The sequence below is a fragment of the Amycolatopsis taiwanensis DSM 45107 genome (genome assembly GCF_000519205.1).
Taxonomy (GTDB): domain Bacteria; phylum Actinomycetota; class Actinomycetes; order Mycobacteriales; family Pseudonocardiaceae; genus Amycolatopsis_E; species Amycolatopsis_E taiwanensis.
The window spans coordinates 1-84,185 of sequence record NZ_JAFB01000041.1; the positions used below are offsets into that span (position 1 = coordinate 1).

The window sequence follows — 84,185 nt, forward strand, 5'->3', positions numbered from 1 at the left end:
GACACGCCCGCCGAGTCCACCTCCGACTATCCCGACACGCACCCTGCAACACCCTGATCATCACCGCACACCAACGCCTCACCGCCCTGCCACAACTCGCCTAACCATCACCAACCCGCCCCGACAACCAGCAACACCACCCCGGCAGTGAACACCGGCGGCCACCCCACCGACAACGGGCACCACCAACCTGCCCCAAACCAAACAAACACCCCGAACAACAACCCCACGGACCACCCAGGACCAGCCGACCACCCCATGCAAGATCCGGGTTAATCTCCCGAGAAACCACCGAATGATCCCGACCGATCCACTCCCCAATCTCACGGGACGACATGCTCTTCTTAATCCCCAGCGCGATCATCTCACGCTCCATCTGCTGCAACGGACGACCACGCCCCACCAGCCAGCTCCTCTCACCACGGCCAAGATCATCATCTCAGGGTGGTGCACTGACCAGTTGAACCCGCCCAGATTCACCCAAACGAATATCGAACAAAAGTCTGAAAATGGATAGTATGGTGGCATGTCCGAGCAGACTCCCGCCTCGTGGTTGTGGCAGGTTCCCGATGGGGACCTGACCGCGCTGTTGGTGGCGTGTGAGGAAAAGCTGCGGACCGGCTACGCGGAGATGCTCGCGATCGTGGGCGAGAGCGAGCAGCGCGGACTGGGGAAGTCTCTGGGGTTCAAGGACACCTCCGCGTTCCTCACGGATGCGTTGCGGATTTCCGCGCGGGAAGCCAAACAACGCATCGAACACGCTGCGGCCACCATGCCCTCCTCATCCCTGACCGGCGTGCCGCAACCCCCACCACAGGCCGCCACCGGCAAAGCCCTCACCGCCGGGGACATCAACGCAGAACACGTCCACGCGATCACCACGACCATGCAGGCGTGCCCAGCGGAGATCCCCGTCGAGCAGCGCGAAGCAGACGAGCGCATCCTGGTGGAGCTGGCTCGACAGGCCGGACCGGAGGCGGTACGCAAAGCCGGCCGCAGACTGCGCGCGATCTGGGACCAGGACACCGCACCCCCCGAGGACAAGGAACGCGAGCAAGCCCACCCACTGCGCCGGCTGGACATCACGCGCCGCAAAGACGGCAGCATCCGCTTCACCGGTGAACTCGACGCCGAAACCGCCGAGGAACTCGACGGGCTACTCGGGCCACTGGCAAAACCACACAAGAACCCCGAGACCGGCGAACACGACACCCGCACCCCCGCCGAACGCGCCGGAGACGCGCTGGCCGAGATCATCGCCCTCGCCGCCCGCTGCGACGAACTCGGTACCCAGGGCGGTGAACGCGCCGTGATGATCGTGTCCATCACCCTCGCCGAACTCGAAAACCGCGCCCGGCACGCCTTCCTCGACATCCCCGGAATATCGAGCGTCGACGGGCTCCGCCGCCTGGCTTGCGAGTCCAAGGTGGTGCCCGCGATCTTCGGCAACAACGCCGCACCCCTGTATGTGGGCGANGCNTCCCGGTTCGCCACCCCCGCCCAACGCCGCTACCTCGCCGCACGAGACCGCGGATGCGCCTTTCCCGGCTGCACTCGCGGTCCTAAATGGACAACCCCGCATCACGTGGCGCCCTGGTCAACGGATAAACGCACCGACGCCGACAACCTCGTGCTCCTGTGCGGCCGGCATCACCGGGTGATCCACCACACGCAGTGGGAGGTAAGGATGAACGGGCATCTGCCCGAGTTCATCCCCCCACCTTGGATTGACAAACACCGAAGACCCATGCACAACCTCACACACACCACCCCACCCAGATACCAACAAGCCGCATAACCGCACGAAACCTCAAAACCCGGACAGACAACACCGTCGCCCGGGCGCTGACTCTGTCCTGCACCCAGCTCGGAATCTCGGGGAAACCGGCCCCGCGTCACTTGTGGTGTGTACTCCGATCTCCTTGCAGCGGGAGAAATTCTTGCGGCGCAGATACGGTGACGGCATGGAACATGAAGCGCGGCTCCGACATGCCTCGTCGTTTGGCGCAGCCGCGGTCGCCTACGCCGAGCACCGTCCGGACTACGCGCCGGCCGCGGTGCGCTGGAGCCCGCGCCCGGACCCGCGTGTGCTGGACCTCGGGGCTGGAACCGGCAAGCTCAGGCAGCGTCGCACCGCCGACTCCCTCGTCGCGACACTTGCGACGCGCGCAGGGGTACTGGTCATGTCAGAACAGGAACGAGAGGCCACGCTCGGCCGGATCCACGCTTTCCTCGCGAGCAGGCCGGAGACCGCCAGCGGCGAATTCGCGCTCCCGATGCTGACCGGCGTACTGCGCGTCCGGCAGCTGGGAAAGCCGTCGACGACCCAATCGTGAGGTCGCGAGCGACCTCGGCAATCTGCTGTTCGCGGCGTCCGCTAAAGGCTCATGAACCCTTGATGGCGCCCGGGGTTCCCTTGGCCGACGGAGCGCCCAGCGTCCGCGAGATCCCGCGGGCACAGGCCGTGATCACCGGTACGAGCGCGCGCGGCTCGCACTCGTCGACGTGCACCACGAGCCCGATCGCCGCCACCACCTCGTCGCCGCGCCCGCGGATCGGCGCGGCGATCGCGACCCCGTCCAGGGTGAGCTGCTCCTCGGCGACGGCGATCCCGGTCCGCCGCACCTCGGCGAGCGTGCGCCGCAGCACCCGTGGGTCCGTCACGGTCTTGGGAGTGAACCGCTTCAGCGGTGAGCTCAGCACCTTCTCCTGCAGGTCACGATCGGCGTGGGCGAGCAGCGCCAGCCCGGTCCCGGTGGCGTGCAGCGGCCACCGTTGCCCGAGGCGGCTCAACACCGACACCGCGCCGCGCGCCCGCAACGTCTCGACGTAGACCACCTCGTAGCCGTCGCGCACCGCGAGGTGGACGTGCGCGCGGGTGGAATGGAACAGGTCTTCCAGGAACGGCTGGGCCAGTTCGCGCAGCTCCAGCCCCCGGGGCGCGAGCGCGGCGAGTTCGAGCAGGTGCAGGCCGATCCGGTAGCGCCCGTCGGAGTCCCGCTCCAGCGCGCCCCAGGTGACCAGTTCGCCCGCCAGCCGGTGGGCGGTGGTCAGGGAAAGCCCGGCCTTCCGGCTGATCTCGCTGAGCGTGAGCACGCGTCGGCCGGGTGAGAACGCATCGAGAACCGCCAGCAGGCGTCCCGCCGCGGTCATGGGGCTCGCTGCGGCCGAAGTCGACAGGGCGCTGTCCATGACGGCTCCTCACGGGTCTGCGGTGACCGGGGTATCGGGTAGGTTACCTCGATTTCCCGCCAAATCGACCCGCCTACCAGGTACGGACTACCCGGAAGCACCGGTGGGAAAGCGCTTTCAGCGCTCGGTGACCTGCCCCTCGGCGACCTCGAATCGTCGCGTGGTGTGCACCGCCTCCAGCATCCGCCGGTCGTGGGTGACCAGCAGGAGCGTGCCCGGATAGCCGGCCAGTGCCGACTCCAGTTGCTCGATCGCGGGGAGGTCGAGGTGGTTCGTCGGCTCGTCGAGCACCAGCAGGTTGACCCCGCGCGCCTGCAGCAGCGCGAGCGCCGCCCGGGTCCGTTCCCCGGGCGAAAGCGTGGCGGCCGGCCGCAGGACGTGCGCGGCCCGGAGCCCGAACTTCGCCAGCAACGTCCGGACGTCGGCCGGAGGCAGGTCGCCAACCTCGGCGCCGAACGCGTCGACCAGCGATCGCTCGCCGTAGAACAGCCCGCGCGCCTGGTCGACCTCGCCGACCACGACCCCGGCGCCCAGCGTGGCGCTGCCCTCGTCCGGCGGAATCCGGCCGAGCAGCGCCGCCAGCAGCGTCGACTTGCCCGCACCGTTCGCGCCGGTGATCGCCACCCGGTCGGCCCAGTCGATCTGGAGGTCCACCGGGCCGAGGGTGAAATCGCCGCGGCGGAGCGTCGCGCCACGCAGCGTAGCGACCACGGCGCCCGCCCGGGGCGCCGCGGCGATCTCCATCCGCAGTTCCCACTCCTTGCGCGGCTCCTCGACGACCTCGAGCCGTTCGATCAGGCGATCGGTCTGCCGTGCCTTGGCGGCCTGCTTCTCGGTGCTCTCGGCGCGGAACTTGCGGCCGGTCTTGTCGTTGTCGGGTGCCTTGCGCCGGGCGTTCTTGACGCCCTTCTCCATCCACGCGCGCTGTGTGCGGGCCCGTTCCTCGAGCGCCGAACGGGTTTCGGCGTACTCCTCGTACCGTTCCCGTGCGTGCCGCCGCGCCACTTCACGCTCTTCCAGGTACGCCGCGTATCCACCGCCGTAGGCGCGCACCTGCTGCTGAGCCAGATCGAGCTCGACAACCCGGTTCACCGTCCGCGCCAAGAACTCGCGGTCGTGACTGACCACCACCGCGCCCGCCCGCAGCCCGCCGACGAAGTTCTCCAGCCGCTCCAGGCCGTCCAGGTCCAGGTCGTTCGTCGGCTCGTCGAGCAGGAACACGTCGTAGCGGCTCAGCAACAACGACGCCATTCCCGCCCGTGCCGCCTGCCCGCCGGACAGCGCGGTCATCGGCTCGTCGAGGCCGACCTTGAGCCCGAGCTCGGCGACCACCGCATCGGACCGCTCGTCCAGGTCGGCGCCGCCGAGCGCGAGCCAGCGATCCAGCGCCTCGGCGTAGGCGTCGTCCGCCCCGTTCTCCCCTGCGCTCAGGGCCGCCGTCGCCGCGTCGAGAGCGGCCTGCGCGTCGGCGACCCCGGTACGGCGGGCCAGGAAGGCGCGCACCGTCTCGCCGGGCCGGCGGTCCGGCTCCTGCGGCAGGTGCCCGATCGTCGCGGTCGGCGGCGTGGTCCGCACCGTGCCCCGCTCGGCGGGGATCAGACCGGCCAGGGTCCGCAACAGGGTGGACTTGCCGGCGCCGTTCGCGCCGACGAGACCGATCACATCACCGGGCGCGACGACGAGGTCGAGGCCGCTGAACAGCACGCGATCCCCGTGTCCGGCGGCGAGATCCTTGGCAACGAGTGTGGCGCTCACACTCGAATGCTGTCATCTGCCGGGCTTCGCCATCAGCGGGGCCACCCGGTTGGTGAGAAACGCGGTCAACGGCTGATACTTGGTGTTCTGGAAGGCCCGGATCCGCCAGCGTTCGCCGTCCTTGACCGCGACCATGGTCTGCACCGATCCCGCGCGATGCGACGGCCGCTCTCCCTTGCCCTTCCGCAATCCCCCAGCGGTGTGCACCAGCGCCACGTCCGGGCTCAGCACGGCGAAGCTGTCGATCCTCCCTTCGAGCCGTGAGTTCCGCATGGCCCCTTCGAACAGCGGACGGTGCGAGTCGATGATCTCCTGCCGGCCCCGGGCACGGCCGCCGAAGAAGGTCACGTAGTCGGCGTCCTCGGTGAACACCGCGCCATACGCGTCCGCGTCACCCCAGGCCGCGTTCATCTCGTCGATCAGCGCGTGTAACTCGGTTTCGACAGTGCTGGTCCCCATGGTCATCCCCGCCCTGGAATATCTCGACAACTAAGAATCTTTTTAGCACGGAAAAGTGGTGCGGTCGAGCGGCGAGGTGCCGGCTCAGCCGGTCACGGGAGGCCACTTCCAGTTGAGGCGCCGGAGGACGCTGGCGCGATCCAGCGCGACCCTCAGCCGTGCCTGGCTCTCCTCGGCCTTCCAATAGCGCGCGGACCTGGTGGTCTGGTTGTCGTGCTGGCGGTAGAGCGTGCTCGGTTCGGCGATGAACTCCCCCGGAGTGACCGCCTCCAGCGCCAGCAGCAACCCGACCGTCTCGGCTCCGGTGAGCGCGGGCCAGCCGCCGAGCGCGCGGACGAGATCGGTGTGCGCTGCGAGGTTCGCGGCCAGCACCGAAAGCCGGTTCTCCTGCTGCTCGGTGAAGAACAGGTCCTCGGGCAGCGGCCCGCCCGGCGGGTCGTAGGGGCCCGGCGTCGTCGTGCCGTCAGGGTGCAGATCCAGACCGGCCGACGTGCACCAGGCCACGCCGCGCAACGCCCTGATGTCTCGAAAAAGAGCCCCCGGCAGCAGGAGGTCATCGGCGTCGAGCGTGCGAACCAGTTCCCCGCTCGCCCGTGCCAGCGCCATGGTCCGGGCCACCCCGGCGCGCCCCGGGAGCGAGGAGTCGCAGGAGATGCGCTGGTCGTCCGGCAGCACGGAAAGCGGGATTCCGGTCGTACCGTCCTCCTGAACGCACCACTGCCAGTCCCAGCCGGGTGGCATTTCCTGCTGCCGCAAGGATTCGTAGGCGTCGAGAAGATGGTGGTGACCGCCGGAGAAGACCGGGGTCACCACCGTGATCACACGACGCACCAAGCCAGGTTAGCCTCCACCACGCTCAACGGGACAACCCGCGCCGGAATCCCGATCCAGTCACCCGCCACCACCGTCAGTGGGGCGGACGATCGCGATCAGCTCGCCGATCACCGCCCTTCCCCGCTCGGTGTCGTTGGTACGCAAGACGATCCGGTCGCCCGTGGCCACGTTCAGCCCCATCACCGACAGCACGCTCTTCGCGTCCACTGGCTCGCCGTCGCCCTTCGCCACGGTGATCGGCACGCCGGAGCGCGCCGCCGCCTGCGCGAAAGCCGCGGCCGGGCGCGCGTGGAGCCCGGCCGGCTCGGTGACGACGACCGTTCGCTCGATCACCCCGGCGCTGCCCGGCCCCGCCGCCAGCACTTCGCCGATCCGGCGGAGCACGATCTCGTCCTCGTCGGGCGCGAGCGGGCGCGGGTCGATCGCGAGTTGCCCGAGGTTCGCGTTGTGCTCGCGCAGGTAGACCGGCGGCGTCCCGGCGGCCAGTTCACGCGCAAGGTCACCAGCGCTCAGCCCGGCCTCCGGTAGCACGGTGAGCCGGGCCCGGTGGATATCGCGGCCCGCCTCGTCGGTGATGACCTTCGCGTCCAGGCCCGGCAGTTCCGCCAGCTGAGCCGCCATCGACCGGATCCGGTCCTCCTGCCGCCGTGGCGCTTCCGGATCGGTGGAGGCGTACGCGTGCACCGCGCTCACCAGGCCGACGACCACCTCCTTGCCGATCTTCATCGCCCGCCCGATGCCCGTTCGCTGTGCGTGCACCGCCTCGACGAGATCGGCCCGGCCACACACGATGCCCGACGCCGGCCCGCCGATCGCCTTGCCACCGCTGTACACCACGAGGTCGGCGCCGGTCGCCGGCCACCGCCGCAGGTCCTCCTCGGCGGCCGCGTCGAGGATCACCGGCACGCCCCGCGCGTGTGCCAGTTCGATGACCTCCGCGAGCGACAGCATGCCCTTGTGCACCGTGTGATGGGACTGCACGTACAGCACCGCGGCGGTCTGGTCGCCGATCGCGGCGGTCAGGTGCGCCGGCGACACCGAATTGACGCTGCCTACCTCGACCGGAACGCCGCCGCCGAGCCGGATCATCTGGGTGACCGGTGCTCCGAAGTCGACACAATGTCCCTTCTGCAGCACGATCTCGGCCGGCCGCCCGCCGGCGTCGGGTAGCCGCTGGACGGCGTCGAGGTCGGTTCCGGCGATCACGGCGGCGACGCTGGTCGCGACGCCGGCCGCCGCACCCGCTACCGGGCAGGCGTCTTCGGTCCCGGTGCTCTCGGCGAGCGCCTTTCCCGCCGCCCGGAACAACTCTTCGATCGGCACGTGCCGGGCTCCCGCGTCGGCCATGGCCTCGGCGACCTCGGGGGCCAGCGTGCTGCCCCCGAGCGCGGTCATCCGGCCGCTCGCGTTCACCGCGGTACGAACACCGAGTTTCTGGTAGACATTCATTTCGGCGCGAGCAACCCTTTCTTACTTGGCGGCGATCGGGAAGAAGAAACCCATGACCATCGCGCCGAGAATGGCACCGCCGGTGATCGGCTTCTTCCACCAGTAGAACAATCCGGCGCCGAGGACCGACCCGAGGCCGACCGGGATGGACGCGGTCGCCGCGGCGACCAGCACCAGCGGGCCGAGATAGCGCCCGGAGGCGTTGCCCGCGCCCATCATCACGTCGGCACCGAACGTCGAACGCACTCGATCGCTGTTGACGGTGACCTTCCGGACGGCCAGGATCAGCGAGCCGATCACCAGCCCGCACAACGCACCGACCGGCAGCGCCAGCCAGAAATGCTCCAGCGGTGCGGTTATCCCGGCCGAAAGCAGCAGCGCGGGGATCCCGATGCCGACCCCGGTCTGCAGGGAGCCGCCGATGTCCAGGATGCCGACCATCGGCCCTTCGATCACCCTGGCGAAGAGGAACCCCGCACCGAACGCGGCCGCCGCGCTGTAGCTGCCGGTGGTCATTCCCTGGCTCAGCAAGGAAACGACGGCGACGTCGTTGAACGCACCGGTGTGATAGAGGTAGAACAGGTGCGTCCCGGCGAAGACGCTGGATGCGAGACAGGCGACGAAAATGGGGAACGCCCATTCGGACAGCCAGAATCCGCCCGTGTGCGGCGCCGGTTCGCCGGCCCCTTCCGTGGCATCGACCTCGGTGGACATCAGGCTCAGCTCCCGGTGGTCTTGGTGGACTGATGGAATTCCTGCAGCCAGCCGGGCACGGGGATGTGCATGCTCTTCAGGGCCTGCAGGTCGACACCGCGCAGGATCGCGCTGCACACGAACAGCAGGATCACCGCGGTCGCGATCGTCCTGGTGATCTTGTTCCAGCCGCTGTCGTCGACCCCCTTGCCGACGACGATGCCGAGCACGATGCCCGGAACGGCGTTACCCATCACGATGTGCGCGAGCCCGCCGAGCACGGTGCCCCACATGCCGCTGCGGCGGCCGGCATCGACCGCCGCCATCCAGAACACGATGGGCATCACCGGGTTGAGCAGCCACCCCGCCGCCGGCCCGAGCACCTTGCCGGCGACGTCCTGCAGTGAGTGTGGAATGGCGGCCGCGCTCGAATTCAGCAGGGTCACCAAAAGCATGCCGACGATCGCACCGGCGATCGCCATGCGTTTGGGATTGTGCAACGTCTTGGCGAGGTCGCGCTCGCGGACCATGTTCGCGGCGGCCGCCCAGTGCGTGATGATCCGGTGGTCGACGTCGGCGGTGAGGGCACCAGTGCCCACAGTGGACGCCCAAGCGTTGAAGAAGAAGCCGAAGCCGAACGAAAAGTGCGCGATGGGGTCGTTCTGGCAGGCGTTGAGTTCACCGAGTGAGCGGAACGCGCCCATGCCCTGAACCGCGGGGGCGTGGAACATACGCGCGACGCCGGCGCCGGCACCGAACCCGGCGAGTGCGCCGATCACCAACGACTCGAACAGGATGACGAGATGCGAATTCACGGCAGTCGTCCAATCGGCTGATCAGCGCATCTCAGCGCAGCTGTAACAAATGTTGTCCCCGCCCGAGCTTTTCGGTGCGGACTCCGAACTTCACGGCGCCGAGGTCGACGGAGGCCACCCGGACCTCGACGTCGATGGTCAGCACGAATTTCGACCGCTTGCGGGGAAACAACAGTCCGAGGAAACGCTCGGTGCGCTGATGCTCGACCGCGGACACGATGCGCAAGGCGGTCGGCTCGATCCGGAAGCTCGTGCCACGCACCTTCCGCCCGACCTCCCGTTGCACCTGGCGAAGCGCATCGCCGAAGCAGCGCTCCTTCGTCGTCCCGGTGCCGGTGAGCCGCACGGTCATCACCTGCTCGTGCATGGCGTCAGCGACTTTCGCGGGCGCCGCCTTCTCAGTGCTTGTTCGTGAACCCGCCCGCCCGTCGCCCACCGCCACCCTCAACGGAAGCGCTTCGCGCTGCGGTTGTTCGTTGATCTCGTGGCCAGGGCTCTCCTGAGTGCCTTGCTCGCGTTCTTCCTGAGCGGAGCCCTGCCCCCAAGATCGGGTACCTCCGGACGGCGGGTTCGAAAGCTCACCTCGACCGGCGATCCGACGGTTCCCGAATAGGTTCTCGGCCGGTGCACTCATCACGCCTCCTTTTCCAGCAGCTGCAGGTACTCCGTCGTGATTCGATAGCCGAGGTCCTCGACGTCCATGAACCCGAATCCGAGCACGCGCTTGCCCGCACGCAGCGCGGTGATCCCCGCCTCGATCGAGCGCATCCCGAACTCGACGTCGTGTCCGTACTTGGCTTTCGCCGTGACCGCGCCGGCGCCGCCGCTGCCGCAGAAACAGATGCCCAGCGTCGCCTTCTCGGCGTTCATGACGTCCCCGACCTTCATGTCGGCGCCGGGGCCGGGAATCAGCACCGGCACCCCGCCCGCCTTTTCGACTCCGGCGGCGACCGCCTGTCCCTTCCCCAGACGATCGCCGATGACCACCTTGACCTTGTCCGCCATCTCCAACTGAACCTTCCGTCGCCGTAACGTTCCTTTTCCGAAGTGATCTGGCGCGTCATGGCGACCGTGCCAACGCGTAGTGCAGCGCGAGCAAGACCGCTTCCGGCTCATCCGCCGCGGCGTCTTCACCCGCGTACTCGCGCAGCGTCGCCCTGGCGCGTGCGAGGCTGTCGGCATCAAGCTGGTTGGTAACACTGGGATCCAGCGCCGCCAGCCGTTCGCCACTACGCACTCGGCGCACCACGGTGAGGCAGTGCGCCGCCACGGCCAGCTCCCGCTCGGGTGGCACTTGAGCGGGCCAGCGCCGGAGCACCGAGTTCATCAGCTTGTCCAACTCGGCACGTTCCTCGTCGCTCACCGCGGTGGCTCGAGCAAGTTCGTCGAGGATGTCAGTGACCGCGCGCATCGATCACCTGCCCGTCCCGCACGGCAGCGACCGGTTTCAGCACGCGGCCGGATTTCCGTTGGCAGCCATCGGAATCGGTCAGCACGACGTCGAAGTCCACCAGTCGCAGCACGCTGAGGTCCGCGTGTGCGCCGGGCGCCACCGTTCCGAGGCGCCCGGCCTCCCCCACGACCGTCGCGGGCCTGGTCGACGCGGCCGCCACGATGTCGTCGAGGCTGAATCCGAAGGCAAGCAGTTTGGTCATGGTGGGCACGAGACCGTGCACGGGACCGTCGACGTTGCTGCGGTGCAGGTCGGTGCTCACGGTGTGCGGTACCAGGCCGGCATCGAGAGCCCGCTCGAACGTGTCGAAGTTGAAACTGGCGCTGCCGTGCCCGACATCGAGCAGCACACCGCGGCCGACGGCCGCGATCGCCTCCGGGATCGGGCGTCCGGCGTCGTCGAGAATTCCCGCGCCGTCGCCGTTCCGCTTGCCGTGAAAGGAATGCGTCACGATGTCCCCGGCGCTGAGCAGGTCGAGGATCTCCCCGAGCGCGGGCGGCGCGCTGCCGACGTGGACCATTACCGGCACCCCGGCCTCGCCCGCCGCGCGTTTCGCAGCACGCAGCGGAGCCAGCCCATTGGTATCGAGCACCGACGCGCTCATCCGTACCTTGATGCCGCGGATCGCGGAATTCTCCGCGATGACGCGCACCGTGTCGTCGATCCGGATGCGCGCGGGATCGGCCAGTTCGTGCGGGCCCTCGCTCAGGCCGGCCGACGAGATGTTCAGCCAGCTCAGCACCCGCGTCCGGGCGGGGGCCACGACCTGCTCGGCGAAACGGCGATACGTATCGCAGCCGGTGCTGCCGGCGTCGACCACGGTGGTCACGGCCTGGTCGACACCGGCGGTGTCGGGCGGCAGGCCGAGGTAGGTCTGGACGAAGTCGACGTGCGTGTGGAGATCGATCAGGCCAGGCAGGACAAGGCATCCACTCGCATCGAAGACATGCACGCCGGTCAGGTCGGCATCGCCGGGCTCCGTGACCGCGACGATGGAGCCGTCACGCACCAGCACGTCGCGCCGGGCGTGCAGTCCGCGCCCGGGATCGACGACCGTGCCGGCGCGCACCAGTACCGCTCCCGGCGTATCGGATTCGGCCACCAGATCCTCCTTGATCAGGCTGGATGCGCTCGCCCGATCACCGAGGTGATGGCCAACGCGCCGTCCGTTGAGCGGTACACTGTTCCGTAATACGGACCAGCATTCCGTTGTACGAACTGTTCAGGGACGCTAATCCCGGAAAGCGCGAAGGTCAATGGTTGATCGACAGCAAGGTCCCGCCGCCTCCTCCGACGACCGCGCCAACAACTCGGTCGCCAAGGCGCTGCGTGTGCTCGAAGCGCTCGCCGACGCCTCGCCGTCTCTCCGGCTCGGCGAGATCGCAGGGCAGGCTGACGTCTCGAAGACAACCGCGCACCGCATCCTCGCCACCCTCGTCACCGAGGGCTACGCCGACGCGAGCGAAGGCAGATACACGATCGGCAACCGGCTACGCGCCCTCGCCGCGCGAGCGCAGGCGAACGAGGCGAGCGGCATCGAGGCGATTCTGCGCACCTTGCAGCAGGACACCGGGCTGACCGTGCACCTGGCGGTGCTCAGCGGCGAACACGCGACCTACACGCACACGGTGGACCCGCCCGCGGCATGGCGGATCGCGACGTTCACCGGGATGCAGGTCCCGCTGCATTGCACGGCCGCCGGCAAGGTCATGCTCGCGGCGCTGGGAAGCGGCGAACGCTCGACGTTGTTACGCAAGACCGGGCTCGCCGCACGGACACCCAACACGATCACCGACCACAAGGCGCTGGAAGAGCAACTCGAAGCGGTGCGAAACCGTGGCTGGGCAACGGATTACGAGGAACGGGAATTAGCCCTGTGTTCCCTCGCCGCCCCCGTCCTCGACTCCTCGGGTTATCCGCTCGCCGCCGTAGAGGTGTGCGCACTGACGGCCCTGACGGACCGAACCGCACTGGAAGCCCTGGCCGGTACCGTGCGACTGGCCGCACTGCAGGTTTCACGCCGGATCTGACGGCTTCTGGTGTGCCCGTACTGCCGACCTCGCGCCGAGCAGACGGGTTCTGCGTTTCGCGGCTTCTTGACCCAATCTCGAGCGGGCCGGACGATGACCGAGTGACGGTCGCGGAGAGTCACCGACAGCGCGGTGGTCTGCTCCGTGACCACGACTTCCGGCACCTGTGGGCCGCCGACGCGATCAGCCAGGTCGGCACTCGGGTCAGCGCATTGGCCGTACCACTGCTCGCTCTGCTGACCTTGGCGGCGTCGGACTTCGAGGTGGCAGCGCTGCGGACCGGGCACAGCAGGGTTCGAACCTGCGCCCTCCTCATCACCGGCGGATTCCAGCGGTCGTCGCAACACGTCACTTCGGTGGCAGATGGGCTTCCTGACCCTGCGGGTCCCAGATGACCAGGTGGTACTCGGCCGCAAGCTCCGTGATCATCTTGAGCGCCGCATCGCTTCGGGACGAGAAGCTCAGATTCATGATCACGTGATCGATGCCTACGTCCAGCGGCGTCGACATCCACGGGTGATCCTGGGGATAGGGCGGGCGATCGGGAAACCGCGAACGCAGCCGCTCATAGAACTTGACCACCCGCTCATCCAGCTCACCCTCGATGTGACTGCCGGACAAGCACCGCTCGAACATCGCACGTGCCGCCGCAGGGTCAGCGGACTCACCCATCGCAAGAACCGCAATATCAAAGCTCACGGGTTCATCTTCCGATGACGCTTCGCAGACGTCTCACAGGGCGAAGTTGCGTTGGCGGTTTCGACGAGGGTAGCGAGACGCTCGGCGGGGGTGTCCCAGCCGAGCGTCTCGCGTGCCGATAGCGTTTGCTGGTGCGGTAGTCGAAGCCGACGATCCGGTCAGCTTCCCGGTGGCTCACGCTTGGATCCGTTGCGACGATCGCTGGAATCCAAGCGCCGTGTGCTGTGTGGCTATGCGGCGCCGAGCTGGTTTCGGTTGAGGAGGCGCTCGATCCGCGCGGCGCCCTGCCCCGAAATCAGCGTGGTGGTTTCCTCTTCGCCACGCTGGTTGACGTGCCCGTTCAGGCGCACGCACGCCCAGCCATTCCTGACCCACTCCGCGCACGGAGCGTTCTTCGGGTGCGTCAGCAGCACGCCTTCGTTGCGCAGACGGGCGAACAACGTGTTGCGGCCTTAGCCCAGCGCGCGAGCGATGACACCGACCTGGAGCCACCCGTCCCGGTCGAGGAATGCCTCCCACGCCGCCACCTTGGGCGCGTCCTCGGCAACCTTGGCCTCCAACGACTTGCGGGCACGGACCTGGCCCAGCAGGTGCACGAGCGCGGTCTCGTAGTCCAGCGGAAGCACGGGCCCGCGCGGGCGCACCTCCGCTGTCCCGGTTTCGCGGAGCTGGCGCAGGATCTCCTTCACCCTGGACTTGACCGTCTTCGCCGAGGGCAGGGTGGAGCGGAAGATCAGCTCCCACATCCCGTCCTCGTAGAGCACCTTCATGCGGCGGATCTGCTTGCCCCCAGCGGTTGACCAGGTCTCCCGGTCGGCCTCACCCTGCTCGTCGGCGTCCACGACCTGAAGTGCCTGCTGGGTCGAACTGTAGTTCAGGGCACGAGCGAACGCCGGCGCCTCGACGAAGGCGCGGCCGTCCTCGGCGATGCCGAAATGCTCGCTGGTGAGTCCGTCTCCCGCTGCGGTGAAGAGGTCAAGCTCACCGTTGTGGGTGGCGGTCTCTGCCGGATCAGCGGTGTGCTTGGTAAGGTCGCGCACGACGATACCTCCATGTCAGGTGTAGTCCACGGTTCCGGCAGTGGGTGAACTGCGCGGAACCCCGAGAGAGGCCCGGGCTGGTGCTAGCAGTCCGGGCCTTCTCATTGGTTTAGATAATACCGCACAGGTGTGACATGTCCAACCACCAACCGGACCTGACGTTCGAATGCTTCGAGCGATCATTGAAAGAAGCCCGGAGTCTTGCTTTTGATGCCATCTCGGGCACCCCCGTAGAGGGTTGGCACGCAACAACGTTGCAGGTCAACTACAGCACACCGCACCCAGGAGAGGGGCGAACAGTCTTCGAATGTTCACGGTCATTGACATTTTCACTCCCCGAAGAGCCGGGCCGTCTTCGAATGTTCACGACCATCGACTTTTTACGTTCTGGAACCTTGGGCAGCCTTCGAGGTTCACGATAATTGACGGAGCGAGGTTAGCGGGGCGCGACCGTTACAGTGATTGCGTCGTCGGTCCAGTGGACGAGGTGGGCCTTCCCCGTGCCCCTTGGGCACGATGAACAGACCACGCTGTGGACGGCACGAGGAACGCGAACTGTCCCTGTGTTCACTCCGCCGCCCCTGCCCTCGACTCCTCGGGTTATCCGCTCGCCGCCGTAGAGGTGTGCGCACTGACGGCCTACGTGTGCGAATACCGCAACGCGGCAACCAACTCGTCGCTCGGTGTCCTGACGATCACTCCCACCGACCCTTCCGTGGCCCCGGCGCAGGTCGCCGCCGCGTGGCAGAAACTGCCCGACGCCAAGCCGGTCAGCGGTGTCGGAGACGCCGCGGTATACGCCAGCGTCAGCGCGGGACAGAAAAGCTCCGTGCTCGGCGCCGCCAAGCGCACCAGCGAAGCCACCATCGCCGTGATGTACACCGGTCCCGCGACGACCCGGGACAAACTTGCCCCCTGGTCCGCGCCGCCGTCGACGCCCTCTGATCCCGTCGATCGCCGCGCGCCGACAACGCCTGCGCAATGACTCAGGCGATCCGAACGCGGTCATCACCGACCGGCCTACCACGCAACGCCGAGCCAGCGTCACCGCCCAAACCGGATGGTTTTCCGCGCTGAGCGGCAATCGCACGTGCACGCTGGGTAGGTGGGCACCGTGTAAACGCAAAAAGGCCTGGCAGACGGCGAACCGAACACTGTTGGCGAATTCGCCTCGTCGCTCTCTGTGCGGCGGGGCGGGATGCCGGCAAGGCGGGCCCATGCCCGCCGGATGTGGGGGAAAATCACCGACCTGGACCGTCGACTGCGGGTCAATCCGGTAAATGCCCGGTGTGGGCGCAGCAGGGTTCGAACCTGCGACCCCCTCCTTGTAAGGGAGGTGCTCTTCCGCTGAGCTATGCGCCCTGAGGTGGCACCCGACGCGGAATGCCACCGGTGGGAGAAACTCAGGCTGCCAGCTTGGCCACGGCCTTCTTCCACGCCTCCTGGTCACGCGCCTGGCCCGGCTGGTTGACCTCGGCGAAGCGGACCACGCCGTCCTTGTCGATCAGGAACGTGCCCCGCACCGCCAGGCCGGCGTCGGCGTTGAACACACCGTAGAGCTTGGCCACCTCGCCGTGCGGCCAGAAGTCGGACAGCAGCGGGAACTGGTAGTTCTGCTGTTCGGCCCACGCCTTGAGGGAGAACGGCGTGTCCACCGACACACCGAGTACCTGCACACCCTGGCTTTCGTATTCGCCGAACTCGTCGCGGACCTGGCACAGCTCACCCGTGCAGATACCGCTGAACGCGAACGGGTAGAAAACCAGCAGGACTGCCTGCTCACCCTGGAACGATGACAGGGTGACCGGCTGCCTGTTGTAGTCGTTGAGCGTGAAGTCCGGTGCCTTCGAACCGACCTCGACGGCCATAACTGGTACCTCTCCCGGGATGGCTGGGGCTGTCTGCCTCACTACCTTAGCGTGCCGGTGGTCAGCGCTTGGTCTTCGACTTCGGGGAAACCAACTTCGTGCCGGCCCAGTTCGGGCCGACGCTGATGTTGGAGGTCTGGGCCAGCCCGACGGTCGGCACCGCCTCGGCGATCTCGCTCGGTTCGACGTGGCCGGGCTGCCCCGTCTTGGGGGTGAGGACCCAGATCACCCCGTTCTCGTCCAGCGGAGCCCGCGCGTCCATGATCGCGTCGACCAGGTCACCGTCGTCCTCCCGCCACCACAGCAGTACGACATCGACGACCTCGTCGGCTTCCTCGTCGAGGAGGTCGCCACCGATATGTCCCTCGATCGCGGCGCGCAGGTCGTCATCGACGTCGGAGTCCCAACCGATCTCCTGAACCACCATGTCCGGCTTGATCCCAAGCCTCTCGGCGACGCTGCGGTACTCAGCGTCTCCAGCGGCGACCACTGCTTTCACTCCTCCAACTACTGTCGGTGGGATGGGGTGCCCCATCACCCTTCATACACGGATGGGGCTAGCGAACACGGCCGGAGCCCAGGACGCAACCGTCCACACCGGATCTGGTGCCAACTCGTATCGCAGGGTACGGGCACACCGACACCCTCCGGGACTGGATTCACACGGCCAATCAGCACCACGCCCACCACCCTGGCCTAGGGTGGATGTTGTTCCACGCGCGTGCGCGCGCGTGAATCGCGACAAAGCGGGTGACGTTACCGCCGAGTAGCGGTGACGCGAAGCTGGAGAAAAGACGACGATAAGGGCAGGGCGAGCGTGCCCCGCCCACACAGTGACCCCCGGATAGCAGCAAGGCGAGGAGATCCCTTGGCCCCCGAGAACGACCGCAGCGCCACCCAGCGGGCCCCGGAGCGGGTACGCGTGATCCGCGACGGCCTGGCCGCTTACCTTCCCGACATCGACCCCGAGGAGACCGCCGAGTGGCTGGACTCCTTCGACGAGGCGCTCGCCAGGGGCGGTCAGCAGCGGGCCCGTTACCTAATGTTGCGGATCCTGGAACGCGCCCGTGAGCGCAACGTCGGCGTTCCCCCGCTGACGGCCACGGACTACGTCAACACCATCCCGACCGAGAACGAGCCCTGGTTCCCCGGGGACGAGGAGGTCGAACGGCGCTATCGCGCCTACATCCGGTGGAACGCGGCGATCATGGTGCACCGCGCGCAGCGGCCCGGGGTGGGCGTCGGCGGGCACATCTCGACCTACGCCTCCTCGGCGGCGCTCTACGAGGTGGGCTTCAACCACTTCTTCCGCGGCAAGGACCATTCCGGCGGCGGCGACCAGATCTTCATCCAGGGCCACGCGTCCCCGGGCCTCTACGCCCGCGCGTTCCTCGAGGGCCGCCTGAGCGAGCAGCAGCTGGACGGGTTCCGCCAGGAGCTTTCGCACGGCGGCGAGGGCGGCGGCCTGCCCTCGTACCCGCACCCGCGGCTGATGCCGGACTTCTGGGAGTACCCGACGGTCTCCATGGGGCTCGGCCCGATGAACGCCATCTACCAGGCGCGATTCAACCGTTACCTGAGCGACCGCGGCATCAAGGACACCAGCGACCAGCACGTGTGGGCGTTCCTCGGCGACGGCGAGATGGACGAGGCGGAGTCGCGCGGCCTGATCCACGTGGCGGCCGGCGAGGGCCTGGACAACCTCACCTTCGTGATCAACTGCAACCTGCAGCGGCTGGACGGCCCGGTCCGCGGCAACGGCAAGATCATCCAGGAGCTGGAGGCCTACTTCCGCGGCGCCGGCTGGAACGTGATCAAGGTCATCTGGGGCCGCGAGTGGGACAAGCTGCTGCACGCGGACCGCGACGGCGCCCTGGTCAACCTGATGAACGTCACGCCGGACGGCGACTACCAGACGTACAAGGCCAACGACGGTGCGTATGTGCGGGAGCACTTCTTCGGCCGCGACCCGCGCACCAAGGAGCTGGTGAAGGAACTCTCCGACGCCGACATCTGGAACCTCAAGCGAGGCGGGCACGACTACCGCAAGATTTACGCGGCGTACAAGGCGGCGATGGAGCACCACGGGCAGCCGACGGTGATTCTGGCCCACACGATCAAGGGCTACGGGCTGGGCCCGGCGTTCGAGGGCCGCAACGCCACGCACCAGATGAAGAAGCTCACGCTCGACGATCTCAAGCTGTTCCGGGACGCCCAGCGCATTCCGATCAGCGACGCCGAGCTGGAGCGCGACCCGAAGCTGCCGCCGTACTACCACCCGGGCCCGGACTCCCCGGAGATCGAGTACATGATCGGCCGGCGGCGGGCGCTGGGCGGGTTCCTGCCGCAGCGGAAGGGCAACCGGGCCAAGCCGCTGGTGCTGCCCGGCGACAAGGCCTACGAGGCGGTCCGTAAGGGCTCGGGCAAGCAGGAGGTCGCCACCACGATGGCGTTCGTCCGGCTGGTCCGGGAGCTGGCCAAGGACCCCGAGATCGGGGGCAGGGTGGTGCCGATCATCCCGGACGAGGCGCGCACCTTCGGCCTGGACTCGATGTTCCCGACGGCCAAGATCTACAACCCGCACGGGCAGACCTACACCTCGGTGGACGCCAACCTCATGCTGGCGTACAAGGAATCCGAGCACGGGCAGCTGCTGCACGAGGGCATCAACGAGGCGGGCTCGACCGCGTCGTTCACCGCCGTCGGCACCTCGTACGCCACGCACGGCGAGCCGATGATCCCGATCTACATCTTCTACTCGATGTTCGGGTTCCAGCGCACCGGCGACGGGCTGTACGCGGCGGCCGACCAGATGGCGCGCGGCTTCGTGCTGGGCGCCACGGCCGGCCGCACCACGCTGACCGGTGAGGGCCTGCAGCACGCCGACGGCCACTCGCTGCTGCTGGCGCACACCAACCCCGCGGTGGTCGCCTACGACCCGGCATGGTCGTTCGAGATCGCGCACATCGTGCGGGACGGGCTCCGCCGGATGTACGGCGAGACCGGCCCGGACGGCAACGGCGAGAACGTGTTCTATTACCTGACCGTCTACAACGAGCCGTACCAGCAGCCGGCCGAACCGGAGAACCTGGACGTCGACGGGCTGCTGCGCGGCCTCTACCGCTACGCGGACGCCCCGGCGGGCACCGGCCCCGAGGCACAGATCCTGGTCTCCGGCGTGACCATGCCGGACGCGCTGAAGGCGCAGCGGATGCTGGCCGATGAGTGGGGCGTGCGGGCCGCGGTGTGGTCCGCGACGTCGTGGTCGGAGCTGCGGCGCGAGGCCGTCGAGATCGACCGGGACAACCTGCTGCACCCGGCCGACTCGCCCCGTGTGCCGTACGTGACCAAGGCGCTGGAGAACGCCGCGGGCCCGGTGGTGGCGGTGTCGGACTGGATGCGCGCGGTACCGGACCTGATCCGGCCGTGGGTGCCCAACGACATGATCACGCTCGGCACCGACGGGTTCGGCTTCTCCGACACCCGCCCGGCGGCGCGGCGGCATTTCCTGGTGGACGCGGAGTCGATCGTGGTCGCCGTGCTCACCGGGCTGGCCCGGCGGGGCGAGGTGCCGCAGGCCACGGTCGTGGAGGCCACCCGGCGCTACCGCATCCACGACGTGTCGGCCGCCGGCCCGCAGCTGTCCGACTCCGGAAACGCCTGAGGTCGCAGGCCCCAGGCGAAACAGCTTGTGGTCCGGGTCACTCCGGTCGGCCTCGGCCGACCGGGGTGACCCGGCCGACTTGGCGATTAGGATGATCGGTGTGACTACACGGCGGGTACCGAGGCCCAGCGAGCTCCGCGAGATTCTGCGACCGAAGCCGTTCAAGCTGAATCCCACCGAGCGCCGGCTGGCGAACGCGCACACGATCGCCGACCTGCGCACCATTGCCCGCAAGCGCACCCCCCGCGCGGCGTTCGACTACACCGACGGGGCCGCGGAGCTGGAGGACAGCCTGCGCCGGGCGCGGCAGGCGTTCCGGCGAATCGAGTTCCATCCCAACGTGCTGCGCGGTGTCGACGATGTGGACACCGGCCGGCAGATCCTCGGCAAGCGCTCAGCGCTGCCGTTCGCCTTCGCGCCGACCGGGTTCACGCGCATGATGCAGCACGAGGGCGAGCGCGCGGTGGCGCGCGTGGCGCAGCGTGAGGACATCCCGTTCGCGCTCTCCACCATGGGCACCACGTCGATCGAGGACGTCGCGGAGGCGGCGCCGCAGGCCCGCAAGTGGTTCCAGCTCTACGTGTGGCGGGACCACGCGGCGGGGCTGGACCTGATGCAGCGGGCCGACGCGGCGGGCTACGACACGCTGCTGCTCACCGTGGACACCCCGGTCGCCGGGGCGCGGCTGCGCGACGTGCGCAACGGCCTCACGATCCCGCCCACCCTCACCCTGCGTACCGTCCTCGACGGCGCGACGCACCCGCACTGGTGGTTCAACCTGCTCACCACCGAACCGCTGCAGTTCGCGTCGCTGCAGTCGTTCGGCGGAACGGTCGCCGATCTGATCAACAAGCTGTTCGATCCCACGCTGAGCTTCGACGATCTGGCCTGGGTGCGCGAGAACTGGCCGGGCAAGCTGGTGGTCAAGGGCATCCAGAACGCCGACGACGCGCGGGATGTGGTCAAGCACGGCGCGGACGCGGTGGTGCTGTCCAACCACGGCGGGCGTCAACTCGACCGCGCACCGACCCCGCTCGAGCTGCTGCCATCCACATTGGACAGCGTGAACGGCGACGCCGAGGTCTGGCTGGACACCGGCATCCTCTCCGGCGGCGACATCGTCGCCGCGCTGGCCCGGGGTGCCGACGCCTGCCTCATCGGCCGCGCGTACCTGTACGGGCTGATGGCGGGCGGGGAACGCGGCGTCCAGCGTTGCGTGGACATCCTGCGCGCCGAGATCGTGCGCACCATGCAGCTGCTGGGTGTCCGTACCCTCGACGACCTCCGGCCCTCCCACGCCACGCTGCGCTGAGCGTGGCGCGGGAGGATCGTCAGCGGGAGGCGGCGACAACCCTGGTGTTCAGCCGGTTCGCCGTGCGGCTCCAGCTCCACCAGCCGTGGATCACCAGCCCGGCGAAAACGAGGTAGATGGCGGCCGAGAAGTACAGGCCCGACGCCAGCTGCAGCGGCACGCCGACGGCGTCCACGACCAGCCACACCAACCAGAACTCGACCAGGCCCATTCCCTGGGCGCCGAAGGCGACGAGGGTGCCGATGAAGATCGCGGCATCCGGCCACGGTGCCCAGGACGCGTCCAGCGCCTGCAGCAGCAGCGCCATGGCGACCGTGCCGGCGCCGAACAGCCCGGCCATCGCCAGCCGTTCCACCGGCCGGCCGCGCCGCACCACCACGCCGTAGAGCGGGTCGCGCCGGCGCGTCCAGGCCCACCAGCCGTAGACCGAGATCAGCAGGATGGCCACCTGGCGCGCGGCGAGCCCGCCGAGGTGCGCCGAAACGTAGACCGCGAACAGCAGCACCGTCGCGCCCACCTGCACCGGCCATGTCCACAACAGGCGCCGGTCCGCCAGGAAGACCACGGCCAGCGCGAACAGCTGCCCGAGCAACTCGGCGACGGAGATCCACTGTCCGAACACCGTAAGCCCGTGATGGAGCAGGAAGCTCATTCAAAAGTCCGTGTTCTTGCGTCGGCGAGTTGAAACGCGCCGCCGGAGGCTTCGCGAACGCGGCTGCGGGCCGCCGGGGCACGATGGCCGGGTGTGCGTTGCCAGGTCATGGTCCGTAGACGCGTTCGTCGATCGCGCGTCTTGAACAACCACAGCAAGAAGTCCATGGCGTGATCAACGGGCCGTCCCGGCCGTCAATTCCCGGCCCGGCCGGGCTCGGACCGGGATGGGACGCTGCTCACAGCCTGGAGGTGCCCGTGTCGGCACTCCAACGAGTGCCGCGAACCGGCGCGGTGTTGAACATTGTTCCACGATTGGGTGAGTCAGGTAGCGGCGGAAGATCGAGAAGGTCCATAGTGGATTCACCGGTGGGGACCGGGGAGATGAGGCCGCCCGGCGTCGCGAAAACTCGCATCGCGCCGGGCGGCCTCGCATCAGAGCCTGTTGGTGATTCGGCAGGACTGCCGGCCAAGGCAAGTCGCACCCGCGCCATCCGAAGGTAGCCGATGTCGGGGGCAGGGCTCCGAACAGCGAAACCGCAAGATCGCTCTCCAGGCGGGCCCTGGCCACGGGATCGGCTGGGCGCGTAGGCCACCAGACTCTCACTGTGCCGCGGCATACCATCGACGACATCATGACCCAGACGAACGCCCGGCCCGCGACGAAACATCACGGCCTGTCCGCCAAGACTCTGCGCCGGCTCGAACGCGCGTCGGGACGACTTGCCTCCGCCAGCGTCGTCGCGATGGAGCAGCGCCTGCCCTGGTTCAGCCGGCTGCCCGCCGATCAGCGGGCCAGCGTGCTGATGATCACTCAGACCGGCGCGGCGGGCTTCGTCGACTGGCTGCGCGACTCGCAGGAGGCGCTGAAGCTCACCACCGAGGCCTTCCGCAGCGCGCCGCAGGAGCTGTCCCGCTGGATCGGGCTGCGGCAGGCGGTCGGCCTGGTACGGCTGGCCATCGAGGTGTTCGAGGAACAACTGCCCGAGTTCGCCGCGAACGAGACCGAGCAGGCCGCGCTGATCGAAGGCATTCTCCGCTACGGCCGGGAAATCGCTTTCGCCACGGCGAACTCCTACGCCGCGGCCGCCGAGGCGCGCGGCGCGTGGGACGCCCGGCTGGAGGCGCTGGTCGTGGACGGCATCGTGCGTGGCGACGCCGAGGAGTCCCTGCTCTCGCGCGCCGCCGCACTGGGCTGGGACCCGGGCGAGAAGGCCACGGTGCTGGTCGGGCCGCCCTCGTCGGACGACCCGCCGACGGTGGTGTTCGAGGTGCGGCGGCTCGCCGCCCGGCTCGGCCGCCCGATCCTGCTCAGCGTGCAGGGCTCGCGCCTGGTGATGGTGGCCGGCGGCCCGACCGACGGCTCGTCGCGCGACGGCGAGGTCCTGGGCAAGCTGGCGATCGCGTTCGGCGAGGGAGCGGTGGTGGCCGGGCCGACCGTGGCGAGCCTGGCGGGCGCGCACCGCAGCGCCACGGAAGCGCTTTCCGGCCTGCGTGCGGTGGTCGGCTGGCCGGGCGCGCCCCGGCCGGTGCGGTCGGCCGACCTGCTGCCGGAACGCGCGCTGACCGGTGACCCGGAAGCGGAACGGCTGCTGATCGAGGAGGTCGCCGCGCCACTGGAGGCGGCGGGGCCGACGCTGCTGCACACCGTCGACGCCTACCTGGAGTCCGGCGGCGTGCTGGAGACCTGCGCGAAAACCCTGTTCGTGCACCCGAACACGGTGCGGTACCGGCTGCGGCGGGCGGCGGAGCTGACCGGCCGCAACGCCGCGAACCCCCGGGACGCGCTGGTGCTCAGGGTCGCGCTGACGGTCGGCAGGCTCGCCCGCGCCCGCGGCCTGTGGTGACCGCCGCGGGTGGCTTCCGGTGATCGAAGTCACCTCAGCGATGCCCGATTCCGACAAGGCATCCGGCTCGTGCATCGCGACTCGCTGGTCAACTTTGTAGACGCCCCACAACATCACCACGCGGACTTGGTGACCGGTGGCAATGCCGACCATGGGCACGCACCGTGTTCTCTGGACACGTGACGGCACTGCTCGCCCCTGGACAGGGTTCTCAGGCTCCTGGCATGTTCACGCCGTGGTTGGACCTCGACGGCACCCGGGAAAAGCTCGCGCGCTGGTCGGAGGTCACCGGCCTCGACCTGGTGCACCTGGGGACCGAGGCCGACGCCGAGACCATCCAGGACACCGCGGTCGCCCAGCCACTGATCGTCGCGCTGTCCCTGCTCGCGTTCGGCGAGCTGCGCGAGGTCGTCCCGGGCCACGCCCCGGTCGCCGGCCACTCGGTCGGCGAACTCGCCGCCGCGGCCGTCGCGGGCGTTCTGTCCGATGAGGACGCTGTCGCACTGGCCGCCGTGCGCGGCGCGGAGATGGCGAAGGCATGCGCCGCCGAGCCGACCAGCATGGCCGCGGTGATGCTGGGCGAGCCCGATGAGGTGGTGGCGTGGCTGGCCGAGCACGGCCTGGCCGCCGCCAACCGCAACGGGGCGGGCCAGATCGTGGCTTCGGGCGCGGCCGAGGCGATCGCCCGGATCGTGGCCGAACCCCTGGCGGGCACCAAGGTGCGGCAGCTCAAGGTCGCCGGCGCCTTCCACACCGACTACATGGCCCCCGCCGAAGCGGCGCTGCGGGAGCACGCCACGAGCATCAGCCCCGCCGACCCCACGCGCCCGCTGCTGTCCAATGCCGACGGTGCCGTGGTGAGCAGCGGCGCCGAATACCTCGACCGGCTCATCAAACAGGTGACCCGGCCGGTGCGCTGGGACCTCACCATGGACGGGCTGGTCTCCCTCGGGGTGACCGCCACGATCGAGCTTCCCCCCGCCGGCACGCTGACCGGACTGGTCAAGCGCCAGCTCAAGGGAGTGGTCACCAAGACCGTCGCGGTGAAGACTCCGGCCGAGGCCGCATCCGTGGCCGAAGCCGTCGGGCAGTGACCCTGGCCCACGGGCGTGAACCAGACAAATCAGATAAATTCTGCAGAGGGAGGGCGAGTGAGACTTCGCCTCAAGCAGGGCCCCACCGCGACCAGGGTCATGGGCATCGGCAGCACCCAGCCGGAGCGAGTGGTAACCAACGACGACCTCGCCGAGATCATGGACACCAACGACCAGTGGATCCGGGAACGGGTCGGGATCGTCGAGCGCCGGTTCGCCGAAAAGGACGAGCTGCTGGTGGACATGGCGGTCACGGCGGGCCGGAACGCGCTCGCCGACGCCGGCGTCGAACCGTCCGAAGTGGACACCGTGATCGTGCCGAACTGCACGATGCCCTCCCCCATCCCGAACGCGGCGGCACAGGTCGCCGACCGGATCGGGGTCGCCAAGGCCGGCGCGTTCGACCTCAACGCCGCGTGCGCCGGATTCTGCTATGCCCTGGGCGTCGCCTCGGACCTCATCCGGGCCGGTTCCTCGCGGAAGGTGCTGGTGATCGGCGCGGAAAAGCTGACCGACTGGGTGGAGCCGACCGACCGGGCCAACGCGATCATCTTCGCCGACGGCGCCGGCGCGGCCGTGGTCGGGCCGGCCGAGGAGCCGGGCATCGGCCCGGTCGCGTGGGGCAGTGCGGGTGAGCTGGTCGACATGATCTACATGCGCGACCACCAGTACCTGGCCCAGGAAGGCCAGTCGGTGTTCCGCTGGGCGACCACCCAGATCGCGCCGATCGCGCTGCGGGCCCTGGAGGAGGCCGGGCTGACGCCCGCCGACGTGGACGTGCTGATCCCGCACCAGGCCAACCTGCGTATCGTCGACGCGATCGCGAAGAAGCTGCGCACCAAGGGTGCCCGGGAAGACATGGTCGTCGCCGACGACATCAGGTACTCGGGCAACACCTCGTCCGCGTCCATCCCGATGGCGCTGGACCACATGCGCAAGGCGGGCACGGCCAAGACCGGCGACGTGGTGCTGATGGTGGGTTTCGGCGCCGGATTGTCCTACGCCGGTCAGGTCATGATCTGCCCGTGATACCACTTACCCCGGCGGGCGCCGCTCGCCGGGGCGCAAGCCTCAAGATAGGGAGAAAGGGAAACCAACAGTGGCGGACAAACAAGAGATCCTGGCCGGGCTCGCCGAGATCGTCGAAGAGGTCGCCGGTGTCGCCCAGGACGACGTGAGCTCCGAGAAGTCGTTCGTGGACGACCTGGACATCGACTCGCTGTCCATGGTGGAGATCGCCGTGCAGGCCGAGGACAAGTTCGGGGTCAAGATCCCCGACGACGAACTGGCCAACCTCAAGACCGTCGGCGACGCCGTCGACTACGTCGCGGCCAACGCCGCCTGAACCATCAGGCCCGGGCCTGAACCCGTGAATCTTCAGTGTTGTTCAAAACGTGTTGGGGTGGCCAGGCCGTGATTTCGGTCGTCGGCTGCCGGTTGAGACGTTGTGGGCAACCCTCGTTCCTGTGTGACCTCGGGAGAACCTTATGAGCAACATCGACGTCGTGATCACCGGGCTGGGTGCGACCACGCCGCTCGGCGGGGACGTCGCGTCCACCTGGGACGGCCTGCTCGCCGGCCGCAGCGGTATCCGCCGGCTCGAAGCCGATTGGGCCGAGAAGTTCGACCTGCCGGTGAGGATCGCCGCGAGTCTCGCCGAGGAACCAACGGAGCGGATTCCCCGGGTGCAGGCTCGCCGGCTTGACCGCTGCGAGCAGGTCGCGCTGCTCGCAGCGCGGCAGGCATGGGCGGACGCCGGTTTCGCCGAACCGACGGACGAGCACACCGACGTCGAGCCGAAGCGGCTCGGCGTGTCCATCGGCACCGGGATCGGCGGCCCCCTCACGCTGCTGTCGCAGGACGATCTGCTGGAAGAGCACGGCATCCGCAAGGTGTCGCCGCTGACCGTGCCGATGCTGATGCCCAACGGTCCGGCCGCACACGTCGGCATCGACCTGAAGGCCCGCGCCGGAGTGCACTCGCCGACCTCAGCGTGTGCCTCCGGTGCGGAGGGCATCGCCAACGGCTTCCAGATGATCCAGACCGGGCGGGCCGACGTGGTCGTCGCCGGTGGGGCGGACGCATGCATCGCGCCGATCACCGTCGCCGGGTTCGCCCAGGCCCGCACCGTCTCCACCCGCAACGACGATCCGTCTCGTGCCTCGCGGCCGTTCGACGCCGACCGGGACGGGTTCGTGCTCGGCGAGGGCGCCGGCGTGGTGATCCTGGAGCGGGCCGACCGGGCGCGGGCCCGCGGGGCGAAGATCTACGGGCGGCTGGCCGGCTATGGCATCACCTCCGACGCCTACCACATCACGGGCAACCACCCGGAGGGCGTCGGCCAGATCGCCGCGATGGCCAACGCGATCACCATGGCCGGGCTCAGCGCGGCCGACGTGGGCCACGTCAACGCCCACGCCACCTCCACGGTGGTCGGGGACGTCGGCGAGGCGAACGCGATCCGGAAGGCGATCGGTGACCATGTGGTGGTCACCGCACCCAAGGGAGCACTGGGGCACCTGGTCGGTGGCGCGGGCGCGGTGGAGGGCATCGCGACCTTGCTGTCGATCTATCACGGCCTCGTGCCGGCGACACTGAACCTGGAGAACCTCGACCCGAAGGTCGAGCTGGACGTGGTGGCCGGCGAGCCGCGGAAGGTCGAGCTCACCGCGGCGATCTCCAACTCGTTCGGCTTCGGCGGCCACAACACCGCTCTGCTGTTCACCGCCGCCTGAGTTCCGTCAGTTCCATCAACCGGGAGCGCGCCCTCGCCCACGAGGAGCGCGCTCCTGGTTTTTCAGCAGCGGGACATCTCCGGCGCGGGGGACCCGGTGACCGCCGCATCCACCCGGAGATGCCCGCCTTCCAGCGTCAGCGGAAGCACGAGTTTCCAGCGCAGGCAAGACGCACGCAGTTCCTTCGGCGCCGCGGACGGGTCCTGAATGCTCGTGAAGGCCAGCGACACACGCAGGTTCCCCTTCGGTAGCGAGTCGATGCGGTACACCAGGATGCTGCCGTCCTTGGTCGACCGGTAATCCGACTCCCACACCGAGCGTGGCTTGGCCTGGACCCTGGCCCGGGTCACGGTGTTCTTCCATGCTTCGTAGTTGATGCTGTTGATCGAGTCGAAGTATTGCTGCAACAGGGCGCGGACGTCTTCGTGCTGCGGGTGCGCGGCGGCGTCCGGGGTCAGCTGGACGACGGGCGAACCGGGCTGCTCGGTCGGCGGGAGCGTGGTGCCGCTGGGTGACGCGACCACCACGGCCGGCGGCCGCTCGGGCCGCCGGTACAGCTCGCGAGTGATCAGCCCGCCGCCCACCATCAGCGACACAACGACGATCAACGAGGCGATGAGCCACCGGTGGTGCGGCGTCGACAAGGCTGGCGCAGCGGGCATATACGAACAGTAGTGGCCCGCACCGGTCTGCGATGGCCCGCCACTCGGAAAACCCGCGACGTGCGCGGGTTCACCCCACCCGGTGCAGCCAGGTGACCGGGGCGCCGTCCCCCGCGTGCCGGAACGGTTCCAGCGCCTCGTCCCAGTTCACCGCCAGCAGCTCGTCGAGCCGGTGGGCAAACTGTTCGCCGGCCCTGGCCTGACTCACCAGGGCGCGCAACTGGTCCTCACCTACGATGATGTCGCCATTGGCGCTGGTGCGGCCGTGCCAGAGCCCAAGCCCGGGCACGTAGCAGAACCGCTCGCCGTCGACCCCGGGGCTCGGGTCTTCGGTGACTTCGAACCGCAGCATCGGCCACGCCTTGAGTCCAGCGGCAAGCTTGCCACCGGTGCCGGCGGGCGCGCTCCAGTTGCACTCGGCCCGGAGCTGGCCGGGCGCGGCGGGCTGCGCCGTCCACTGTAGATCGACTCGGGTCCCGAGGGTGCCCGAGATGGCCCACTCGACGTGCGGGCAAACCGCAGACGGCGACGAGTGGACGTACACCACGCCACGGGTGTTGCCACGGGTGCTCACTGCTGACCTCCGCTACTCGACGAGGGGCGTCTTCCCCTACGACCTCGCAAGCATCGGCGGTCTCGACCTGTGATGTGGCTACGGCACATTGTGCACTGCGCTAACCCATTTGGCCACATGAACCTCATCAGTCGCACCCGAAACGGGGAAGAAAGGAGCTCCGCCACGGATCGTCCGTCGTGAAGCGCCCCTTCCCGCGTTCCGGATGGCCTAGTGCGGGACGGGCAACGCTGCCGGTGGTTCGCGGGGTCGCATCGACGTGTCAACTGATCACGCCTCGAGTACCGGTGTCAAGGGCTTCCCACGGAGTTGTCCGCTTGCGGTCGCCGGAGGCGGCCGAACGGGCGCCCCGCAGTCCCTGGCCGCCGGCCAAAAGCTTGTGCCGCAAGAGAGTTCTTCTCCCCCAGGCCACCACGGGGACGCGCTCGCCAAGGTGGCCGCCCGATTCGCTAGCCTCTCGTCAGCAATTCACCCTATCGGGGAGGTGTGGAATGCGGCTCGTTCGTCTTGGGCAGCAGCCATCTCGGGTGGCCGAGGACATCCGGGCCGCGCTCGCGTCGCTCGGCCGCGGCGACCACGCGGTCGGCGGGATCGCACTGGTCGGGCCGCGCCCGTTGCCAACCGCCAAACCCGTCGACGCGGTCGTCCTGATGCCGCACGGTGTGATCATCGTGCTCGGCGTCGACCTGCCGGACCCCGCGATCAAGCTGGAGGCCCCGCTCGCGGGCCAGTGGAAGGCCGATGGCTGGCCGCTGGTCGGGCGGGGCAGCGCCGCCCACCCCGCGGCCAGTGCGCTGAGCCAGGCGTCCTCGATCTGCCGGCAGCTGCGCCAGACGGCGCCGAAGTCGCTGCCGATCGGCACCATCGTCGCGGTCGGGCCGTTCGTCGAAACCGTCGAGCAGCCGGCGGCCGACCTCACCGGCACCACACGCGTGCTGCATCCCACGCCGACGACCATGCTCGCCGCCACCGTCTCCCTGGCTTCCGGCGACACACCGTGCACCGTGGACGAGGTGCGCGCCCTGCTACGGGTGCTCGCCCCGGAGGTGGCCCAGCTGGGCACGGAGGTACTGACCGCCGAGGGATTCGCCGACGGGCCGGCCGAGCCCGGCCAGGACCCGCTGTCCGCCGTCACCCTCACGATGCCGGCGGTGCCGGCGAAACCGCCCGCGCCGGCCGCGCAGCCGCGCGGCCCCGTGACCACGGAGACTCCGCCAGCTCCACCGTCCACTCCATCGTCGGCTCCACCACTCACTCCACCGTCGGCTCCAGCACCGGCCACACCATCGGCCGCGCCGCCGCCGAAGCCCATCGAGGTCACCGCACCGGTGCCGAAGATCCGCACTCCCGTCGCGGCACCGCGGAACTCGCGCACGGTGCGCTGGCTTCCGATGGCCGCGATCGGGCTGCTTGCGGTGATCATGGTCACGGCCATCGTGCTCGCCACCACGCGCTCCGGGGACAGCGCGCAGCCTGCGCCGTCGACCGCACCACGCGCCCAGACCGTCCAGGGATTCCAGTTCCTGGAACGCGCGTCCGGCACCCAGCAGAGCTGCGCCGAGCACGCCTACGGAGATCTGCAGGCGAGCCTGCAACGCGCGGCTTGCACCATGATGCGGCGCGGCAGCTTCGAAACGACCGTCGACGGCAAGCCGGTCGCGGTGTCCATCGCGGTGGTGTACTTCGGCGACGAAACCGCGGCAACGGCGTTCAAGGCCGTCGCCGACACCCCCGGCGGCGGGGGCGTGACCGACGTCGCGACGGAAGCCGGGAAATGGAGCCGCACGCCGCAGTTCGCCGGTGCCGCCTATGCCAGCGCCATCACCGGCACGGCGGTGCGCCTGGTGCTCACGTCCTGGTTCGACAGCGCCTCGTCGGCGAGCGACCCGAACCTCGTCGAGGTCGCTCACCTCGCCTTGAGCGTGCAGGTTTCCTGAGCGGGCTACCTAAAGCCCGTAGGTCTCCAGCAGTCGCAGCCACACCTCGCTGATCGTCGGGAAGGACGGCACCGCGTGCCATAGCCGATCCAGCGGGACTTCCCCGACGATCGCGATGGTCGCCGAGTGCAGCAGCTCCGCGACATCCTGCCCGACGAAGGTGACGCCGACGAGGACTTCGCGTTCGGTGTCCACCACGATGCGCGCTTTGCCCGCATAACCGTCGGCGTGCAGGCTCGCACCCGCGACGTCGATGTCGATGTCCACCACACGATGGGGCGCACCGTCGACCGGACCGGCGAGTCCGACCGAGGCCACTTCGGGATCGGTGAACACGACCTGGGGCACCGCATGGTGGTCCGCCGTGCTCGTGTATCGGCTCCACGGGGTCCCCTCGACCGGGCGTCCCGCCGCGCGCGCCGCGATCACGTCGCCGACCACGCGCGCGGCGTACTTGCCCTGGTGGGTCAGCAACGCCCGCCCGGTGACGTCACCCGCCGCATACAGCCACCCTCCATCCACTTCGGACACTCGTCCGGAGTCGTCCACGGCGAGCGGCCGTCCGGCGGGCAGCCCGACGGACTCCAGGCCGAGGTCGTCGGTGGCCGGCCGGCGCCCGGTCGCGACCAGTACCCGGTCGGCGGTCAGCACCTCGCCGCCGCGCAGTTCGAGTCGCGCGCTTCCGTCCACATCGGAGACCCTCGTCAGGCCCGAGTTCAGGTGCATCTCGACGCCGTCCGCACGTAATCCCTCGGCCACCGCGTCGCCGGCGAAATCCGGATATCGGGGAAGCGGCCGGGGGCCGGTCACGATCAAATCGACCCGCGCGCCGAGCCGCACCCATGCCTGGGCCATTTCGGCCCCCACCACACCGCCACCGACAACCGCGAGCCGCTTGGGGACTTCACCGGACGCGGTGGCGTCCCGTGAAGTCCAGGTCGGTGCCTCGGCGAGACCGGGAATATCGGGTGTGCGCGGCACACTTCCGGTGCACACGACGACCGCATGCCGGGCGCGCAGCACCCGCTCGCCGTCCACTGTGATCTCTCGCTCACCGGTGATGCGGGCGTGACCCCGTATTGGTTCGATACCGGCACCACGCGCCCAGTCGACCTGTCCCGAATCGTCACCCTTGCCGGTGAAGTAGTCGCGGCGCTTGAACACGGCGGTGGGGTCGAGGGAATCCGCGGCCGACACGCCCCGCACCCGCCTCGCCGCAGCGAGCGCGTTTCCCGGACGCAACAAGGCTTTGCTTGGAATACAGGCCCAAAACGAGCATTCCCCGCCGAATCGTTCGTGTTCGACCAGCGCCGCGGTGAGCCCGCCCTGCACCGCGCGCGCCGCCGCGTTCTCGCCGACCGGACCGCTGCCGATCACGACCACGTCGAAAGTCTCTTCCGTCATACGGGCCAACGAACACCAGGCGGGCGCAGGACGCAAGCCGGGGAGGTATTCTGCCCGGAGAACGAGTACGGGAGGTTTCGGTGGCCAAGAACACCGCGGTGCAATTACTGGACGACCTGAACGGCGAACCGGCCCAGGAGACGGTCCGGTTCGGCCTGGACGGTGTCGACTACGACATCGATCTTTCCGACGACAACGCGGAAAATCTGCGCGAGGTGCTCGCGGCCTACGTCGAGCACGGGCGGCGCACCGGTGGCCGCAAACGCGCGCCCCGCCGCCTCGCGCCACCCAAGCGCGCACGACGGTCGGCGGCGAAAACGGCGGGCGCCAAGGCCCCCGCGACCAAGCCGCGGACCACCAGGGCGGCAGCGAAGGCCGCGCCGGCGGCGAAGACCGCCAAGGCCGCTCCCGCGAAATCAGCCGCGGCGAAGGCGAAGCCGGCGCCGAAGAAGACCGCCCCGGCGAAAGCCACGGCAAAAGCGACAACGAAAACGACGACCGCAAAAGCAACGGCGAAGAGGACCACGGCGCCGAAAACCACCGCCGCGAAGTCCGCCAAGACCACGAAACCGGCGGCGAAGACGACGAAGTCGGCAGCGCCCAAGACCGCGCCGAAGACAGCGGCCAAAACCGCGGCCAAGGCGGCGCCGAAGACGACCGCTAAGAAGCCGGCCGCCAGCAAGAAGACCACTCCGGCGGAAAAGGCGCCCCGTCGCGGCACCCGCAAGGCACCGCCGGTCGTCTTCTCCGCGGCGGAATAGGGTTCAGCACGGGCAGGCCCGGCACGCGGCCGGCGTCGCGAGACGGGCCTCCCCGCACCGGAGAACGATCTAAAGGGCCTTGAGCTGCTCGACGATATCGGCCACGGAAGACTTCGCATCACCGAAGAGCATGCTGGTCTTCGGGTCGTAGAACAGCTCGTTGTCGATCCCGGCGAAGCCGGAACTCATGGATCTCTTCAGCACGATGACCGACCGGCTCGCGTTCACCTTCAGAATCGGCATGCCGTAAATGGGTGACGACGGGTCGGTCTCCGCGGCCGGGTTGGTCACGTCGTTCGCACCGATCACCAGCGAAACGTCGGTGTGCGCGAACTCGGAATTGATTTCGTCCATCTCCTTCAACTGCTCGTACGGGACATCCGCCTCGGCCAGCAGCACGTTCATGTGGCCGGGCATCCGGCCGGCCACCGGGTGGATGGCGTAAGCCACCGACACGCCCCGTTTCTTCAGCAGGTCGGCCATTTCGCGCACCGTGTGCTGCGCCTGCGCCACCGCCATGCCGTATCCGGGCACCACAATGACCTGGCCCGCGTAGGCCAGTTGAATCGCCGTGTCGGCGGCGCTCGTGCTACGCACCGGTCGTGTCTCGGGCACGCGGGCAACCGCCGCGCCCCCACCGAAACCGCCGGCCACGATCGCCGGAATCGAGCGGTTCATCGCCTTGGCCATCAAATTCGTCAGGATGGAACCGGAGGCGCCGACGATCATCCCGGCCACGATCAGCGCGGTGTTCTGCAGGGCGATCCCCATCGCCGCGGCGGAAAGCCCGGTGCACGCGTTCAACAGCGAAATGACCACCGGCATGTCGGCGCCACCGATCGGCAACACCACCATCACCCCGAGCACCGCGGCCGCGAGCAACAGCACGATCATGAACACTTCCGCGCCATTGCCGGCGAGGATGAAACCGGCGGCCCCCAGCGCCACCACGAGCAGAACGATGTTCAACAACTGCTGTGCCGCCCCCAGCGTGATCGGCCGCCCGGGCAGTATTTCCTGGAGCTTGCCGAAGGCGATCAGCGAGCCCCAGAAAGAAATCGAACCGATCAACGCGGCGAACAGCGAGGCGACCGCGACATATTCCGGCTTGCCGGCATATCCGGCACTCGTCCGGAACTCCACCCACGCGATGAGCGCGACCGCGCCGCCGCCCACCCCGTTGAACAACGCGACCATCTGCGGCATCGCGGTCATCTTCACCCGGCGCGCCGCCGGCACTCCGATCAGCGCGCCCAGCACGATGCCCAGCGCGATCAGCGCCCAGTTGCTCATGCCGGGCGTGAGCAGAGTGGCCACCACGGCGATGACCATTCCGGTCGCGGCGATCCAGTTTCCGCGGACCGCAGTGCGCGGGCCGGTGAGCCCCATCAGTCCGTAGATGAAGAAGGCGAAGGCAACGATATAGAGCGCGTCGATCAGGGTCGTCATGCTTCCCCCGCAAATTCACGCGCGACCGCGACAACCGGTGTCATCGGTTTTCCTTCGACTTCCCTTTGAACATCCCGAGCATCCGGTCGGTCACCAGGAAACCGCCGACGATGTTGATCGTGCCGAAGGCGATCGCGATCACCAGGAGCACCTTGTTCAGCAAGCCGTGAGCTCCCAGGCCGAGCACGACGAGTCCACCGAGCAGCACGATCCCGTGAATCGCGTTGGTGCCGGACATCAGTGGCGTGTGGAGCGTGTTCGGCACCTTGGAAATCACCGCGAAACCCACGAATCCGGCGAGCACCAGGACCGCCAGACTGGTCACCAGCATCAGGCCCCTCCCTCCTTCTCCCCCCTGTTCTCCGCCTCTTTTTTCGCCTTTTTCGCCGCCCCGCCCACGGCCACGCAAGCACCGGAGACGATCTCGTCGGAGAAGTCGAGCGCAAGCCGGCCTTCGTCGTCCAGCAACAGTTCGATCAGCTCCGTGAGGTTGCGCGCGTAGAGCTCGCTCGCGTGGGCGGGCATGTCGGCCGGCAGGTTCAGCGGCGCGAAGATCGTCACGTCGTGCGCGACCACGTCCCGGCCTGGCTCGCTGAGCTCGCAGTTGCCGCCGGTCTCTCCCGCCAGGTCGATCACCACAGCGCCGGCCGGCATCCCGCGCACCGCCTCGGCCGTCACCAGGGTGGGCGCCCGGCGGCCGGGGACCAGCGCGGTGGTGATCACCACGTCGAACCGCGTGATCGCCTCGGTCAGCCGGCGCTGCTGCTCGGCTCGCTCGTCACCGGTGAGCTCGCGGGCGTAGCCACCCTCGCCCACCGCCTCGATGCCCAGATCCAGCCAGGTCGCGCCGACCGAGCGGACCTGTTCGGCCACCTCGGGGCGGACGTCGTAGCCGGTCGTCTGCGCGCCGAGCCGCTTGGCCGTGGCCAGGGCCTGCAGGCCGGACACGCCCACGCCGAGCACCAGCACCTTCGCCGGTGGCATCGTGCCCGCGGCCGTGGTGAGCATCGGGAAGAACCGGGGCAGGCGCTCCGCCGCGGCCAGCACCGCGCGGTAGCCGGCAACGCTGCTCTGTGACGAAAGCGCGTCCATCGCCTGCGCGCGGCTGATCCGCGGAATCGACTCCATCGCGAACCCGGTGACGCCCGCCTTCTCCAGTTCGGCGATCTTGTCCACATCGGACAACGGCCGGAGGAAGCCGATGAGCACGGCGCCGGAGGGCAGCCGCGAGATCTCGGCACTCGTCGGCGGTGCCACCTTGACCACGATGTCCGCGCTCCACGCGTCACCGATGCGCGCCCCGGCCTGTTCGAACGCGACGTCGTCCAGCATCGCGCCGCTGCCGGCGCCGGACTCGACCACGACCCGCAACCCCCGCTTGGCCAGGCGTTCGACCAGCTTGGGCACCAGTGCGACACGGCGCTCGCCCGGCTCGGACTCCCGCACGACGCCGACGCTCAACGGCTCGCTGTCCGTCACGGCACTACCTCCGCCAGAGAACCTGCGTGGTTTCCAGAAAAGGTTCTGCCGGGGACGTAGTCAAGTCGCGGCCTGCGAGTCCCACCTCCCCGTCGGGTGTGTCCCACGTTCCGGTCTACCGGAAGATGGAACCCGCGGTACGGGAACGTGGGACACGCACGACGGGTACGTGGGACACGCACGACGGGAGTGGGGGACACGCACGACGGGAGTGGGGGACACGCACGACGGGAGTGGGGGACACGCACGACGGGAGTGGGGGACTCGCACGACGGGAAGGTGGGACACGCGCGACGGGAGTGGGGGACTCGCGCCAGACTGGACGGGAGAAGGGACTGTAGCCATGTACTCCACCGAGATCGAGGTGCGCACCGGGAGCAAGCCCACGGTGCACGACCTGACCAAACAAGCCGAGTCGTTCCTCACCGAGGCCGGCGCGAACGACGGGCTGCTGCACGTGTGGGTGCCGCACGCCACCGCCGGCCTGGCGATTCTGGAGACCGGGTCGGGCAGTGACGACGACCTGCTCGCCGCGCTCGACGACCTGCTGCCGCCGGACGGCCGCTGGCGGCACCGGCACGGCAGCCCGGGTCACGGCCGCGACCACCTGCTACCCGCCCTGCTGCCGCCCTACGCGAGCGTGCCGATACTGGGCGGGATGCCGGTCCTGGGCACCTGGCAGTCGATCTGCCTCGTGGACACCAACGTGGACAACCCCGTCCGCCGAGTCCGCCTGAGCTTCCTCCCGGGCTGACCCCGTCGACACCAACGTGGACAACCCTGTCCGCCGGGTCCGGCTGAGTTTCGTCGCGGGCTGACCTCCCGGCCACGACCGCACGACAGCGGGTTGTCATGGGACCGATGTCAACGTTCGTTGAATATTGGCCCGGTACTGTCGTGACGTGACCAATCGACTGGTGCTGTGGGATATCGACCAGACACTCCTCGACCTGCGCGGCAGTGGGCGGGCGTGGTACGCGCAGGCCTTCACCGAGGTTCTCGGCGTCACCATGTCGGAAATGCCGAGGTTCTTCGGGCGCACCGAGCGGGCGATCACCTCGGAAATGCTTGTTTCGCACGGAATCGAGCCCGACGAGGAGACGATCCGCAAGTTCTGGGCAGCGCTGGTGAGCTGTTCCGAGCAGGCGTTGCCGACCTTGACCGAAATGGGCATCGCCCTGCCCGGCGCGGCCGACGCCCTCTCTGCCGTGGCCGCCTGCGACGGCGTCGTCCAGTCGCTGGTCACCGGCAACCTCCGGGAGATCGCCTGGCACAAGCTGTCCGCGTTCGACCTGCACGAGCACGTCGACTTCGACCTTGGCGGCTACGGCGACCTGTCGGCTCACCGTCCCGATCTGGTCAGCTGCGCGGTGGAACTGGCCGAGGCCCGGCACGGCAGTCCGGAAGCGGTGATCGTCATCGGCGATACGCCGCACGACGTGACGGCGGCCCTGGCGCACGACGCGGTGGCGGTCGGCGTAGCTACGGGCAGTTTCAACGCCGAGGCGCTACGCGAAGCGGGCGCACATCTTGTGCTGCCCGACCTGTCCGACACGGCCACAGTGGTCACGGCCGTGCTCGGCTGAGTTCTCGCTCCGTTCCCAAGCGGCGTCAGCCGCTTGGGGTGCGGTAAGCAGCTTGCATCGCTACCCGCACCGCCAAGCAAGCGGCGAAAACAGTCCTCAGGAGCGGACGAGCTTCACCAGATGCGCGACGGCTTCGTCGACGGCGATCTCCGTGCGCTCGCCCGACTCGCGGTCCTTGACCTCCACGACCCCCTTGGCCAGGCCGCGACCCACCACCAGGATAGTCGGCACGCCGATCAGCTCGGCGTCGGCGAACTTCACGCCCGGAGTGGACTTGCGGTCGTCCAGCAGCACCTGGACACCGGCGGCGTCCAGGTCCGCCGCGAGCTTCTCCGCCCCGGCCGCCACCGCGTCGTCCTTGCCCGCGATCACCACGTGCACGTCGAACGGCGCCACGGCGCGCGGCCACACCAGGCCGAGCTCGTCGTTGTGCTGCTCGGCGATCGCCGCGACGAGCCGGGAGACGCCGATGCCGTAGGAACCCATGGTGATCCGGACCGGCTTCGAGTCGGCGCCGAGCGCGTCGAGGGAGAACGCGTCGGCGTACTTGCGGCCGAGCTGGAAGATGTGCCCGATCTCGATGCCGCGCGCCGCGACGAGCGTGCCGTGCCCGTCCGGCGAGGCGTCGCCCTCCCGCACCTCGGCGGCCTCGATCGTGCCGTCGGGGGTGAAGTCGCGGCCGGCGACGAGGTCCACCACGTGGTGGTCGGGCTTGTCCGCGCCGGTCACCCACGCCGTACCGGTCACCACCCGCGGGTCCACCAGGTAGCGGACCCCGTTGTCCCGCAACGACTTCGGGCCGATGTAGCCCTTCACCAGGAAGGGGTTCGCGGCGAAGTCGGCCTCGTCGAGCAAGGCGACCTCGGCGGGCTCGAGGGAGGCTTCCAGCCGCTTCTGGTCGACCTCCCGGTCACCGGGGACCCCGATGCCGAGAATCTGCCAGTCCTGCTCGCCCGGCTGGCGGATCTTCACCATCACGTTCTTGAGCGTGTCGGCGGCGGTGAACGTGCGGCCCAGTTCGGTCTTGAAGTTGAGGAACTCGACCAGGCTGTCGATGGTCGGCGTGTTCGGCGTGTAGTGCGGCTGGGCCTCGGGCAGCCCCTCGACGGGCCGCTCGGGCGGCGGCGGGGTCACCACGGCCTCGACGTTGGCCGCGAAGGCCGACTCGGTGCTGCGGACGTAGGTGTCCTCACCCGTCTCGGCGACCGCGAGGAACTCCTCCGACGCCGACCCGCCCATCGCGCCGGAGGTCGCCGCGACGATCACGTAATCGAGCCCGAGCCGGTCGAAGATCTTGATGTAGGCCTCGCGGTGCAGCTCGTAGGAGTGCTTGAGGCCGTCGTCGTCGAGGTCGAAGGAGTAGGAGTCCTTCATGACGAACTCGCGACCCCGCAGGATCCCGGCCCGCGGGCGCGCCTCATCGCGGTACTTGGTCTGGATTTGGTACAGGACGACCGGGTAGTCCTTGTACGAGCTGTACTCGCCCTTCACGGTGAGGGTGAACAGCTCCTCGTGGGTGGGGCCGAGCAGGTAGTCGGCGCCCTTGCGGTCCTTGAGCCGGAACAGGCTGTCGCCGTACTCGGTCCAGCGGCCGGTGGCCTCGTAGGGCTCGCGGGGCAGCAGCGCCGGGAACTGGATCTCCTGCCCGCCGATCGCATTCATCTCCTCGCGCACCACGTTCTCGATGTTGCGCAGCACGCGCATGCCGAGCGGGAGCCAGGAGTAGCCGCCTGGGGCGACACGGCGGACATAGCCGGCGCGCACCAGCAGCTTGTGACTGGGCACTTCGGCGTCCGCCGGATCCTCACGCAGGGTGCGAAGGAACAGCGACGACATCCTGGTGATCACTTGGGACGCTCCTCGAGGGCCGTTACACGTTGTGCCAAGGGTAGTCAACCCCGCGCGGCTTGCTGCAACCGGTTATCGCACGTGACGCCCATCTGAGTAACGAGACGTCATATGACGGGACAGGCCGGCAAAGCAAGCCGACCACCGAGCGCGCGCTATCGGGGCGACACGGCGCCGTTCAGTGGAGGGTGCCACAACATCGCCAGGAGCGCCCTGGCGACCCGATCGGGGTTGCGCGCAAACTCGCGGAGAAGATGACTGTCATGACGACTCGAGTCCTGCTGCCCTGGTCCGATCTGTCCGTGCCGGACGCGATCAGCGCGTCGTACTACGACGGCTCCGGAACGCCACCGGAAGTGGACGACGTCGAGTTCTACGTCCTCCCTTACGACAGTGGCCCCGAACCGCCGAAGCTCATCTCGGCGATGCCGTCGCTGCGGGTCGTGCAAACGCTGTCGGCGGGGTACGACAACCTCCTGCCCCTGATCCGCCCGGGGGTGCAGCTCGCCAACGGGCGCGGCCTGCACGATCTCAGCGTCGCCGAGCACACGCTGGCCCTGGTTCTCGCCGCGCAGCGGGACTTGCCCCGCTGGTTCGAGCAGCAGCGGACGGGCCGGTGGAGCCGCGCTCACACCCGGTCACTGGCCGACGCGCGGGTGCTGCTGGTCGGCCACGGGTCCATCGGCCAGGCGATCGAGCGTTACCTGCGGGCCGGTGAAGCGGAGGTGGTGCCCGTCGCCCGGACCGCGCGGCCGGGTGTGCACGGCATCGAAGACCTTCCGGAGCTGCTCCCGTCCGCGGAGATCGTGATCCTCGTGGTCCCGGACACCCCGCAGACCCGGGGACTGCTGGGCGCGGCGGAGCTCGCCCTGCTGCCCGACGACGCCCTGGTGGTCAACGTGGGCCGGGGCACCGCCGTCGACACCGCGGCCCTGACCAGCGAGGTCACCCGGGGCCGCCTGCGGACCGCCCTCGACGTGCTCGACCCCGAACCGCTACCCGCCGGCCATCCACTGTGGACCGCGCCCGGCGCGATCATCACGCCCCATGTGGCCGGCGGATCGGCGTCCTTCTACCCGCGGGCGCGACGGTTGGTGGAAGACCAGTTGGCCCGGTTCGCGGAGGGACGCCCACTGCTGAACGTCGTGGTGTAGCCACGGTGTGTCCCCGCTTCCGGCACGCGAGTTCCCGATTCAGACCGCCGAGTTCCCGGCTCAGACCGCCGAGTTCCCGATTCAGACCGTCGAGTTCTTGGTTCGGCGAAGCGAATTCCACGTTCGCGACGCCACACCCCGACATCCTTGTCCAGAGCGAACCGCCAAGCGCTGCGCCACCGGCGGCCGGGGTCGACGCGAAGGCCACCTCATGCAAGCCGCTCGCCGATCTCGTTCGAGGTCTCAGGAGTGCGTGGTGAACTGATTTCGCGTCATTTCTCGCGCGGGCCCCGCGAGCGCGGGTCGTGGTTCTGGGACCTGAACGGTGCGGGCGATGGGCTCGGACCGGCCCCGGTGGCATGGGCAAGACCCGGCCGGCGATGCTGAACCTCATCCGGTAGGGCGCGTCCTTTTAGGACGGCTCGGCGAGCGTAGACGCCGGCTTATGCGCATGAGCATTTCAGCTATGGTCCGGCCCGACCGCCCAGGCTTGACTGGGTGCATGTCCGACAACGAACAGAAGCAGATCCTGGTCCTCGGCGCCACGGGCAAGACCGGTCGCCGGGTCGTCGACCGGCTTGCCGCCCGCGACATCCCGGTGCGCGCCGGATCCCGCGCCGGTGCACCCCCGTTCGACTGGACCGACCGGGACACCTGGTCGCCGGTGTTGCGCGGCATCGAGTCGGTTTACCTGACCTACCAACCGGATCTGGCGATCCCGGAAGCCGCCGAAGCGGTCGGTTCCTTCGCGGAACTGGCGGTGCGCACCGGGATCCGGCGGCTGGTGCTGCTATCCGGGCGCGGCGAGCCCGGTGCGCGGAAGGCGGAAAAGGCCGTGCAGGACTCCGGCGCAGAGTGGACGGTCGTGCGCGCGAGTTGGTTCGCCCAGAACTTCAGCGAGGACTACCTGGTGGATCCCGTGCGCGATGGCGAGGTGATGCTCCCGGCCGGCGAGGTGCCGGAACCGTTCGTCGACGCCGAAGACATCGCCGATGTCGTGGCCGCGGCCCTGACCGGTGACGGCCACGGCGGCGAAGTCTACGAGCTGACCGGCCCACGACTACTCACCTTCGCCGACGCGGTCAATGAGATCGCCGCTGCGGCGGGCCGGAACATCGGCTATGTGCCGGTTCCCGCCGAGCATTACGCGGCCGCGCTGGCCGAGCACGGCCTGCCACTCGAGGTCGTGTCTCTGCTAACCCACCTCTTCACCGAAGTGCTGGACGGCCGCAACGCCCACCTGAGCGATGGAGTCCAGCGGGCGCTCCAGCGCGAACCCCGCGACTTCGCGGACTACGCACGGCGAACCGCGGCGACCGGCGTCTGGGCGAAGGTCCACTGAGGAGGATCGACGAAGCGGGCCACCTCCTGCGAGGAGGGAGGTGGCCCTCAGCGGTCCGGCTTGGTGCGGTCACTGCGGGCCCGCGTTCACCGTCGTCCTCGGAAAGCTCCTGACCAGGCGTTGAGGAGTCGGTTCGCCGAGCCGCCGACCGGTCCGACGGCGTCGGCCAGCGTTTCCGCATCGGGTAGTTCGGCCTGGTCCACCGCGGACACCGCCTGCGCGGCGTCGTCGATGGTGCTGGAGCAGACCGAAAGCAGGTAGTCCGGCACGGTCAAGGCCGCGTCGGTGCAGCCCACCACCGGCGTGCCGGCCGCGGCGATCAGCGGGAACACCGTGCCCGGGATGCCGATCGCGGCTTCCGCCCTGGCCGCTGCCTGCACCGACGGAACATCGCTGATCTCGTACTGGCTCCACAGCGCCCGGTCTTCCCGGGGATGCAAGCCGACCAGAATGCGCTTTCCGGCGGCCTGGAGCCGCTGCGCCGCGGCCAGCAGGAGTTCGGTTCCCGGAGCGGCACCACCGGTGTCATCGGCATACGTGACGCTGGTGAGCACCAGCACCAAGCCCGGTTCCGGGGCGTGCTGCGGCAGCGCGTCGGTCTGTGGCGACCCGACGACCTCGATCTCGCGACGAGTTCCGAGGTACTCGCCGAACGCCCGCGCTTCCGCCGGCGACGACGAGGTGATCGTGTGCAGCCGGGGGCGCACCTGCTTGGCCCGGGCGGCTTCCTCCGGTTGCAGGTAGGCCAGCGAGCTGGCCGCCAGCGGAAACCGGCGGAACCGCGCGGCGCATTCCGCGGGCCAATCGTCGGCGCCGGTGATCACCAGCAGGTCGGCGCGCGGAGCCGAGTCCGGTAGTGCGGTCCGCACCGGATCGTCCGGGTCGATCTTGGAGAAATCCGGCACCAGTTGAATCAGCTGCCAGCCACGACGTTCGGCTTCGGCCAGCAGCGGCCGGACGTGGTAGGTGCCCCACGGTTCGTTCGTCGCGATCAGCACCCGCACCGGTGTGCCGGCGCCCGCGGTGCCCCCCAGCGCGACAAGGCCCGCCCCGGCCAACGCGCCGCCCAGCACCGCCCGGCGGGACAGCGCTACGTGCTCAGCAATTCTCATGATCGCAAGCTACGTGGCCGAGTGAACCAGGACGTGAACCTCCGGCGAACATGCGGCCCACCGCCGTGGCGGTCATACCGGCGAGTCAGCGGTAGCTGAGTTGATGCGGACAACAGCGACACGGCCCCGGTATCGGATCAGCCGACCACATCGACCACCGAGTTGGTCACCGACGTCGAGGTGATCAGGGTGCCGGCCGGCAGCCCGCCTGGCTCATCGTCGACCTGGATCATGCGCTGACCGACGAACTGTCCGGTCTCGGGATCGATGATGATGTCCCGGCGCCGGCCTCCCGACGTGACGCCGAGCGCGATTCCCTGACGACCGTCCAAATTGGCCAGCTGCTCGGTCACGCGCAGCTCGGGCAGCAGGGCGAGCGCCTGGTAGATCGCGGCGCGCAGGTCAGCGGGCACGAGGCCGCTGCTGAGCAGCATCGCGCTGCGTTGGAGCGCGATTTCGCCCTGGTCATCGGACACGCCGTCATCGAGCGCCGTCAGCAGCGCGTTCGGGTCGCGCGGCAGCGTGGCCAACCAGGCGGAGGTGGGCTCCTTCCAGTGACCCGCCTGCGCGCAGGAGGGTTCGCGATTCGACAACACACCGTCGAAGTCGCCGCAGGGGGCACTGATCCGGCCGTCCGGGGGACCGAACTGGTTGGTATCCGTGCCGGTGGAGGCGGCCTGCTCGGCCGAGCCGACGACCCACTTTCGCTTGCCGGTCTTCTCGTTGTCCCGTACCCAGTCCTGAGTCTCGTCACGGGGAATCCAGGTCCGGGTGACGGACTCGTCGAGCCACGCGAGGTGCCGGCCGTCCTCGGCCTCCACCTGGGCCACCCCCCAGGTGCGTTCGGCGACGTAACGGTACTGCCCGGGCCCCCAGGGGGCGTCCCGTTCGGTGATGGTCGCGCCGGCCGCCTGCCGAAGCGTTTGGGCGGCGGCCGCCGCGGGCGGGGTCCCGCCGGTCAGCGGGTTGCCGATCACGATGGCGGCGGCGGCCACGGCGATGACGGCAGCGGCGGCGACCAGGCTCCGCCGGAACCCGCGCTGCTTGCGCGTGACGACTGTTTCCCTGGCGAGAGCCTCCCCCAGCCGCGCACGGGCAGTTCTCAGCGCCGGGTCAAGTGGCTGCCCGCTGCTGGGCGGCCCGGGCAGTTCGGCGAGCGCGGCGTCGAGTTCGCCTTCGGTCCAGACGACCCGCACCGGGTCCATCCCGCCGTCCCGGCCGCCGGCCATGCTGTTGTCGTGTTCAGTCATCGTGATCTTTCCTAGGGTTGGCGCTGCCCGTGATCGCCGCATGGCCGCGCAACCACCGGCGGACCCGGTGCAGCCGGGACCGCACCGTGCCCGCCGGGATGTCGAGCGCCTCGGCCACTTCGCTCGTGCTCAGTTCGGCCCAGCTCACCAGCAACAGCACGTCGCGGTCGCCGGGTGCCAGCTCGGCAAGCGCGCCGGCCAGCTGCCTGGCCCGGGATGCGGCGTCGACCCGGTCGGTCACCCGGCCCGCGTGCTCCTCGTGGACCTCGCTCTGCCCCGCCGCCCGTGCGGTGGCCCGCAGCGCGCGGACTTCCGTTCGCAAGTAGTGGCGCAGCAGATTGGTGGCGATCCCGTACAGCCAGGACCGCACACCCGCCCTGGCCGGGTCGTAGCTCTTCCGTTGCTGTAAGGCGATCACGAAGGTGTCGCCGACCAGGTCCTCCGCGGTGGTCGCCCCCACCCGCCGGGCCAGGTAGCGGTGCAGGACACCGGCGTGCTCGTCGAACAGCCGGCCGAACACCCTGGCCAGGTCCGGTTGTGACAACCCGGCGAGGTCCGGTCGTTCGGTACCGGCCGACGGCTCCTCGGTTCGAGGCGGCACCGGCGTCATTATGGAGTCCACATCCCCTGTTGCCCGCAGCCCGGCCCAGCGTTCACCGGCTCGCCTTACCGGCTACTCGAAGGCGGCAAGCCCGTTGGGGGTGCCGACACCCGTCGGACCGTCGTAGCCGGTCACGGCGGTGCACTGATAGTCGCCGCCACAGTCCATGACGGGCGTGGAGTTGCTGCCATCCGTCACGTCGTTGAGGCCGGAGGCGTGTGAGTACAGGTATGACGCGTCGGAGAACCGCGCTGGATCGCCGGCCAGGGCGATGATGCCCGCGATCAGCGGGGCCGAGGCACTGGTCCCCCCGGCCACCACCCAGCCGGGTGCGTCGTAGGTGTGGTACACGGCGACCCCGGTCCGCGGATCGGCGACCGCCGCCACATCCGCGACCATCCTCCCCGGGCAGTTGGCGTCCTGTTGCCACGCCGGCTTGTCCACCCACGCCGAGCATCCGCTGCCGGCATAAGCCCAGGCCGCTTCGGCCCAGCCCCGCTCGGTGTTCGCGGCCGTCAGCGTGGTGCCGCCCACCGCGATGACGTTGTCGTAGGCCGCCGGGACGTTCGGGATGCCATAGCCGCTGTCGCCGGAGGACGCCACGACGGCGATGCCGGGATGCCGGTAGCTGGTGGCGTACGCCTGCATGCCGTTGCTCTCGGAGGCGCCGTAACTGTTGGAGATCACGGTCGCGCCGAGCGCGGCCGCGGTGTCCACCGCGGCCGCCATGTCGGCGACGCTCGGCGAATCGGCCTCGACCAGCAGGATGTGACAGGCCGAGCAGACCGCCGACACCATGTCCAGGTCGAGTGCGATCTCCGAGCCCCATCCCAGGTCCGTGGGCAGTGGCGATGCCTCGCCGGCCTGGTTGACCTTCCGGAAGCAACCGTTGCCCGTGGTGCACGGCGGCAGGCCATAGGCGGCCCGGTACACCGCCAGGTCCGCCTCGGCGTTCGGGTTGTCGCCGGCGTCCACGATCGCGACGGTCTGACCGTCGCCCCCGGCGTCCGGCAGCCGGTAGGCCGATCGGAGATCCGCCGGGCCGTAGCCCTGAGGGAGCGCGGTCCTGGCGCGCGGTCCGGCACCGCCGTGCACATCGGTGCGCAACTGCGCGAAACACCGGACGGTGCCGGGCGCGGCCGGGCCGCACACGTCGTGCACGTCCGCCGGGATCGGCTTTCCAGCGGCGTTGGCCGGTCCGGCGATCGCTGCGGCGAAGGCGACCACGAGCGCCGAAAGAAGAGCAAAACGCATCGGAACTCCTTGGGTCAGCCGGCGATGGTGTACGCGTCGGTGATGGTCTGGGTGATCGAGCCGCCGATCGCGTCGGTCGCGGTCACCCGGAGTGCCGGTGAGGTGCCCCGCGCCGAGGCCGGGTTGGACCAGCGCGCGGTGTAATCTCCGGTCGATCCGTACACAGTGGACGGTTGCCAGGTCGCGCCGCCGTCGAAGGACACCGACACCGTCAGCGACGTGATCGGCGCCTTGGACCCGGCGCCGTCGTAGCTGAGGTGGCCGGCCTTGACTCCCATGGTCTGCACCGCGAGGCCACTGGTGTTGGTGTCGTCCGAGGCCATCTGGTAGTTCAGCGTGAGCACCGGCAAGATCCGGCACGGGGTGCTCGCGGTCTGGCCGGGACAGGTGCCCGATGCGGGGAGGGTGCTGCCCGGTGCCGGATTCGGCGAGTAGGAAAAGGTCAGGTCGGTCGTCGTCTTCGTGGCCTGGCGGTAGCTCCCCTGCCCGGTCAGGTCCACGTCGAAGACCGCGCGGTAAGTGCTTTTCCTGGCCGGATTGTCCGTGATCACGACGCCGTAGGTGTCCTCGTCGACGAGTCGGGTTCCATCCCGGTACAGCGCGAGATGGCCGGGCATCGGCGCCTGGTCGGCGCTGGTGTGGCCGGCACTGTCGTGAAAGGACGGAATGGCCAGCCCGACGGTGCTGCCCGCGACACAGGCGAGGCAGGTGTTCGTGCCGGTGTACTGGCCGAAGCCGGCGGCGATGGGACCGTGTCCCCACCTCTCTGCGTACTCCTTGCCAGCCGCGTAGGTGCGCACGTCTCCGATCAGCGGCATGAAGGGCGCGTTGTACATGTTCGCCCATTGCCCACCGTCCGCCGTGCCCAGATACTGGGTCAGCTCGCCGGGAACCGTGGCGCCCGAGTCGGCGGCGCCGACGCCGCCGCCCCACCTCGACGAGATCGCCGGGTCGGTGGGAACCGTGAGCAGCGATATCGACTTGCCGGCGTAGCCGGGATCGGCGGACAACCGCTGCCGCACCGTGGCCAGTTGATCGGTCCGCACGGTGTACGCCTGGTCAGCCGAAACCCCGTTGTCCGAAGGGAAAACGACGTTGTAGCGATAGCGTTCGCCCGGGTCGGCCGCCGTCCCGCCCCAGGTCAACAGGTAGTGCAGCCGGCCGGTGCGCGCGGCGGGCTGAGCGTTGACGTACACCGGCACCTGGCCCGTCGCGCCGACCCAGATGTTCATGCCGTCGCGACCCGTGGCATCAAAGCGGTAGTAGCCGGCGATCACGATGTCCTGAGTCGCCGGGCGTGGTGTCCGTACCGAAATGGCAGAGTTCGCGGCGCGCATGTCGATGGTGATCGAGCTGGGCGCCGACGTGTCGTCGACGGCGAAGTCATTGAGGTCGACGAACCGCATGGCGGTGTTGTTGCCCTGTTCGTCGTACGAGCCGACGCCGGCCGACGCGGTGTAGTTACCCGTGGGCACCGCGATCCTGGCGATGCCGTCGACCAACGGCACCTGAATCGCCATCTTGCTCATCGAGTCGGTGTTCATGACGAAGACGGTGAAGTTGCCCGGGGCCCCGGCCTCGTCCACGCCGTTGATCTGCAGGGTGCGCATCGGGTAACGCGGCTGGACGATGGGCCCCGGCGCGCCGGTGGCCAGGTTCATCGCGGCCAGGCCGTCGAACAGCCCGCTCGTGCCGGGCTTGCGGCCCGCCGCGACGTCCGCGCCGATCCGGGACCGCAGCAGGTCCGCGAAATCGCGGCCGGGCGTCAGGTAGCCGCGCGCCGATGTACCGTCGACCGAGGTCAGCGTCACACCCGCGGGTGTGGCCGGGGTGGCGCCTGCGGCGAAGGTGAGCGTGACCGGTATCCGCGTCGCCGCGTCGTCCCGGGCCAGGGCGGAAACGTCGAACAGCGACGGATCGAGTTGCTTGCCCAGGTAGGGCTGTGCGATCGCCGGAATGACATACCGGTCGCCGTTCGCCCCCTGGTACGACACGACACCGCCGGGCGATGACCCCAGATAGGAAGGCTGACCCGAGGCGGGCACCACGACCCGGTCGCCGGTCGGCAGGGTCACGGTGGCCGATACCGCAGTTGCCGGCGCTCCCACCGGCTCCGCTTCGGCCGGTGCCGGGACAGCGGTCACGCCCGCTGCCACGACGCCGGCCAACAGTGATCGGGTCGTCCATTGTGGACCGCTTCGGGATATCTCGGCCAGCTTCTTGCGCCTGTGCACGTACGAGTCCTTGTCTGCCGTCGGAACGTGTCAACGGTTACTTGCCCGGACACCGCCGAACTGTTCACGGGCAATGAGCGTTCGCAAGGCCGTGCGCCTCCTCCGGGTGGCCAGGCTCACCGCACCAGCCTGGGAGAATGAGCGTCATGCAGTTCGGCATCCTGGGCCCGACGGAGGTGTGGGCCCCAGCTGGAACCCCGATCTCCGTCGGCGGTTCCCGGCCGCGCACCCTGCTCGCCCTCCTGCTCCTCGACGCCGGCCAGGTGGTCGGCACCACCCGCCTGATCGACGACGTCTACGGGGAGAACCCGCCCAAGGAAGCCGTCAACGCCCTGCAGTCCCTGGTTTCCCGCCTGCGCCGCAAGCTCGGGCCCGGCCTCATCGAGTTCCATCCGGGCGGTTACCGCCTCCGGGTCGATCCCGAGCAGGTCGACGCGCACCGCTTCACGCGCCTCGCCCGGGCGGGCCGCCAAGCGCTGGCCGCGGACCGGCCGGGCCCGGCGGCCGAACTGCTCACCGAGGCGCTCGGCCTGTGGCGCGGGCGGCCCGAACTGCCCGGACCACGGGTCGCGAAACTGGACGAGTTGTACACCAGTGCCCGGGAAGACCGGGCCGAAGCCGAACTCGCCCGCGGCGGCGAAACCCGCGAACTGCTCACCGAACTCCACGAGCTCGTCGCCGCCCATCCGCTCCGCGAGCGCCCGCGTGCCCTGCTCATGCGCGCGCTCCAGGCCTCCGGCAGGCACGCCGAGGCGCTCACCGTCTTCGACGACACACGCCGCACTCTCGCCGACGAGTTGGGTGCCGACCCGTCACCGGAACTCGCCGAGACACACCTGGCCATCCTCGCCGCCGAACCCCTCCGGACCACCGGCATCCCCGCACAGCTCACCAACTTCATCGGGCGCGCCGAAGAACTCCGCCGCGTTCACGAACTGCTCGCCACGGCTCGCCTGGTGACGGTGACCGGACCCGGCGGCATGGGCAAGACCCGGCTGGCGATTCAAGCAGGCGCGGCAGGCGGCGCACCCGAAGCCTGTTTCGTCGACCTCGCCCCGCTCACCGACGGAACCGAACTCCCGCAAGCGATCTTCACGGCCCTCGGCCTCCGCGAGACCGGGCTCTTCCACGCACCGCACGACCGGCCGGACCCGGTCGAGAAGATGATCACGGCCCTGGCCAACCGGCCGCTCCTGCTGATCGTCGACAACTGCGAGCACATCGTCGCCGAAGCCGCGGTCCTGATCCACCGGCTGCTCACGGCCTGCCCGAGCCTGCGGGTGCTGGCCACCAGCCGCGAGCCGCTCGGCATCACCGGCGAAGCCCTGTGCCCGCTGCCGCCGCTGCCGGAAGACCTCGCGGTGGACCTGTTCGCCGACCGGGCACGAGCCGTCTTGCCCGGCTTCACCCCGGACGACGCCGTACGCAGGATCTGCCGCGCCCTCGACGGGCTGCCGTTGGCCATCGAACTCGCCGCCGCCCGGCTGCGCTCGCTGAGCCCGGCGCAGCTCGAAACGCGCCTCACAGACCGGTTCCGCCTACTCTCCCGGGGCGCTCGCACGGCCGCGCCCCGGCACCAGACCCTGCACGCGGTCGTCAACTGGAGCTGGGACCTCCTCGACGGCCAAGAACAGCGGTTGCTCCGCCGGCTGTCCGTGTTCGCGGGCGGGGCGACCGCCGAAGCCGCCGCACAGGTCCTGTCCGAAGTGGACGCCGAGGAGCTGCTCGAAGCCCTCGCCGACAAGTCCCTCGTCGAGGTGTCCTGTGGCCGTTACCGCATGCTGGACACGATTCGCGAGTTCAGCGCCCAGCGGCTCGCCGAGGCCGGCGAGCACGACCGCTTCGCCCGGGCCCATGCCGAATACTTCCTCGACCTGGCCCAGACCGCCGACCCGCACCTGCGCCGCGCCGAGCAGGTGACCTGGCTCGCTCGCCTGAGCGCCGAGCACGCCAACCTGCACGCCGCCCTGCGCTGGGCGGCCCACGCCGATCAGCCGACGGCGTTCCGGCTGATCGGCGCGCTGACCACCTACTGGCGGCTGCGCGGCGTGCACAGCGAGGTCGCCCCGCTCGCCGCGAAGCTGACCGACCGCCTCGAACCGCTGCCGGGCCTGGAGGAGGAGTTCGTCCTGGCCGTGCTCACCGCGCTACCCGACCAACCAGAGGGCGCCTTGGAGCAGGCCGGCACGATCATGCGGACGAAGAGCTGGCGGGTGCGCCAGCCCTACCTGCTGATCGGCTGGTCGCTGTTCACCGGGCCGCCCGATCCGGACACCCCGGCCGCCCCGGTCTACGCACACCTCGCCGACACGAACGATCCGTGGTTCCAGGCCCTGATCCTGTTCTCCGGCAGCTATCTGCGAGTCTTTTCCGGCGACCGGAACGGCGCCGAAACCGAACTCTCCAGAGCACTGGCGGCTTTCCGGTCCGTCGGTGACCGATGGGGCATCGCCCAGGCTCTCGACGGTCTCGCCACCCTCGCCGACGACGCGGGTGACCGTCGGCGCGCCCTCACCCTCACCGAGGACGCCATGCGAGAGCTGGCGCCCCTGGGCGCCGCCGACGAGATCGCCGAATTCTGCTGCCGCCGCGCGAGCCTGCTCCTGCGCGAGGGCGACCTCGATGCGGCCGAAAGCGGTTACCGGCAGGCTGAGCGACTTCTTCACCGAAGCTGGATACCGACCACCCTGGCCATGGTGCACCACGGCTACGGCCAGATCGCCGAGCGGCACGGCGACCACGCCGAGGCTCGGCGCCGGTTCCAACTGGCGCTGGCCGCCTGCGGACCGGACTGGCAGAGCCTCAGCCTGCGCGCTCAGGTGCTGGTTTCTCTTGCGCTGCTCGACCAGGACGGTGCACGCGCGGCCCGCTTGCTCGGGGTCGCGGAATCGGTCGGTAACGTCGTCCGCGATCGCGACCTCGTCGCCCGGATTCAGTCGCTCGTCGGCGAAGCGGCCTACGACACGGCCTTCCGCTGGGGTGCGGCGATGTCGCGGGAGGAAGCGGTCGAGTTCGTCCGCAGCGCATAATCCTTGACCGCCACCACATTCGCCGCCTTCACCTCCATCTTGTCCAGCCGGCCCCCGAGCAGTTTCGACGTCAGCGCCCGGTGCATGCCGTTGCGCACCCAAAGGCCCTTGCGCGTTTTCGGGGCGAGGAACGGGCCGGCGTTCTTCGCCTGCTTGAGGCCCGCCTCCGCGCCGGGCCGCACCTGTTCCTCGTACCGGGCGAAGGCCACACGATGGTCGCCGTGCGCGGCGGCGAGTTCCCCGGCCAGCACGTATCCGGCGATCATGGCCAGGCCGGTGCCCAGGCCACCCGGCCCGGCGCCCCACCCCGCGTCGCCGGCCAGCGCGACCCGCCCGCGCGTGTAGCGGTCCAGGTGAATCTGACACAGCGGGGAGAAGAACAGGTCCGTGGCCTCGCGCAGCCCGTCGATCAGCTTCGGCACCTCCCAGCCGAGGCCACCGAACCGCTCGGCCAGAATCTGCTTGAGCCTCTCGGTGTCGTGCCGGTCCTCATCGAGTGGCTCCATAGGCAGCACCAACCCCACCGATGCCTCGTCGCGGTTGCGGTGGCTCGACACCGAAACGCCCCGGCCCGGCACGTTGTACATCAGGCCCTCGTGCTCCAGGTTCAGGTGGTTGGGCATGGTGAAGCCGGCGTAGGCGTAGCCCATGTCCGTGCGAAACCGCGATTCCGGCCCGAAGGCCAGCGCGCGTACCCCCGAATGCATGCCGTCCGCACCCACCACCAGGTCGTACTTGCGCGGCGCACCGTGCGCGAAGGTGACCTGCACACCGTCGCCGACCTCGGTCATCGACGTGATCCGGTCGCCGAAGACGTACTCGGTCTCGTCCTTCGTGGCCTGGTAGAGAATCCGGCTGAGATCGCCGCGGAGGATCTCCACCTCGCCCGCGAACAAACTGGCCGGCAGGCGGAACAGGTCACGTCCGCGAGCGTCGAGAACCCGGTGTCCGCGCATCGCGGTCTCGTGGCGGCGCACCTCGTCGAGCAGGCCCGTCCGCCGCAACACCTCGACCTGTGCGCCGCGGAAGTCGACGGCCTGGCCGCCTTCACGCAGGCGCGGCGCCTGCTCGACGACGGTCGTGCTGAATCCGTAGTGGTTGAGCCAGAAGGCGGTCGCCGGCCCGGCAATGCTCGCACCGGAAATGAGGATGTTCTTGTTTCGCATGGTCAGCTCCCTCTCTCGGTCCTGGGAGCGAGGTTCGTCCGGTGCGCTGGCCATCCACTGACCGATCGCTGACCATCGCGTCCACGGACGGTCAGCAGCGCGTCACTGCTTGCCGAGCACGACAGAAATTGAACATCAGTGAAGTCATGATCGCCCCATGACCGAGCGTTCCGACCTTGCCCCGCAGGGGGCACCGAGCGAAATCGACCGCGCAAACCGCCGCGTGCGACAAGATGGTTGGTGGCCCGTCGCCGCATCCGTGCTCATGGCCGTGTTCAGCGCGGCGTTCTACATCGGACTGAAGGCATTGCCGGAGACCGCTCACAACCTCCTGCTACCCGACGTGGTGCTGGCGGTGATCATTGTGGGCGTGGCGGCCATCCGCCGGAGCGTCGTCAACCGCGGTGCCGGCCACCGGGCAGAACTGGCCGTCTTGACCAGCGTCGGACTGGCCCTGGTGACCATCTACCTCAACCGTTTCGTCATGCCTGACGACCTCACGCCCTTGGCCGTGCACATCGGCCTGTTGCCCTCGATCCCGTTCGCGGTATACGCCTGGTGGGTCGCGCGCAGCGCCAAATAACGGAAAACCTGAAAATCCTTTGCTCATAAGAGATCCGATCCTTGGTCGCGGCACTCCAGCGTTGCCGCCCCTATCAGGTCAGCCGGACCAGTGGGAGTCCATTTTGGCCGATACTCGCTACTGACTCACTTCGTGAGCCGGCAAACCGCACGCCTGGGCATGGTCGGCGCCGGGCAGGTCTCGGAGCCGGGAAATGGGGCTGAACAGGAGGATCAGCGGGCTCAGCGTGAGCGAAATTGCGATTACGAGCATGGTCGGACGCAAGCCGATCGCCGTGCCGAGGACACCGCCCAGGAGCGCACCGACAGGCAATGTTCCGAAATTGACCACCCGGGTTGCCGCGGAAACCCGGCCCATCATCCTTGGCGGGCAGTAGGTTTGCAGGAACGTCGCACTGATCACGTTTGAGGCCACGATGCCCGCGCTCACCATCGTGCCGCCTCCGATCAGCAGCGCGAGCCCGAAACCGCGCTGCGCCAACGGCATCAGCAGGGCGAACGGCATGCACGCCTCACTGGCAACGATCGCCCTGGCCGATCCCAGCGATCGCGTCAAAGGCGCTGCCAGAAAAGCTCCCACGATGCCGCCCGCGCCCAGTGCCCCGAGAACGAGGCCGATGACAGTGGCGTCCAAGTGGACGGTGCGCAGGAGGAACACCACGAGCACCGCCTGTAACGCGCCCGCCACCAGGTTCGAGGCCGCCGCGTAGAGAGTCAACGTTCGCAGGTAGACGTTGGTCCGGACGAACCGGATCCCCTCGCCGATGTCCCGCCACAGCCGGCCCGTCCGGTCCGCCCCGCCCTCGCGCAGGGCGCGCACGTGCGGCTCCTCCCGTCGCAGAAAACACAGGCACAGGGCGGACACCAGAAAGGTCACGGCGTTGACCAGCAGGACTCCCGCCGGGGCCACCACTCGCATGATCAGCCCGGCCAGCCCGGGTCCCGCGACCTGGGCCGCCTTCTCGGTTCCCATCAGTTTGCCGTTGGCCGAGGCCAGGTCCATCGCGGGAAACAGCACGGGTAGGTATGCGCTGTACGCCGTCGAGTAGAAAACCGACGCCCCACCGAGGACGACGGCCACGACCATCAACTGCCAGATGGTCAACAGGCCGAAGGCGGCGGCCAACGGTACTGAGCCCAGAGCGACGACCGATACGAGGTCGGCGGCGATCATCACCCGCCAACGCGACACCCGGTCCACCCATGCGCCCACGAGTAAACCGATGACCAGCCACGGTAGCCACGTCACGGCCTCGATCACGCCGACCAGCAGCGGCCCGGCGGCCAGCGTCTGCGTGGCCACGAGCGGCACGGCCACCACCGTCATGGCGCTGGAGAACTTGCTCGTTCCCTCGCCCACCCAGAAGATCCGGAAGTCACGGCTGCCGGTGATACTGGCCGTCTCGGTCACCGTTGGCCGCCCCGTTTCCGTGGGAAGACCTGGAGCTGGAAGAGCACCTGTTCCTCGTGGTCGCCCGGAACTCGCGCGGTGCCCCGCTGCTCGTACCGCTCGATGACCTCGGTTACCTCCTTGCCCAACTCGAGTAGCTCGTCGGGCGAGAGCAGCAGCATCCAGTGCCCGATCGCGGAGACCGCGCGCCACTCGTCCGGCCAGTCCTGCCGCACGAACGCATTCGCCCGGTCGAACTGCCTGGCCAGTGTCTCGGTCGTCAGCGCATCCCGGGCCTGGCGCAGGTCGCTCTCGCCCAGGTAGTCGGCCTCGGTGATGGTCGTGTACTGGTCAACGGCGCGCCACCAGCGCTCCCGCCGGTCACCGTGTTCGTCGTCGGGTGCGATGAAGCCGTGTTCGGCCAGCTTGCGCAGGTGCCAGCTCAGGTTGGCCGCGGATTCGCCGAGCCGTGCGGCGAGCCGGGCTGCGGTCGCCGGCCCGTCCATGCGCAACGACTCCAGCAGCCGCAGCCGCAGGGGATGCGCCAGCGCACGGAGGTCGCGTGCGCTGAAGGTCCTGTTCTCGCGGTGCTGCTGGTCGTCGCCTCCAGCGTTGCCATCCATGACGCCAAGCTAAAGCGAAAGACTCCTTTTGCAAAGACTCCTTTCGGATTAGCGTAGAGCGAGACCGACACCACGCTGCGCGAGAGCGACTCAGGACCCGGCCGCAGGCAAGAATCACGCACGTGACCACGGAACTCGAAGAAGCGAGAACACTCAGACGGTGGCCGGGGCTTGCCGCAGCCGGGTGGGGGCTCGCGTTCGCCGTGCCCAGCTTCTACTGGGCGTTGGGCGGCCTCGCCGGGGCGTCGTCCACCATCGCGCCATCCCTGGTCGAACTGGCCCGCGAGCGCGACCCCGGCTTCGTCGCCATCTTGTGGATCACCGGCGCACTCAAGTTCTTCGGCGGCCTCCTCGGCCTCGCGCTGGTGAGCCGTCAGCCATGGGGCCGCGGCATCAACCGCCTCCTTCAGTTCCTGGCCTGGGGCGGGGCCGTTCTCCTCACCTGGCACGGCGGCCTCTTCGTCGTACAGGGCCTCCTCGTCGAGACCCACCTCCGGGATCTCGACCCCGAACTGCGCTCCGTCAGCCGCTGGTACACCTACCTCTGGGGCCCCTGGTTCATCGCCGGCGGCCTCGCCTTCCTCCTCGCCGCCCGCGCGCGTCTTCTTGCGGGCATCTCTCCCTCCGACCGGCGCGGCCTCCGCGGCGCGGCGCTGCTGGGCGGCTTCGGGGCGCTGGTGCTGTCCGTGGGGGCAACGGTGGCTGGGGTGGGTTAGCTTCCCCGTGTTGCCGCCTCTTCGGTGTGCCGCGGGTTCAGTTGTCCACTCTGACGTCCATCCGCACGGTACCGCCGGGGTGGGACTGGAAGTGCTGCTGAAGCGGCCCACTACTTGCCGTGCAGCCGGCGCTGGTCACACTGTCCTCGGCCGTGGTCGGCAGAACCGTGGAACACAAGGCCAAGTATTGGTTCTCGTCCGGCAGCAGAACATAGAATGTCGCGGACCCGTTACCCACTCCACCGTTATTACGAAATACCGCACTCATCGAGCACCAGGAATAACCGCATGGTCCGTCCCATTGTGTGGAGCGCACGGAGAAGTCGGGGGGCGCCGGCCGGGTTGTCGTGGTTGGCCTCGACCGCTCCTCTCTCACCACCGTCCAGGTCGATGTCGGCGCGCTGGCCGATGTCGACGTGCCCGCCGATGTCGAAGAGGACGAGGACGAAAACAATTCCTTCAACGGATTGAACCCCGTCAGGCTGTAAAGGCCCACCAGCACGCTGACCGCGCCGCCGATCATACTGATGACGGCGCCGACTTTCTTATAGTCTGGCTCTTTGTCAGAGTTCCCCGACTCATCCGCCATCAGTTCAGCTTACTGGCTCAGCCGGTTCTCCGGTGACGGTTTGCGAACTATGTGCCCGCCCCCGCGAAGCGGTTCAGCCGACGAGCGCGAGGTCGGCGGCGCAGGGGCAGCCGCCGTCGAGGTCGGCGCAGACCAGGCTCAGCCGGTGTCGCGCGGGGTCGAGGCTGGTGCAGGTCTCGGTGCAGCCCACGTCGCCGTTTTCGTGCACGACGAGCGTGCCGTGGCAGTGATCGAGCCCGCTCAGGCAACTACGGCAATCCATGCCGCATTTACTATCACCCGGCCCCGACAATCCCGTGCACGCCCGCCCGGCGTGTCGGTCACGTCACGCCGGGAACACCGGCTCAACTCGCGCGCGGGCGGCGGGAGGAGGAGGAGGAGGAACGCTTCGCCGGCGTCTTGCGCGCGGCGGGCTTGCGGGTCTTCTTCGCCTCCGACACGCTCGCCTCCAGCGCCGCCATCAGGTCCACCACGTCCGACTTCGCGGCCCGCGTGGGCGGTTTCACGGTGCCCTTGCCGCCGCGGATCTTCTCCTCGATCACCGCCTCCAGGGCCTCCCGGTACTGATCGGTGTACTTGCCCGGATCGAACAGCGGCTCGGACATCGAATCGATCAACGAGCCGGCCATGCTCAGTTCCTGCGACCGTACCTGCGGCGTTTCCTCGCGCAGGAACGCGAAGTCCGGCTTGCGCACCTCGTCGGGCCACAGCATGGTGGTCATCACCAGCACGTCGGCGTGCACCCGGACCAGGGCGAGGGTCTCCCGCTGCCGCAGCGCGACCTTGGCGATCGCCACCTGACCGGACTTGTGCAGCGCGTCGCGCAGCAGCACATACGGCTTGACCGCCGCCTTTTGCGGCTCCAGGTAGTAGTGACGGTCGTAGTGCAGCGGATCGATGGACTCCAGCGGCACGAACTCCAGCACGTCGATCGTGTTGGAACTGGACAGCGGCAGACCTTGCAGGTCCGCGTCGGTGAGCACGACCATCTCGCCGTCGTCGGTCTCGTACCCCTTGACGATCTCGCTGTAGGGCACCTCGACGCCCTCCACCGAGCAGAACCGCTTGTACTGGATTCGCCCGCCATCGCTCTCGTGCACCTGCCGGAGCGAGACGTTCTTGTTCTCGGTGGCCGCGTACAGCTGGATCGGTATGGTCACCAACCCGAACGAAACGGAGCCCTTCCACATCGACCGCATCGCAGGCACCCTCCACTCCTGGAGTCATAAGCCCAGGTAGAGACGGTACGCGAGAACCGCATCACTGACCAGAAGACCACCTGAACGCGAAACACACCGTGACGCTCGCATGCCGGTCGGTCAGCGCCATCCGGCCGGCCAACCGAACAGAACCGGCGAACTCGCCGGTCCGACTAAGATCGACTCCGCATCGGCGCGGAGGATCGACATGTCGGAAAAACGAGATTCCGAAGCTTTTCCCCTGGAGAGGATCGACCGCGACCATCCCAACGTCGCCCGGGTCTACGACTACTACCTGGGCGGTACGGCCAACTATGCGGTCGATCGCGTGTTCGCCGAGAAGGCGCTCGCCCAGTTCCCGTTCGTGCGCCCGGCGTCCAAGTCGAACCGCCTGTTCCTGCACCGGGCGGTGCGGCATCTGATCAAGCGCGGCATCCGGCAGTTCGTCGACGTCGGTTCCGGGGTGCCCACCATGGGCAGCACCCACCAGGTGGCCGAAGAACTCACGCCGGACGCACGGGTCGTCTACATCGACAACGAAGCGGTGGCGGTCGCACACTCGCAGGTGCTGCTGGAGCAGGACGGCGACCTGCACCGGCATGCGGTGGTGCAGGCGGACCTGCGCGACCCCGCCTTGTTATGGCGAAAGGTCGCGGACACCGGCGTCATCGACCTCAACCAGCCGCTGGCGCTGATGATGATCGCCGTGCTACACGTCACGCAGCCCGGCCCGGACGGGTCGGACATCGGGCCGCAGGTGGTCGCGGAGTACCGCGAGATGCTTCCTTCCGGGTCGTACCTCGTGCTCTCACACGGCACGGCGGACGGCGTCCCGGCGGAACGCGCCCGGGAAATGGCCGAGTTCCGCAAGATGTACGACAACACCCCGACGCCGGTGATCTGGCGCCCGCGAGCGGAGATCGAGGCGCTCTTCGGCGAACTCGAACTGATCGAGCCCGGCGCGACCTGGACACCGCTGTGGCACCCGGAGGAACAGGGCCCGTCCGCGCCCCTGATCTACTTCGCGGACCCCAACGAATCCGTGGTGTGGGCCGGGGTCGCATACAAACCCTGAGCTCACGTTCCCGGCCGCCTGGGCGTCTACTGGATATGAAACCCACCGTCTCCAGACACTCGCCCGGGCCGGGCCAAGATCGTGAGCGGCGATGAACACTGAGCACGTATCCGCCGGGGCCCGGGGCGACCGGGCGGGGCTTCGGCGACCGTTCGAGGCCCTCGTGCGGACATACGGCCCGATGGTGCTGCGGGTATGCCGGGCGGTGCTCGGGCCGGCCGACGCCGAAGACGCGTGGTCGGAGACGTTCCTCTCCGCCTTGAAGGCATACCCCGAGCTCCCCGTGGACGCCAACGTCGAGGCGTGGCTGGTGACGATCGCGCACCGCAAGGCGATCGACGTCGTCCGTGCGCGGGAACGGCGGCCGGTCACGGTGCCCGAGGTGCCCGAACGGCCGAGCCTGTCGGGGCGGCCCGAGGAGTGGGACGGTGATCTCTGGGCCGCGCTGGGCGCGCTGCCGGACAAGCAACGGGCCGCCGTCGCCTACCACTACCTGGCGGGCCTGCCCTACCGGGAGATCGCCGAGATCACCGGGGGCAGCACGGATGCCGCGCGCAGGGCCGCCGCCGACGGGATGAAAACGCTGCGGGCCACCTATGGAGGAAGATCATGACAACGGAATTCGAGCGCTGGCTGGGACCCACTCAAACCGACGACGAAACCGTCGCCCGTCTCCACGAGCGGCTGGTGGCCATGGCGGAGCAGAAGCAGTTGCTGGACATCGCCTACCGGACGATCGACACGCCGGTCGGGGTGCTGTTGGTGGCCGCGACCGACCAAGGGCTGCTGCGGGTGGCCTACGAACGCGAGGATCACGACGCGGTGCTGGCGAAGCTGGCCGAGCGGGTGAGTTCGCGGATCCTGCACGCACCGGGCCGGCTGGACCCCCTCGTCCGCCAGTTCGACGAGTATTTCGCCGGGGAGCGCACGAAGTTCGACGTGTCCCTGGACTTCCGGCTCTCCAAGGGATTCCGGCGTACGGTGCTGGCGCATCTGCCGGAGATCGCCTACGGGCACACGGAAAGCTACGCCCAGGTGGCCGCCGCCGCGGGCAGCCCGAGGGCGGTGCGGGCGGTGGGGACCGCGTGCGCGACCAACCCGCTGCCGGTCGTGGTGCCCTGCCACCGGGTCGTGCGCTCGGACGGCTCGTTCGGCGGCTACGTGGGCGGCGAAGAGGCAAAGCGGACCCTGTTGACCCTGGAAGCCGCCTGATCCCCGTAAGGTGACCTGGCACTTTCTGCGCCCGGACCGGAGGACTCGTGCTGATCGCGAAAAACGTGTACCTGCATTTCGCCGACCAAGCGCTGGACGGAATGTCGGCGATCCTGCGCACGCTGGGGGACGAACTGGCCAACAAGCGCCCGGATCTTCCGGGCGCGAATTCTCCCTACGCCATTGTCACCCACTGCCTGGGCGTGCTGAACTTCTGGGCGGGCGGACTGGTCGCGGGACGCGAGGTGGTGCGCGACCGCGAGGCCGAGTTCACCGCCTCCGGCCCGGTCGAGGAGTTGGTGTCCCGAGTGGAAGCCGCCAAGTTGCAGTTCCATGAGGACGTCACCACGGCTGATCCGAGCGCCCCGCTGCGCAAGGAGCCTCACCCCGCGTACCAGGACACCCCGGCCGGCCTCACCCAGGGTGGCGCGCTGCAACACGTCTACGAGGAACTGGCCCAGCACCACGGCCAACTCGAGGTCACCCGAGATCTGTTGACGGCAAACGGATAGCGAAAAAACAGATCCGTTCTGAAATTCCAAGAATAACGGCATCGCCCGTAACGTATCGCGGCCCCGGCTCGATTTCGAGCTGTCACGTGAATACGCAATGGAGGGCGCTATGCCACGAAACCCTGACCGCAGCAACACCCGAAGACGGGCGCTCTCCCGTGCCGCTTCCGTCCTGGGCGGGCTGGTGCTCGGCGCGGGCGCACTTGCCGGTTGTCAGACCGGAAACCCGGCCCCCGGGACCTCTTCGACCCTGTCGCTTTCAGCGATACCAAGCAGTTCGACCCCGAGCGTCGCACAAACCACGACCGAGGCGGCAGTTCCGTCCGCACCGGCCAGCACACCGCAGGCCTCGGCCACCACACCGCAGGCCCCGCCCGCCCCGCCGAAACAGTCCCCCGCTGTCGCCGCGGCACCGAAACCTTCCAGTTCGGCGCACAGTGCCTCGTGCCCAGCGGGCACTTACCAGAACGTGGACGGCGTGTGTGTGAAACGCCCGGTTCAGGCCCCGGCCCCGCCGGCCGGAGCAACCGCGAAATGCAAGGACGGCACCTACAGTTTCAGCCAGCACCGCAGCGGCACCTGCTCCGGGCATGGCGGCGTCGCTCAATGGCTGTAGCCGGTTAATCCGCACGCCCTCGAGGAACCCGGCTGGCCTGCCGGGAAGCACTGAGGGACCCCGGGACGGCCCCCGGGGTCCCTCAGCCTTGCGTGATCGGCTAACGGGGGAAGGTGATCTTTGCATGCGGGCCACGTTAATAATTACGCTGTGTGCGCACAGGATGCCATATACCGAAATCCGTCCAATGGTGGACGAACCCGGCCTGTCCGGGCGTATTCGGAATGACGGAAGCCCCGGAGTTCGCGGAGGAGACCACCACCACCGTGACCGCGGCTTGCGCCGGTGAAGCACAAAGCAACCGGCTGGCGTGTCCGACAGAAACTTTGGCATACAAACGTTTCCGCCACGTCAAAACAGACCAAGGGCAAGCAACTAACCCCTCGCCATCGCGTCCGAGACGGGCGGATTCGGCGACTGGCAAGGGTTTCCGAGCTTCGCCGGTCGACATCCGGAGAACTACAAAAGTGCGACCTCAGCGCGCCGCGACAAGCTTCCACTCACTGATCAGTTCGACGACTCGATTTGCAGCTCCTGCCGACACACCCTGGTTTCCCAGATTGCCCTACACACCGGCAGAGCAGCGACGCGGCCGGCGTGCTGCCGTCCAGCACAAGAGAGAAAGGCTAACGCGCTTTACGAGATCGGGCCGAGGTCGCCCGGCTGGTCCCCGCCGTCCCGGGGCGGCGGCCAGGCTGCGGGCACTCGCCAGTCTCAGCACCGCAGGGAGGTGATGCGACGGTCCCCTCCGCGCAGGGGTCAACAGAGACGGCTATGGCGCATCCCACAGGGGCGCGAGTTGAAGTTCGTAGGACGAACTAATATTGTTCGTGATACGAACTCAAGATCGTCGTCCATGGGAACGAGGAAAGAACCATGTCTGAACAGCGAGTCGTCTTCGGCTTCGGTGCGCACAGCACCGTCGACGACGGACCGGAACTGTTGCGCATGACGGAGCAAGCCGACCGGGACGGGCTCGACATCTTCTCACTGTCGGACCATCCCTACCTCGGCGGGCGCCTGGACGCCAACGCCACGATCGGATTCATCCTCGGTCGCACGCAACACATCGCGGGCTTCGCCAACGTCACCAACCTGCCGACCCGGCCCGCACCGATGCTGGCCCGAACGGTGACGTCGCTGTCGGCGCTGTCCGGAGGCCGCATCGTGCTCGGCGCGGGCGCGGGTGGGTTGTGGGACCGGATCGCCGCCATGGGCGTGCCCCGGTTGTCGCCCGGCGAGGCCGTTGAAGCCTTCGAGGAATCGATCGTCCTGATCAAAAAGCTCTCCGGAGGTGGCCCGCCGGTCACCTACCGCGGCCGCCACTACCAGGTGGACCAACTCGAGCCCGCGCCGGTGGCCGCGCCGGAAGTTTGGACCGGATCGGTCGGCCCGAAGTCCCTGGCCGCCACCGGCCGGGTGGCCGACGGCTGGATCCCCGGCCACGCAGCGGATTGGCGCAGCGAGCGATACCGCGCGTCGCGGCCGATCATCGACGAAGCCGCGGCGGCCGTGGGCCGCGACCCCCGGGAGATCCGCACGGTCTTCAACTTCCCTGGACGCATCACCGATCGGCCGCTGACCAACACTCGTAACGCCGACGGTCGCTGGGTCGGCGGCTCAGCCGGCCAGTGGATCGAAGAGCTGACCGAAGCCGTGCTGGAACACCGCGCCTCAGGCTTCATCCTCTTCTCGCCCGCCGGCGGCACACAGGACAGCATCTCCCTCGGCCGCTGGGCCAACGAGATCGTCCCGGCCGTGCGCGAAGCGATCACGAAGGAGACCGTGTCCGCTCGGCGGCCGTGATCCAACCGAACGCATCCGCGTACCGTCGCAGAGTTCAAAAACCAGTAAAATCACGATCCGCGCCGCGCTCGTTCGCCGAGATGAACATCACGTTTTTGACATACCTCTGCGTGAAACGCCGGTAATCACTACCGTCCTGCCGATGAGCTACCCACCGCAGCCTGGGCAACCGCAGCCTGATCCGTACGGCCGGCAGGGACTGTACGGGCAGCAACCGAACGCCGGCGGATTCCCACCGCAGCAACAGTACGGCCACCAGCCGTATCCCGGCGGCTATCCGCAGGGCCAGTTCGGCGGTTACGGCGGTCCCCAGCCCCCGAAGAAGAAGACCGGGCTCTGGGTCGGCCTCGGCATCCTCGCGGTTGCCGTCGCCGCCTTCCTGATCACCGGTCTCGCCGCACCCGGCTTCCTGCTGAGCAAGGACAACAACGGCAACAATCAGGCGGCGCCCGGGGATCTCGGTGGCACGAGCGGCCAGCCCGGTTCCAGCCCGCAGGCCACGGTGCAAGCGATGCTCACCGCGCTGAACGCGAAGGACACGGCCACGCTCATCAGCATGAAGTGTGCGGACGCAAGCTCGAGCGTACAGGCGGGCATCGACGACATCGACGCAGTGGAACGTTTCGAGATGGGTCCCCCGGGCACCGAGACGCCGACCTCGTACGAGCAAACCCTGATGGTCACAGCCGGAGGCCGCACCGCTCCGTATACCGGCACGCTGGCCAAGGAAGGCGGGAAGTGGTGCTGGCAGGGACTCAAGTCCGGCTCCAGCTCCTCGAGTTCGCGAACCCGCAGCAGCTCCTAAGCACCGACCAACTGACAACCGGCCGCTGACCAGCGCGGCCCGGCCAGCCGAACAGCGTGGGCGCAGTCCGTTCCCACGCCTCACACAGCCGGGCCGCGCTGATCTTTGTCACGCCCTGCCCAAACCGTTCGGCATCCGGGCTTCGGCGCCGGCTCCCCGGGCTTGCGCCCGGCTCGACGCCCATGTCCGAACCCGGTCAGCACCGGCAACTGATCCGGCAGTCCACACAGGACTCCAGGTGTTCGAGGACCCGCCCACCCGATCGGCGGGTGCGAGGACTTGACCAGGCTGGGTTGAGCAACATGTGCGCCCATGGCGACGAGCTTCGCGGAAAAACCCGTGGCAACTTCAGCCGATCCTTGGCTAGCCTCGTCCTCATGTACGGCATCTGTTTCATGCGTCTGCGCAGCAGCCGGGCTCTGGCTCGCTAGCTTCGCAGGACGCGAGCCCAGGGCCCACCGAGATCCCGTTCATCTCGAGGACCCGAAAGGGCTTTTGCTGTGGCGCAGGACTTCGCGCACGGAAACTATTCGCATACCCAGAGGAAGGTCAAATATCCAGGCCGCGCTCGCACGCCCAAAGATCGGGCGCGACGCGAGCTATCCCAGAATTTCCTGGTCGACCGGCATGCCGTGGAGCTGCTGCTCAAGGCAGCACAGCCGAGCGGTCTTGTGCTCGAGCCCGGCGCGGGTGAGGGAATACTCACCATGGCGCTGGCCGACGCGGGCGCCGAGGTCGTGGGCTACGAGATCGACCCGCTGCTGGCGGCCAAGCTCCGGGCCAGGACCAAGCTGAAGATCGTCCGGGGTGACTTCACCGCCATGCGGCCGCCGGGCAGGCCGTTCGCGGTCGTGGGGAGCATCCCGTACTCGATTACCTCCAAGATCGTCGACTGGTGCCTGCGGGCGCCGAAGCTGACCTCTGCCACCTTGGTGACCCAGCTCGAGTACGCCCGCAAGCGCAGCGGCGACTTCGGCCGGTGGAGCCTGGTGACAGTGGAACGCTGGCCGTGGTTCTCGTGGAAGTTGCACGGGAGGGTCGACCGGGAAAGTTTCCGGCCCGTCCCTTCCGTCGACTCGGCGATCCTGCGGATCGAGCGGCGACCGGAGCCTCTCGTCGACGAGAGCGGCGCCTGGCAGGAGCTGGTGAGGCTGGGGTTTTCGGGCGTCGGCGGCTCGCTCTACGCCTCCCTACACCGGCATTACGGCGGGGTGGACGCGGCCTTCGAACGAGCGGGCATCGCCCGTGACGAGGTGGTGGCCTTCGTGCGTCCCAACCAGTGGGTCACGCTCTTCAACTCACTGCAACGCTGACCCCACCGGCTTGGCCGTCGCCTTGATGGCGGCGGCCAAGCCGGGTGACGTCGAAACCGCGACCGGCGAACAGGCCTGCGATCAGCTCACCCACCCGTACCCGGCGACGGAGGAGGCCCTCCGGTGCCACCCGGCGTTTCAATGTCAGGGCAGCGGGTCCCGGACGCCGGGAGCTTCAGGTTGATCAGGTAGTCCTCGACGATGCTGTTGATGCAGGCGCTCGGGCCCGCGTGGGCCGTGCTCGGGTAGATGGTGTGGCCGTAGCCCTCGTAGGTGACGAGCGTGGCGCCGGTTTGCTTGGCAGCGCCTTGGGACCAGGTGTAGACCGTGGCGAAGTCGTGGACGTTGCCGAGCAGCATCATCGCGGGCGCATTCCCGGTGTGCGCCGGCTGCTGCGGGTAGGTGGTCTTGCCGGTGTAGCCGACGCAGTCCAGGGCGCTGTTGGCGTATGGGCTCCACTGCACGGTGGGATACGAACGCGCCAGCCGCTCCGACAGTGCCGACCACTCGGCATAGTCCCGCACCTGCATGCGCCAGTCCTGGCAGAACCACACTTCGTGCGGCAGCTGTACCCGCCCTGCCGGCGGACCGTCGCCGCCCGGCGGGGGCGGCACCTGTCCCGTCGGCGTCCCGTCGTACCGGGACTTGATCATGGAGGCCGCTTCCCGCCACCGGTCGGGGAGGTTCGCGAGGTTGACAGTCCTCAACAGCGCGGCGAAGCTGACTGGCTTGCCGGTGTCCGGGTCGGTCAGGGTGCCGCGGCGGGCACGCTCGCGGACCTCGGATGTAGGTCTTCGTGGTGCCCCGGCCGTAGAGCGCGCAATCGGGCGTCATGTCGCACCACTTGGCGAACTGCGTGAAGTTCTCCTCGAGGGCACCCGCCCCGGCGCTCATCAAGTCCCACGCGGTACGCACGTTCAGGTGGTCCATGTTCCCGTCGCCGACGAGGGCGCGGACGCGGTTCGGGAACATCTGCGCGTACAACTGCACGGCCAGGGTTCCGTAGGAGTACCCGATCTGGGTGATCTTCTCCTCACCGAGTGCCGCCCGGATAGCGTCGATGTCGCGCACTGTCTGACGTGTGTCCGTGTGGTCGTACAGCGGGCCGGTGAGGCGTCGGCAGTTCTCACTCAGCTGCCGCTTCGCCGCCACCAGCGCATCGAAGTCGGCCTGGCTGTGCGGATCTTTCATCGCCTCGACGCGGTCGGCCTCGGCTTGGTCGCAGGTGATCGGGCTGCTGGTGTTGACGCCGCGCGGGTCGTAGGTCACGACGTCGAAGCGCTCGCGCACCGCGTCGGAGAACACCTTGCCTTGCCGGAGGATCATGTCGGTGACGCCCGAGGTGCCGGGCCCGCCCGGATCCATGATGGCCGTACCGATGCGCTTGCCCGGGTCCTTGGCCTTGACGCGCGACACACCGATGTGGATCTTCTCGCCGCCCGGATCGTCCCAGTCCAGCGGGACTTCGAGGGTCCCGCACTCGATCGGGTCGGTGGTGTCCGGGCAGTGCCGCCAGTCGATGGCGCCGATGTACGCCGATACGTCGATCTCCCCCTTGTGGTCCGTGGGCGAATCGGCGTGGGCGGGAACGAGGTTCGTCATAAGTGCGGCCAGTGCCGCGGCCGCCGCCATCATCGACCTGCCGGGACGGATCCGCGGAGTTCGCCGCGGTGCCCGGTGCGGGGAGCCGCACGGGCTGGGCCGGGTCTGGGTCGTGTCATCCAACACGCGCTCCTGAAGTGTGAGTCGGTCGTTCGTCCATGGCCAGGCTCGCAGGGGCGGCGTTTTCCGTTGGTTACCAAGAACGTTGACCGACTCTTCACCGCCCAGCCCGAACAGGACGGGGTGTTGTCGGCGGCGCCGAAGCGGGCGCCGCAGGGAGTCGCACGGTGATCGCCAGTCCCCCGTCGGCGTTTGCGCGGGCGTCGACCACCGCGCGGTGCGCCTCGGCGATGGCGGACACAATGGACAGTCCGAGCCCGGCGCTCCGGCCGGTGCCCACGCGGGGCGCGTGCAGCCGCCGGAAGGGCTCGAAAAGCTCCGGGAGCCGCTCGGCCGGCACGGGCGGGCCGGTGTTGGTGACGACCACACCCGCATCGGGCGAGGTGCGGACGCCGACGCGACCGCCCGGATGGTTGTAGCGGATCCCGTTGTGGATCAGGTTGCCGATCAGCCGGGTGAGCATTACGGAATCGCCCATCGCGGGCACTGATCGCAGGTCGAGGTCGATTGTCACGCCGGCCGTGGTCGCCAGTGCCTCGTGCTGCTCGGCCGCATCGTGGGCCACGGCGGCGAGATCGAGCAACTCCGGGTTGTCCGGGGAACGTTCGCCTTGCGCGAGGGTAAGGAGGCTCTCGATGAGGCGTTCCGTGCGCAGGTTTGCTTCGAGCAGTTCGCCGCGCATCCGGGCGAGTTGTTCCTGCGACGGGTTTTCGAGGCCGATCTCGATCGCGGCGCGCTGGATCGCCAGCGGTGTGCGCAGCTCGTGCGAGGCGTTGGCGGCGAACCGGCGCTGGTTGTCGGCGGCCCGCTCCAGACGGTCCAGCATGGCGTCGAACGTGTCGGCCAGTTCCCGTAGTTCGTCCCGCGGTCCGTCCAGCGCGATGCGTTCGTGCAGGGTGGAAAGAGAGAGCCGCTTGGCGGTCTCGGTGATGTGGTGCACCGGGCGCAGCGCCCGGCCGGCGAGCCACCACCCCGCGAAGGCGCCGATCACGGCCAGGGCGGTGGCGGCGACCCAGGTCACCGTCCACTGGTACTGGTGTACGGCGATCTCGACCGCTTTCTGCGGGACATCATGACCGTCCGGCGCGATGAACCCCCCGGACGGCGGGATCAGATCGCCCCCCTTGGGCAGGCCCGGCGGGCCCACTATGCGTTCGAGCAGCAGATTGACCGCCACCATGACGGTTGTGGTCGTGGCGATGAACAGCCCCGCGTACAGCGCGGTCAGCCGCGCGCGCACCGTGGTGAACTTCGGGCTGACGTGGATCCTCACAGCCGGTACCCGCCGGGCACGGTGGTGATCACCGACGGTTCTCCCAGCTTCGCCCGGAGCTTGCTGATCGTCACCTTGACCACGGTGGTGAAGGGGTCCGTGTTTTCGTCCCAGGCCCGTTCCAGCAGTTCTTCGGTGGTTACCACGGCACCCCGCGCCTGCATCAGCACTTCGAGGACGGCGAACTCCTTGCGGGACAACGCCAGATAGCGGCTGTCCCGGAACGCCTGGCGCCGTGGCCCGTCCAGCGTGATCCCGTAGCACTCCAGCACGGGCGGCAGCGCGACCGCCTGGCGTCGGCCGAGGGCCTGGACGCGCGCGACGAGTTCGGCGTACGCGAAGGGTTTGGCGAGGTAGTCGTCGGCGCCCAGGCCGAGCCCCTGGACGCGTTGGTTCACCGCGCCCGAGGCGGTCAGCATGAGGATGCGCACCGCGGCCCCCTTCGCTACGACCTGCCGGCACACGTCGTCGCCGTGCACCTCGGGAAGGTCGCGGTCGAGCACGAGCACGTCGTAGTCGTCGGCAGCGAGCCGCTCGAGCGCCGCCGCCCCGTCGTAGGCGATGTCGACAGCCATGCCGTGCCGCCGCAGCCCATCCGCCACCAGCCCGGCCAGCACCTGCTCGTCTTCGACCACCAATACCCGCATGCGTCCCCTTGTAATAGGTGATCGGTGACGGGCCGGTTAACGATTCCGGTCACCACCGCGCAACCGCCCGCTTGCCAGCCTGATCGCCCGGTACCAAATCCGATTACCTGGCAAGGGAGAACATATGCGCATCGGAGCGGGACTCGCGCTCGGGACGCTGGTGCTCATCGGCACGCTGACGGCCTGCGGCGGAGGCGGCGACGCCGACGACGGCATCGCCTCGGCCAACTCCGGCAAGCCCAGCGCGACCGCGAGCAACAGCGGTGGCGCGGGAGAGACCAAGGACGGCACGGCCTTCGCGAAGTGCATGCGGGACAACGGGGTACCCGAATTCCCCGACCCGGAGACCAACGGGTCGATGATCTTGCCCGAGGGCGCCGACACGAGCAAGCTCGACTCCGCGCAGAAGCTCTGCCAGGACAAGCTGCCGGGCGGCGGCGAACCGCGGAAGCTGAGCGCCGAAGACCAAGAGAAGCAGCGGAAGTTCGCGCAGTGCATGCGGGACAACGGGTTGACCGAATTCCCCGATCCGGAACCCGGCGCCACCGGCTCGGTGCTCAGCCAGGAAAGCAACCTGAACCCCGAGGATCCGAAGTTCAAAGAGGCCGATCAGAAGTGCGAGCAGTACCACCCGTCCGGGCTCGGCGCTCCCGGAGGCAAGGTCGGCGGGGGGATGAAGTGAGTGGCAGCAGGCGGCGCAGGCACCGCACCGGCAAGGTGGTGCTGGTCGCGTTCGGCGTCCTCGCGGTGGCGGCCGGTGTGCTGGCCGCCACCGGCATCGGCCTGCCCGGTGGCGGTCCGGACCCCGCGGCCAAGGAACCGCCCACGGCGCAGGCCACCGCGCAGGTCACCAAGCAGACCATGGTGGACACCAAGACCGAGAACGGGTCGCTGAGCTACGGCGACACCGGCACGGTCAAGGCTGCGCTCGGCGGGACGGTCACCCGGCTCCCCGGTCCCGGCTCGATCGTGGCACGCGGGTCCGCACTGTACAAAGTGGACAACAAGCCGGTGATCCTGCTGTACGGCTCGATGCCCGCGTACCGCACGCTCACCGTGGGCGCCGAAGGCGACGACGTCAAGCAGTTCGAGGAGAATCTCGCCGCGCTCGGCTACACCGGCTTCAAGGTCGACAAGTTGTTCACCGATGCCACCGCGACCGCGGTCAAGGCGTGGCAGGAAGATCTCGGACTGGACAAGACCGGCCAGGTTGAGCCCGGACGCATCTTCTACGCCGATGGGCAGATCAGGGTGGACGATCTCAAGGCCGCGGCCGGCGACATGCTGCAACCAGGCCAGGAACTGCTTACCGACAGCAGCACGTCGCGGGTCGTCATCGTCAAACTCGGCATGGACGACCAGCGGTTGGCCAAGAAGGACGCGACCGTCACGGTCGACCTGCCGAACGGCAAGTCGACACCGGGGAAGATCACCGACACGCGGACGGTGGCGGAAAGCGACTCGAGCGGCTCGGGAACAGGCGGCTCCGGCGACTCGGCCAAGACCAAGATCAAGGTGACCATCTCGGTCGAGGATCAGAGCACTCTCGAGGGCCTCGACGAGGCGTCGGTCGAGGTCGCGTTCACCGCCGGCCAGCGCGAGAACGTGCTGACCGTGCCGGTTTCCGCGCTGCTCGCGCTGTCCGAGGGCGGCTACGGCCTCCAAATCGTGGATGGCACGGCCACCCGCATCGTCGCGATCAAAACCGGGATGTTCGCGCGCGGGCGCGTCGAGGTCTCCGGCGACGGGCTGGCCGAGGGCATGACCGTGGGAGTTCCCTCATGACCGGCGTTGTCGAACTCGACGGGGTGTCCAAGTGGTATCCCGGCGGAGTCACCGCGCTGCGAGACGTCACCCTGAAGATCGGCTATGGCGAACTGGTCGGCATCGTCGGCCCGTCCGGATCCGGCAAGTCCACGATGCTGCACCTCATCGGGACACTCGACCGCCCGTCCGCGGGCACCGTCCGGATCGACGGCCACGACGTCGCCAGGCTCAGCGACCGCAAGCTGTCGGCGTTGCGCGCCCTGCGCCTCGGGTTCGTTTTCCAGCAGTTCCACCTGGCACCCGGGCAAACCGCCCTCGACAACGTCGCCGACGGCCTGCTTTACGCGGGGGTCCCGCTCCGGGAACGGCGGCGGCAGGCCGAAGACGCGCTCGAACGGGTGGGCCTGGCCGACCGGATGGACCACCGGCCGCACGAACTGTCCGGCGGGCAACGGCAACGCGTCGCCATCGCCCGGGCCGTTGCGGGCAAGCCGCCGCTGCTGCTCGCCGATGAGCCCACCGGCAACCTCGACTCGGCCTCCGGCGCGGCGGTGCTGGCACTGCTACGGGACCTGCACGAATCCGGCACGACCGTCCTGATCATCACGCATGACCGGGACCTCGCCGCCGGCCTGCCGCGCCAGGTCACGCTGCGGGACGGAGAGGTGATGGCGGCATGATGACCACGCAGACCAGCTCTCGCACCGACACCGGCCGGCCGCTGAAAGCGAGCCGGCTGCGGGCCCGCGACATCATGCGGGTGGGCAGCGCAGGTCTGCGCACCCGCCCCATGCGGGTCTTCCTGTCGGCGCTCGGCATCGCGATCGGCATCGCCGCGATGGTTTCGGTGGTCGGGATCTCGTCCTCGTCGCAGGCCGACCTCGACCGGCAGCTCAGTGCGTTGGGCACCAACCTGCTCACCGTCACCCCCGGCAAGACCATCGCGGGAGCGGACGCGAAGCTGCCCGAAGAGTCCGTCGCGATGATCGCCCGGATCGGGCCCGTCCAGACGGTCGCGGCGACCGGCTCGACGGAGACCAAGGTCTATCGGAGCGACCGGATCGCCAAGGGCGAGCACGGGAGCATCGGGGTCCTCGCGGCCAAGGAGAACCTGCCGGAGACCGCGGGCGCGGAACTCGCCCAGGGCAGTTGGCTCAACGCCGCGACGTCGACCTACCCGGCGGCGGTGCTGGGTTCGTCGGCCGCGGAGAAGCTGGGTATCACCAAGGTCGACGAGAACGTGCGGATCCTGGTCGGGAAGACCTGGTTCACCGTCGTCGGCATCCTCCAGCCGGTGCCGCTGGCCGAGGAGTTGGACAACACGGTTCTCGTCGGGTGGGATGCGGCGAAGACCTACCTCGCTTTCGACGGGCACCCGACGAGGGTCTACACGCGGTCCGCGGACCCTTCTGTCGAGGCGGTGCGCAAGGTCCTGGCGGCGACCGCGAATCCGCAGTCGCCGAATGAGGTCGAGGTGTCGCGGCCGTCCGATGCCCTGGCCGCGAGGAATGCCGCGAACCAGACGTTCACGAGCCTGCTCGTCGGCCTTGGTGCGGTCGCGTTGCTGGTCGGCGGGGTCGGGGTCGCCAACACCATGGTGATTTCGGTGCTCGAACGGCGGGGCGAGATCGGCCTGCGGCGCTCCCTGGGCGCGACCCGGGGACAGATCCGTACCCAGTTCCTCACCGAGTCGTTGATCCTGTCCGCGCTGGGCGGTGTCGGCGGGGTGCTGCTGGGCGTGGCGGTGACGACGGTGTACGCGTCGACCCAGCGCTGGCCGGCGATGGTCCCCGCGTGGGCCTCCGCCGGCGGTGTCGGGGCGACGCTGTTGATCGGTGCCCTGGCGGGTCTCTACCCGGCGATCCGCGCCGCACGGCTGGCGCCGACGGAGGCCTTGTCGGCGCCGTGACGGCCAGGCTGGCCGGTTAGCGCCGGTCTGCAAACCGGGTCAGGGCGTCGCGGACGCACTCGCTCTTGGCCGGGCTGCTGCGGTGTCCGGACTCGTCGCAGACGAACAACTCCGCGCCGGGCCAGGCGTTGGCCAACTCGTAGGCGGTCGCCACCGGGCAACTCAGGTCCAGGCGACCGTGTACGAGCACGCCGGGAATGCCGGCCAGCCTCCCCGCGTCCCGGATCAGCTCGCCGTCGGCCAGCCAAGCGTGGTTGGCGTAGTAGTGCGCGCAGATCCGTACCAGGGCCAGCAAATCGTCATCGACCGGGCCGCCGAACGAGGTCGGCCCAGCACTGGGCTCAAGCGACAGTACGGTTTCCTCCCACCGCGCCCAGGCGGTTGCTGCTCGCACTCGCACATCCCGGTCCGGGTGTCCCAGCAGCCGGTCGTAAGCGGCGACCACATTCGAGGCGGCACTGTTGGCGCTGCCCGCGCAGGCCACGAACCGCTCGTGCTCCTCCGGGAAGAACCGGGACACCCCGCCGTAGAGCCAGTCGATCTCCCGATGGCGGCTGGTGCTGATCGCGGACAACACGATCTCGGACACCCGGTGCGGATACCGCAGCGCATAGGCCAGCGCCAGCGTGCAACCCCAGGAACCGCCGCGCAGCAGCCAGCGGTCGATGCCCAGGTGCGCACGCAGTAACTCGAGATCCGCGACCAGGTGCGTGGCCCGTGGCAGTCGCGGGGCCATCAACGTGATCATTGGGTGATCGACGCCAACAACGCCGCCACGCCGAAGGGTCGCATGGCCGCGCCCCCTGAAATCGCTAAGGGGCGAGAGCCGTCAGACGTGGTGATGTGTCGCGTCGATCAGCTCGTCCAGGCGCGCGAGCACCAACATCAGCTCGTCGACGCGCTCGTGGATCCGGGCTCGCTGTTCGCGCAGCATCGCACGTTGCTCGGCGTCGGTGTGCCCCGACTCGATGCACGGCAGGAGCTGGGCGATGTGGCTGCTGGTCAGGCCCGCGGCGTAGAACTGCTGGTAGAGGCGGACACGATCGACGTCGTCCTCCTGGTAGACGCGCTGGCCGGCAGGCGTCCGTTCGGCACGCAGCAGGCCCTGCTCCTCGTAATAGCGGAGGGCGCGTGCGCTCACTCCGGCCCGTTCCGCGAGCTCGCCGATTTTCATCGCCACATGGTCGCAAACGACGGGGCCGGTGCGCGGATTCCGGCTGTTCCGTCCGCGCTCCGGCCCCGCGAAGACATGCCCGCCACTCAACGCTGCCCGGTGGGCACCCCGATGGCCTGTGGGTAGAGCGACTCGGTCGGCTCACCGAGGCGGGCGCGCCACTCGCGGGTAATCTCGTCTCCGTACACCTCCAGAGCACCGGCCTCGACACCATCGAGCGCTGCGCGAACCACGTCGGCAGGGTCGGCCAGCGACCAGCCCGGCTCGCTCTTCGCCCATGCGGACATGTCCGTGTCCACCAACGCCATCGCCAAGCCGGTGACCTGCGTACCCTGCCCGGCCAGCTCCAACCGGACCCCGTTGGTCAGCTGCCACGCAGCCGCCTTCGCCGCCCCGTAGGTGTCGGCGAACCCGAACGCCCGGAACGAGCTCTGCGAGAGGACATTGAGGATGGCTCCACCGCCGTTTAGGTCGAGGATGGGCGCGAAGGCCCGCACCATGCGCAAGCTGCCCCAGTAGTTCACCTCCATTTCCTGCCGCGCGTTCGCGAGGTCGCTGCCGATGAACGAGCTGAGCGTCGCGACCCCAGCGTTGTTGATCAACAGGGTCACGTCACCCGCCACCGCGGCAGCCGCCTCGACGGAGGCGTCGTCGGTCACGTCCAGCCGCAGCGGCACTGCGCCCGGTACGTCGACCGACTCGGGTTTCCGGGCGGCCGCGTACACCCGCGCCGCCCCCCGCTCCAGCAGCTCGGTGACGAAGCGCTTGCCCAACCCACGGTTCGCCCCGGTGACCAGGGCAATCTGATGCTTAATCTCCACGTCTTCGACGTTAGAACCTCACGTTAACGTCAGGGACAACGTGATCTGCGCCGCGTTTCGGGTCCTTGGGCGCAACAGCTTCCATGCCGTGACCGATCTGTGCGGGCTTGCCGATCGGTCACCGGATCACCCGCAATGCGTGACCGATCTTGCGGACGACGCTGCTTCCTCAGGCAGAGAGCACTGCGACGAACTCGTGGATGTCGCGGGCGAGCAAATCCGGCTCCTCATGCGGGGCGAAGTGTCCGCCGTGGTCGAAGCGGGTGTAGCGCACCACGTGGTATGTCCGCTCGGCGTACTCGCGCGGCGGCACGGAGATGTCGTACGGGAATGCGGCGACAGCGGTCGGCAGGTCGCCCATCACCGGCCGGGGCAGAGGGTGCGCGAGGTGGTCGAAGTAGGGCCGGAATGATGTACCGATCGTGTTGGTGAACCAGTAGAGCGAGGCCTGCACCAGGATCTCGTCGTCGCTCCAGCGGGCGGTGACGTCTCCACCGCAGTCGCTCCACGCGCGGTACTTCTCGAGGATCCAGGCCAACAGGCCGACCGGAGAATCTGTCAGGCCGTAAGCCAGCGTCAGGGGCCGGGTCTGTTGCTGGTGCGCGTAGGCGCCCCCGTCGCTGGTCCAGGACTCGATCCCGGACAGGTATGCCTTCTCGGCCGCAGTGAGGTCGCTGTGGTCGGCGGCCGCCATCACCGCCATCAGATGGATGCCTGCGACCGCTTCGGGATGGGCGGCCCCGAGACGCGAGGTGATCCCGGCGCCGAGGTCGCCGCCGTGCGCGACGTAGCGGTGGTAGCCAAGACCTGACATGAGGCGGTGCCAGACCTCGTGCGTCGGAACCTCGGCCGGAGCCGCAGCAGGCTGATCGGAGAAGGTGAATCCGGGCAGAGACGGTACGACGACATCGTGCCCGAGGTCGGCGAGCCGGTGAGCCAGGGGGATCATCTCGGCGAAGGTGCTCGGCCACCCGTTGGTCAGGACGATCGGAAGACCTGCTGGCGCTTTCGCGCGCACGTGGAGGAAGTGCACGCGCTGACCGCTGATGTTCGTGGTTCGCTGCGGCTCGGCGTTCAGACGGCGTTCGTGACTGCGCCAGTCGAACCCGTCGGCCCAGTAGGCAACAAGGCGTGCCAGGACATCCCGGTCGGTTCCTGCCGACCAGGCGGGTTCGGGCCAGGGTCGAGGCCACCGCGTCGACGACAGGCGGTGTCGCAGATCTGTGACATCGTGGTCCGGCACGGCGATGGCGAAGTCGGCAACTTCGAGTGGTGTCATGACTGCTCCTCCGGAAGCTCAGAGCGTCCGAGTCGCTCTGATGCCGACGCGGTCACGAGAGTAGCTGGCTGCACGGTCGCGACGGCGGCTCAAACGGGTCGTCGTCGACCACGTCGTAGGACACGAACTTGTCGACCAGTGGCAGCCCGATCATGTCCGTGTGGTGGTGAGCCGGGCGGATCAGATACTCCCAACCCCTCCAGGTCTTCGATCGCGTAGATCGCGGCGAAGGAGTACTCGCCGCCGAAGTCACGGCCGACGATGAACGACTTCACTGACGGAATCACCCGCCCCTGGTTACGCATGCTCTCCACCGCCTCCTCCAGCTTCTCCGGAGCCACCTCCGGCTTGATGGTGATCCGCGCGCTGAGATAAATCATCGACCTTCTCCTTTTATCTCGTCCGGTACGGCAGTCACCGCACCAGCAATTCGAATGGTCAACCACTCGCTTCGAGTGGGTAGAACAACGGAATGCAACCGGGCCGGCGGTTTTCAGGCCGAGAAATTGATGGTTCACGCAGGGTCGGCGGGGACGGCGAGGTCTAAGCCGTTGCCTGCCGCCGGGCTCAGGACGTGGCAGGGTCGAAGCGGATCACGGGCAACGTCCGCCCTGCCTTGGCCTGGTACGACGCGAAGGCGGGCGCGATCTTTACGAAGCGTCCGAAGGCGGTGTCGCGTTGGTCGCCGGTGAGCTCGGTTGCCCGGACAGGGATGGTGGCGAGGTGGCCGCCGACCACTGCCTCGATGTCGATGTCGGGGTGTGCGCGTAGGTTGACGACCCAGGCTGGGTCACGTGGTGCGCCCATGGCCGAGCCGACGACGAGCCATGCGTCGCCCTCACGCAAAGACATGGCGGGGTTGATGCGCTCGGTGTTGGTGCGTACACCTCGGTGGTGGATGAGGACGAGATGGGTGCCCCAGGCGCCGGCCCGGCCGTTGTTGGCTCGGAATTCGGTGATCACCTGGTGGTTGAACTCGGTCATGGTTGGTCCCTTCCGTTCTTGGTGTCGGCCGGCCGGAGTTCCGGCCGGGCCGGCGAGGGGTCAGTTCATGAACATGCCGCCATCGACGTTCAGGGTCTGGCCGGTGACGAAATCGGCGTCGGCACAAGGCCCTCGCCGGAGGCCTCCTTCGCGAATGTGGACTGCATCCGGGCCAGGAGCTGGTGATGATGACGTTGTGGGAGGAGGGCCCGCAGCGTCAGGTCGATCTCGCGGAGACGGTCGACTCGGACGCTCCGACGATGACCCGGAGCATCGCCAGGCTGGAGCGCGCCCGGCTCGTACGCCGGACCCGTTCGACGACCGACCGACGCTCAGTCATCGTGGAGGCGACCGAGGAGAGCCAGGCCCTGAAGAAGGCGGTCGGTCACGCCTGGGCAGAGCTCGAGCGAGCGACGGTGGGGACGATGTCGCAGACGCGCATCTCCGAGGCCCGAGCGATTCTCGCCGAGCTCGAGGCGAGCCTGGCGGGCGTCTACTCCGAAGGCGGCCAGGGGGCGGCGCTCTCTCGACGTGGACGAGCCGGCGAGTCGTCCGTGCACGCTGGCAAGCAGTAGCGCCCGGGACGACGGTGTCGTCAGGCGGGGGGCTCCGAGGGCGTCGTCCGGAGATCCGGCTGCGCTGGAGCCTGGTTGAGGGAGTTGAGGAGCAGGAGCTTCTCAGCGTCGGGGCTTGCGGGCGCGGCGTGGTAGACGACGAGCATCTGGCCTGTCGTGCCGCTGATGGCGAGCTTCTCGCGATACAGACGCAGCTCGCCGACCTGTGGATGCTCCAGTCGCATCTCGGCGCCCTCCCGTGTGCGCACGTCGTGTCGTGCCCACAGGGCCCGGAAGCGCGGGCTGGCCAGCGACAGCTCCCCGACCAGGTCGATGAAGCGCGGGTCGTCGGTATCGGTGCCGACCGACTGCCGGAAGCCGGCCACGAGTCGCTCGGTCGCGCTCTCCCAGTCCGGATAGAGATCCTTCTCCGCCGGGTCGAGGAAGACGTCTCGGAGCCGGTTGCCGCCGACCACCAGGCGCGGCGACAGCGTGGTGGCCGGCGGGTTGGCGGCCAGGACGTCGAAGTAGCGACCCTCCACGAATGCGGGCAGGGGAAGGGTGCTGACCAGCATGGCGACGCCCGCCGGGACCGCCTCCCGGCGTGGCGTACGTCGCCGGCGTCGCGGCCGCGGCCCACCGAGGCTGACCAGGTAGGCCGTCGTGTCCTCGTCGAGTTGGAGGACACCAGCCAGCGACTCCAGGACCGCGAGGGAAGGACTGGTGTCGCGGCCCTGCTCCAGGCGGAGGTAGTAGTTCGCGCTGATGCCGGCGAGCATCGCGACCTCCTCGCGGCGCAGGCCCGGCACCCGGCGTGACCCGTGCACCGGCAGTCCGGCCTGCTCGGGAGTCACCAGGTCGCGACGCGCTCGCAGGAATTCGCCGAGCCGGTTCGCTCTGTCGGTCATCGCGCTCTCCTCCTGTGGGCTCTACTGGGCCCACCGAAGCCTTACCACGCGATGGGACCGTGGATCGAGCTGTAGGTGCCGGTGGGGCCGTCGGGTGAGACCTGGGCCATCCGGACGATGACCTCGGCGCCCTCCTCGACGGTCTGGGTGCCCGTGCGGCCGTTGAGATCGGTGTTGGTGAATCCCGGCTCGACGGCGTTGATGCGGATCTGCGGATACTGCTTGGCGTACTGGATCGTGATGGTGTTGACGACCGCCTTGGAGGCGGGATAGCTGATGCCAGGGTAGAAGTGGGTGTGGCTGTCCGGGTCGGCGATCCCGGAGATCGACGCCAGCCCGCTGCTCAGATTGACGACGACCGGGGCAGCCGACTTCTGCAGCAGCGGCAGGAAGGCATGCAGCACGCGCAGCGTCCCGAAGACGTTCGTCTCGAAGGTCTCCCTCATCAGCTCGGGCGTCTCATCGGCCGCCGTCGGGATGGCGTTGCCCTCAAGCCGCGGCTCGACGCCGGCATTGTTGATGAGTACGTCGAGCCCGCCCTCGGCAGCGATGGTGCCGACCGCTGCGGTGACCGAGGCGTCGTCGGTGACGTCGATGCGGACGAAACGGGCGCCGAGCTCGGCGGCGGCTGCGCGACCGCGCACCTCGTCGCGTGCGCCGACGTAGACGGTGTGCCCGGCTTCGACGAGTCGACGGGCTGTCTCCTTGCCGAGGCCCTTGTTGGCCCCGGTGATCAGTGTTGTCGTCATGGTCCCAAGCATGACGCGCGCCTCGCCCCCAGAGGAGTCGTCTGTTCTTCCCTAGGACCGACAGGACCACCGCCTACTGCACCCCCCAAATGGCGAACGCCTGAGGACCGCCCAGGACGCCGGCCAGATCCGCGCCGACGTCGATGTCCAGGTGGTCGTCGACCAACTCTGGGGCGCGACGTACTACCGCCTGCTCGTCCCCAACGAGCCCGTTACCCACGACTTCCTCGTCGCCCTCGTCGCCCTCGTCGGCAACCTCCTCGACGGCATCGCGCAGTGCCTGCCGAGACATCGTGCGTTTCCCGGATTTCCTTCCGCGTTGGCGCCGGCGAGCCCGGCGTCGGAACGCCGTCGAGAATTTGTTTCCGGATTGCGGCCACTCGAACAGGCCGCCGGAGCCCACGCCGCCATCGAACTTCGGGCCGTGGTCGGAAAAACGTGCTGCGGACCCCAACGGCGCCGGCGCTGCCAACGGTCACGCCGTGAGCAGCACTTGCGCGAGGCCGGCGGGTTGAGTGAAGCACGCCTCAGTTGATCAGCCGCCATCGTCGGGTGCGCCGCAACGGTTCCTCGCGGCGGCGTCAGTTTCGAGCGACAGGAAGGAGGATGGCCGAGGGGTGGTCTTCGTCGTGCAGCACTTCCTGGTCGGCCACCCACATCGCGGTCGCGGTCGCGATCGGTTCGCCCGTCCCCAGGTTGCGGTTGTGCATAGGGTGGGCGCCGCTGGACACCTGAAGGCGGATCCGGTGACCAGCGCGGAAGCGGTGGGCGGTGGCGTGCAAGGACACCGTGACGTGGTGGACGCTGTCCTGGTCCACGGGTGATCCCGGGGTGAGGCGGACGATACCGTCGCAGATATTGATCGACTTCCCGTTGGGCGTGACGTCGCACACGCGGGCGAAGAAGTCCGTGTGTGCCAACGATGAACGCACGTACAGCTCGGCCGACACCATGCCCATGACAGTGGTATCGCGGGTAATCGGCGCGCTGGTAAAGGTCAGCACATCCGTTCGCGTCTCGATCCTGCGGTTGTCCTTGGGCCCACCGCCGAGCACCAACGCCCCGCCGACGTTGGGCGTCGGGTCGGCCGGGTCGTACCGGTAGCGCGAGGATGCCGCGGCCGACGCCGCGCAGGCGTCGGCCGGTTCGGGCGAGAGCCCGCCGCCCGCATGTAGATGCCAGCGGGTCGGCGTAGTCGGTGGCGGCCAGGAGGGCAGGTCGACCCACTCGTCGACGCCCATCACGCACACCCGCACGGGGGAGGGCCGCAGCGCGTCAGGGTTGCCCCGCAGATGAGCGTCGTACCACGCGAGGCTTTCCTGGAACCCGGCCTTGAACGCGCCCAGCGAGGCGTGCGTCCACGGCCCGATGGTGAGGTAGGGGTTCCTGCCCGCCTCACGCAGCGCCTGGTAGTCGGCGAGTTGATCGGCCAGGAAGAAGTCGTACCAGCCGCCCACCAGGTGCACGGGCGCCTGGATGTCCGGCACCCGCTTCGCGTGGTCCATCGCGGTCCAGAACTCGTCCTCGGGGCCGTCGTTCCGCAAGATCTCCTGGAAATAGGGCACGGTTCGCCCGGTGATCACCCGATCCGCCTCGCCGACCGGCAGGTGGGCGGCCCCCTTGCGCAACACCGCGGTACGGCGGGCCGCCACCCGCATCTTGCCGAGAAACGACTCCTCGAAGTACACGGCGTACTGCTGGTACACCCAGGTGAGCAGCCCCTGCAGACACAGGACCGGCCCGTGCTGCACCCCGTACACGCGGGATGCTGCCATCTGCGGCACCAGCGCTCCCACGAACTCCGGCGCGCCCGGCCCGGCGGCGAGCTGTACGTACCCGTAGTAGCTCTGGCCGAACATCGCCACCTTGCCGCTGAACCACGGCTGACCGGCGAGCCACTCCAGCGTGGCCAGCCCGTCCTCACGTTCGTCGCAGAACGGCCGGTACTGCCCACCCGACCCGAACGTGCCCCGGCAGTTCTGCATGATCACCTGGTAGCCGCGCTCGGCGATCAGCCGCGAGATCATGTCGGGCTTCTTCCCGCGCGGAGTGTACGGCGACCGGATCACCACAATCGGCAAGTCCGCCCCGCCTCGCGGGGCGATCCGGTTGGCGAGCAGCACAGCCCCGTCCGGCATGGGGACGCGGAGGTCGACCTGGCATTCGAGCTCGTGCGCGGCGACGGCGGGAAGGCCGAGCAGCCGCGACGCCAGCCTGGTCAGCAAAGGCATCGGCATTCTCCTTGACGGTTCGACGCAGGCGAACGCTAGCCTGTGTTTTCTTTCTCCTCAACGGAAAGGGCGATTATGAGGGCTATAAGGCCTGGTAAAGATGCATAAATTGGTGCAATGACTCTGCCGACAAACGCATTGCAATGGACAGGGAGGAGTGCGCAAATGCCGGGAGGTCGGCTGACCTACGAGGATCGTCTGCGCATCGCGGCAGGTCTGGCCGGGGGCCTCGGCTACTCGGACATCGCCCGGCGCCTCGCGCGGCCCACCTCGACCATCACTCGCGAGGTGGCCCGCAACGGCGGCCCCCACGCCTACCGGGCCGCCGCAGCACAGGCCGCGACCGTGCGGCGCGCCCGCCGTCGCAGACTGGCCCCGCCCTTGACCGAACCGATCCCCGCCGACACCCCTTACGGCCGTGCCCCGGAGGCGGTGCGCGCCTTCGAGCACCGGTTCATGACGATGATGGTCCAAACCGGACTGCCGCCGATGATGGCGAAGGTGCTCGTCCACCTGTTCACCAGCGACACCGGCGGCCGCACGGCGGCGGAACTCGTGCAGCGTCTGCACGTCAGCCCGGCGTCGATCTCCAAGGCCGTCGGCTACCTCGAACGCGTCGGCCTCGTCAGGCGCGAACGCGAAGGCCCGCGACGGCGCGAACGCTACCTCGTGCACGACGACGTCTGGTACCGGGCCTGGTCGGCGAGCGCGCGGTCCATCCAACTGTGGGCCGACACCGCCCAGGAAGGAGTCAGCATCCTCGGCGCCGCCACCCCCGCCGGTGCCCGGCTCGACGCAACGAGCCGGTTCTTCCAGCTCATCGGCCACGACATGGCCGAGACAGCCGAACGCCGGCGACGCGACATGTCAGCTACGTCGACCCCTTGAAACGGACCCGATCCTCCCAGAGCCCCGGATTCTACGTCGAGGATGCTGCCGAGGGCCGGCCTAGAGGAGCAGCGGCTCCGTGGCTTAGCGCTAACCGCTGTACCGCTGCTACTCAGTCTTCCGCTCGACGCTCAAGAGCGACAGACTCCTTATCGTGATCAGGAACACGACTAAAAGGAAGGCTCCGCACGCCAGCCGTTCCTGTTTCTCGTTGATCAGGACTTCCGCAGGACCGTGCATCCCGGGGCTCTGAAGATCAAATATTACTCCCGACAGGAATATTCGTCAGAGTAATATATCAAAAACGCCAATGCATGTACCTTGGCCACAACAGCACGGGTCAAGATTCCAGAAATCCGACTCCGAGAGCAACCAGTCTTCAGGAGAATTTCACGTGAGCTTGTTATTTTGGCCACTGGTGGTCGCTGCGGCATCGTTGGTGACTACGGTCGCCGTGGCCGGACTCCTCTGGCTCGCAGACCACCGGGCAACGCGCATACGGTACAGCGCTCGCGCCGGTCTATTCCAGGTGATTATCAATCTCGACCGGCCGGACGCCGACGAACCTACAAGGCAGCGAATGTAGTGATTAGTTCAGCTGCTCCCGCTCTCCGCACCTCAAGCTCGTAGTCCGCAGGATCCACGTCCTTGCCCCCATGGCGACGCGCGGCGTTTGTAAGCAATCGCCGCAACTGTGCCGGATCACCGGGGGCGGCCTCAGCGGTGAAGGTGCGCACGTTCTCACCAAGGCAGAAGAGGCGAAGGTCAAGCAACTCAGCGCCCTCGCCGTCACTCGCCGGAGAGGTCGGCTCGGTGACTGGTTCGGGTTTCTGCACTTCCTCAGCAGGCGGCCTGAGAACTACGGCCCGACGGCCACGGCTCGCCTCTACGAGCTTCCATTCCTTCAGCAGTTCGACGACCCGGTTCGCGGTACCTGCCGAGACATCGTGCGTTTCCCGGATTTCCTTCTGCGTTGACGCTGGCGAGCGTGGCGCCAGAGCGCCGTCGAGAATCTGCTTCCGGATTCCTGCCGCAATTTTCTCGTAAGGCGCTTCCGGCTGGGTCTTCGCACGCTCGATGCGATCAACAGCGACCGGACGCGAAGGCATCCGAGTAGCCAGCATGTTTGCCGCTCGCTGGTCGGATTCGGCGACCCAAGCCGAGTAGACGCGAAGAGTCGTCGAGCCTCCGCCAGCGTGACCTAGACGACCACCAACCGTGCGCGGGTCCACTCCGGCGGCAATCAACTCGGTTGCCGAGAAGTGCCGAAGCTTGTGAATGGTGGTGGCGATTCCGAGACGCGCCGCGAGACGCCCATACCGCTGAGTGACTGTGTTCGGCTTCATGGACTTGCTGCCGTCTGGCGTGAGCGAGAACACAAAAGCCTCGTCTGACAAGGAAAGGCCAAGACTCGCCACGCGTGTCTTCCACCGCTGCCGGTGCTCGGTTAGAACCGCGATCGTGTCTGGATCGAGGGCAATCCGCCGATGCTGGTGAGTCTTGGTGCCTTTCTCGGCCGTCTCAGCACCGTTCTGGTCAACACTCCGCCGGACGCTGATGGTGCCGAGCGACAGGCTTACGTGCTTCCACCGCAGCGCGCACAGCTCAGCACGCCGCGCGCCCGTCGTCATGGCCAGCCAAACCAGTGTCCCCCACTCCGGGTCTTTCCACGCCTCGTTGACGATTCGCGCGGCCTCCTCCGGCGTTGGGGGCTGCGGGTCCGGGTTCGGCTCAGGTGGCGGCTCTGCGGTCGATGCAGGATTGCCGGTCGTGATCCAGCCCCACTTGACCGCGCGCGTCAGGGCGCCACTGAGCAGGAAATGCACACGCCGCACGGTCGAGGCAGCCAATCCCTTGCACTCATGGGTTTTGCACCGGTCGTCGCACTCTGCGGCTTGTTGGTTCGGTGATCGATCGCATTCGTTCCGTCACAATGCTTCCGGCATCGGCGAGCTCGGCGTAGAACGAATCCAGTAGCTGCGCGTCGATCTCCGCGACCTTCTTGGAACCGATCAACTGCTTCACGTGGTTCTTGTAGTTCCGCCGGTAACCGCGCAGCGTTCCGGGGTCCAGGTTGGCAACCGCCAGGTACTTGTCGAGTAGCTGGTTCAGGGTGGCCTTCGTCCTAGCCCGGATCTTGCATGGGGTGGTCGGCTGGTCCTGGGTGGTCCGTGGGGTTGTTGTTCGGGGTGTTTGTTTGGTTTGGGGCAGGTTGGTGGTGCCCGTTGTCGGTGGGGTGGCCGCCGGTGTTCACTGCCGGGGTGGTGTTGCTGGTTGTCGGGGCGGGTTGGTGATGGTTAGGCGAGTTGTGGCAGGGCGGTGAGGCGTTGGTGTGCGGTGATGATCAGGGTGTTGCAGGGTGCGTGTCGGGATAGTCGGAGGTGGACTCGGCGGGCGTGTCGGGCGATG

83 protein-coding genes, 1 tRNA gene and 5 pseudogenes are annotated in these 84,185 nt (G+C 68.6%); 37 read left to right on the forward strand and 52 right to left on the reverse strand.

The genetic code is table 11. The features are described 5' to 3' along the window. Positions 1-100: 100 nt before the first annotated feature. Positions 101-403, reverse strand: a complete 303-nt coding sequence (locus tag A3CU_RS55795) for a helix-turn-helix domain-containing protein (RefSeq protein WP_425388284.1) — start codon at positions 401-403, stop codon at positions 101-103. A gap of 123 nt (positions 404-526) precedes the next feature. Here A3CU_RS55795 and A3CU_RS0128620 point away from each other — a divergent pair, with 123 nt between their 5' ends. Then, positions 527-1,798 (forward strand): HNH endonuclease signature motif containing protein, encoded by a 1,272-nt coding sequence (locus A3CU_RS0128620; protein WP_027945175.1) that lies wholly within the window; start codon positions 527-529, stop codon positions 1,796-1,798. Between the two features lie 166 nt (positions 1,799-1,964). Further along, positions 1,965-2,336 (forward strand): hypothetical protein, encoded by a 372-nt coding sequence (locus tag A3CU_RS0128625; RefSeq protein ID WP_027945176.1) that lies wholly within the window; start codon positions 1,965-1,967, stop codon positions 2,334-2,336. 49 nt (positions 2,337-2,385) lie between these two features. Here A3CU_RS0128625 and A3CU_RS0128630 read toward each other — a convergent pair whose 3' ends face one another. From A3CU_RS0128630 to A3CU_RS0128680, 11 genes are all read right to left on the reverse strand, one after another. Then, the gene (locus tag A3CU_RS0128630; RefSeq protein WP_027945177.1) at positions 2,386-3,153 is read right to left on the reverse strand and encodes an IclR family transcriptional regulator; all 768 of its coding nucleotides are present in this window, start codon (positions 3,151-3,153) and stop codon (positions 2,386-2,388) included. Positions 3,154-3,309: 156 nt separating this feature from the next. Then, positions 3,310-4,947, reverse strand: coding sequence for an ABC-F family ATP-binding cassette domain-containing protein (locus tag A3CU_RS0128635; RefSeq protein ID WP_027945178.1), 1,638 nt, complete (start codon positions 4,945-4,947; stop codon positions 3,310-3,312). A 12-nt stretch (positions 4,948-4,959) separates the two neighbouring features. Next, positions 4,960-5,406: an SgcJ/EcaC family oxidoreductase gene (locus A3CU_RS0128640; protein WP_169739703.1), complete on the reverse strand. Its 447-nt coding sequence runs from the start codon at positions 5,404-5,406 to the stop codon at positions 4,960-4,962. 84 nt (positions 5,407-5,490) lie between these two features. Continuing rightward, positions 5,491-6,237 carry a glycosyltransferase family protein gene (locus tag A3CU_RS0128645; protein ID WP_027945180.1) on the reverse strand — a complete coding sequence of 249 codons (747 nt, stop codon included), beginning with the start codon at positions 6,235-6,237 and terminating at the stop codon, positions 5,491-5,493. A 60-nt stretch (positions 6,238-6,297) separates the two neighbouring features. Continuing rightward, the gene (locus A3CU_RS47120; protein WP_063628906.1) at positions 6,298-7,689 is read right to left on the reverse strand and encodes a DgaE family pyridoxal phosphate-dependent ammonia lyase; all 1,392 of its coding nucleotides are present in this window, start codon (positions 7,687-7,689) and stop codon (positions 6,298-6,300) included. A gap of 21 nt (positions 7,690-7,710) precedes the next feature. Further along, entirely contained in the window at positions 7,711-8,403 is a 693-nt protein-coding gene (locus A3CU_RS0128655) for a DUF4310 family protein (RefSeq protein WP_052372345.1), read from the reverse strand. 5 nt (positions 8,404-8,408) lie between these two features. Next, entirely contained in the window at positions 8,409-9,197 is a 789-nt protein-coding gene (locus tag A3CU_RS0128660) for a DUF4311 domain-containing protein (RefSeq protein ID WP_027945182.1), read from the reverse strand. Between the two features lie 31 nt (positions 9,198-9,228). Next, positions 9,229-9,564, reverse strand: a complete 336-nt coding sequence (locus A3CU_RS53645) for a DUF4312 family protein (protein ID WP_063628910.1) — start codon at positions 9,562-9,564, stop codon at positions 9,229-9,231. A gap of 266 nt (positions 9,565-9,830) precedes the next feature. Continuing rightward, positions 9,831-10,202 (reverse strand): SFCGS family glycine-rich protein, encoded by a 372-nt coding sequence (locus A3CU_RS0128670; protein ID WP_043842886.1) that lies wholly within the window; start codon positions 10,200-10,202, stop codon positions 9,831-9,833. Between the two features lie 55 nt (positions 10,203-10,257). Continuing rightward, positions 10,258-10,608 carry a hypothetical protein gene (locus A3CU_RS0128675; protein ID WP_027945184.1) on the reverse strand — a complete coding sequence of 117 codons (351 nt, stop codon included), beginning with the start codon at positions 10,606-10,608 and terminating at the stop codon, positions 10,258-10,260. Further along, positions 10,592-11,752, reverse strand: a complete 1,161-nt coding sequence (locus A3CU_RS0128680) for an amidohydrolase/deacetylase family metallohydrolase (RefSeq protein WP_043842888.1) — start codon at positions 11,750-11,752, stop codon at positions 10,592-10,594. The genes A3CU_RS0128675 and A3CU_RS0128680 overlap by 17 nt, the downstream gene beginning before the upstream one ends. A gap of 154 nt (positions 11,753-11,906) precedes the next feature. Here A3CU_RS0128680 and A3CU_RS0128685 point away from each other — a divergent pair, with 154 nt between their 5' ends. Next, the gene (locus A3CU_RS0128685; RefSeq protein ID WP_027945186.1) at positions 11,907-12,680 is read left to right on the forward strand and encodes an IclR family transcriptional regulator; all 774 of its coding nucleotides are present in this window, start codon (positions 11,907-11,909) and stop codon (positions 12,678-12,680) included. A 348-nt stretch (positions 12,681-13,028) separates the two neighbouring features. Here the strand turns inward: A3CU_RS0128685 and A3CU_RS0128690 are convergent, their stop codons facing one another. From A3CU_RS0128690 to A3CU_RS0128700, 3 genes are all read right to left on the reverse strand, one after another. Next, a complete protein-coding gene (locus A3CU_RS0128690; RefSeq protein ID WP_027945187.1) occupies positions 13,029-13,379 on the reverse strand; it encodes a hypothetical protein in 351 nt (116 codons plus the stop codon). Between the two features lie 230 nt (positions 13,380-13,609). Next, the gene (locus tag A3CU_RS0128695; RefSeq protein WP_156960601.1) at positions 13,610-13,819 is read right to left on the reverse strand and encodes a hypothetical protein; all 210 of its coding nucleotides are present in this window, start codon (positions 13,817-13,819) and stop codon (positions 13,610-13,612) included. Positions 13,820-13,831: 12 nt separating this feature from the next. Beyond that, positions 13,832-14,419: a BRO family protein gene (locus A3CU_RS0128700; RefSeq protein WP_027945189.1), complete on the reverse strand. Its 588-nt coding sequence runs from the start codon at positions 14,417-14,419 to the stop codon at positions 13,832-13,834. Positions 14,420-14,951: 532 nt separating this feature from the next. Between A3CU_RS0128700 and A3CU_RS47130 the strand changes: the two genes are divergently transcribed. Continuing rightward, positions 14,952-15,404, forward strand: coding sequence for a hypothetical protein (locus tag A3CU_RS47130; RefSeq protein WP_043842892.1), 453 nt, complete (start codon positions 14,952-14,954; stop codon positions 15,402-15,404). A gap of 305 nt (positions 15,405-15,709) precedes the next feature. Here the strand turns inward: A3CU_RS47130 and A3CU_RS0128710 are convergent. The 3 genes from A3CU_RS0128710 to A3CU_RS0128720 form a co-directional block, all read right to left on the reverse strand. After that, positions 15,710-15,781 (reverse strand) — tRNA-Val (locus A3CU_RS0128710). Between the two features lie 41 nt (positions 15,782-15,822). Beyond that, entirely contained in the window at positions 15,823-16,287 is a 465-nt protein-coding gene (locus tag A3CU_RS0128715; protein WP_027945191.1) for a peroxiredoxin, read from the reverse strand. Between the two features lie 61 nt (positions 16,288-16,348). Further along, positions 16,349-16,777, reverse strand: coding sequence for a DUF3052 domain-containing protein (locus A3CU_RS0128720; protein WP_027945192.1), 429 nt, complete (start codon positions 16,775-16,777; stop codon positions 16,349-16,351). A gap of 378 nt (positions 16,778-17,155) precedes the next feature. Between A3CU_RS0128720 and aceE the strand changes: the two genes are divergently transcribed. Together aceE and A3CU_RS0128730 are read left to right on the forward strand one after the other, a co-directional pair. Beyond that, positions 17,156-19,951 carry a pyruvate dehydrogenase (acetyl-transferring), homodimeric type gene (gene aceE, locus A3CU_RS0128725; RefSeq protein ID WP_027945193.1) on the forward strand — a complete coding sequence of 932 codons (2,796 nt, stop codon included), beginning with the start codon at positions 17,156-17,158 and terminating at the stop codon, positions 19,949-19,951. A gap of 100 nt (positions 19,952-20,051) precedes the next feature. After that, complete coding sequence (locus tag A3CU_RS0128730; RefSeq protein WP_027945194.1) at positions 20,052-21,263, forward strand: alpha-hydroxy acid oxidase; 1,212 nt, start codon at positions 20,052-20,054, stop codon at positions 21,261-21,263. A 19-nt stretch (positions 21,264-21,282) separates the two neighbouring features. Here the strand turns inward: A3CU_RS0128730 and A3CU_RS0128735 are convergent, their stop codons facing one another. Continuing rightward, a complete protein-coding gene (locus A3CU_RS0128735) occupies positions 21,283-21,915 on the reverse strand; it encodes a nicotinamide mononucleotide transporter family protein (protein ID WP_027945195.1) in 633 nt (210 codons plus the stop codon). Positions 21,916-22,549: 634 nt separating this feature from the next. On the opposite strand from A3CU_RS0128735, the gene A3CU_RS0128740 reads away from it, so the two are divergent. The 5 genes from A3CU_RS0128740 (at position 22,550) to A3CU_RS0128760 (ending at position 27,590) form a co-directional block, all read left to right on the forward strand. Next, the gene (locus tag A3CU_RS0128740) at positions 22,550-23,761 is read left to right on the forward strand and encodes a PucR family transcriptional regulator (protein ID WP_027945196.1); all 1,212 of its coding nucleotides are present in this window, start codon (positions 22,550-22,552) and stop codon (positions 23,759-23,761) included. 164 nt (positions 23,762-23,925) lie between these two features. After that, positions 23,926-24,855 carry an ACP S-malonyltransferase gene (locus A3CU_RS0128745; protein WP_084143894.1) on the forward strand — a complete coding sequence of 310 codons (930 nt, stop codon included), beginning with the start codon at positions 23,926-23,928 and terminating at the stop codon, positions 24,853-24,855. A 99-nt stretch (positions 24,856-24,954) separates the two neighbouring features. Then, positions 24,955-25,884, forward strand: coding sequence for a beta-ketoacyl-ACP synthase III (locus tag A3CU_RS0128750; RefSeq protein ID WP_052372367.1), 930 nt, complete (start codon positions 24,955-24,957; stop codon positions 25,882-25,884). Between the two features lie 70 nt (positions 25,885-25,954). Beyond that, positions 25,955-26,200 carry an acyl carrier protein gene (locus A3CU_RS0128755; protein ID WP_027945199.1) on the forward strand — a complete coding sequence of 82 codons (246 nt, stop codon included), beginning with the start codon at positions 25,955-25,957 and terminating at the stop codon, positions 26,198-26,200. 142 nt (positions 26,201-26,342) lie between these two features. Beyond that, a complete protein-coding gene (locus A3CU_RS0128760) occupies positions 26,343-27,590 on the forward strand; it encodes a beta-ketoacyl-[acyl-carrier-protein] synthase family protein (protein ID WP_027945200.1) in 1,248 nt (415 codons plus the stop codon). 62 nt (positions 27,591-27,652) lie between these two features. Here the strand turns inward: A3CU_RS0128760 and A3CU_RS0128765 are convergent, their stop codons facing one another. Together A3CU_RS0128765 and A3CU_RS0128770 are read right to left on the reverse strand one after the other, a co-directional pair. Beyond that, complete coding sequence (locus A3CU_RS0128765) at positions 27,653-28,252, reverse strand: hypothetical protein (protein ID WP_052372348.1); 600 nt, start codon at positions 28,250-28,252, stop codon at positions 27,653-27,655. Between the two features lie 70 nt (positions 28,253-28,322). Further along, entirely contained in the window at positions 28,323-28,826 is a 504-nt protein-coding gene (locus A3CU_RS0128770) for a DUF3145 domain-containing protein (protein WP_027945202.1), read from the reverse strand. 491 nt (positions 28,827-29,317) lie between these two features. Here A3CU_RS0128770 and A3CU_RS0128780 point away from each other — a divergent pair, with 491 nt between their 5' ends. Further along, positions 29,318-30,763, forward strand: coding sequence for a hypothetical protein (locus A3CU_RS0128780; protein WP_027945203.1), 1,446 nt, complete (start codon positions 29,318-29,320; stop codon positions 30,761-30,763). A 9-nt stretch (positions 30,764-30,772) separates the two neighbouring features. On the opposite strand, the gene A3CU_RS0128785 is transcribed toward A3CU_RS0128780, so the two are convergent. Beyond that, on the reverse strand, positions 30,773-32,167 hold the full coding sequence (locus tag A3CU_RS0128785) for a dihydrolipoyl dehydrogenase family protein (RefSeq protein ID WP_156960602.1): 1,395 nt from the start codon (positions 32,165-32,167) through the stop codon (positions 30,773-30,775). Between the two features lie 80 nt (positions 32,168-32,247). On the opposite strand from A3CU_RS0128785, the gene A3CU_RS0128790 reads away from it, so the two are divergent. Next, positions 32,248-32,928: a histone-like nucleoid-structuring protein Lsr2 gene (locus A3CU_RS0128790; protein ID WP_211246541.1), complete on the forward strand. Its 681-nt coding sequence runs from the start codon at positions 32,248-32,250 to the stop codon at positions 32,926-32,928. 69 nt (positions 32,929-32,997) lie between these two features. On the opposite strand, the gene A3CU_RS0128795 is transcribed toward A3CU_RS0128790, so the two are convergent. The 3 genes from A3CU_RS0128795 to A3CU_RS47135 are packed head-to-tail and all read right to left on the reverse strand — an operon-like array spanning position 32,998 to position 35,856. Continuing rightward, on the reverse strand, positions 32,998-34,377 hold the full coding sequence (locus tag A3CU_RS0128795; protein WP_027945206.1) for an NAD(P)(+) transhydrogenase (Re/Si-specific) subunit beta: 1,380 nt from the start codon (positions 34,375-34,377) through the stop codon (positions 32,998-33,000). A 40-nt stretch (positions 34,378-34,417) separates the two neighbouring features. After that, entirely contained in the window at positions 34,418-34,708 is a 291-nt protein-coding gene (locus A3CU_RS0128800; RefSeq protein WP_027945207.1) for an NAD(P) transhydrogenase subunit alpha part 2, read from the reverse strand. Beyond that, on the reverse strand, positions 34,708-35,856 hold the full coding sequence (locus A3CU_RS47135; protein WP_052372350.1) for a Re/Si-specific NAD(P)(+) transhydrogenase subunit alpha: 1,149 nt from the start codon (positions 35,854-35,856) through the stop codon (positions 34,708-34,710). Before A3CU_RS47135 ends, A3CU_RS0128800 begins: the two co-directional genes overlap by 1 nt. Before the next feature lie 343 nt (positions 35,857-36,199). Here A3CU_RS47135 and A3CU_RS0128810 point away from each other — a divergent pair, with 343 nt between their 5' ends. Together A3CU_RS0128810 and A3CU_RS0128815 are read left to right on the forward strand one after the other, a co-directional pair. Further along, on the forward strand, positions 36,200-36,610 hold the full coding sequence (locus tag A3CU_RS0128810) for a secondary thiamine-phosphate synthase enzyme YjbQ (RefSeq protein WP_027945208.1): 411 nt from the start codon (positions 36,200-36,202) through the stop codon (positions 36,608-36,610). 148 nt (positions 36,611-36,758) lie between these two features. Continuing rightward, complete coding sequence (locus tag A3CU_RS0128815) at positions 36,759-37,442, forward strand: HAD family hydrolase (RefSeq protein WP_245617384.1); 684 nt, start codon at positions 36,759-36,761, stop codon at positions 37,440-37,442. A gap of 96 nt (positions 37,443-37,538) precedes the next feature. Here the strand turns inward: A3CU_RS0128815 and A3CU_RS0128820 are convergent, their stop codons facing one another. After that, entirely contained in the window at positions 37,539-39,290 is a 1,752-nt protein-coding gene (locus tag A3CU_RS0128820) for a proline--tRNA ligase (RefSeq protein WP_027945210.1), read from the reverse strand. Positions 39,291-39,553: 263 nt separating this feature from the next. Between A3CU_RS0128820 and A3CU_RS0128825 the strand changes: the two genes are divergently transcribed. Both A3CU_RS0128825 and A3CU_RS0128830 read left to right on the forward strand, forming a co-directional pair. After that, positions 39,554-40,444 (forward strand): 2-hydroxyacid dehydrogenase, encoded by an 891-nt coding sequence (locus A3CU_RS0128825; protein ID WP_027945211.1) that lies wholly within the window; start codon positions 39,554-39,556, stop codon positions 40,442-40,444. 502 nt (positions 40,445-40,946) lie between these two features. After that, complete coding sequence (locus tag A3CU_RS0128830; protein ID WP_027945212.1) at positions 40,947-41,786, forward strand: Rossmann-fold NAD(P)-binding domain-containing protein; 840 nt, start codon at positions 40,947-40,949, stop codon at positions 41,784-41,786. Positions 41,787-41,872: 86 nt separating this feature from the next. On the opposite strand, the gene A3CU_RS0128835 is transcribed toward A3CU_RS0128830, so the two are convergent. From A3CU_RS0128835 to A3CU_RS0128855, 5 genes are all read right to left on the reverse strand, one after another. Further along, on the reverse strand, positions 41,873-42,898 hold the full coding sequence (locus A3CU_RS0128835; protein WP_043842895.1) for a hypothetical protein: 1,026 nt from the start codon (positions 42,896-42,898) through the stop codon (positions 41,873-41,875). A gap of 137 nt (positions 42,899-43,035) precedes the next feature. Next, positions 43,036-44,148 carry a CU044_5270 family protein gene (locus tag A3CU_RS0128840; RefSeq protein ID WP_027945214.1) on the reverse strand — a complete coding sequence of 371 codons (1,113 nt, stop codon included), beginning with the start codon at positions 44,146-44,148 and terminating at the stop codon, positions 43,036-43,038. Then, the gene (locus tag A3CU_RS0128845; RefSeq protein ID WP_027945215.1) at positions 44,141-44,758 is read right to left on the reverse strand and encodes an RNA polymerase sigma factor; all 618 of its coding nucleotides are present in this window, start codon (positions 44,756-44,758) and stop codon (positions 44,141-44,143) included. The genes A3CU_RS0128840 and A3CU_RS0128845 overlap by 8 nt, the downstream gene beginning before the upstream one ends. 63 nt (positions 44,759-44,821) lie before the next feature. Further along, a complete protein-coding gene (locus A3CU_RS0128850) occupies positions 44,822-46,003 on the reverse strand; it encodes a S53 family peptidase (RefSeq protein WP_156960603.1) in 1,182 nt (393 codons plus the stop codon). A gap of 14 nt (positions 46,004-46,017) precedes the next feature. Continuing rightward, positions 46,018-48,237: a hypothetical protein gene (locus A3CU_RS0128855; protein WP_027945217.1), complete on the reverse strand. Its 2,220-nt coding sequence runs from the start codon at positions 48,235-48,237 to the stop codon at positions 46,018-46,020. 137 nt (positions 48,238-48,374) lie between these two features. Between A3CU_RS0128855 and A3CU_RS0128860 the strand changes: the two genes are divergently transcribed. Further along, positions 48,375-51,266 carry an AfsR/SARP family transcriptional regulator gene (locus tag A3CU_RS0128860; RefSeq protein WP_052372352.1) on the forward strand — a complete coding sequence of 964 codons (2,892 nt, stop codon included), beginning with the start codon at positions 48,375-48,377 and terminating at the stop codon, positions 51,264-51,266. Here the strand turns inward: A3CU_RS0128860 and A3CU_RS47140 are convergent. Next, positions 51,194-52,432 carry an FAD-dependent monooxygenase gene (locus tag A3CU_RS47140; RefSeq protein ID WP_052372354.1) on the reverse strand — a complete coding sequence of 413 codons (1,239 nt, stop codon included), beginning with the start codon at positions 52,430-52,432 and terminating at the stop codon, positions 51,194-51,196. The two genes, A3CU_RS0128860 and A3CU_RS47140, sit on opposite strands and share 73 nt — an antisense overlap. A 157-nt stretch (positions 52,433-52,589) precedes the next feature. Between A3CU_RS47140 and A3CU_RS0128870 the strand changes: the two genes are divergently transcribed. After that, positions 52,590-53,015, forward strand: a complete 426-nt coding sequence (locus A3CU_RS0128870) for a hypothetical protein (RefSeq protein ID WP_027945219.1) — start codon at positions 52,590-52,592, stop codon at positions 53,013-53,015. 117 nt (positions 53,016-53,132) lie between these two features. Here A3CU_RS0128870 and A3CU_RS0128875 read toward each other — a convergent pair whose 3' ends face one another. Continuing rightward, the gene (locus A3CU_RS0128875) at positions 53,133-54,425 is read right to left on the reverse strand and encodes an MFS transporter (RefSeq protein ID WP_027945220.1); all 1,293 of its coding nucleotides are present in this window, start codon (positions 54,423-54,425) and stop codon (positions 53,133-53,135) included. Continuing rightward, positions 54,422-55,027, reverse strand: a complete 606-nt coding sequence (locus A3CU_RS47145) for a helix-turn-helix domain-containing protein (RefSeq protein WP_063628908.1) — start codon at positions 55,025-55,027, stop codon at positions 54,422-54,424. The genes A3CU_RS0128875 and A3CU_RS47145 overlap by 4 nt, the downstream gene beginning before the upstream one ends. A 122-nt stretch (positions 55,028-55,149) precedes the next feature. Here A3CU_RS47145 and A3CU_RS0128885 point away from each other — a divergent pair, with 122 nt between their 5' ends. After that, positions 55,150-55,743, forward strand: coding sequence for a DUF3995 domain-containing protein (locus tag A3CU_RS0128885; protein ID WP_027945221.1), 594 nt, complete (start codon positions 55,150-55,152; stop codon positions 55,741-55,743). A 37-nt stretch (positions 55,744-55,780) separates the two neighbouring features. Here A3CU_RS0128885 and A3CU_RS53650 read toward each other — a convergent pair whose 3' ends face one another. The 3 genes from A3CU_RS53650 to ku all read right to left on the reverse strand — a co-directional run bounded on the left by A3CU_RS53650 (position 55,781) and on the right by ku (position 57,531). Continuing rightward, on the reverse strand, positions 55,781-56,332 hold the full coding sequence (locus tag A3CU_RS53650; protein WP_043842897.1) for a hypothetical protein: 552 nt from the start codon (positions 56,330-56,332) through the stop codon (positions 55,781-55,783). A 73-nt stretch (positions 56,333-56,405) separates the two neighbouring features. Further along, positions 56,406-56,594, reverse strand: coding sequence for a hypothetical protein (locus A3CU_RS0128895; RefSeq protein ID WP_027945223.1), 189 nt, complete (start codon positions 56,592-56,594; stop codon positions 56,406-56,408). 82 nt (positions 56,595-56,676) lie between these two features. Beyond that, positions 56,677-57,531 carry a non-homologous end joining protein Ku gene (gene ku, locus A3CU_RS0128900; RefSeq protein WP_027945224.1) on the reverse strand — a complete coding sequence of 285 codons (855 nt, stop codon included), beginning with the start codon at positions 57,529-57,531 and terminating at the stop codon, positions 56,677-56,679. Between the two features lie 208 nt (positions 57,532-57,739). Between ku and A3CU_RS0128905 the strand changes: the two genes are divergently transcribed. From A3CU_RS0128905 to erm, 8 genes and pseudogenes are all read left to right on the forward strand, one after another. Beyond that, positions 57,740-58,606 carry an SAM-dependent methyltransferase gene (locus A3CU_RS0128905; protein ID WP_027945225.1) on the forward strand — a complete coding sequence of 289 codons (867 nt, stop codon included), beginning with the start codon at positions 57,740-57,742 and terminating at the stop codon, positions 58,604-58,606. A gap of 91 nt (positions 58,607-58,697) precedes the next feature. Further along, the gene (locus A3CU_RS0128910) at positions 58,698-59,219 is read left to right on the forward strand and encodes an RNA polymerase sigma factor (RefSeq protein WP_052372356.1); all 522 of its coding nucleotides are present in this window, start codon (positions 58,698-58,700) and stop codon (positions 59,217-59,219) included. Then, positions 59,216-59,818, forward strand: coding sequence for a methylated-DNA--[protein]-cysteine S-methyltransferase (locus A3CU_RS0128915; RefSeq protein ID WP_027945227.1), 603 nt, complete (start codon positions 59,216-59,218; stop codon positions 59,816-59,818). Before A3CU_RS0128910 ends, A3CU_RS0128915 begins: the two co-directional genes overlap by 4 nt. 47 nt (positions 59,819-59,865) lie before the next feature. Next, positions 59,866-60,330, forward strand: coding sequence for a DinB family protein (locus A3CU_RS0128920; RefSeq protein ID WP_245617386.1), 465 nt, complete (start codon positions 59,866-59,868; stop codon positions 60,328-60,330). A 109-nt stretch (positions 60,331-60,439) separates the two neighbouring features. Then, complete coding sequence (locus A3CU_RS51505; RefSeq protein ID WP_084143898.1) at positions 60,440-60,946, forward strand: DUF3761 domain-containing protein; 507 nt, start codon at positions 60,440-60,442, stop codon at positions 60,944-60,946. Between the two features lie 876 nt (positions 60,947-61,822). After that, on the forward strand, positions 61,823-62,752 hold the full coding sequence (locus A3CU_RS0128930; RefSeq protein ID WP_027945230.1) for an LLM class flavin-dependent oxidoreductase: 930 nt from the start codon (positions 61,823-61,825) through the stop codon (positions 62,750-62,752). A gap of 142 nt (positions 62,753-62,894) precedes the next feature. Next, positions 62,895-63,557 (forward strand): hypothetical protein, encoded by a 663-nt coding sequence (locus tag A3CU_RS47150; RefSeq protein ID WP_052372358.1) that lies wholly within the window; start codon positions 62,895-62,897, stop codon positions 63,555-63,557. A 575-nt stretch (positions 63,558-64,132) separates the two neighbouring features. Beyond that, positions 64,133-64,870, forward strand: a pseudogene (erm, locus tag A3CU_RS0128940) (ErmE/ErmH/ErmO/ErmR family 23S rRNA (adenine(2058)-N(6))-methyltransferase); the annotation flags it as partial. Between the two features lie 86 nt (positions 64,871-64,956). Here erm and A3CU_RS53655 read toward each other — a convergent pair. Both A3CU_RS53655 and A3CU_RS55800 read right to left on the reverse strand, forming a co-directional pair. Then, positions 64,957-65,577, reverse strand: a complete 621-nt coding sequence (locus A3CU_RS53655; RefSeq protein WP_169739704.1) for an alpha/beta hydrolase — start codon at positions 65,575-65,577, stop codon at positions 64,957-64,959. Positions 65,578-65,776: 199 nt separating this feature from the next. Further along, positions 65,777-66,235, reverse strand: a pseudogene (locus tag A3CU_RS55800) (alpha/beta fold hydrolase); the annotation flags it as partial. On the opposite strand from A3CU_RS55800, the gene A3CU_RS54715 reads away from it, so the two are divergent. Continuing rightward, a complete protein-coding gene (locus A3CU_RS54715; protein WP_245617388.1) occupies positions 66,201-66,608 on the forward strand; it encodes a hypothetical protein in 408 nt (135 codons plus the stop codon). The pseudogene A3CU_RS55800 and the gene A3CU_RS54715 overlap by 35 nt on opposite strands. 81 nt (positions 66,609-66,689) lie before the next feature. Here A3CU_RS54715 and A3CU_RS47160 read toward each other — a convergent pair whose 3' ends face one another. Both A3CU_RS47160 and A3CU_RS0128970 read right to left on the reverse strand, forming a co-directional pair. Continuing rightward, positions 66,690-67,865 (reverse strand): sensor histidine kinase, encoded by a 1,176-nt coding sequence (locus A3CU_RS47160; RefSeq protein WP_063628909.1) that lies wholly within the window; start codon positions 67,863-67,865, stop codon positions 66,690-66,692. Then, a complete protein-coding gene (locus A3CU_RS0128970; RefSeq protein ID WP_027945235.1) occupies positions 67,862-68,512 on the reverse strand; it encodes a response regulator transcription factor in 651 nt (216 codons plus the stop codon). The genes A3CU_RS47160 and A3CU_RS0128970 overlap by 4 nt, the downstream gene beginning before the upstream one ends. Before the next feature lie 124 nt (positions 68,513-68,636). Between A3CU_RS0128970 and A3CU_RS0128975 the strand changes: the two genes are divergently transcribed. Genes A3CU_RS0128975 through A3CU_RS0128990 form a run of 4 tightly spaced genes read left to right on the forward strand, consistent with a single transcriptional unit; the run spans position 68,637 to position 72,188 of the window. Continuing rightward, positions 68,637-69,194 carry a hypothetical protein gene (locus A3CU_RS0128975; protein ID WP_027945236.1) on the forward strand — a complete coding sequence of 186 codons (558 nt, stop codon included), beginning with the start codon at positions 68,637-68,639 and terminating at the stop codon, positions 69,192-69,194. After that, complete coding sequence (locus tag A3CU_RS0128980; protein ID WP_052372360.1) at positions 69,191-70,297, forward strand: peptidoglycan-binding protein; 1,107 nt, start codon at positions 69,191-69,193, stop codon at positions 70,295-70,297. Before A3CU_RS0128975 ends, A3CU_RS0128980 begins: the two co-directional genes overlap by 4 nt. Next, positions 70,294-70,959, forward strand: a complete 666-nt coding sequence (locus tag A3CU_RS0128985; RefSeq protein ID WP_027945238.1) for an ABC transporter ATP-binding protein — start codon at positions 70,294-70,296, stop codon at positions 70,957-70,959. The genes A3CU_RS0128980 and A3CU_RS0128985 overlap by 4 nt, the downstream gene beginning before the upstream one ends. Continuing rightward, positions 70,959-72,188: an ABC transporter permease gene (locus A3CU_RS0128990; RefSeq protein WP_211246542.1), complete on the forward strand. Its 1,230-nt coding sequence runs from the start codon at positions 70,959-70,961 to the stop codon at positions 72,186-72,188. The genes A3CU_RS0128985 and A3CU_RS0128990 overlap by 1 nt, the downstream gene beginning before the upstream one ends. Before the next feature lie 16 nt (positions 72,189-72,204). On the opposite strand, the gene A3CU_RS47165 is transcribed toward A3CU_RS0128990, so the two are convergent. The 6 genes from A3CU_RS47165 to A3CU_RS0129025 all read right to left on the reverse strand — a co-directional run bounded on the left by A3CU_RS47165 (position 72,205) and on the right by A3CU_RS0129025 (position 76,446). Then, entirely contained in the window at positions 72,205-72,924 is a 720-nt protein-coding gene (locus tag A3CU_RS47165; RefSeq protein WP_245617389.1) for an alpha/beta fold hydrolase, read from the reverse strand. A 93-nt stretch (positions 72,925-73,017) separates the two neighbouring features. Continuing rightward, entirely contained in the window at positions 73,018-73,362 is a 345-nt protein-coding gene (locus A3CU_RS0129000) for a MerR family transcriptional regulator (RefSeq protein WP_027945240.1), read from the reverse strand. Between the two features lie 86 nt (positions 73,363-73,448). Beyond that, positions 73,449-74,183: an SDR family oxidoreductase gene (locus A3CU_RS0129005; protein ID WP_027945241.1), complete on the reverse strand. Its 735-nt coding sequence runs from the start codon at positions 74,181-74,183 to the stop codon at positions 73,449-73,451. A gap of 169 nt (positions 74,184-74,352) precedes the next feature. Then, positions 74,353-75,462, reverse strand: coding sequence for an epoxide hydrolase family protein (locus A3CU_RS0129010; protein WP_027945242.1), 1,110 nt, complete (start codon positions 75,460-75,462; stop codon positions 74,353-74,355). A gap of 89 nt (positions 75,463-75,551) precedes the next feature. Next, a complete protein-coding gene (locus tag A3CU_RS51515) occupies positions 75,552-75,842 on the reverse strand; it encodes a Dabb family protein (protein WP_245617390.1) in 291 nt (96 codons plus the stop codon). Between the two features lie 187 nt (positions 75,843-76,029). Continuing rightward, positions 76,030-76,446 (reverse strand): nitroreductase/quinone reductase family protein, encoded by a 417-nt coding sequence (locus A3CU_RS0129025; protein ID WP_027945243.1) that lies wholly within the window; start codon positions 76,444-76,446, stop codon positions 76,030-76,032. 155 nt (positions 76,447-76,601) lie between these two features. Between A3CU_RS0129025 and A3CU_RS47170 the strand changes: the two are divergent. After that, positions 76,602-77,021 (forward strand): annotated as a pseudogene (locus A3CU_RS47170) (MarR family winged helix-turn-helix transcriptional regulator); the annotation flags it as partial. Positions 77,022-77,041: 20 nt separating this feature from the next. Here A3CU_RS47170 and A3CU_RS0129035 read toward each other — a convergent pair. Next, positions 77,042-77,908 carry a helix-turn-helix domain-containing protein gene (locus A3CU_RS0129035; protein WP_027945244.1) on the reverse strand — a complete coding sequence of 289 codons (867 nt, stop codon included), beginning with the start codon at positions 77,906-77,908 and terminating at the stop codon, positions 77,042-77,044. 41 nt (positions 77,909-77,949) lie between these two features. Further along, positions 77,950-78,657, reverse strand: coding sequence for an SDR family NAD(P)-dependent oxidoreductase (locus tag A3CU_RS0129040; RefSeq protein ID WP_027945245.1), 708 nt, complete (start codon positions 78,655-78,657; stop codon positions 77,950-77,952). A gap of 151 nt (positions 78,658-78,808) precedes the next feature. On the opposite strand from A3CU_RS0129040, the gene A3CU_RS51520 reads away from it, so the two are divergent. Further along, on the forward strand, positions 78,809-79,192 hold the full coding sequence (locus A3CU_RS51520; protein WP_245617391.1) for a TetR family transcriptional regulator C-terminal domain-containing protein: 384 nt from the start codon (positions 78,809-78,811) through the stop codon (positions 79,190-79,192). Between the two features lie 46 nt (positions 79,193-79,238). Here A3CU_RS51520 and A3CU_RS0129050 read toward each other — a convergent pair whose 3' ends face one another. After that, the gene (locus A3CU_RS0129050; RefSeq protein WP_027945247.1) at positions 79,239-80,888 is read right to left on the reverse strand and encodes a CocE/NonD family hydrolase; all 1,650 of its coding nucleotides are present in this window, start codon (positions 80,886-80,888) and stop codon (positions 79,239-79,241) included. Between the two features lie 165 nt (positions 80,889-81,053). Between A3CU_RS0129050 and A3CU_RS55230 the strand changes: the two are divergent. Together A3CU_RS55230 and A3CU_RS54730 are read left to right on the forward strand one after the other, a co-directional pair. Beyond that, positions 81,054-81,251, forward strand: a pseudogene (locus A3CU_RS55230) (helix-turn-helix domain-containing protein); the annotation flags it as partial. Between the two features lie 162 nt (positions 81,252-81,413). Further along, a pseudogene (locus A3CU_RS54730) lies at positions 81,414-81,776 on the forward strand (MarR family transcriptional regulator); the annotation flags it as partial. A 566-nt stretch (positions 81,777-82,342) separates the two neighbouring features. Here A3CU_RS54730 and A3CU_RS51525 read toward each other — a convergent pair. Both A3CU_RS51525 and A3CU_RS54735 read right to left on the reverse strand, forming a co-directional pair. Beyond that, positions 82,343-83,602, reverse strand: a complete 1,260-nt coding sequence (locus tag A3CU_RS51525; protein ID WP_169739705.1) for a tyrosine-type recombinase/integrase — start codon at positions 83,600-83,602, stop codon at positions 82,343-82,345. 34 nt (positions 83,603-83,636) lie between these two features. Beyond that, a complete protein-coding gene (locus A3CU_RS54735; protein ID WP_084143904.1) occupies positions 83,637-83,987 on the reverse strand; it encodes a tyrosine-type recombinase/integrase in 351 nt (116 codons plus the stop codon). Positions 83,988-84,185: the final 198 nt, after the last annotated feature.

What these genes read in the sequence shown, in the direction of transcription:
- A3CU_RS0128625 (WP_027945176.1), top strand. Translation starts at nt 1,965, where the DNA reads ATGGAACATGAAGCGCGGCTCCGACATGCCTCGTCGTTTGGCGCAGCC.
- A3CU_RS0128630 (WP_027945177.1), bottom strand. Translation starts at nt 3,153, where the DNA reads ATGACCGCGGCGGGACGCCTGCTGGCGGTTCTCGATGCGTTCTCACCC.
- A3CU_RS0128640 (WP_169739703.1), bottom strand. Translation starts at nt 5,406, where the DNA reads ATGGGGACCAGCACTGTCGAAACCGAGTTACACGCGCTGATCGACGAG.
- A3CU_RS47120 (WP_063628906.1), bottom strand. Translation starts at nt 7,689, where the DNA reads ATGAATGTCTACCAGAAACTCGGTGTTCGTACCGCGGTGAACGCGAGC.
- A3CU_RS0128655 (WP_052372345.1), bottom strand. Translation starts at nt 8,403, where the DNA reads ATGTCCACCGAGGTCGATGCCACGGAAGGGGCCGGCGAACCGGCGCCG.
- A3CU_RS53645 (WP_063628910.1), bottom strand. Translation starts at nt 9,564, where the DNA reads ATGCACGAGCAGGTGATGACCGTGCGGCTCACCGGCACCGGGACGACG.
- A3CU_RS0128670 (WP_043842886.1), bottom strand. Translation starts at nt 10,202, where the DNA reads ATGGCGGACAAGGTCAAGGTGGTCATCGGCGATCGTCTGGGGAAGGGA.
- A3CU_RS0128675 (WP_027945184.1), bottom strand. Translation starts at nt 10,608, where the DNA reads ATGCGCGCGGTCACTGACATCCTCGACGAACTTGCTCGAGCCACCGCG.
- A3CU_RS0128685 (WP_027945186.1), top strand. Translation starts at nt 11,907, where the DNA reads ATGGTTGATCGACAGCAAGGTCCCGCCGCCTCCTCCGACGACCGCGCC.
- A3CU_RS0128715 (WP_027945191.1), bottom strand. Translation starts at nt 16,287, where the DNA reads ATGGCCGTCGAGGTCGGTTCGAAGGCACCGGACTTCACGCTCAACGAC.
- A3CU_RS0128735 (WP_027945195.1), bottom strand. Translation starts at nt 21,915, where the DNA reads ATGAGCTTCCTGCTCCATCACGGGCTTACGGTGTTCGGACAGTGGATC.
- A3CU_RS0128740 (WP_027945196.1), top strand. Translation starts at nt 22,550, where the DNA reads ATGACCCAGACGAACGCCCGGCCCGCGACGAAACATCACGGCCTGTCC.
- A3CU_RS0128750 (WP_052372367.1), top strand. Translation starts at nt 24,955, where the DNA reads ATGGGCATCGGCAGCACCCAGCCGGAGCGAGTGGTAACCAACGACGAC.
- A3CU_RS0128760 (WP_027945200.1), top strand. Translation starts at nt 26,343, where the DNA reads ATGAGCAACATCGACGTCGTGATCACCGGGCTGGGTGCGACCACGCCG.
- A3CU_RS0128765 (WP_052372348.1), bottom strand. Translation starts at nt 28,252, where the DNA reads ATGCCCGCTGCGCCAGCCTTGTCGACGCCGCACCACCGGTGGCTCATC.
- A3CU_RS0128780 (WP_027945203.1), top strand. Translation starts at nt 29,318, where the DNA reads ATGCGGCTCGTTCGTCTTGGGCAGCAGCCATCTCGGGTGGCCGAGGAC.
- A3CU_RS0128785 (WP_156960602.1), bottom strand. Translation starts at nt 32,167, where the DNA reads ATGACGGAAGAGACTTTCGACGTGGTCGTGATCGGCAGCGGTCCGGTC.
- A3CU_RS0128795 (WP_027945206.1), bottom strand. Translation starts at nt 34,377, where the DNA reads ATGACGACCCTGATCGACGCGCTCTATATCGTTGCCTTCGCCTTCTTC.
- A3CU_RS0128800 (WP_027945207.1), bottom strand. Translation starts at nt 34,708, where the DNA reads ATGCTGGTGACCAGTCTGGCGGTCCTGGTGCTCGCCGGATTCGTGGGT.
- A3CU_RS0128810 (WP_027945208.1), top strand. Translation starts at nt 36,200, where the DNA reads ATGTACTCCACCGAGATCGAGGTGCGCACCGGGAGCAAGCCCACGGTG.
- A3CU_RS0128825 (WP_027945211.1), top strand. Translation starts at nt 39,554, where the DNA reads ATGACGACTCGAGTCCTGCTGCCCTGGTCCGATCTGTCCGTGCCGGAC.
- A3CU_RS0128830 (WP_027945212.1), top strand. Translation starts at nt 40,947, where the DNA reads ATGTCCGACAACGAACAGAAGCAGATCCTGGTCCTCGGCGCCACGGGC.
- A3CU_RS0128835 (WP_043842895.1), bottom strand. Translation starts at nt 42,898, where the DNA reads ATGAGAATTGCTGAGCACGTAGCGCTGTCCCGCCGGGCGGTGCTGGGC.
- A3CU_RS0128840 (WP_027945214.1), bottom strand. Translation starts at nt 44,148, where the DNA reads ATGACTGAACACGACAACAGCATGGCCGGCGGCCGGGACGGCGGGATG.
- A3CU_RS0128845 (WP_027945215.1), bottom strand. Translation starts at nt 44,758, where the DNA reads ATGACGCCGGTGCCGCCTCGAACCGAGGAGCCGTCGGCCGGTACCGAA.
- A3CU_RS0128850 (WP_156960603.1), bottom strand. Translation starts at nt 46,003, where the DNA reads ATGCGTTTTGCTCTTCTTTCGGCGCTCGTGGTCGCCTTCGCCGCAGCG.
- A3CU_RS0128860 (WP_052372352.1), top strand. Translation starts at nt 48,375, where the DNA reads ATGAGCGTCATGCAGTTCGGCATCCTGGGCCCGACGGAGGTGTGGGCC.
- A3CU_RS47140 (WP_052372354.1), bottom strand. Translation starts at nt 52,432, where the DNA reads ATGCGAAACAAGAACATCCTCATTTCCGGTGCGAGCATTGCCGGGCCG.
- A3CU_RS0128870 (WP_027945219.1), top strand. Translation starts at nt 52,590, where the DNA reads ATGACCGAGCGTTCCGACCTTGCCCCGCAGGGGGCACCGAGCGAAATC.
- A3CU_RS47145 (WP_063628908.1), bottom strand. Translation starts at nt 55,027, where the DNA reads ATGGATGGCAACGCTGGAGGCGACGACCAGCAGCACCGCGAGAACAGG.
- A3CU_RS53650 (WP_043842897.1), bottom strand. Translation starts at nt 56,332, where the DNA reads ATGGCGGATGAGTCGGGGAACTCTGACAAAGAGCCAGACTATAAGAAA.
- A3CU_RS0128895 (WP_027945223.1), bottom strand. Translation starts at nt 56,594, where the DNA reads ATGGATTGCCGTAGTTGCCTGAGCGGGCTCGATCACTGCCACGGCACG.
- ku (WP_027945224.1), bottom strand. Translation starts at nt 57,531, where the DNA reads ATGCGGTCGATGTGGAAGGGCTCCGTTTCGTTCGGGTTGGTGACCATA.
- A3CU_RS0128905 (WP_027945225.1), top strand. Translation starts at nt 57,740, where the DNA reads ATGTCGGAAAAACGAGATTCCGAAGCTTTTCCCCTGGAGAGGATCGAC.
- A3CU_RS0128910 (WP_052372356.1), top strand. Translation starts at nt 58,698, where the DNA reads ATGAACACTGAGCACGTATCCGCCGGGGCCCGGGGCGACCGGGCGGGG.
- A3CU_RS0128915 (WP_027945227.1), top strand. Translation starts at nt 59,216, where the DNA reads ATGACAACGGAATTCGAGCGCTGGCTGGGACCCACTCAAACCGACGAC.
- A3CU_RS51505 (WP_084143898.1), top strand. Translation starts at nt 60,440, where the DNA reads ATGCCACGAAACCCTGACCGCAGCAACACCCGAAGACGGGCGCTCTCC.
- A3CU_RS0128930 (WP_027945230.1), top strand. Translation starts at nt 61,823, where the DNA reads ATGTCTGAACAGCGAGTCGTCTTCGGCTTCGGTGCGCACAGCACCGTC.
- A3CU_RS47150 (WP_052372358.1), top strand. Translation starts at nt 62,895, where the DNA reads ATGAGCTACCCACCGCAGCCTGGGCAACCGCAGCCTGATCCGTACGGC.
- A3CU_RS0128970 (WP_027945235.1), bottom strand. Translation starts at nt 68,512, where the DNA reads ATGCGGGTATTGGTGGTCGAAGACGAGCAGGTGCTGGCCGGGCTGGTG.
- A3CU_RS0128975 (WP_027945236.1), top strand. Translation starts at nt 68,637, where the DNA reads ATGCGCATCGGAGCGGGACTCGCGCTCGGGACGCTGGTGCTCATCGGC.
- A3CU_RS0128985 (WP_027945238.1), top strand. Translation starts at nt 70,294, where the DNA reads ATGACCGGCGTTGTCGAACTCGACGGGGTGTCCAAGTGGTATCCCGGC.
- A3CU_RS0128990 (WP_211246542.1), top strand. Translation starts at nt 70,959, where the DNA reads ATGACCACGCAGACCAGCTCTCGCACCGACACCGGCCGGCCGCTGAAA.
- A3CU_RS47165 (WP_245617389.1), bottom strand. Translation starts at nt 72,924, where the DNA reads ATGGCCCCGCGACTGCCACGGGCCACGCACCTGGTCGCGGATCTCGAG.
- A3CU_RS0129000 (WP_027945240.1), bottom strand. Translation starts at nt 73,362, where the DNA reads ATGAAAATCGGCGAGCTCGCGGAACGGGCCGGAGTGAGCGCACGCGCC.
- A3CU_RS0129010 (WP_027945242.1), bottom strand. Translation starts at nt 75,462, where the DNA reads ATGACACCACTCGAAGTTGCCGACTTCGCCATCGCCGTGCCGGACCAC.
- A3CU_RS51515 (WP_245617390.1), bottom strand. Translation starts at nt 75,842, where the DNA reads ATGATTTATCTCAGCGCGCGGATCACCATCAAGCCGGAGGTGGCTCCG.
- A3CU_RS0129025 (WP_027945243.1), bottom strand. Translation starts at nt 76,446, where the DNA reads ATGACCGAGTTCAACCACCAGGTGATCACCGAATTCCGAGCCAACAAC.
- A3CU_RS0129035 (WP_027945244.1), bottom strand. Translation starts at nt 77,908, where the DNA reads ATGACCGACAGAGCGAACCGGCTCGGCGAATTCCTGCGAGCGCGTCGC.
- A3CU_RS0129040 (WP_027945245.1), bottom strand. Translation starts at nt 78,657, where the DNA reads ATGACGACAACACTGATCACCGGGGCCAACAAGGGCCTCGGCAAGGAG.
- A3CU_RS0129050 (WP_027945247.1), bottom strand. Translation starts at nt 80,888, where the DNA reads ATGCCTTTGCTGACCAGGCTGGCGTCGCGGCTGCTCGGCCTTCCCGCC.